Annotated in this window: 104 protein-coding genes, 1 tRNA gene and 2 pseudogenes (2 of these 107 cut by a window edge); 50 read left to right on the forward strand and 57 right to left on the reverse strand. The window is 57.6% G+C overall.

The genetic code is table 11. The features are described 5' to 3' along the window. The 3 genes in view from pcaF to FIV03_RS07060 are tightly spaced (at most 10 nt apart) and all read right to left on the reverse strand, a layout consistent with a single transcriptional unit that may run on beyond the window. A protein-coding gene (gene pcaF / locus FIV03_RS07050) for a 3-oxoadipyl-CoA thiolase (RefSeq protein ID WP_152505175.1) crosses the window boundary here: on the reverse strand, window positions 1–567 show its 5' end (the start). The gene continues 642 nt to the left of window position 1, outside the view; 567 of the gene's 1,209 nt are visible here — the first part of the coding sequence; its start codon is at window positions 565–567; the stop codon falls past the left edge of the window. 10 nt (window positions 568–577) lie between these two features. Next, window positions 578–1,255, reverse strand: coding sequence for a CoA transferase subunit B (locus FIV03_RS07055; RefSeq protein ID WP_152505176.1), 678 nt, complete (start codon window positions 1,253–1,255; stop codon window positions 578–580). Further along, on the reverse strand, window positions 1,255–1,974 hold the full coding sequence (locus FIV03_RS07060; protein WP_152505177.1) for a 3-oxoacid CoA-transferase subunit A: 720 nt from the start codon (window positions 1,972–1,974) through the stop codon (window positions 1,255–1,257). Before FIV03_RS07060 ends, FIV03_RS07055 begins: the two co-directional genes overlap by 1 nt. 104 nt (window positions 1,975–2,078) lie before the next feature. On the opposite strand from FIV03_RS07060, the gene FIV03_RS07065 reads away from it, so the two are divergent. Further along, window positions 2,079–2,840, forward strand: a complete 762-nt coding sequence (locus tag FIV03_RS07065; RefSeq protein WP_152505178.1) for an IclR family transcriptional regulator C-terminal domain-containing protein — start codon at window positions 2,079–2,081, stop codon at window positions 2,838–2,840. A 37-nt stretch (window positions 2,841–2,877) separates the two neighbouring features. On the opposite strand, the gene FIV03_RS31530 is transcribed toward FIV03_RS07065, so the two are convergent. Then, window positions 2,878–3,018, reverse strand: a complete 141-nt coding sequence (locus FIV03_RS31530; protein ID WP_173013793.1) for a hypothetical protein — start codon at window positions 3,016–3,018, stop codon at window positions 2,878–2,880. Window positions 3,019–3,716: 698 nt separating this feature from the next. On the opposite strand from FIV03_RS31530, the gene FIV03_RS07070 reads away from it, so the two are divergent. The 7 genes from FIV03_RS07070 to FIV03_RS07100 all read left to right on the forward strand — a co-directional run bounded on the left by FIV03_RS07070 (window position 3,717) and on the right by FIV03_RS07100 (window position 13,029). Continuing rightward, on the forward strand, window positions 3,717–4,484 hold the full coding sequence (locus tag FIV03_RS07070) for an HAD-IA family hydrolase (protein WP_152509089.1): 768 nt from the start codon (window positions 3,717–3,719) through the stop codon (window positions 4,482–4,484). A 709-nt stretch (window positions 4,485–5,193) separates the two neighbouring features. Continuing rightward, window positions 5,194–6,180, forward strand: a complete 987-nt coding sequence (locus FIV03_RS07075) for an ABC transporter permease (protein ID WP_269585038.1) — start codon at window positions 5,194–5,196, stop codon at window positions 6,178–6,180. 60 nt (window positions 6,181–6,240) lie between these two features. Continuing rightward, a complete protein-coding gene (locus FIV03_RS07080; RefSeq protein WP_152505180.1) occupies window positions 6,241–7,266 on the forward strand; it encodes a sugar ABC transporter substrate-binding protein in 1,026 nt (341 codons plus the stop codon). 68 nt (window positions 7,267–7,334) lie between these two features. Next, complete coding sequence (locus tag FIV03_RS07085) at window positions 7,335–9,464, forward strand: SMP-30/gluconolactonase/LRE family protein (protein ID WP_152505181.1); 2,130 nt, start codon at window positions 7,335–7,337, stop codon at window positions 9,462–9,464. Continuing rightward, on the forward strand, window positions 9,457–10,536 hold the full coding sequence (locus tag FIV03_RS07090) for a strictosidine synthase (protein ID WP_152505182.1): 1,080 nt from the start codon (window positions 9,457–9,459) through the stop codon (window positions 10,534–10,536). The genes FIV03_RS07085 and FIV03_RS07090 overlap by 8 nt, the downstream gene beginning before the upstream one ends. 10 nt (window positions 10,537–10,546) lie before the next feature. Continuing rightward, complete coding sequence (locus FIV03_RS07095) at window positions 10,547–12,049, forward strand: sugar ABC transporter ATP-binding protein (protein ID WP_152505183.1); 1,503 nt, start codon at window positions 10,547–10,549, stop codon at window positions 12,047–12,049. After that, a complete protein-coding gene (locus FIV03_RS07100) occupies window positions 12,049–13,029 on the forward strand; it encodes a 3-hydroxyacyl-CoA dehydrogenase family protein (protein ID WP_152505184.1) in 981 nt (326 codons plus the stop codon). Before FIV03_RS07095 ends, FIV03_RS07100 begins: the two co-directional genes overlap by 1 nt. Before the next feature lie 192 nt (window positions 13,030–13,221). On the opposite strand, the gene FIV03_RS07105 is transcribed toward FIV03_RS07100, so the two are convergent. From FIV03_RS07105 to FIV03_RS07125, 5 genes are all read right to left on the reverse strand, one after another. Beyond that, complete coding sequence (locus FIV03_RS07105; RefSeq protein ID WP_152505185.1) at window positions 13,222–14,712, reverse strand: aldehyde dehydrogenase; 1,491 nt, start codon at window positions 14,710–14,712, stop codon at window positions 13,222–13,224. A 123-nt stretch (window positions 14,713–14,835) separates the two neighbouring features. Continuing rightward, the gene (locus FIV03_RS07110) at window positions 14,836–16,146 is read right to left on the reverse strand and encodes a TRAP transporter large permease (protein ID WP_152505186.1); all 1,311 of its coding nucleotides are present in this window, start codon (window positions 16,144–16,146) and stop codon (window positions 14,836–14,838) included. Beyond that, window positions 16,143–16,667, reverse strand: coding sequence for a TRAP transporter small permease (locus tag FIV03_RS07115; protein WP_173013794.1), 525 nt, complete (start codon window positions 16,665–16,667; stop codon window positions 16,143–16,145). The genes FIV03_RS07110 and FIV03_RS07115 overlap by 4 nt, the downstream gene beginning before the upstream one ends. 63 nt (window positions 16,668–16,730) lie before the next feature. Further along, window positions 16,731–17,708 (reverse strand): TRAP transporter substrate-binding protein DctP, encoded by a 978-nt coding sequence (dctP, locus tag FIV03_RS07120; protein ID WP_152505188.1) that lies wholly within the window; start codon window positions 17,706–17,708, stop codon window positions 16,731–16,733. Window positions 17,709–17,824: 116 nt separating this feature from the next. Then, window positions 17,825–18,898 carry a zinc-binding dehydrogenase gene (locus FIV03_RS07125; protein WP_152505189.1) on the reverse strand — a complete coding sequence of 358 codons (1,074 nt, stop codon included), beginning with the start codon at window positions 18,896–18,898 and terminating at the stop codon, window positions 17,825–17,827. Window positions 18,899–19,412: 514 nt separating this feature from the next. Here FIV03_RS07125 and FIV03_RS07130 point away from each other — a divergent pair. Next, window positions 19,413–20,423, forward strand: a complete 1,011-nt coding sequence (locus FIV03_RS07130; RefSeq protein ID WP_152505190.1) for a LysR family transcriptional regulator — start codon at window positions 19,413–19,415, stop codon at window positions 20,421–20,423. 175 nt (window positions 20,424–20,598) lie between these two features. On the opposite strand, the gene FIV03_RS07135 is transcribed toward FIV03_RS07130, so the two are convergent. The 5 genes from FIV03_RS07135 to pcaD all read right to left on the reverse strand — a co-directional run bounded on the left by FIV03_RS07135 (window position 20,599) and on the right by pcaD (window position 24,234). Beyond that, window positions 20,599–21,657 (reverse strand): 3-carboxy-cis,cis-muconate cycloisomerase, encoded by a 1,059-nt coding sequence (locus tag FIV03_RS07135; RefSeq protein WP_152505191.1) that lies wholly within the window; start codon window positions 21,655–21,657, stop codon window positions 20,599–20,601. A 75-nt stretch (window positions 21,658–21,732) separates the two neighbouring features. Then, window positions 21,733–22,332, reverse strand: a complete 600-nt coding sequence (pcaG, locus tag FIV03_RS07140; RefSeq protein ID WP_152505192.1) for a protocatechuate 3,4-dioxygenase subunit alpha — start codon at window positions 22,330–22,332, stop codon at window positions 21,733–21,735. 2 nt (window positions 22,333–22,334) lie between these two features. Then, window positions 22,335–23,078 (reverse strand): protocatechuate 3,4-dioxygenase subunit beta, encoded by a 744-nt coding sequence (gene pcaH / locus FIV03_RS07145; RefSeq protein WP_152505193.1) that lies wholly within the window; start codon window positions 23,076–23,078, stop codon window positions 22,335–22,337. Then, window positions 23,075–23,455: a 4-carboxymuconolactone decarboxylase gene (pcaC, locus tag FIV03_RS07150; protein ID WP_152509090.1), complete on the reverse strand. Its 381-nt coding sequence runs from the start codon at window positions 23,453–23,455 to the stop codon at window positions 23,075–23,077. Before pcaC ends, pcaH begins: the two co-directional genes overlap by 4 nt. Then, window positions 23,452–24,234, reverse strand: a complete 783-nt coding sequence (pcaD, locus tag FIV03_RS07155; RefSeq protein ID WP_152505195.1) for a 3-oxoadipate enol-lactonase — start codon at window positions 24,232–24,234, stop codon at window positions 23,452–23,454. Before pcaD ends, pcaC begins: the two co-directional genes overlap by 4 nt. 75 nt (window positions 24,235–24,309) lie before the next feature. On the opposite strand from pcaD, the gene FIV03_RS07160 reads away from it, so the two are divergent. The 13 genes from FIV03_RS07160 (at window position 24,310) to FIV03_RS07220 (ending at window position 39,781) form a co-directional block, all read left to right on the forward strand. Further along, window positions 24,310–25,221 (forward strand): LysR substrate-binding domain-containing protein, encoded by a 912-nt coding sequence (locus FIV03_RS07160; RefSeq protein ID WP_152505196.1) that lies wholly within the window; start codon window positions 24,310–24,312, stop codon window positions 25,219–25,221. Between the two features lie 394 nt (window positions 25,222–25,615). Beyond that, window positions 25,616–27,094: an aldehyde dehydrogenase family protein gene (locus tag FIV03_RS07165; protein ID WP_152505197.1), complete on the forward strand. Its 1,479-nt coding sequence runs from the start codon at window positions 25,616–25,618 to the stop codon at window positions 27,092–27,094. 163 nt (window positions 27,095–27,257) lie between these two features. Then, window positions 27,258–28,112, forward strand: a complete 855-nt coding sequence (nadC, locus tag FIV03_RS07170; RefSeq protein WP_152505198.1) for a carboxylating nicotinate-nucleotide diphosphorylase — start codon at window positions 27,258–27,260, stop codon at window positions 28,110–28,112. A gap of 139 nt (window positions 28,113–28,251) precedes the next feature. Further along, window positions 28,252–29,748, forward strand: a complete 1,497-nt coding sequence (locus tag FIV03_RS07175) for a hydantoinase/oxoprolinase family protein (protein ID WP_152505199.1) — start codon at window positions 28,252–28,254, stop codon at window positions 29,746–29,748. Window positions 29,749–29,763: 15 nt separating this feature from the next. Next, a complete protein-coding gene (locus FIV03_RS07180; protein WP_152505200.1) occupies window positions 29,764–30,297 on the forward strand; it encodes a hypothetical protein in 534 nt (177 codons plus the stop codon). Window positions 30,298–30,308: 11 nt separating this feature from the next. Beyond that, entirely contained in the window at window positions 30,309–32,372 is a 2,064-nt protein-coding gene (locus FIV03_RS07185) for a hydantoinase B/oxoprolinase family protein (protein ID WP_152505201.1), read from the forward strand. Between the two features lie 71 nt (window positions 32,373–32,443). Next, window positions 32,444–32,947 (forward strand): TRAP transporter small permease, encoded by a 504-nt coding sequence (locus FIV03_RS31830; RefSeq protein ID WP_152505202.1) that lies wholly within the window; start codon window positions 32,444–32,446, stop codon window positions 32,945–32,947. 26 nt (window positions 32,948–32,973) lie between these two features. Continuing rightward, the gene (locus tag FIV03_RS07195; protein ID WP_286202302.1) at window positions 32,974–34,254 is read left to right on the forward strand and encodes a TRAP transporter large permease subunit; all 1,281 of its coding nucleotides are present in this window, start codon (window positions 32,974–32,976) and stop codon (window positions 34,252–34,254) included. Window positions 34,255–34,293: 39 nt separating this feature from the next. Then, window positions 34,294–35,400 carry a TRAP transporter substrate-binding protein DctP gene (dctP, locus tag FIV03_RS07200; protein WP_173013795.1) on the forward strand — a complete coding sequence of 369 codons (1,107 nt, stop codon included), beginning with the start codon at window positions 34,294–34,296 and terminating at the stop codon, window positions 35,398–35,400. A 67-nt stretch (window positions 35,401–35,467) separates the two neighbouring features. Continuing rightward, a complete protein-coding gene (locus tag FIV03_RS07205; RefSeq protein WP_152505204.1) occupies window positions 35,468–36,241 on the forward strand; it encodes a hypothetical protein in 774 nt (257 codons plus the stop codon). A gap of 25 nt (window positions 36,242–36,266) precedes the next feature. Further along, on the forward strand, window positions 36,267–38,036 hold the full coding sequence (locus tag FIV03_RS07210) for a thiamine pyrophosphate-dependent enzyme (protein WP_152505205.1): 1,770 nt from the start codon (window positions 36,267–36,269) through the stop codon (window positions 38,034–38,036). A gap of 2 nt (window positions 38,037–38,038) precedes the next feature. After that, window positions 38,039–39,076 carry a 2-hydroxyacid dehydrogenase gene (locus tag FIV03_RS07215; RefSeq protein WP_152505206.1) on the forward strand — a complete coding sequence of 346 codons (1,038 nt, stop codon included), beginning with the start codon at window positions 38,039–38,041 and terminating at the stop codon, window positions 39,074–39,076. A gap of 186 nt (window positions 39,077–39,262) precedes the next feature. Next, window positions 39,263–39,781: a MarR family transcriptional regulator gene (locus FIV03_RS07220; protein ID WP_209009886.1), complete on the forward strand. Its 519-nt coding sequence runs from the start codon at window positions 39,263–39,265 to the stop codon at window positions 39,779–39,781. Window positions 39,782–39,813: 32 nt separating this feature from the next. Here the strand turns inward: FIV03_RS07220 and FIV03_RS31835 are convergent. Then, window positions 39,814–40,152, reverse strand: a pseudogene (locus FIV03_RS31835) (IS3 family transposase); the annotation flags it as partial. A 98-nt stretch (window positions 40,153–40,250) separates the two neighbouring features. Between FIV03_RS31835 and FIV03_RS07230 the strand changes: the two are divergent. The 10 genes from FIV03_RS07230 to FIV03_RS07275 all read left to right on the forward strand — a co-directional run bounded on the left by FIV03_RS07230 (window position 40,251) and on the right by FIV03_RS07275 (window position 51,560). After that, a complete protein-coding gene (locus FIV03_RS07230; RefSeq protein WP_152505207.1) occupies window positions 40,251–41,240 on the forward strand; it encodes a TAXI family TRAP transporter solute-binding subunit in 990 nt (329 codons plus the stop codon). 213 nt (window positions 41,241–41,453) lie between these two features. Beyond that, the gene (locus FIV03_RS07235) at window positions 41,454–43,304 is read left to right on the forward strand and encodes a TRAP transporter fused permease subunit (RefSeq protein WP_152505208.1); all 1,851 of its coding nucleotides are present in this window, start codon (window positions 41,454–41,456) and stop codon (window positions 43,302–43,304) included. 125 nt (window positions 43,305–43,429) lie between these two features. Further along, window positions 43,430–43,984, forward strand: coding sequence for a hypothetical protein (locus FIV03_RS07240; RefSeq protein WP_152505209.1), 555 nt, complete (start codon window positions 43,430–43,432; stop codon window positions 43,982–43,984). Between the two features lie 329 nt (window positions 43,985–44,313). Then, the gene (locus FIV03_RS07245; protein WP_286202271.1) at window positions 44,314–45,612 is read left to right on the forward strand and encodes a Rieske 2Fe-2S domain-containing protein; all 1,299 of its coding nucleotides are present in this window, start codon (window positions 44,314–44,316) and stop codon (window positions 45,610–45,612) included. 147 nt (window positions 45,613–45,759) lie between these two features. Continuing rightward, window positions 45,760–46,932: an alpha-hydroxy acid oxidase gene (locus FIV03_RS07250; protein WP_152505210.1), complete on the forward strand. Its 1,173-nt coding sequence runs from the start codon at window positions 45,760–45,762 to the stop codon at window positions 46,930–46,932. Window positions 46,933–47,044: 112 nt separating this feature from the next. Continuing rightward, complete coding sequence (locus FIV03_RS07255) at window positions 47,045–47,983, forward strand: PDR/VanB family oxidoreductase (protein WP_152505211.1); 939 nt, start codon at window positions 47,045–47,047, stop codon at window positions 47,981–47,983. Beyond that, on the forward strand, window positions 47,973–49,160 hold the full coding sequence (locus FIV03_RS07260) for a Gfo/Idh/MocA family oxidoreductase (RefSeq protein WP_152505212.1): 1,188 nt from the start codon (window positions 47,973–47,975) through the stop codon (window positions 49,158–49,160). Before FIV03_RS07255 ends, FIV03_RS07260 begins: the two co-directional genes overlap by 11 nt. Next, a complete protein-coding gene (locus FIV03_RS07265) occupies window positions 49,157–50,149 on the forward strand; it encodes an ABC transporter substrate-binding protein (protein WP_173013797.1) in 993 nt (330 codons plus the stop codon). Before FIV03_RS07260 ends, FIV03_RS07265 begins: the two co-directional genes overlap by 4 nt. Before the next feature lie 13 nt (window positions 50,150–50,162). Beyond that, window positions 50,163–50,606 (forward strand): hypothetical protein, encoded by a 444-nt coding sequence (locus tag FIV03_RS07270; protein WP_152505213.1) that lies wholly within the window; start codon window positions 50,163–50,165, stop codon window positions 50,604–50,606. A gap of 27 nt (window positions 50,607–50,633) precedes the next feature. Continuing rightward, window positions 50,634–51,560: a DMT family transporter gene (locus tag FIV03_RS07275; protein WP_152505214.1), complete on the forward strand. Its 927-nt coding sequence runs from the start codon at window positions 50,634–50,636 to the stop codon at window positions 51,558–51,560. A gap of 45 nt (window positions 51,561–51,605) precedes the next feature. Here FIV03_RS07275 and FIV03_RS07280 read toward each other — a convergent pair whose 3' ends face one another. Then, a complete protein-coding gene (locus FIV03_RS07280) occupies window positions 51,606–51,992 on the reverse strand; it encodes a MarR family transcriptional regulator (RefSeq protein WP_209009887.1) in 387 nt (128 codons plus the stop codon). Between the two features lie 171 nt (window positions 51,993–52,163). Here FIV03_RS07280 and FIV03_RS07285 point away from each other — a divergent pair, with 171 nt between their 5' ends. From FIV03_RS07285 to FIV03_RS07295, 3 genes are read left to right on the forward strand one after another with little or no spacing between them, the layout of a single operon-like run. Then, the gene (locus FIV03_RS07285; protein WP_152509091.1) at window positions 52,164–52,529 is read left to right on the forward strand and encodes a Rieske (2Fe-2S) protein; all 366 of its coding nucleotides are present in this window, start codon (window positions 52,164–52,166) and stop codon (window positions 52,527–52,529) included. Continuing rightward, window positions 52,516–52,815 carry a hypothetical protein gene (locus FIV03_RS07290; RefSeq protein WP_152505216.1) on the forward strand — a complete coding sequence of 100 codons (300 nt, stop codon included), beginning with the start codon at window positions 52,516–52,518 and terminating at the stop codon, window positions 52,813–52,815. The genes FIV03_RS07285 and FIV03_RS07290 overlap by 14 nt, the downstream gene beginning before the upstream one ends. A 21-nt stretch (window positions 52,816–52,836) precedes the next feature. After that, entirely contained in the window at window positions 52,837–54,063 is a 1,227-nt protein-coding gene (locus tag FIV03_RS07295) for an amidohydrolase family protein (protein ID WP_152505217.1), read from the forward strand. A gap of 291 nt (window positions 54,064–54,354) precedes the next feature. Here FIV03_RS07295 and FIV03_RS07300 read toward each other — a convergent pair whose 3' ends face one another. Then, window positions 54,355–55,146 carry an IclR family transcriptional regulator gene (locus FIV03_RS07300; protein ID WP_173013798.1) on the reverse strand — a complete coding sequence of 264 codons (792 nt, stop codon included), beginning with the start codon at window positions 55,144–55,146 and terminating at the stop codon, window positions 54,355–54,357. A gap of 573 nt (window positions 55,147–55,719) precedes the next feature. Beyond that, window positions 55,720–56,544, reverse strand: a complete 825-nt coding sequence (locus FIV03_RS07305; protein ID WP_209009888.1) for a universal stress protein — start codon at window positions 56,542–56,544, stop codon at window positions 55,720–55,722. A gap of 352 nt (window positions 56,545–56,896) precedes the next feature. On the opposite strand from FIV03_RS07305, the pseudogene FIV03_RS07310 reads away from it, so the two are divergent. Continuing rightward, window positions 56,897–57,431: pseudogene (locus tag FIV03_RS07310) on the forward strand (methylase); the annotation flags it as partial. 751 nt (window positions 57,432–58,182) lie between these two features. Here the strand turns inward: FIV03_RS07310 and FIV03_RS07315 are convergent. Further along, complete coding sequence (locus FIV03_RS07315; protein WP_152505219.1) at window positions 58,183–59,211, reverse strand: IS110 family transposase; 1,029 nt, start codon at window positions 59,209–59,211, stop codon at window positions 58,183–58,185. Between the two features lie 225 nt (window positions 59,212–59,436). Then, a tRNA-Arg gene (locus FIV03_RS07320) sits at window positions 59,437–59,513 on the reverse strand. A gap of 382 nt (window positions 59,514–59,895) precedes the next feature. On the opposite strand from FIV03_RS07320, the gene FIV03_RS07325 reads away from it, so the two are divergent. Next, complete coding sequence (locus FIV03_RS07325; RefSeq protein ID WP_152509092.1) at window positions 59,896–60,795, forward strand: hypothetical protein; 900 nt, start codon at window positions 59,896–59,898, stop codon at window positions 60,793–60,795. Beyond that, entirely contained in the window at window positions 60,755–62,281 is a 1,527-nt protein-coding gene (locus FIV03_RS07330) for a M48 family metalloprotease (RefSeq protein ID WP_209009889.1), read from the forward strand. Before FIV03_RS07325 ends, FIV03_RS07330 begins: the two co-directional genes overlap by 41 nt. Window positions 62,282–62,392: 111 nt before the next feature. Here the strand turns inward: FIV03_RS07330 and FIV03_RS07335 are convergent, their stop codons facing one another. From FIV03_RS07335 to FIV03_RS07355, 5 genes are all read right to left on the reverse strand, one after another. Beyond that, window positions 62,393–63,256 (reverse strand): RNA polymerase factor sigma-32, encoded by an 864-nt coding sequence (locus FIV03_RS07335; protein WP_152509093.1) that lies wholly within the window; start codon window positions 63,254–63,256, stop codon window positions 62,393–62,395. A 190-nt stretch (window positions 63,257–63,446) separates the two neighbouring features. Continuing rightward, a complete protein-coding gene (locus tag FIV03_RS07340) occupies window positions 63,447–64,031 on the reverse strand; it encodes a CarD family transcriptional regulator (protein ID WP_023002626.1) in 585 nt (194 codons plus the stop codon). Between the two features lie 456 nt (window positions 64,032–64,487). After that, window positions 64,488–64,820, reverse strand: a complete 333-nt coding sequence (gene fdxA / locus FIV03_RS07345; protein WP_031270075.1) for a ferredoxin FdxA — start codon at window positions 64,818–64,820, stop codon at window positions 64,488–64,490. A gap of 215 nt (window positions 64,821–65,035) precedes the next feature. Beyond that, window positions 65,036–65,401, reverse strand: coding sequence for an RNA-binding S4 domain-containing protein (locus FIV03_RS07350; RefSeq protein ID WP_152509094.1), 366 nt, complete (start codon window positions 65,399–65,401; stop codon window positions 65,036–65,038). A gap of 35 nt (window positions 65,402–65,436) precedes the next feature. Next, window positions 65,437–68,568, reverse strand: coding sequence for a DEAD/DEAH box helicase (locus tag FIV03_RS07355; protein ID WP_152509095.1), 3,132 nt, complete (start codon window positions 68,566–68,568; stop codon window positions 65,437–65,439). Between the two features lie 799 nt (window positions 68,569–69,367). Here FIV03_RS07355 and pyc point away from each other — a divergent pair. Then, window positions 69,368–72,808, forward strand: a complete 3,441-nt coding sequence (gene pyc / locus FIV03_RS07360; protein WP_152509096.1) for a pyruvate carboxylase — start codon at window positions 69,368–69,370, stop codon at window positions 72,806–72,808. A gap of 602 nt (window positions 72,809–73,410) precedes the next feature. Here pyc and FIV03_RS07365 read toward each other — a convergent pair. The 3 genes from FIV03_RS07365 to FIV03_RS07375 all read right to left on the reverse strand — a co-directional run bounded on the left by FIV03_RS07365 (window position 73,411) and on the right by FIV03_RS07375 (window position 76,466). Further along, on the reverse strand, window positions 73,411–75,045 hold the full coding sequence (locus tag FIV03_RS07365; RefSeq protein ID WP_152509097.1) for a reverse transcriptase domain-containing protein: 1,635 nt from the start codon (window positions 75,043–75,045) through the stop codon (window positions 73,411–73,413). A gap of 94 nt (window positions 75,046–75,139) precedes the next feature. Then, window positions 75,140–75,895 carry a glutamine amidotransferase gene (locus FIV03_RS07370; RefSeq protein WP_152511850.1) on the reverse strand — a complete coding sequence of 252 codons (756 nt, stop codon included), beginning with the start codon at window positions 75,893–75,895 and terminating at the stop codon, window positions 75,140–75,142. A gap of 94 nt (window positions 75,896–75,989) precedes the next feature. Then, entirely contained in the window at window positions 75,990–76,466 is a 477-nt protein-coding gene (locus FIV03_RS07375) for a TerB family tellurite resistance protein (protein ID WP_152509098.1), read from the reverse strand. Between the two features lie 308 nt (window positions 76,467–76,774). Between FIV03_RS07375 and FIV03_RS07380 the strand changes: the two genes are divergently transcribed. From FIV03_RS07380 to FIV03_RS07400, 5 genes are all read left to right on the forward strand, one after another. Next, entirely contained in the window at window positions 76,775–78,037 is a 1,263-nt protein-coding gene (locus tag FIV03_RS07380; protein WP_152509099.1) for an imelysin family protein, read from the forward strand. An 82-nt stretch (window positions 78,038–78,119) separates the two neighbouring features. Continuing rightward, window positions 78,120–79,649 (forward strand): di-heme oxidoredictase family protein, encoded by a 1,530-nt coding sequence (locus tag FIV03_RS07385; protein ID WP_152509100.1) that lies wholly within the window; start codon window positions 78,120–78,122, stop codon window positions 79,647–79,649. Next, a complete protein-coding gene (locus tag FIV03_RS07390; protein WP_152509101.1) occupies window positions 79,649–80,728 on the forward strand; it encodes an imelysin family protein in 1,080 nt (359 codons plus the stop codon). The genes FIV03_RS07385 and FIV03_RS07390 overlap by 1 nt, the downstream gene beginning before the upstream one ends. Beyond that, the gene (locus FIV03_RS07395) at window positions 80,709–81,860 is read left to right on the forward strand and encodes a DUF1513 domain-containing protein (RefSeq protein ID WP_209009890.1); all 1,152 of its coding nucleotides are present in this window, start codon (window positions 80,709–80,711) and stop codon (window positions 81,858–81,860) included. Before FIV03_RS07390 ends, FIV03_RS07395 begins: the two co-directional genes overlap by 20 nt. Before the next feature lie 284 nt (window positions 81,861–82,144). Then, entirely contained in the window at window positions 82,145–85,057 is a 2,913-nt protein-coding gene (locus FIV03_RS07400; protein WP_152509102.1) for an AsmA family protein, read from the forward strand. Between the two features lie 113 nt (window positions 85,058–85,170). Here the strand turns inward: FIV03_RS07400 and FIV03_RS07405 are convergent, their stop codons facing one another. The 3 genes from FIV03_RS07405 to FIV03_RS07415 all read right to left on the reverse strand — a co-directional run bounded on the left by FIV03_RS07405 (window position 85,171) and on the right by FIV03_RS07415 (window position 87,225). Further along, window positions 85,171–86,223 (reverse strand): adenylate/guanylate cyclase domain-containing protein, encoded by a 1,053-nt coding sequence (locus tag FIV03_RS07405; protein ID WP_152509103.1) that lies wholly within the window; start codon window positions 86,221–86,223, stop codon window positions 85,171–85,173. Beyond that, window positions 86,220–86,588, reverse strand: a complete 369-nt coding sequence (locus FIV03_RS07410) for a group 1 truncated hemoglobin (RefSeq protein ID WP_152509104.1) — start codon at window positions 86,586–86,588, stop codon at window positions 86,220–86,222. The genes FIV03_RS07405 and FIV03_RS07410 overlap by 4 nt, the downstream gene beginning before the upstream one ends. A gap of 265 nt (window positions 86,589–86,853) precedes the next feature. Then, window positions 86,854–87,225 carry a VOC family protein gene (locus FIV03_RS07415; protein WP_152509105.1) on the reverse strand — a complete coding sequence of 124 codons (372 nt, stop codon included), beginning with the start codon at window positions 87,223–87,225 and terminating at the stop codon, window positions 86,854–86,856. A 46-nt stretch (window positions 87,226–87,271) separates the two neighbouring features. Here FIV03_RS07415 and FIV03_RS07420 point away from each other — a divergent pair, with 46 nt between their 5' ends. Together FIV03_RS07420 and FIV03_RS07425 are read left to right on the forward strand one after the other, a co-directional pair. Next, on the forward strand, window positions 87,272–87,805 hold the full coding sequence (locus FIV03_RS07420; protein ID WP_209009891.1) for a winged helix-turn-helix transcriptional regulator: 534 nt from the start codon (window positions 87,272–87,274) through the stop codon (window positions 87,803–87,805). 220 nt (window positions 87,806–88,025) lie between these two features. After that, complete coding sequence (locus tag FIV03_RS07425; protein ID WP_023002643.1) at window positions 88,026–88,376, forward strand: hypothetical protein; 351 nt, start codon at window positions 88,026–88,028, stop codon at window positions 88,374–88,376. 18 nt (window positions 88,377–88,394) lie between these two features. On the opposite strand, the gene phnN is transcribed toward FIV03_RS07425, so the two are convergent. From phnN to phnG, 10 genes are all read right to left on the reverse strand, one after another. Further along, on the reverse strand, window positions 88,395–88,952 hold the full coding sequence (gene phnN / locus FIV03_RS07430; protein ID WP_152509107.1) for a phosphonate metabolism protein/1,5-bisphosphokinase (PRPP-forming) PhnN: 558 nt from the start codon (window positions 88,950–88,952) through the stop codon (window positions 88,395–88,397). Between the two features lie 13 nt (window positions 88,953–88,965). Next, complete coding sequence (locus tag FIV03_RS07435; RefSeq protein WP_152509108.1) at window positions 88,966–90,111, reverse strand: alpha-D-ribose 1-methylphosphonate 5-triphosphate diphosphatase; 1,146 nt, start codon at window positions 90,109–90,111, stop codon at window positions 88,966–88,968. After that, window positions 90,108–90,857 carry a DUF1045 domain-containing protein gene (locus FIV03_RS07440; RefSeq protein WP_152509109.1) on the reverse strand — a complete coding sequence of 250 codons (750 nt, stop codon included), beginning with the start codon at window positions 90,855–90,857 and terminating at the stop codon, window positions 90,108–90,110. Before FIV03_RS07440 ends, FIV03_RS07435 begins: the two co-directional genes overlap by 4 nt. Window positions 90,858–91,003: 146 nt before the next feature. Further along, window positions 91,004–91,708: a phosphonate C-P lyase system protein PhnL gene (gene phnL, locus FIV03_RS07445; protein WP_055660504.1), complete on the reverse strand. Its 705-nt coding sequence runs from the start codon at window positions 91,706–91,708 to the stop codon at window positions 91,004–91,006. An 8-nt stretch (window positions 91,709–91,716) separates the two neighbouring features. Continuing rightward, entirely contained in the window at window positions 91,717–92,505 is a 789-nt protein-coding gene (gene phnK, locus FIV03_RS07450; RefSeq protein ID WP_055660045.1) for a phosphonate C-P lyase system protein PhnK, read from the reverse strand. Continuing rightward, window positions 92,502–93,431, reverse strand: coding sequence for an alpha-D-ribose 1-methylphosphonate 5-phosphate C-P-lyase PhnJ (locus FIV03_RS07455; RefSeq protein WP_055660043.1), 930 nt, complete (start codon window positions 93,429–93,431; stop codon window positions 92,502–92,504). Before FIV03_RS07455 ends, phnK begins: the two co-directional genes overlap by 4 nt. Continuing rightward, window positions 93,428–93,856 carry a FosX/FosE/FosI family fosfomycin resistance hydrolase gene (fosX, locus tag FIV03_RS07460; protein ID WP_152509110.1) on the reverse strand — a complete coding sequence of 143 codons (429 nt, stop codon included), beginning with the start codon at window positions 93,854–93,856 and terminating at the stop codon, window positions 93,428–93,430. Before fosX ends, FIV03_RS07455 begins: the two co-directional genes overlap by 4 nt. Beyond that, a complete protein-coding gene (locus FIV03_RS07465) occupies window positions 93,853–94,977 on the reverse strand; it encodes a carbon-phosphorus lyase complex subunit PhnI (RefSeq protein ID WP_152509111.1) in 1,125 nt (374 codons plus the stop codon). Before FIV03_RS07465 ends, fosX begins: the two co-directional genes overlap by 4 nt. Before the next feature lie 3 nt (window positions 94,978–94,980). Next, window positions 94,981–95,607 carry a phosphonate C-P lyase system protein PhnH gene (phnH, locus tag FIV03_RS07470; protein ID WP_152509112.1) on the reverse strand — a complete coding sequence of 209 codons (627 nt, stop codon included), beginning with the start codon at window positions 95,605–95,607 and terminating at the stop codon, window positions 94,981–94,983. Then, on the reverse strand, window positions 95,607–96,092 hold the full coding sequence (gene phnG, locus FIV03_RS07475) for a phosphonate C-P lyase system protein PhnG (RefSeq protein WP_152509113.1): 486 nt from the start codon (window positions 96,090–96,092) through the stop codon (window positions 95,607–95,609). The genes phnH and phnG overlap by 1 nt, the downstream gene beginning before the upstream one ends. 132 nt (window positions 96,093–96,224) lie before the next feature. On the opposite strand from phnG, the gene phnF reads away from it, so the two are divergent. Continuing rightward, window positions 96,225–96,965 carry a phosphonate metabolism transcriptional regulator PhnF gene (gene phnF / locus FIV03_RS07480; RefSeq protein ID WP_023002654.1) on the forward strand — a complete coding sequence of 247 codons (741 nt, stop codon included), beginning with the start codon at window positions 96,225–96,227 and terminating at the stop codon, window positions 96,963–96,965. 60 nt (window positions 96,966–97,025) lie between these two features. Here the strand turns inward: phnF and FIV03_RS07485 are convergent, their stop codons facing one another. Beyond that, window positions 97,026–98,081, reverse strand: coding sequence for an AraC family transcriptional regulator (locus FIV03_RS07485; protein ID WP_173013799.1), 1,056 nt, complete (start codon window positions 98,079–98,081; stop codon window positions 97,026–97,028). Between the two features lie 56 nt (window positions 98,082–98,137). On the opposite strand from FIV03_RS07485, the gene FIV03_RS07490 reads away from it, so the two are divergent. Continuing rightward, on the forward strand, window positions 98,138–98,446 hold the full coding sequence (locus FIV03_RS07490; protein ID WP_152509115.1) for a DUF1330 domain-containing protein: 309 nt from the start codon (window positions 98,138–98,140) through the stop codon (window positions 98,444–98,446). A gap of 40 nt (window positions 98,447–98,486) precedes the next feature. On the opposite strand, the gene FIV03_RS07495 is transcribed toward FIV03_RS07490, so the two are convergent. The 8 genes from FIV03_RS07495 to FIV03_RS07530 form a co-directional block, all read right to left on the reverse strand. Beyond that, window positions 98,487–99,020 carry a hypothetical protein gene (locus FIV03_RS07495; protein ID WP_023002657.1) on the reverse strand — a complete coding sequence of 178 codons (534 nt, stop codon included), beginning with the start codon at window positions 99,018–99,020 and terminating at the stop codon, window positions 98,487–98,489. 284 nt (window positions 99,021–99,304) lie between these two features. Next, the gene (locus FIV03_RS07500) at window positions 99,305–100,228 is read right to left on the reverse strand and encodes an alpha/beta hydrolase (protein ID WP_286202272.1); all 924 of its coding nucleotides are present in this window, start codon (window positions 100,226–100,228) and stop codon (window positions 99,305–99,307) included. Window positions 100,229–100,281: 53 nt separating this feature from the next. After that, window positions 100,282–100,836 (reverse strand): helix-turn-helix domain-containing protein, encoded by a 555-nt coding sequence (locus tag FIV03_RS07505; RefSeq protein ID WP_173013800.1) that lies wholly within the window; start codon window positions 100,834–100,836, stop codon window positions 100,282–100,284. A 178-nt stretch (window positions 100,837–101,014) separates the two neighbouring features. Further along, the gene (locus FIV03_RS07510) at window positions 101,015–101,845 is read right to left on the reverse strand and encodes a metallophosphoesterase (RefSeq protein WP_152509117.1); all 831 of its coding nucleotides are present in this window, start codon (window positions 101,843–101,845) and stop codon (window positions 101,015–101,017) included. Further along, window positions 101,842–102,210, reverse strand: a complete 369-nt coding sequence (locus tag FIV03_RS07515; protein WP_152509118.1) for a cupin domain-containing protein — start codon at window positions 102,208–102,210, stop codon at window positions 101,842–101,844. The genes FIV03_RS07510 and FIV03_RS07515 overlap by 4 nt, the downstream gene beginning before the upstream one ends. A gap of 108 nt (window positions 102,211–102,318) precedes the next feature. Beyond that, window positions 102,319–103,155: an alpha/beta hydrolase gene (locus tag FIV03_RS07520; RefSeq protein ID WP_353622188.1), complete on the reverse strand. Its 837-nt coding sequence runs from the start codon at window positions 103,153–103,155 to the stop codon at window positions 102,319–102,321. A gap of 78 nt (window positions 103,156–103,233) precedes the next feature. Continuing rightward, the gene (locus FIV03_RS07525) at window positions 103,234–103,701 is read right to left on the reverse strand and encodes an SRPBCC family protein (protein WP_152509120.1); all 468 of its coding nucleotides are present in this window, start codon (window positions 103,699–103,701) and stop codon (window positions 103,234–103,236) included. Beyond that, window positions 103,698–104,060, reverse strand: a complete 363-nt coding sequence (locus FIV03_RS07530; protein WP_208993430.1) for a metalloregulator ArsR/SmtB family transcription factor — start codon at window positions 104,058–104,060, stop codon at window positions 103,698–103,700. Before FIV03_RS07530 ends, FIV03_RS07525 begins: the two co-directional genes overlap by 4 nt. Window positions 104,061–104,297: 237 nt before the next feature. Between FIV03_RS07530 and FIV03_RS07535 the strand changes: the two genes are divergently transcribed. After that, entirely contained in the window at window positions 104,298–105,032 is a 735-nt protein-coding gene (locus FIV03_RS07535) for a Stf0 family sulfotransferase (RefSeq protein ID WP_173013801.1), read from the forward strand. 271 nt (window positions 105,033–105,303) lie between these two features. On the opposite strand, the gene FIV03_RS07540 is transcribed toward FIV03_RS07535, so the two are convergent. The 7 genes from FIV03_RS07540 to FIV03_RS07570 form a co-directional block, all read right to left on the reverse strand. Next, complete coding sequence (locus FIV03_RS07540) at window positions 105,304–107,316, reverse strand: methyl-accepting chemotaxis protein (protein ID WP_152509122.1); 2,013 nt, start codon at window positions 107,314–107,316, stop codon at window positions 105,304–105,306. A 238-nt stretch (window positions 107,317–107,554) separates the two neighbouring features. Continuing rightward, window positions 107,555–109,102, reverse strand: a complete 1,548-nt coding sequence (locus FIV03_RS07545) for a permease (RefSeq protein ID WP_152509123.1) — start codon at window positions 109,100–109,102, stop codon at window positions 107,555–107,557. Then, a complete protein-coding gene (locus tag FIV03_RS07550; protein ID WP_152509124.1) occupies window positions 109,099–109,890 on the reverse strand; it encodes an ABC transporter ATP-binding protein in 792 nt (263 codons plus the stop codon). Before FIV03_RS07550 ends, FIV03_RS07545 begins: the two co-directional genes overlap by 4 nt. A 125-nt stretch (window positions 109,891–110,015) precedes the next feature. Then, on the reverse strand, window positions 110,016–110,843 hold the full coding sequence (locus FIV03_RS07555; protein WP_152509125.1) for a hypothetical protein: 828 nt from the start codon (window positions 110,841–110,843) through the stop codon (window positions 110,016–110,018). A gap of 71 nt (window positions 110,844–110,914) precedes the next feature. Further along, on the reverse strand, window positions 110,915–111,763 hold the full coding sequence (locus FIV03_RS07560) for a hypothetical protein (RefSeq protein WP_139314088.1): 849 nt from the start codon (window positions 111,761–111,763) through the stop codon (window positions 110,915–110,917). 509 nt (window positions 111,764–112,272) lie between these two features. After that, window positions 112,273–112,830 carry a protocatechuate 3,4-dioxygenase gene (locus FIV03_RS07565; RefSeq protein ID WP_286202273.1) on the reverse strand — a complete coding sequence of 186 codons (558 nt, stop codon included), beginning with the start codon at window positions 112,828–112,830 and terminating at the stop codon, window positions 112,273–112,275. Window positions 112,831–113,222: 392 nt separating this feature from the next. After that, window positions 113,223–113,849 carry a LysE family translocator gene (locus tag FIV03_RS07570; protein ID WP_152509127.1) on the reverse strand — a complete coding sequence of 209 codons (627 nt, stop codon included), beginning with the start codon at window positions 113,847–113,849 and terminating at the stop codon, window positions 113,223–113,225. 515 nt (window positions 113,850–114,364) lie between these two features. Here FIV03_RS07570 and FIV03_RS07575 point away from each other — a divergent pair. After that, window positions 114,365–115,343: the 5' portion of a DUF262 domain-containing protein gene (locus FIV03_RS07575; protein ID WP_152509128.1), read on the forward strand. The gene runs 779 nt beyond the window's last position; only the first 979 of its 1,758 coding nucleotides appear in the window; it begins with the start codon at window positions 114,365–114,367; the stop codon falls past the right edge of the window.

Genomic DNA, 115,343 nt, shown 5'->3' on the forward strand with positions numbered 1-115,343 from the left:
CTGGGAGCGAAAGGCGAAGGCGTCCTGATCGGTCCGGGAAACGTTGAAATCCTCGGCGACGTTTTCGCCGGTTTCCGGCATGCTGTCGACGCCGTATTGGGCTTTCATCAGCGGGTTGACGAAGCGCCAGCCGATGGTGGTGTCGTGGATTTCGCTGGTGCGGGAAAAGGCACTTTCGGCCTTGGGCATGACAAACGGCGCGCGCGACATGCTCTCGACGCCTCCGGCGACGATCAGTTCGGCCTCGCCGGCCTTGATCGCACGGGCGGCGGTGATGACGGCATCCATGCCCGAGCCGCACAGGCGGTTCATCGTGGTGCCCGGCACCGTTTCCGGGTAGCCGGCGAGCAGAAGAGACATGCGCGCCACGTTGCGGTTGTCTTCGCCCGCCTGGTTGGCACAGCCGAAGATCACCTCGTCGATCGCCGCGAGATCCAGGCCCGGGTTGCGGGCCGCGAGCGCCTTGAGGGGGATCGCGCCGAGGTCGTCGGTGCGCACCGGGGCGAGGGCACCGCCGAAGCGGCCGATGGGTGTGCGGATGTAGTCGCAGATAAATACGTCTTGCACAGGTCTTTCCTCAGTCCAGAGCGGGTACGGTCAGGTCGGCGGGGTCGCCCTCGAGATGCAGCGGTGCTCCGGTCACGTCCTGCAATTCCTCCAGTGTCATTCCGGGAAGCTTTTCGCGCAGGACGAAATGACCGTCGACGATGTCGACCACGGCAAGGGAGGTGTAGACGCGGGTGACGCAGCCGACGCCGGTGAGCGGGAAGGTGCAGGTTTCGACCAGCTTCGGCTTGCCGTCCTTGGTGACGTGGTCGGTGACGACCGCGACCCGCTTGGCGCCGTGGACGAGGTCCATCGCGCCGCCGACGGCGGGCACGCCCTTCGAGCCGACACGCCAGTTCGCCAGATCGCCGTTCTGGGCCACCTGGTAAGCGCCGAGGACCGCAAGGTCGAGATGGCCGCCGCGCACCATGGAGAAGCTGTCGGCATGGTGAAAGAAGGAGGCACCCGGTTTCAGCGTGATCGCCTTCTTGCCGGCATTGATCAGGTCCCAGTCCTCTTCGCCCTCTTTCGGAGCTCCGCCGAACCCGAGCACGCCGTTTTCGGTGTGATAGATCACGTCCCGGCCTTCGGGCTGGAACTTGGCGATCATTTCGGGAAAGCCGATGCCGAGGTTGACATAGGCGCCGTCCTCGATGTCCTGGGCGGCGCGCCAGGCGATCTGGGCGTTGGTGAGTTTCGTATAGGCCATCAGTAAACCACTCCCGCGCGGACGAGCACTTCTTCCTGTTCAGGTTCCGGAACTGCGACCAGTCCGTCGACGAAGATGCCGGGCGTGACGACGGTTTCGGGGTCGATGCCGCCGGGTGCGACCAGATGGCTGACCTGGACGATGGTGCGGTCCGCGGCCATGGCCATCAAAGGGCTGAAGTTGCGGCCCGCACACCGGTAGGTGAGGTTGCCGAGCGTGTCGCCGACCTGCGCCTTGATGATCGCAAAGTCGGCTTTCAGCCAGCGTTCGCGCACATACATCTTGCCGTCGAATTCTTCCGTGGGCTTGCCTTCCGCCAGCTCGGTGCCGAAGGAGCTCGGCGTGTAGAAGGCGGGGATGCCGGCACCGGCTGCGCGGATGCGTTCCGCGAGTGTGCCTTGGGGAACGAGCTCCAGCTCGATTTCACCGGCCAGATATTTTTCGTTGAAGGCTTCCGCATTCGACGAGCGCGGGAAGGAGCAGATCATCTTGCGGACCATGCCGGCCTTGATCATCGCGGCGATGCCGATGCCGCCGTTGCCCGCATTGTTATTGATCACCGTCAGGTCCCTGGGGCTGCCGGTTTCGCGGAAACGGTCGATCAGGGCGTGGATCAACTCGATCGGCGCGCCGGAGCCGCCGAAGCCGCCGATCATCAGTCGGGAACCGTCCTTTATGTCCGCGACCGCAGCCGTAAGGGACGTTATTGTCTTATCCATGGAAACCTCCTCGGTTGAGGATTGTCTAGGCCCGCTGCTTCGGTTCGGCCAGTCAATTTGTTCGCATGTTGACATTTGTTCAAATAGAACTGAATTTTGTGCGCATGTTGAACAAACCGACGGATCACATCGCTTCGCTCGCCAAGGGACTGAGGGTGATCGAGTGTTTCGGGGCCGACACCCCCCGTCTGTCGATATCCGATGTCGCCGACGCCACGGGGCTGGACCGGGCGACCGCGCGCCGCTGCCTGCTCACCCTTCATCACGAGGGGTATGCGGACTACGACGGCAAGTTCTTCACGTTGACGCCACGCGCGCTCCGGCTGGGTCTCGGGGCGCTCGCCTCGCTGCCGCTGCCGCAGGTGGTGCAGCCGTGGCTCGACCAGCTTACCGAGCAGATCTGCCAGTCCTGCTCGGTATCGATCCTCGACGGCACGGAAATCGTCTATCTGGCGCGGGCCGCGCAGAAACGGGTGATGTCCATCGGACTGACGCCCGGCTCACGGCTGCCCGCGCATTGCACGTCGATGGGCCGCGTGCTGCTGGCGGCGCTGCCGGAAGAAGAGGCCCGGGCACTCGTGGAGCGCTCGGACCTGACCCCGCGCACGGCGCTGAGCCTGACCGATCCGGACGAGATCATGAACCGTATCGGTGAAACGCGCACGCAAGGCTTTGCCGTCATCGATCAGGAAGTGGAGATCGGCCTCAGGTCGCTCGCCGTGCCGGTCTACGATAGCCGCGACCGGGTGGTGGCGGCGCTCAACACGGGCATGGCCGCCGCGCAGGCGAGCCTGGACGACCTCGTCGCCATCTACCTGCCGGCGCTCCTCAAGGTGCAGTCGGGCGTGCGGCGGGTGCTGCACTAGGTCTTTCAGTCCTTGTCGTCCGGTTCCTGTTTGAGCATTACGCTTTCCGGCGAGAGTTCGGGGCGGGCCGGCCAGCGAGTTCGACAGCAGCGTTGATGCGGATGCCCGTTATGCACAGCAGTTCGGCGATGATCTGCTGCTTGCTACTTTCAGGAAAGCCACCGCTGGTAATATCCATATTGGCTCCGATTAGCGCATGAGTGTTGATCAGAGCTCGGAGTTCAACCCACTGAAGCTGGATTTTTGATCCTACCAAGGGGATCGCACTGGACTTCTCTAGACCTGAGAAACCGATGGATAATGCCTGCATATAGGCGGTAAATGGATGGTTCGAACAGAGTTCCTGGACTTGTATTGGTTCTGACCCTTGCGGACTCCCGCGAAAATTTGGAGGTTTGGCGTAGACATTACTATGAGGATCAGCCTCGCTTTGCGATCAGAATCAATGTTCCGAATGCGCTGTATTATCCCAGTCATCTCCAGCCCGGAACCGTGATACTAGATGGAGAACTCCATGATCCTGTGGTTCCTACTTGGGGATTGGAGCACTGGTCAGGTAAGAACCTATTCATCGCGTCTCTAGTTGAGTGCTTCCGTTAATTCAATTCTATCTTAAGCGTAATGCACAAACTTCCCTCTCACCTCCCAGTTGATCGTAGCTTATTGCTAAAAACATCTCATTCCAGAGAGCGAAGAATAGATGGAGAGATTTTTTTAAATTTGGTGCAGCAAGTTAGGCTAACCATACCACGTCCCGTAATTCCAGAAGGAAACGCTTATGGTGGCGTCCTTACGGCTTACACTGTGAACGTCGTCACAACTGCTTCAGATTCCAGTTAAGTTGATGGTTCGGCGCTGGAGCCGGTTGCTGAGTGCGTGCTCAGGGGCACTATAGATTTAGTTAGTTCTCTGATCGTTGACGACGCTAATATCTTTGAAAGGCTCTATGTGGCTATGATTCCAGGTAAGAGACATATTGCGGTGCAGCATCCAGATCGCATTCCGCAGCTTATTATATTTGATTGCGATGGTGTGCTTGTGGATTCCGAAACGATCTCCAATCGGCATCTTCATAGATTTCTGCTTTCACGCGGCGCTGACATATCCTTTTCCGAATGTTGCGACAGGTTCATAGGAAAAAGCAGGCATGATGTCGAAAGGTATTTATCGGAACAAGGCTTGAAAGTGCCCGAAAATTGGTTGGTTCCGTTCTCGAAGGAATTGATAGCTTCGTTGAAGAGCGAAATAAAGCCAATTAAAGGTGCAAAAAAGGCGCTGAAAGTACTAAAGAATCATGAAGTAAAATTTTGCGTTGCTTCAAATGGATTGATGGAAAAGATGTGCGCAACGTTGGAGACAACGGGTATGCTTCCTTGGTTTGAAGGCAATATGTTCTCGGCGCATGAAGTTGGAGCAAGCAAGCCTGCCCCGGACGTGTTTCTCCACGCTGCGCAAGCAAATCGTATCCTGCCTGAGCATTGCCTGGTTGTAGAAGACAGCTCCAGTGGTTTTGAAGCCGCCGCAAGAGCGGGCATGTCGTGTCTCGCTTATGTGCCGAAAGAAACGAAGTCGACCCCAGATCTTTTCGGTGCACGGCAATTTGGCGACATGGCACTGTTGCCGTCCGAATTAGGGATCGCCTAAGTAATAAATTAGATTTGTTCATAATTTTATTTCTTTGTCGCCAGTAAGCCTTTTTTTGATAAAGTATTAATGTCCTGCTTGTGAGATCGTCTTGCGGTTGAGAAAATTCGACATCAGTGGAAAAGCAAAAAGAGATATCGCCATCTTCATCTGAAGGGTCGGCATCCTCCTCAATCCGCTTGCCTCCAAGCCCGGTGCGCACGGCGCGTGCCACTGGCTCCGGATGGCCGAATTCCACTACGCTTCGTGTCTGAACGAAACCGGGAGATGTCAAGCTTGTGCCCTGTCAGACTTCTTAGGCGAAGGTACCTGTCGGATAATTCATTCAACAAAGTCCCGGTGTCGTAATTACGCTTTTCAGTTATGATTCTGGCTGTTTCCCGCGAACGGGTTGGCATCGACCCACCATCGAGTGGAGTTTTCGTCCGATGCTCCAATTTCCGGAAAATCCCTAAAATCTCCGTGCAAACCCAGGAAATCCGGGGGTCCGGACATAATTTAATACCGGCCTACACACCGGCCGCCTGCTCTTTTCATAAGGATAAGGTTATATATTTCTCGTTTCTCAATATTGGACAAACGCAGATCGCTTCGCCAGCGTGAGGCTGCCTTCAGTGCATAATGGAACACGCACCAGGCGGCGGGCCTGTGTCGGATCGCTGGGACCAACCCCGGGGAATTCGGCTTGGGTCATGGGGAGGAAAATACATTGAAGTTTGACCGGAATGCCGTTCTGTCGCTGAATCAGGAACAGATGGTTATGGCCATCTCGGCGGTTCTGTTCGTCCTGTTTTCGATTTTTCTCGATGGGTTTTTCCGGATATCGAACTTGCTCTCTCTTTTGCAGAGCGTCTCGATCCTGGGAATTCTGGCGATCGGAATGGCGGTCGTCGTGATCGGTCGCGGCATCGACCTTACGATGGTCGCGGTGATGGTGTTCTCGACTGGCTGGAGCTTCACGCTTTTCTCCGGAGGAATGCAGGTGGAGACGGCCCTTCTTTTGGGTCTGCTGCTGGCGGTGGCCTTCGGCGCGGTCAACGGATTCCTGATCGCCTATGTCGAGATTCCGGCCATCTTCGCCACGCTTGCGATGGCGACCGTGATTTCCGGGCTGGGACGCTTTGCCCTTGTGTCGAGCGAGAACATCTTCATCAGCGGCGATGTGGGCTGGTTTGCGTCTCTCGGAACCGGTGCGCTCGCGGCGGTTCCCATGCCGGTTCTGCTGTTCCTCATCATCTCCTGTCTCGCGTTCGTGGCCTTGCGCCTGACGCGTTATGGCGCCTTCGTCTACGCGATCGGTGACAATCCGCTCGCTTCGCGCAACAGCGGAATGTCTATCCGGCCCATGACGGTCCTGATGTACAGCTTCGCATCCCTCGTCGCTTTCTGCGCGGGCCTGATCATGGCGATGACCGTGTCATCGGTAAACACCAAGCTGGCCAGCTCGACGATGATCTACGACATCATCCTGGTCGTGGTGATCGGAGGGATCGGTCTGGCGGGCGGCAAGGGCAGTATCCGGAATGTCATTTCGGGCACGGTTCTCATCGGACTGCTGTTGAACGGTCTGACGATCATGAACGTGGATTATTCGGCTCAAAATATCATCAAGAGTCTGATCTTGCTGCTGGCCATCATCGTGGACTCGCTGCTCAACCCCCGCGACGAACAGACATCGCAGCAAGGCGACATCTAGAATTCCGGGTGGTCCAGACGGGCGATCCGGAAAAAGAACCACATTTCTAGGGAGGAAGACATGAAACTTTCTATGTTCAAGAGGATAGGTGCGGTCGCAGCCGTAATGCTGGGTGTCCTAGGTCAGGTCGCGCCGGCCTCGGCGGAGCGCCCGGATGACGGCCTGATCCTGAAGTACCAGAAGGCGTTTGAGGGCAAGACCGTCGCTTTCGTTCCGGTCACGATGGGATGGGACCTGACACAAGGCTGGATGGCCGCAGTGCAGCGGGATGCCGATAGGCTTGGCTACGAGCTGACGATCAGGGATGCCAACTATAGCGTCGATGCAGGCGCACAGGCTATCTCGCAACTTATCAACGAGAAGCCGGACATAATAATAATTCAGAACGCAGACATGCAGGCCTACGTCAAGCTTATCCGACGCGCAATGGACGCCGGCATCAACGTCATCCAGATGAACATGAAGACACCGGTCAACTCGGATGCTTTCGTCGGAGGAGACTGGTATGGCGTGGGCGTGGAAACCGCGAAAGAAGCGGCCCGTCTTTGTGGTTCTGGAACATCCGGAAAAATTGCCCTGATTCAGGGCCCGGTGACCGCACCGCCCAACCAGCTCGGCGTTGCCGGGGTCGAAGATACCTTGGTGGATTACCCGGATGCGACACTTGTGGCCACTCAGGCCGCGGATTGGGATGCCTCGAAAGCGCATTCCATCGCCTCCACGATCATCAAGCAGCACGACGATTTGTGCGGCTTTATCGGGCTGTGGGACAACATGGACGTGGGAATTGCCGCGGCCATCCGGGAATCCGGCAAGCAGGACCAAATCAAACTTGTCTCGACTGGCGGCGGAAACAAGGATCTCGGCTGCACCAATGTCGAAAGCGGGGCGTTCTCGTCGTATGTGAAGGTCGATACGCGCGATCAGGCCAAGGTGCTTGCCTCCGCGATCCAGATGTTGTTGCAGACGCAGCCGGAACCCGGCACGCAGCCCTTTGCCGTCTATACAGAGAACCAGATCCTGACACCGGATACGGTAGCTCCGACGTCCTGCTGGACCGTTGACCAGATCAAACTCGGCAACTGATCTCCAGGCACGGGCGATCGACCTATCTGGCGACGATCGTCCGAAGCCAAAACCCCCGGAGTATACGTATGAGTGCGCGCGAAGCCTATTTGCGCTGGCGATATCGCTTGTTTCCCGACCACGTCATGGGCGAGATCCTGTCGAAGAACTGGATCGACAATGCGATCCCGTTCATGTTCCTTGCCATCGCCGTCGCCGTCTTTTCCTTCATCATCCCGAACTTCCTGGCGATAGGAAGCCTCGGCACGATGGGCGAACTCCTGGCGGAATATCTGTTCGTCGCCATCGGTATGACGCTGGTTCTGAAAGCCGGCGGCATCGATCTCAGCGTCGGATCGGTCTTCGCCCTGTGCAATTTCTGCGCGCTTTATCTGGTCAATGCCCTGGGAATGCCGCTGATCGTCGTCATCCCGGCCGTTCTGGCACTTGGCGGTCTCGTCGGGGCGTTGAACGGAGTCCTCGTCGGATTCCTCGGGCTTCGCGCGTTTCTGACCACCTTGGTCACGCTCATCCTCGTACGCGCCATAGTGGAGCTGCTGTCCCTGAACTACGGTGTCGATGCCTCTTACTCGGAAACGCCGGTGCCAATGTGGGACTATCTGGGCTCAGCCCGGATCCTGGGAATGCCGCTCTCGCTGTTCGTTGCCGTCATTGTGGCGATCCTGACCCATATATTGATGACTCGCATGCGGTTCGGCTGGCATCTGAGCGCTGTCGGCGGGTCGCGCCGTTCCGCCTACAATATCGGCCTGCCGGTCAAGTGGATCGTGGCCCAGACCTACATCCTGTCGGGGGTCTTCACAGCGGCAGCCGCCTTGTTCTATGCCTCGCGACTCGGCAGCATAGGCGGCTCCGTCGGCGTCGGGCTGGAGATTGTTATCCTGACTGCCGCGGTCCTCGGAGGTAACAGTCTGGGCGGCGGGCGCGGGTCGGTCGCGAAGGCGATTATCGGAACCGTCATAGTGGTCATGGTCACCAATGCCTTGGTGCGCATGGGCTTGCGCACCGGCGCCGGCGACCTCGTGTTGGGTCTCATTCTGCTCGTGGCCGTGGCCATAGACGTGAAGTGGATGAAGAACCGCCTCAAGATCCTCAATCGCGCTTATGTCTCACCCACCTATTTTGCCCTGCCGCCGTGCCCGCCCACCGCCGAAGGGTCCGGTTCGCCCTATGAGGTCAACAACAAGCTCGCCTCTGCGCAACCGATCGGCAAGGGGGAGCTCGACGGGCCCGAGGACATCATCCTCGACGAGGACGACAATCTTTACTGCGGCAGCCGGCATGGCGACATCATCCGGTTCTTTGCGCCCGACTACCAACGACATGAGGTCTACGTACATATCGGCGGCCATCCGTTGGGAATGGCGTTCAACCGGGACCGGGAACTTGTCGTCTGTGTCGGCGGGATGGGGCTCTACAAGGTTACGAAGGATCGCAAGCCCGTAAAGCTCTCGGACGAGACGAACCGGTCCATGTTTTCGATCATCGACGACTCGCGCATGCGGCTCGCCGACGATCTCGACATCGCGCCGGACGGCCGGATCTTCTTTTCGGAAGCCACGATCCGCTACGAGATTCACGACTGGGTGCTCGACGCACTGGAATCGCGGGGCAATGGCCGCATCATTTGCTACGACCCGCGTGACGGGTCATCGCGCACTATTTTGCCCAAGCTGCAGTTTCCAAACGGAATCACGATGGCGGGTGACGGCGAATCCTTCCTCTTCGCGGAGACCTGGGGCTGTCGGATCAGCCGATACTGGTTCGACGGCCCCCGCAAGGGACAAAGAGAAGTCGTGATACCGGATCTTCCAGGTTACCCCGACAATATCAACAAGGCCTCCGACGGCACCTTCTGGTGCGCCATCATCGGCATGAGATCGCCCACCTTCGACCTCGCCCAGCGAATGCCGCAGCTCCGCCGGCGCATGGTCTACCGCGTGGCAAGCGACGAATGGATGTATCCGAACATGAATTCAGGATGCGTCTTCAAATTCGATCTGACCGGTCAGGTGCTCGACGTGCTCTGGGATCGCGACGGCATCAAGCATCCTTCGATCACGTCGATCCGGGAGCACAAGGGACGTCTGTTCCTGGGAGGGCTCTTCAACGACCGGATCGGTGTCTACGACATTCCCGGAGCCGACATGGAATGGACAGGCATCAGCCATTACTGGGGAGGCAAGTCCGGTGAGTAACCTCTTTGCCCGTATGTTCGACCGCTTCCGCGGCAGCGGCAGCGCCGCCATCACCCTGCCACCGATGGACGGGGCATTGCGTCCCAACACCCGCATCGATGAAGCCGAGGAAATGGCCGCCGTGACGGCTCCGGACAATATCGCGTTAGGAACGGATGGCATCCTGCTGTCGTCCGGCGCCCGGTTGCTGGGCCTGAGCCCATCGAAAACCATCGATACTCTCTGGACGGCGTCAAGCGACATCGTGTGTCTGGCGGCTCATCCGTCGGGCATGCTGGCCCTGGGGCTTGACGAGGGGCGTCTCGTCATCCGGGGCGGAGCGCATGACGGACGCGAGTTCACCAAACTGGGAGATCTGCCCATCGTGTCCCCTTCCGCCCTTGCCTTTGCCGATGACAATACCCTGTTCGTCTGTCTGGGCAGCCAGGATCACGGAATGAGCGACTGGAAGGTCGATCTGATGACACACAGCGCCAGCGGGTCTGTCTGGAAAATCGACCTTGGCAGTGGCGCAGCGGCCTGTATGGCGCAAGAACTCGCTTTCCCATATGGCGTCCACGTGACCGAAAACGGCAATATCGTCGTTTCGGAAAGCTGGCGTCATCGCCTGCTGCGGATCTCGCCGGATGGGAAAATCGGGGTCGTTGTCGATGAACTGCCGGGGTATCCGGCACGCATGGCACACGAGCGCGAGGGCGGAGACTTTTGGCTTTCAATCTTTGCTCCGCGCACGCAACTTATCGAATTCGTCCTGCGCGAAGACGAATACCGTCGTCGCATGGTGGATACGATCGACCCTGAATACTGGATCGCGCCCTCCCTGCATCACCCGCAGTCCTATCTCGAGCCCATGCAGGGCGGCAGCCTCAAGCAGCTCGGGGAACTCAAGCCCTGGGCGCCATCGCGATCGCTGGGGATTGCGGTGCGTCTGGATGGCAACGGGCATCCCGTCGAGAGCCTGCACTCCCGAGCGGACGGAGTGCGTCACGGCGTCACCAGTTGCCTCCCCACCGGCGATGGCCTGCTGATGACGTGCAGGGGTGGCGATATCGTCGTGCGAGCGAAGATATAGGGAGAGGATCATGGAGACATCCAAACTGATCGAAATGCGGTCCGTGACCAAGGAGTATCGCGGGGTTGCAGCGGTCCGAAACGTCGATTTCACGCTCATGCCCGGTGAGGTTCACGCCCTCTTGGGCGAGAACGGGGCGGGCAAGTCCACATTGACGAAGATGATGGCGGGGGTCACCCAACTGACCGAGGGCATGATGCTGCTCGACGGCCGGCCGGTTACCTTTATGACGCCCGGCGAAGCCTTGTCGCATGGTGTGGCCATGGTGTTTCAGGAAACCAGCCTCGTTCCCAGCATGACGGTCGCCCAGAACCTCTTCCTGGGCGAGGAGAAACTCTTCAACCGTCTTCGCGGCATCTACATCAGCGCCCAGCAGTTCATGCAATCGCTGAACTTCCAGGTGAACCCCTGGGCCGATGTCGGGACGCTCGGCGCCGCCCAGAAGCAGATGGTGGAGATCGCAAGGGCGGTGCGGCAGAACGCCCGGGTGATCATTTTCGACGAGCCCACGGCCACGCTCACGCCCGAGGAAAAGCGGCATTTCTTTGCGCTGGTCAAGGACCTCAGGCAGCGGGGTGTCGCGGTGATCTTTATCAGTCACGCCCTCGAGGAGGCGCTGAGCATCGCCGATCGGATCACCGTTCTCAGGGATGGTGAACTGGTGGTGAGCGATACCGTCGACAAGTTCGACCGGGAAAAGATCGTTCAGGCCATGGTGGGCCGCACCTTGTCGGACGATCTTTATCACAGCCACGGGGAAGACAAGATCCGCCGGCCGGGCCGGAAAATCCTGTCGGTGCAGAACCTCTCCATGTCGCGGGTCGTCAAGAACACGTCGTTTTCGATCTATGGCGGCCAGGTGACCGGCATATTCGGCCTGATCGGCTCCGGGCGCACCGAAGCCGCCAAGGTGATCTCCGGCATCTACAAGCGCGACTTCTTTCATGGCGGCGAGGTCAGGCTCGAGAACAAGCCCATTCGCTACCGGACCCCGCGCCCGGCCGTACAGGATGGAATCGTCTATGTGACCGAAGATCGAAAGGTCGAGGGGTTCTATGAAAGCATGTCGATCGCCGACAACATTCATCGTGCTGCACAGGCTGCCAATGTCAGTTCGAGCCTCTTCCTCAACTATTCCGAGATCAAGGAGATGGCCGCCGAATGGACGCGGAAACTCAACATCAGGGCCATCAATTCCAATGCGCGCGTCATCGAGCTGTCTGGGGGTAATCAGCAGAAGGTCGTGATCGCGCGGTCGCTGGTTCAGAAGCCGAAGGTGATCTTCTTCGATGAGCCGACGCGCGGCGTCGACGTGGGGGCGATCTCGGAAATCCACCATCTGATCAATACGCTGGCAGAAGAAGGAATCGCCGTCGTGGTAATCTCGTCTTACCTACCTGAAATCATGAATATATCCGACCGCATCCTCGTTTGCCGGGCCGGGCGTATCGTCGAAGAATTCACACCCGAAGATGCCACAGAGGAACGCATCATGTATGCGGCGGTGCACTGATGGCCGGGAGGATTGCTTCTGCGCCGCCTTCGGGTGGTCGCGTCTGCGTTGTCGGTGCGGGTTTCATGGGGTGCGTGATCGCAACGCTTTATGCGCGCCACGGCTATGACGTGGTCATCTGCGACAGTCAGGCAGCCATGCTCGAAAGTTATGCCGAACGTGCGCGGCCCATCGCTGCAAGCTTTTCCGATGACAGCACCGAAGTCGAGGCGATGGTGAACCGCGTCGCCACCGTGTCGTCCCTGAAGGATGCGGTTGCCGGCGCCTTCATGGTGCATGAGGCGGTGCAGGAGGTGCTTGAGACGAAGCAGGCTGTCTTCGAGGAACTGGATCGGCTGTGTCCGCCGGATGTTGTCCTGGCCTCGAACACCTCCTCGTTTCTCATTTCCGACATCGCCGAAGGTGTCTCCAGTCGTGAGCGTGTTCTCGGAATTCACTATATCACGCCGGGCCACATCATCCCGGTGATTGAGATCATCCACAGCAGCTTCACTCCGCCCGAGCTGATCGACTGGGCGCGCGCGTTTATCCATTCCATCGATCATGTGGGGGTGGCCTGTCCCGAACGGCCCGGCTTTCTGATTAACAAGATCCAGTTCGCGATGCTGACCGAAGTCTACCGGCTAGTCGACGAGGGTCTTGCCAGCCGCGATGATATCGACGCTGCCGTGCGCCTGAGCCTCGGGCCCCGGCTTGCCCTTTGGGGACCGCTATTGACGGAGGATCTGATCGTTTCGAAGAAAACCGCCCTGGCGGTGACGGATTCTCTTTACGAGCAGACGGGTGACGAAAACTACAAGGGGCGAAAGGCGCTTCGGGACTTGGTGGAGCGGGGCGATCTCGGCCTCATGACGGGGCAGGGTTGGTATGCATTCGAGGGTGATCGGAGCGAGACCATCATGGAACGCGACCGGCAGCTTACGGCACTTTTCGACTGGCTGCGCGAAGCCAACGCCGTCGACCGCCTCAAGGTAGAGTAGCGCATGTTTCCTGCTCCTCCCATGAGCTGGAGACGCAGATCATGGTGCAGATAACTCTGCACCATTTGACCGGATCTCCTTTTGTCCGCCGACGAGGCGGATTGCGCTTGTCGGGGTGGTGTATCGGGCAAGCGGCGCAACGTTGCCGAAGGGCTGCCTGCCAACATCAAATGATTAATTCCTGACCGAGACCTAGCGCATGACGAATGGATTGCTAATCTCAGTACTATAGGAAAGCCAAACCGATTTGGTTTCAAGATAGGGATCGATGGCCTCAATCCCGTTCTCGCGGCCAAGACCCGACGTTTTTAAGCCGCCAAACGGCATGAGGAAACTGGCGGCACGATATGTATTTACCCAAACAGTTCCCGCCTGCAGACGTTTGGGCGCAACGGTCGCGCGTTTAATACTGCTTGTCCAAACGCCGGCTGCCAGACCATAGGCGGTGTCATTTGCCAATTGATAAGCTTCGTCGTCATTCTTGAATGGGATGACCGACACCACAGGACCAAATACTTCCTCCTGTGCAATACGCATCTTGTTGTCCACATCGGCGAAAACCGTCGGCTCGACGAACCAACCGTTCCCGCATTCCGGACGCTCGGCTGGAGCACCGCCCAAGGCGCATCTCGCACCTTCGGATTTGGCAATATCGATATAAGAGAGAATCCGTTCGTATTGTGGCCTTGTCGTCACCGGACCGACTTGGGTTGTCAGGTCCATTGGATCACCCATCCTCGTTTTTTTTGCGAGCCCTACAAATCTTTCCAGATAATCGTCATAGATGCTTTCATGTACGAGCAGGCGAGAACCCGCGATGCAGGTTTGTCCCGTGGCCGCGAAAATTCCCGCGATTCCACCCGCGACAGCCGCCTCCAGATCCGTATCGGGAAAGACAATCTGCGCTGATTTTCCGCCCAGTTCCAACGTTAATCTTTTGAAGGTCGGAGCGGCATTCTGCATTATCTTCTGGCCTGCCAGTTCGCCACCCGTGAACGCGACCTTTGAAATTTTCGGATGCGAGGTCAACGGATCTCCGACATCCTGCCCAAACCCCGTAATGATATTGATCACCCCCTCCGGGAATCCCGCCTCTTTAACCAGGGCGGCGAATTCAAGCGCTGAAGCCGACGTGTGCTCTGATGGTTTGATCACTAGCGTGCAGCCTGCGGCCAAAGCCGGAGCCAGCTTCCACATCATCAGCATGAGCGGCGAATTCCACGGTACGATTGCCGCAACGACGCCCACCGGCTCGCGAAGCGTGTATGCAAACATATCCGGCTTATCGATCGGAACCACCGCCCCGTTGATCTTGTCGGCCAGCCCGCCATAAAAATACAGCCACTGGGGAATATAGCGGATCTGACCACCTACCTCTGCCAAAAGCTTTCCGTTGTCGCGAACTTCCACCGCTGAAAGATGATCGGCGTCGCGTTCAACAAGACCGGCGAGTTTTCTCATCAATGCTCCGCGCTCGGTCGGAGACATCTTACCCCAGACCCCGGCGTAAAGTGCACAATGCGCAGCTTCGATGGCATCGTTGACATCGCGTTCGTCACAACGCGGAATTTCCGCCCACGGTTCTCCGGAATACGGATTATAGCTCAGAAAGGTTTCCTTTGACGCGCTGTCACGCCAGCTGTTACCAATAAACATTCGATATTTCTTGAGTTCATCTTTCATTTCTGTCTCCCGGCATACCCGTCATGTTTCGCAAGAAAGCTCAAACCGGGCGTGACGATTTCACCGTCATCTCAACCGGTTGTCATGCCGTGGTTTAAATCTCGGCATTCGTTCCGGATCGGATCAGAGCATTGATGGCAAAAAAGTCGTCAACCCTGGAACCAACGCAAGAATCACCATGCCAATCACGAACAACCCGACAAAAGGCCAGGCCGCAGCAAACACCGATGACAGGGATCCTTCGTTCCAGGCGCTCTTTAGGGCGAAAAGGGTGTAACCGAATGGCGGGGTTATGCCGCCGACGGTGATGTTCACCAAAAACAGGAGCCAGAACCAGATCGGATCATATTCGAACCTGTCGATGATCGGCAGGTAGATCGGGATCACGATAAGCATCAGCGCGATCTGGTCGATAAACATGCACAGTATAAATGGCAGGAGCATCAGCATGAAGAGCATGAACCATGACGATACCTGCAATTCGACGATCCACTGCGTCAGGGCCGAAGCCCCTCCCGAAAATGCAAGCAGTTGGCTGAACAGCTTGGAACTTGCCATGATGATGAGGATCATGGCCGAGATCTTGGCTGACTCTCCTACCGCCTCCACGACCATTCGAATGCTGAGGTTCCGGTAAATGGCAGCGGTCATCAGCGAGCCCAACACCCCCATTGCTCCCGCTTCGGTCGGTGTGGCGACGCCCATCAGGATCAGCCCCATCACCAGTGCGATAATAATTGTGAACGGCAGAAGTTTTATAAGCGCCGTCGCCGCCTCAAGGAGACTGGGTCGGCTTTTAGCATCCTCATCCACAGGGGCGAGTGCCGGATTGCGCCAAATTCTGATGAACACGTAGGCCGCAAATAGCAAAGAGAAAACCAGCCCCGGAATAATCCCGGCAATAAGGAGACCTGCGATGGACACACCGGCCAGGGTGCCGATTATGATGACCAGCACACTGGGCGGTATCAGCGGCGCGAGGCTGGCTCCCGCGAGGATCGTGCCGATAGAAAGACGCGCGTCATACCCCCTGGAAACCATGCCCGGCAACAAAGAACGACCGAGCATTGCCGCAACGCCCATGGCGGCCCCTGACAATGTGCTGAAGACTGTGGCGAGCACTATGGACAAAATAAACTGCCGGCCGCGGACGCGCCCAACCAGCGTATCGATCGACTGGAAAAGAACCTCGACGGCTCTGCTCCTGAAAAGCAACTCGCCCATAAGAATGAATAACGGGATCGTCACCAGGGAGGAACTGGTCGCCGTTTCGAAGAAACTACCCGAGAACATGCCGAAACCTGCCGGTCCCAACAGCAGCATCGAAGCCCCGAGATTGACAACGAGAAAAGCCACGAAGACCGGCATGCCGCTGCCCATCGCCAGCAATAGCAGTCCCACGCCAACCAGAACAGCTGGAATTCCCTCGATCATTGGAACTGCCCCTTTGAGCCTTGAAAGCTTTGCCCGAACGCCATGCGCAGAAAACTCAGGCCGGTATTCAACATGCCCAGGAAAACAAATGAGAATAAGATCCATTTTGGAAACTGGATTGTTGTGAGCGTGACGGTCCCCCGCATGTACAATCGTTGGGTTTCACCAAAGAAAATATACGCTGTCCAAAGACAAACCCCGGCACCGACGAGAAAACCGAACCTTCGCAATATCCTGGCTTTGCGTTCGTCGAGCACGTCAAGAAATATAGAAACCGAAACGTTCCCATGGATTCGGGTGACATGGGGAATGACAAGAAAAACGGAAATCAGCAGAAGAAAAGAGACTGAATCGCTTGCCCATTTTGTCGGTGCGCCCAGGAAATATCGCATCACGACTTCATAGGCAAAAATCGCAACGATAACAGCGAGTGCCATAGATCCGAGTTGGTAGCCGATACTGATAGTAACGTCGTGAAGGCGCAAAAGCGTCCTGAACGAACGGTGGAACAAAGCCCTCATCCCTGACTCCGTTGTTAGCGTGAAAGATGGTTGCCCCAGAGGGGCAACCATCTGCATCTGCGGTCAGTCTGAGATATTGGCTTTGTTTGCCATGGTCCGAATTTCGGCAATCGCTTCGGGGTTGACGGTACTCGCCAACTCCGTCACGCCGTTGAACCAGGCGCTTTTGAGCGTGGCCGCAAATTCGGGCTGGAAATCGGTGGCTTCCATTCCTTCGGCGATCAGCATCTCCATTTCGGTCGTCGCAAGACCATCGAAAATTGTCGAGCTTTCTTTCTCATAAGCCAGTGCCGCAGCCTCGATCTCAGCTTTGGTTGTTTCATCGAGGCTGTTCCATGTATCGAGATTCATCAAAAGCATATGGCTGACTTGGCCAAAGGTCGGCCGCACGAAGTAATCGGCAACCTCGAACCAGCGATAGTTCACCGCGCCGACGGTCGGCCATGCGGCACCATCGACTACCCCACGTTCGAGTGCGGGGTAGATTTCCGGCCCAGGCAGAACAACCGGAGAGCCGCCGAGTTTCTCGATCACGGGATGATAAAGTGGAGTTCCCCGGATGCGACGGCCATTCAGTGCGTCTTCACCCAGAGGCTCTTTCAGGAGCATGTGGAAGCCGTTGCGATCATAGAACACGGCGATCAGTTTCAGTCCGACTTTCTGGTATTCTTGGTCGGCGAAATCCCAAATGCCGGAGTCATGAAGTTCTTCGCTGGAACCGCTTAATGCGTCTAAAGACATACCAACGGCAATATCGTTGTAGTGATATCCTCCATTTGTATAGAGCATATTGAATACGCCTTGCGCGACCGGATTGAACTGTTCGAAAGGCGGTACCGTTTCGGGACCAAACCTGGATAAGTTCAGATTTTCGGTGGTCTCGTTTTCGAGATACTCCATAAATGGCATCAAAACCTCACCGACGGCGGCATAGCTCTGATCCCAGCTTGAAAGGATTTTCAAATCGGCCGCCATCGCATGGTTCGTCGCGACATGTGGCAGTACAATTGACGCGACAAGGCCGTATATTATGTTTTTCATCTGCGTTCCTCCTGTTTTATTTTAAGCACATGGCTGATGGATACTTTGCCCCCAAAGAACCGACCGAATACAACTCCCGAATTCGGTTTGGTTCTCGTCTCGATCCATTCGGTTCCCTAGAAAACGATCACTCCTTTTCCAGACGCTTGTTTGTCCAAAAGCTCATAAGCTTTTCCGGCCTGATCGAGCGTCCAGCGATTGGAGAAAATTGCCTCGACGTCGACGCCGCGATCCACCGAGAACGTTCCGCATTCCTCCATGATGTTCGTTGAGAAGGTGAAAGACCCGACCACATTGATCTGCCTGAAAATCACGTCGGCGGAAAAATCGACTGACGCCGGCCTGCCCAGTCCGACAAACACAGCGGTTCCCCACAGCCGAAGGCACTTTATTGCATCGGTTATCGCCTGCTGCGCCCCCGATGTTTCGATCGAGAAATGTGCGCCTTTGCCGTGTGTCAGATCCCTGATCGCCTCGACCGCATTTGTATCCGCAGGGTTAATCGTTTCGGCGGCGCCGAAGCGATTGGCCATCTCGAGACGTTCTGCGTTAACGTCGAGTGCGATAACCCGTGCGCCCATTGCGGCAGCGAACTGGGTGCCGGATAACCCGACCGGACCCTGGCCGAATATTGCAACCGTATGGCTCGAATTCGGCTGGACCTTGCGAAGAGCTGAGTAAGAAGTGCCTGAGCCGCATGCGATCGCCGCACCGGCTTCGAACGAAAGGCTGTCCGGGAGCGTAACCAGCGTATGAGCTGCGCATTTCATGTATTTGGCATGCGCGCCATGTGCGGTCCAACCATAGATATCGGGAACCATGGTCTCGCAAATTTGAGGCCATCCCGTCCGGCATTGGTCGCATATGTGACAGCCGGAATAGTGATGTATCATGACGCGTTGGCCGATGCGGGCGACACGCTCGCTCACTCCCGGACCGACCGCAACCACAACACCGGAAGGTTCATGGCCTCCGATCATTGGCCCGTTGTCGCGCATGGTCTCGTAAGGTTTTCCCTTGGCCAGCTCACGAAATGCCTGATCGTCTGACGGTGCCCGATAGGCGTGCAGATCGCTCCCGCACAGACCTGACGCCTTAACTTCGATCACGACCTCTCCCGGCCCTGGAGTCGGATCATCGAATGTCATGATTTCAACCTTGCGATCCCCGGGAAACGTTACGCCTCGCATGTAATTCTCCCCTTTGCGCCATGCTTGAATTGGCAATTCCGCAGACGTGCGCATCCACTTGGCGCGTCGTTTTCCTGCATTTTCTAGCGAGTATTCATTTGGCCGGTCGGCCTGGTCTCCGCGAGCCAGTCACACAGCTCTTGAAGTCACGCCAGCTGCGCAAATGCTTCAGCCTGCCGGGAATTTTCTTCCAAAGCCATGCATGGTCACCTTGGGTCTCTCCTCCATGTCCAACCCCTTTAACTGGTAAGGCTCAAAGTCAGTCGCCTGAGCCGAAAAGCGGATCTCTTTGCTTTTTTTCTCGATATGACGTGCCTGGCGGCGCGCCTTGATCTGCGAAATCGTGGTGTACTGCGACGATGATTGTCCAATATGAATTTGGCGATGATTTATATTGTTCAGGTTATGTATTGAGTGATAAGAATAAGCTGTTGTCCGGCGTCGGCCTGCTTTCAGATAAAGCGTTTTCGAAGCGTCGATTTCGATAGCGTGCAGGTTGAGGGGAAGAGCAGGTATGTCTAAGTCGCTTTTGCAAAACGTAGATTTGCAGCTGCCAAACAGCTTTCTGCGTTCAAGGAATTTGACACTCCACAAACTCAATGTTTTCTGCAAGGTCGCTCAACTCAACAGTGTAACGCGCGCAGCGGAGCAACTTAATATTGCTCAACCTGCGGTGACGGCGCATCTGCGCGGTCTGGAGGAAAGTGTTGGCGCTCAGTTGGTGCAGAAAGTCGGTCGTAACATAGAGCTGACCCATGCCGGAAAACGGATATATACTTGGGCATCCGAGATCTTGCATCGCAGTTCTGAGATGTTTCTCGACCTTGTGGACATCAACAATGGCGGTCTGGAGAGAACGAAGATCGCAGCGTCGATGGTCGTGGGGACTTATAAGCTACCGGATATAATACTCGAAAATCATAGATCAAACCCATCGCACAAGGTTTCTGTGTCGGTCCTGACACCCTATTTGGCGACTGAGGCGGTCTTGAACGGCGAATGCGATTTTGGGGTGACGCTGATCAACCCAAACAAGGACACGTCCAAGCTTGAAATTGAATTGCTTTGGAGAGAGCCTCTCTACCTGGTCGCGGCTATCGAAAGCGACCTGGTCCAAGACGTGGCCGGGCTTCAAGAGCTTTCGTCCTTACCTCTCGTAACACCTCCCCGAGGTCAGATTGCCCGAGAACTAATCGATGAAGCGCTTCGGACAGTGGGATTGTTCAGAACGAATAGCGTAATGGCATTCGGTCATCCGGAACCGATTCTGAAGGCTATCCGAGCTGACGTAGGAGTGGGTTTCGTTTTCGAGAGCGCGCTCCCGCCTGACATGAACCAATACGGGCTGCGTTTCGTGAAAACTCCCGAAATCAGTTTATCAATGCCACTCTATCTCGTTTACAACAGCCAGGCCGTATTCACTGAAGCGCAAAAACAATTGATGGAGCGGATCAGAGCTGCGTTTGCCAGGAACTCGAGCGCCGCGTTGCAAAATCCCGCTGAGGCAACCAGCCCGTCATCGTGATCGAAGTCGGAAAAACGCCGGCTTCCAGCGCTCCAGACTTCGGTCTCAGCGCATCGACCAAAGGACTCCGCGCTAATGCGGAGGAAAAGGGATCTCAGATCAACTTGTCTGACAGTCCCGATGCTGGCTGAGCCGTAAACGTCTCATTCAATCGAGAAAACCTCGGAAACTCAACTTAGCTTTGCATGGATCCAATATGCTCAATACTTTTGCAGATGGTATGGGCAACAGCAATGGCCCTTGCGGTTGCCATCAGCATCTGCGGCAACACCATCCACTCAAGCGTCCAGGCCTTGCCCGATCGTTCCTGCTCATGCACCACCGAATGGTGCATGGCTGAGACCTGCACAGCGTTGAACTGAGCCAACGTCACCAGCAACTCTGCGCCGATAGGGTTTTTCTTATGCGGCATTGCCGAGGAGCCTCCTCCTCCAGACAGCGTTATTTCTTCGATGCCCTGCTGCTTCATCAATGCCACGTCCTGGCCGAATTTACCGAGCGTACCGGAGACAAGCGACAGGTAGCCTGCATATTCCGCCACTCCGTCGCGTGTCGCGTGCCATGCTTTATCAGTCGGGGCTAGCCTGAGTGCGGCGGCAATCTCCACAACTACTCTATCGGCTTTTTGACCCAGTGCTTTCCGATCGCCGGAAGCGCCTCCGATCTGAACCTTTTCCACGCGGGGCCGCAATTCGGACAGCCGCGCCAAGTGGTCGTTCAACGGCAATCTCCACGTTTGAACCCGATCGCGTACCTTGATCTTGGTGGCCGACTGCATCCTGGTACGTCCCATAAGAGGCTCATCGCCAAAACGTTTCTCTACGTCCTCGAAACTGCGATAAAGCGCTACCAGGCGCTGAGATAATAGGTCGGATGCTTCGCGCAACGTCAGTGCCAGCGCGGTGTCCATCACATCTTGTGAGGTTGCACCCTTGTGCACCACGTTATCCGGGGAAACGGCTTTCAACTGATCTACAAGCCGCGGAACCGGAACCCCGTCTTGACTCATGCCCCTGGCAATGTCGTCCAGGTCAATTTCCGCTGTTTCGATTGCCTCCGCCGCTGTCTCGGCCGTATCCGCATCAAACAACCCGACCTTTGCGCAAGCGCGCGACCACGCTGCCTCGAAGGCCAGCATATGTCTAATCTGGCGTTCCGGCGACAATATCCTGGCCATCTCCGCATCGCCAAAAAGACCGGAGAGCCAAGGGTGGTCGAAAACAGATAAGCTCACAAAAAAGGCCCTGAATTAAAGGGGCGACCCATGCCGCCCCCTTGGCAAAACAAACCGGAAATATCGCACGATGCTCTAGATATCGAGAAAGACGGTTTCTCCCTCGCCCTGGAGACGAATGTCGAAGCGGTATTTGCCCTCGCCGGTTTTCTTTGCGACGAGCGTTTCCACGCGATGGCGCTGTTCTATCCGGTTTAGCAGCGGGTCTTTCGAATTGTCCTCATCCTCGAAGTAAAGCCGAGTGTTGAGGCCGATGTTGATCCCGCGGGACACCACCCAAAGAGAGATATGCGGCGCACTTTCGACACCGCCACGGCCTTTGTAACGGCCGGGTTTGACCGTGCGCAGCGTGAACTCACCAGAGTCCGCATCCGCGGCAAAACGACAATGGCCGGTAAAGGCGGGATCGGCTCCTTCGGTGCCCGGGAAAATACCTCCCGCGTCACACTGCCAGCTTTCGATCAGTGCGTCCCGCATTGCCCAACCCGTGCCGTCGTAGACCGAGCCTACGATCTCAATGATATCGCCCTTCACGTCGCCCTGTATGGGGGTGGTGCCGATCTCTTCGTGATAATAGCCGGCATTGCCCGCATAGGTCGGCATCAAGCCGATATGAACATAAGGTCCAGCCGTTTGGGACGGAGTTTCGATCAAGTTGTCGAGTTTCTGTACCATTATCACATGCCCTCCAGTTTATTCTCAAACATGGTTTGGCGGCGACCGCGCAACACGATGTCAAATTTATAGGCGAGGAAATCGAGCGGCCGGGATTTCGAGAAGTCGAGCGGTGCGACGAGACGGTCAAGCTGACTGCGATCCTTGATCGTAGCGGCAATCGGACAATGATTGATGAGCGGATCGCCCTCGAAATACATCTGGGTGATCAGGCGTTGGCCGAAGCTGTTGCCATAAATAGATATGTGGATATGCATCGGACGCCAGTCATTGCCGCCGTTCGGCCAAGGGTAAGCTCCTGGACGCACAGTGAGGAATTCGTAATAGCCGTTTTCGTCTGTGATGGTCCGGCCGCAGCCACCGAAATTTGGATCGAGCGGAGCAAAGTAAGTGTCTTTCTTGTGGCGGTAACGCCCGCCCGCGTTGGCCTGCCAAATCTCGATTAGCGTATTGCGTACGGGTCGGCCCATCTCGTCCAGCACGCGACCATGCATCAGAATACGTTCCCCCACAGCCGGAGCTGCGCCCTTGGTCCAGTTTAGAACCAGATTGTTGTCCAACGGACCGAGCTTGCTGTGACCGAAGGTCGGGCCCGTCTCTTCCGACGGGGAACTTTCCATCGACAGAAGCGGCAGGTTGGGCGAGCGTGTTACGCTCGTTTTGTAACCGACATCGTAAGGGTTGGGATGGATTGCACGATTGCGCGGGATTAGTGGTCCTTGATCCCGGTTCGATAGGCCAGTCATTCTCTCTCCTCCATTTCAGCAAAGGTTTCCTTGGCAAGTTTCAGGGCATGGTTTGCTTTTGGAACTCCCGCATAGATAGCCACATGCTGCAGCGCTTCCGCGACATCGTCTTTTGACGTGCCCGTGCGCGCGGTGGCCCGGATATGCATCGGAATTTCATCGAAATTGCCTGTCGCCGCCAGAAGCGCGATGGTCAGCATGGACCGCTCTCTGCGCGAGATTTTGTCCGAGGACCACACTACACCCCAAGCCCCCTCGGTGATGAGGGTTTGAAACGGCAGGTCGAATTCAGTCTTCTTTGCCTCGGCACGATCCACGTGGGCATCGCCCAAAACCTCGCGCCGGGTCTTCATGCCCTGATCGAATCTGTTGTTCATTCGCTAATCCTTTCTACAAACTGCGTCAGCGCTTCGGTAAAAGCATCAGGCGCTTCAATCGCAGGCAAATGCCCGGTGTCTCCGAACATCACCAAACAGGCGAATGGAAGGTTGACGGCAAGCGCTTCGATCACTTCAGGTGGGGTTGCCAGATCGTACTTGCCGCCGAGTACCAGCGTGGGCTGTGTGATTTCACCCAGACGATCAGAAATGTCCGTGCCGGCAATCGCGGCACAGGTGGCGATGTACCCTTCTTGACATGTGCGTGCCAAAAGTGTGTGCCACAAAAACGCTTTGTTGTCCGCGAGCATCTTTGGTCCAAACCACCGTGGCAGAATTCCCTCGGCCATCGCTGCCATGCCGTGTTCGCGCACATCCGCGATACGCGTGTGCCAGCCCTCGGCGGCACCCAGCGTCGATGCGGTGTTGGACAAGACCAGGCCGTCAACGCGTTCTGGAGCCATTAAAGCGATGTGTTGCGCGATCAGCCCCCCGACAGAGCAACCGACGATGACTGCGCGATCCATGGCCGCCTGATCCATCGCGGCCAAAACATCGCTGGCCAGTTCCGGAATGCCATAGCCGGGAGGGGCGGTTTCGGACAGGCCGTGACCGCGCTTGTCCATGCGCAAACAGGCCCAGTCGGTCGGCAGGGCTGCTACCACCGCGTCCCACATCCGCAGATCCGTACCGAGTGAATTGACGAAAACCAGCTGGCTGCCCTCACCGGAACGGTGATTGGTGTGCATTATTCCCCAGTCGCGTGTTAGTGCTTGCATCGGTCCCTCCCGAGCAATCCTTCACATAATTTTTAGGTTTCGAAAAATACAAAAACGTGCCAAAAATATAACCAAATGAATATACCACCTGGTTTGAAACTGCGCCATATCGAGGCGTTTCTAGCGGTCGCGCGGAGTGGCACGATTTCAGCTGCTGCGCGGGTGCGCAATGTCTCGCAGCCCGCATTGTCCAAAACGGTCAATGAGCTCGAAACCATTTTAGGGACAGCGCTATTCGAACGGACCGGAAGGCGCGCAATCCTTACGCCGGCAGGAGAGGGCTTTCGCGCGCATGCATTGGCCGCGCTACAGAGTCTTGAGGCGGGGGTGCGCGATCTTTCGGGAAAAGTTCCGGTCGGATTGGTCAAAGTCGGGGTGTTGCCCACGGTTGCGGGGGGATTTTTTCCAACGGTTGCACTGGATTATCATCGCACGCATCGGGATGCGCGGGTTGGAATCATCACCGGGCCTAACCGCTATTTGTTGGAGATGCTGCGATCGGGGGGGATTGACTTCATGGTTGGGCGAATGCCGTCAGCCAAGAACATGCCGGGCCTGACCTTCGAACATCTTTATGACGAGCCGGTACTCCTCGTGGCGCGGGCCGATCATCCCGCGCTGGCAATGCCCGCGCCAAAGGCGCTGACCACTTTTCCGCTGATAGCCCCGAACCCCGGAGCGATCATCCGACAGATCGTGGATCAGTATCTGGTCGCGCAGGGACTGAGCGGGCTTGTTCCGGCCTTCGAGACGGTGGCCCTTCCCTTGGCGCTGTCTCTGGTCGAACAATCCGACATGCTGTGGTTTATCTCGCGCGGGGTCGTTGAGCGCGAATTGCGGCGGGGCACGCTAGCGGCAATCGAACTCAGGTCGGACTATATGGCTGGTTCGGTAGGGATTACGCGCAGGTTCACCTTCAACGAAGACAGCCCCGCCGATTTATTGGCGAGGCTGTTGCACAAGCGTGCGGAGGAAATGGTCGGCTGAGGGGTCTCGGGCCACTTTGGGAGCGATTTCGTTCCCTGGTCAAATCGGGTGCCAATTTCGAGGGGTCCTTCTCTCCGAGTTTCAGGTCGAACATGGTGCTGCTCGTGGCGCGCGCCGGACATTTCCGGCAAATGCCCCGGAGCGATGGCGCCGCCATGCCTGGCCCTTGGAAACAGAACTCGGCCAGGATCGGCTGCGTCCAGCTGATCGGTCGGTGCGGTACCGCCGGTGCGGTGTTCGGCATCGGATTGGCAGCGGCAGACGAGCCCCAGACGCAAAGGCCATGGAACATTTGTCCCATCTGCGGCGCCTCCGGTTGGCGACGGATGCGTTCTCCGATTGACAGTAATTAGAACTCTAAGATAACAGGTGTGCATGCAGGAGGACAAATCTGATGGACACCTTGAACCTTGACGCGAACCTGAAGCTCTCGAAACAGGCCGATCTTTATTACGGTGGCGCATGGGTTCCACCGGTCGAAGGCAGCTACGAACAAACGCTGAATCCGGGAACCGGCCAGCCGATTGGCATGGTCGCCACCGCGAGTCGTGCCGATGTCGATAGAGCGGTGGCGGAAGCGCTCAAAGGGTTCCATGAATGGCGTGATGTTTTGCCCCTGGAGCGGGCACGGATCCTGAAGGAAATTGCTACCCTTCTCCGTAAGCATGGAGACGAACTCGCACTGATCGACGCCGCGAATTGCGGGAATCCCTATACGGAAATGCGCGGGGATGCCGCGATTGCGGCGGCTCAAATGGACTTTTTTGCAGGCCTCGTGACCGAGATGAAAGGCGACACGATTCCGATGGGGCCGGACCGCGTCAACATGACATCGCGCCAGCCGCTCGGCGTGGTCGCACGTATCCTTGCCTTCAATCATCCTTTCATGTTCTGCGGCGGTAAGATGGCTGCGCCCCTTGCGGCGGGCAATGCCGTTATCATCAAGCCGCCGGTGCAAGCGCCTCTCTCGGCTCTTCGCCTCGCCGAAATCGTTGAAGGGTTGTTGCCGAAGGGCACCTTCAGCGTTTTGCCTGGCGGTGTTGAAGCCGGTGCGGGTTTGGCCGAGCATCCAGGCGTGGCCAAGGTAACGCTGATTGGTTCGGTGCCGGCCGGGCGCGCGGTGATGCGCAGTGCGAGCGCCACAGTTAAACCTGTCCTGCTGGAATTGGGCGGCAAGAATGCCTTGATCGCCTATCCGGACAGCGATCCCAAGAAGATCGCCGATGCGATCGTTGCCGGAATGAACTTTGGCTGGTGCGGACAGTCATGCGGTTCGACCAGCAGAGCCTTTGTTCATGAAGACATTCACGACGAGGTCGTTTCTCTCCTGGCTAAAGCAGTCGAGCGTTACAAGCCGGGCGTCCCGACCGATCCGACGACAACCATGGGAGCTATTGTCAGCCGAACTCAATTCGATCGCGTGCTGAGCTTCATCGAGTCGGCCGTGAACGAGGGCGCGCGTACGGTGACGGGCGGGCACGCGGTGACCGATGGCGCTTTGGCCGAGGGTTGTTTCATCGCGCCGACGATCTTCGCCGATGTGACACCGGACATGAGGATCGCTCGCGAAGAAATATTTGGTCCTGTACTGGCTATTCGGAAGTGGAGCGACGAAGTCGAAATGCTGAGAGAGGTCAATGCGCTCGAGCTTGGCCTGACCTGCGCAATATGGACACGCGATCTCGCTACCGCGCATCGAACGGCTGCACGCGTCGAGGCAGGCTTTGTCTGGGTCAACGAGGTCGGCCGCCATTTCCTGGGGGCTCCCTTCGGTGGGGTGAAGCAATCCGGTATCGGACGGGAAGAAGGGATCGGAGAGCTGATTTCCTTCACTCACGAAAAGAACATCCACATCAATTTGCTGGGCCAATAAGTTTGCGGTCGGGTGGCGTCCCGGCACGGCGCCACTCCATGGGTTTGCCGTCGATTGTATTCATTTGACAGCAGCCGACGAGGGCATCCGCGATCCTGCAGGCAGGCGCCCCTCGTTGTGAGACCGGCGAGTGCGCGGTGACAACCGAGAAGGAGCAAACACAGTGAACAGCTTTGCTAGGGTTCCGGACATCATATTGGAGCCTATGGTCCGAAACGCCATCATGGAGGATCTAGGAGGCGCCGGCGACGTTACGACGCGTGCCGTTCTTCCGGAAACCACGCGTTATCGGGCCGAACTGAAAGCCAGGCAGGCCGCGGTTGTTTCCGGTATGCAAGTTGCAGCCCTGACGTTTCGTCTGATCGATCCCACCCTGAAGATTGAAACGGTCGTTGCGGACGGTTCCGCTTGCAAAGCCGGCGATACGCTTTTGAAAGTCGAGGGACTGGCGTCGTCGATCCTCGCTGCCGAGCGTGTGGCGCTGAACTTCGCGGGCCGACTTTCAGGGACGGCAACGCTTACAGCTGCATACGGGCAGGCTCTCGAAGGGACCGGAGCCAGAATAACGTGCACCCGAAAAACGACGCCAGGCATGAAGCTTGTCGAGAAGCTCGCTGTTCTTCACGGTGGAGGCCATAATCACCGGTTCTCATTATCGGACGCCATCCTGATCAAGGATAATCACATCGCCGCGGCCGGAGGAATCAGGCCGGTTCTGGAAGCGGTCAAGCGTTCTGCGGGGCATATGGTCGTTGTCGAGATCGAAATCGACGGGCTTGGGCAATTGGATGAAGTGTTAGAGGCAGGAGGCGCCGATGTCATTCTGTTTGACAACATGTCGACCCAGGACATGGCAGAGGCCGTGCGCCGGATAGACGACGGTCGGATGAAGACCGAAGCGAGCGGCAATGTACGCATCGACCGGCTGCAAGAGATCGCTGCAACGGGAGTTGATTACATATCATCGGGAGCGTTGACCCATTCGGCTGGCACGGTCGATTTCGGACTGGATTTCTGATCTCACAGACAAAAAAGCGCGCGGCGGCGAAAATTCGCCGCTTTTTTTCGTCCAGCGCCCGGACCGTCAGTTGACTTGATTTACGTAATATGTGATTGAGTTATTTAATAAGTAATTCGCCTGAGTTTGGGAGGACGATGTGAGCGAAGACTGTTTCCAGCTCGGAATCGATATCGGTGGCACCTTTACGGACCTCAGCCTGTTGTCTCATGACGGCAGCGCATCGCACGCTCACAAGGTCGCAAGCACGCCGAGTTCTCCGTCGAAAGCCGTGGCACGCGGCATCAGCGAATTGATGGCTTCGATCGGCCGGCCGGCGGATGCGATCACCTATTTCGTGCACGGCCAGACGATCGCGCTGAACGCGGTCCTGGAGCGGCGCGGCGCGCGAGGTGCGCTGATCGTCAGCCAGGGAAATCGAGATATCCTGGAAATTGCCAGGCTGCGAAAGCCTGACATCTTTAATCTGAAGGCCGCGCTGCCGGATGCCATAGTCGCGCGGCAGGACGTGTTTGAGATCCCGGCGCGTGGGGATGACGAGGACTTCTCGGTTGCCGATGACGCGATAGAGGCGACGATCTCGAGCCTGCCCGCCGAGATAGAAAGTGTCGCGATCTGCCTTTTGGGGTCTTACAGAGGCCCGGCGGTCGAAAAGAAGATCGCCGATCGGCTACGTGAGGTGCGGCCTGAGCTTTACATTTCGTGCTCATCCGACCTTTGGCCGGAAATCCGTGAATACGAGCGGGCAAGTGTAGCCTCGCTGAATGCATACGTTCAGCCGATCATGAGCCGCTATGTTGATGACCTGTCTATCGACACGCAGCGGGTGGGGCTCGATACCGCCTTGCAGATCACTCAGTCGAATGGCGGCATTCTCAGCGCGTCCAGCGCCAAGGTAAAACCCGTGAACACCATGCTGTCCGGACCTGCGTCAGGCGTGGTCGGCGCAGCCTATGTCGCGGCGCTGAGCGGCATTTGCGACGCGGTGACGCTGGACATCGGCGGCACCAGCGCCGATTTTTCAATCATTCGAGACCGGGAGCCGGTCTACTCCACCGATGCGGCGGTCGGCGATTTTCCAATCGTCATGCCAACGGTCGATGTTTTCGCAGTGGGAGCCGGGGGCGGCTCCATCGCATGGTTCGATCCGTTTGGAATCCTTAAATTGGGTCCGCAAAGTGCAGGCGCCGATCCGGGGCCAGCCTGTTACGACCGTGGCGGCACCGAGACGACAGTCACCGACGCTTACTTGGTTGCCGGCTACATTGACCCCGACAAATTCGCTGCGGGGAACCTGCCATTGAAGCGTGAGAACGCTTTGGCGGCGGTGGGTCGCATTGCCAGCCGACTGGACTGCTCTGTCGAAGCTGCGTCCGAGGCCATTCTGCGTCTGGCTACCGCCACGATGACCAGCGCAATTCTTCCGATGATGACCAAGCGGGGTTTGGATCCACGCGATTTCACGTTGATCTCTTTTGGCGGTGCCGGGCCGACGCATGCCTGCCTTTTGGCCGAAGAGGTCGGCATAAAACAAATTCTCGTGCCGCGATCGCCAGGCACCATGTGCGCTCTGGGAGCGACTATTGCTGACTATCAATATAACTTCATCCGAAGTTTGAGGCGTCCGCTGGCGTAACTGGATTCCGGGGTCTTGCGCGAGGTTTATCGCCAGCTAGAGCAGGAGGGACGCAACAGCCTCGCTTCGGAAAGCCCGATAATCGAACGTGTCGAAGTCTTGCGTTCTGCAAACATGCGGTATCGCGGCCAATCTTTCGATGTCGACGTCACGTTGCCGGCAACGCTGGAGGTGGACGCCCTGACGCCAGAGCTGCTGGCGCAGAATTTTCACGATACCTACGAGACGCTGTATCACAACAGCGATCCCGGGTCGGCGGTTGAACTTGTGTCATTGCGGGTCAAGGTCGTCGGGCGGAGGCGGAAACCCATGCTGCCACCGGCAAGAGAACGGACCAACTCCGCCAAACTGGAGCCCACCGGCCAACGACCGATCTTTCATAGCGGGCGGCCTCATGTCGCTTCCGTTTTCAGTCGCGACGACATACGCGATGGAGACCGTGTCGAAGGACCTGCCGTAATCGAGCAGGCTGACACGACCACCATTGTCACGCCGGGTTTTGCGGCGCGCTGCGATGGCGCCGGCAACCTTCTCATCCATGCTACGTAGAGGATAACACAATGAAAGAAAAAACGTTTTCTCTGCGCACCGATTCAGCCCAACTTGATATCTTCGTCCAGCGGTTCCGATCAATCGCCGAAGAAATGGGATATTCGCTTCAACGGACCGGGCACACGGCGTTTGTAAATGAAACCGCTGATCTAGGTGTTGCTCTGGTAACCCGCGATGGCGAGATTTTCGGTTATCCTCACAGCATTGGCATCACGATGTTTGCCAATCTGAACTTCAAGAAGACGATCGACAGCATCGGCAGTTTCGAACCGGGCGATATCGTCGTCTGCAACGATCCATACGCGAGCGGCGGCCTGTCTTCACATCTGCCCGACATCAGCGTTTTGGCTCCAATCTATGCTGGCACAAAGCTGATCTGCTTTGCCTACGCCTACGTCCATTCGACCGATGTGGGAGGGCGTGTTGCCGGGAGCCTTTCGCCGTCGAGTTACGAGATCTATCAGGAAGGGATCCGGATCCCTCCATCCCATCTCTACAAGGCAGGCAAGCTGAACGAAGAACTCTTGCACCTGATCCTGTGCAATTGCCGGGTTCCGAACGACAACTGGGGCGATCTGAAGGCGATGGTTACCGCGCTTCGTGTCGCCCAGCACCGGATGACTGAATGCTTCGAGAAATACAGCGTCGACGGCGTTGTGCTCGCGATGGAAGATGTGCTGAATTACAGTGAAATGCGAGCCCGTGCGGTAATTGAAGGTATTCCCGACGGTACGTACCGTTTTTCAGACTATCTGGATGACGATGTCATCTCAGAAATTCCGATCAAATTCTGTGTCGCGTTAACCGTAGCCGGCGACGAGATCACAATAGATTTTACCGGCAGCGATACCCAGTTAAGAACCGCCTTCAATATCTATTCGGACGGGAAGGCGCATCCTTGGTTGGTGTATACGATAATGTTCGTATTGCTGACGATCGATCGCGACATTCCCGTCAACGCAGGTCTGATGCGATCGGTGAACGTGATTGCTCAACCCGGGTCGGTTGTGAACTGTCAGGCACCTGCAGCGGTCGGGCTGCGAACGACAACCGGGGTGCGGGTGCAGGACGCCATTCGCGGCGCGCTGGCGCAGGCCTTGCCGAAAGTCATTCCGGCGGCGGGTGCGGGCTACATCGCGCCGATCGTCTTCACCGAGCCGAATTTGGCCGAAGGCGGCCTGAAGGTGAATGTGCTGGAGCCGCTGGTTGGTGGCACAGGCGCACACGAGGATGGCGATGGGTTGAACGCGCGCGATGTGGTGGACATCGCAAATTTGCGCAACAGTCCCCTCGAGGTGGTCGAAAGCACTTCGGGCGTTCGTATTCTGAACTATGCGCTGCGGCCGGATTCAGGCGGCGCGGGCAAATATCGCGGCGGCCTGGGCATCATCTTTGATTTCGAGGTTCTCCAGCATGACTGTCTCGTAACCGCTCGCGGGCAGGAGCGGCATCGGTTCAGCCCATGGGGTTTATTGGGCGGCTGCTGCGGCGAAATGGCCGGCGTATTCATCCGGCGAGCTGGAACAAAGGATTTCCAGCCTCTCGCCAAGATCGACTCGCTCAACGTGAATTGCGGTGACGTTATTCGGGTCCTTACGCCGGGCGGCGGCGGGTACGGGTCTCCGCAAGACCGCGATCCGGCCAAGGTTTTACATGACGTAGGGAACGGGCTGGTCTCCGAGAAGGCGGCCAGGGAAACATACAAGGTCGTTATCGAGGACGGGGCGCTCGACCTGGCTGGGACTGAACGGCTGAGGAACGAGCTGGGTTCTCGGGAGGCTCCAGCCATTTTCAGTTTCGGGCCGGAACGCGAGGCGTATGAAGCTGTCTGGAGCGAAGAAGCATGGTCGCGCCTGATAACCAACATCTTCACCCTTCCGATCCCTCTGCGCGCTTCTATTCGTGGCCGTGTCTGGGCAGCCGCGCGTCGGCGTGCAGAAGAGACCGGCAAATCGCTGAGCGCAGCCGATATCGACGATTGCTGGTTGGAAACCGTCCCGGCAGGTCTGCTCAACGAGCGCGCCGCAGCTGCCGGTTTCAGCAATTGTGAAGTAAAGGTGCCGGCAGAGTGACTGGGACAAATTCTCAATCGTTGTTCGGACGCGCCCTGCAATGTGTGAGCTGGCTTAGCGAGCTCGCAGTCATGATTTCCGGTGTCGTAATGGCGCTGATGGTGGCGCATGTCGTTCTAGACGTAAGCTTGCGCTATGTAATCGGCGTTCCGCTGGCGGGCACGACCGAGATTGTGTCGCGCTATTACATGGTTACGCTGATCTTTTTGCCGATCGCTTTTGTTCAGATCACTGACCAGCACATCAGCGCAAGCCTGATCAGCGATATGTTGTCAACAAGATCGCGCTTTTTGCTCGACTGTCTGACTTCGCTATTGATGGCGGTCTTCGCGATGTTGCTTGCTTGGTGCGCGGGGGCCGAAGCATTGCGCGCAACCGAAATCACCGAACAGATCCAGACACCATCCTATTTTTTGCCGACTTGGCCCGCGCGCTGGATTCCGGTTCTGGCGTTATCGCTGGTCGTTATCGTCTCGGTCCTGAACCTTGTGATGCAGATGGTTCGGTTCATCACCTACGGATCCGCGAAGGCGACCGTTTCTGGAGCCGACAAAGCGAAAGTACTGTCCCAATGACTCCACTGGCCATCGGATTTTGGGGTATGGGGATTGCGCTTGTGCTTGTTGCGCTGCGGGTGCCGATCGGGCTGGCTTTGGGGATTGTGGCATTCGTCGGAATAGCCGCTGTGTCGAGCTGGAGCGCGGCTTTCAGCATTCTGAGCCTGATACCTTACGAAACGGCCGCCAGTTGGGAACTTTCGGCAATCCCGATGTTTCTTCTCATGGGAGCGCTTGCCTTCCGGTCGGGCCTGACAAGCGCTCTTTTCGACGCGGCCAGACTTTGGCTGGGCTGGTTACCCGGCGGGCTTGCCGTGGCCACGAACTTCGCCTGTGCGGGGTTCGCCGCCGCCTCGGGCTCCAGCCTGGCGACGACCCTTACCATGGGCCGAATTGCCTTACCCGAGATGAAGAAAGCCGGATATGACATGGGTCTTGCGACCGGCGTTGTCGCCTCTGCAGGGACCTTAGGATCATTGATCCCGCCCAGCGTCATGATGATCCTGATTGGGGTTTTTGCGCAGACTTCGATACTCAAGCTCTTTGCAGCCGGTATTGCGCCGGGTCTTCTGTCCGCGCTCGCCTTTGCCCTGATGGTTATTCTGCGGGCCAAGCTTCAACCTGATACGGCGCCGCGTATGGTCGAAAAACCGACTCTGCGCGAAAAACTAACCGTCACCGCAGCGATTTGGCCGCTTCCGGTACTGGTCCTCGGCGTGATCGGTGGCATCTACAGCGGCGTCGTCACGGCGACCGAAGCGGGAGCGTTCGGCGCCGCACTGACATTTGTCATTGCGCTACTGAACGGCGCGCTGTCTTGGCCGGTTGTTAAATCCAGTTTCTGGGATGCGCTGGTTGGGACCGCCACCTTGTTCTTCATTGTGCTTGGAGCCGTGCTTCTAACCCGGTTTTTGGCATTTTCCGGGTTGCCGATGTTTCTGGCGCAAATCATGACCGACGCGAATGTCTCGCCGCTCGGGATCATTCTGATCGCCGGCGCCTGTTATCTCGTGCTCGGCATGTTCCTGGACCCACTGGGCCTGCTGTTTCTCACGCTCCCGATAATGCTGCCGATGTTCAAGTCTGTTGGTCTCGACATGACCTTGATGGGCATCTTGATCGTTAAATTTGTAGAGATCGGGCTGATGTCGCCACCGGTCGGGTTGAACGTCTTTGCGGTCAAATCGCTGGTGGGGCCGGATGTGCCGCTGAGTATGATTTATCGCGGAGTTCTGTGGTTCTTGGTCGTTGACCTTCTGGTCATAGGCCTGCTGATCGCATTTCCGGACATAACGCTTTTGTTGCCGAGGCTGATGGGGCTTTGAAAACAGTCGAACAGTAAGTCCAAAATGGGAGGAGGAAGTATGAAGAATAGAGTGATAAAAACTGCCGCAGTCGCAGCTTTTCTAGGGTTGACCTGCAGCGCAAATGCAGATGAACTCAGGTACAACACATTCATGCCGCCGCTGGCCATTGAAGCCGTGCAGGCGCAAGAATTCTTCGATGAACTCGCGGCTGCCACGGACGGTGCCCTCGAAACGCAGGTTTTCGTCGGAGGCCAGATGTTGGGTGGCCAAGCTAGCCTGGGCGGAATTCGCGCCGGCGTCATGGACGCCGGATTTATCGTGCCTACGCTGAATTCCAGCGAAATCCCACATGTTGCAATGCTGCCGGAGCTTCTGCCGTTTGCGGCCAACTTCTGGGCTGCCGCAGGCGCGACCAACGAAACGATGTTGCTGAACTGCGACGAATGCATCGCCGATCTTGAAAAGCAAAACGCGGTCTGGTTGGGAGGGCATGCAGCTTCGCCATGGTATCTGATGTGCGCGCAACCGATTTCTAGCTCGGACGATATTGCCGGGAAGAAAATTCGTGTGACGGGTGGATTTGCTGTGCGCCTCATCAATGCCCTGGGAGCTGTACCTGTGTCGCTGCCGGCGAGTGAAGTCGGGCCTGCTTTGCAGCAGGGCCAGGTCGACTGCGCGGTAGGTAATCTCGCCTGGCTTCAAACGCTGGGTTTGATCGACTCCGTGCGCGGTATCGTCGATCAACCGATCGGAAGCTATCACGGCCTGGGTGAATTCATCTTCAACCGTGATGCTGTTGCAAATCTGGACGAAGCGAACCGCTCGGCGCTGATTTCGGCAATCCCCGGACGGATTGCGAAGATCAGCAAGACCTACGCCGACCAGGAGGCTGCTGCGCGCATGGCGGCCGACGAAAAGGGCGTGGTCTTCTGGAAACCTGATGACGCGTTCAACGAAGCGATGGAAGATTTTCGCGCCAGCGAGCTTGAGGCGGTAGCGAACGACATCGTCAAATTGGGTGGGTCGTCTGACGCCAAGGCGATTGTTCAGCAACATATCGAGACATTGCAGCGCTGGGACGGCCTCGTTCAGGGCGTCGAGGGCGATGTCGATGCATTCACCGCACTGCTGGAAAGAGAAGTCTTCTCCAAGGTCAAGCAATAAATGGCATTGGGTTCGGTGACATCCGTCGTGTCACCGAGCCCGGACAACCCTTGAACCATCTGTACAAATGATGAGCGATAATCGCGATCTCGTAGCGCCGCCCCGGTTGAACAGTCTTGCGTGTGGGTTCCGTTTTGGCGGGCGCGCGCGTTTCGGAGTGATCTTGCCGTCCGGCAACATTGTGGCTGAGGGAGATTTGGCCGCATTGTTACCGCGGGATATCACTTTGCATGTGACGCGCCTGCGACTGACCGGCAGTTCGCGCGAACAACTAAACGCCATGGCAGAAGATGTCGAAACTGCGGCTTCGCTTGTGGGCGATGTCGATCCTGCGGTCGTCGGATTTCATTGTACTGCTGTTTCCACGCTGAGCGAGCAACTGGAGAGAGATATTCTGGCGCGCGCGTGTTCAGCCTCCGGCAGACGGGTCGTCGCTACGTCTGAAGCGATCGTAAGCGCTCTAAATGCACTGACGGCGCGAACGCTGGTCTTGATTACCCCCTATGTCGACCACATCGTCAAAAGCGAAGTCGCATTTCTCAATCGGCATGGATTTGACGTCATCGATGCCCATGGTCTCGGAATAGACCATCCAAGGGATATGGCCGCCTTGCCGCCGGAAGACTGGCTTGCGTTAACGAAAGAACATTACGCCCAAAAAGCCGATGCATATTTTGTCAGCTGCACGGCGATCCGTTCGCTCGAGGTCGTCAGCCTCCTCGAGGAGCAGCTTGGCAAACCCGTGATCACAAGCAATCAGGTCATGGCTTGGCATCTGCTGAGAACAGCCGGGTTCAACGATCAACCACATGGTTTCGGCCATCTGCTGAGCCACCACTGAAACCTCAATAACATGGACTTATCGCATGACTGATCAAAGACCTTCGGGAGTTGAACGGCCGGTTGCCTCTGACAGCGACGGAGTTTGGGGGAGCGACGTTTTTGCGGAGATGCTTAGGGGTCTTCGCGTTAAATACGTCACCCTTAATCCAGGATCGAGCTTTCGTGGGCTACATGACAGCCTGGTGAACCACCTGGGCAACGAAGACCCACAGATGTTGCTTTGCCTGCATGAGGAACATGCAGTGGCAATCGCGCACGGATATGCCAAGGTTACAGGTGAACCTCTTGCTGTGATCCTGCACAGCAATGTCGGGCTGATGCATGGAACGATGGCAATTTTCAACGCCTGGTGCGACCGCGTGCCTGTGTTGATCTACGGTGCGACCGGACCTGTGGATGCGGCGTTGCGCCGTCCATGGATCGACTGGTTGCATACCTGCCGCGACCAGGCTTCAATGATACGCAACTATGTGAAATGGGATGACCAGCCTGCTTCGATGGAGGCAGCGATCGAATCCATGCTGAGGGCAAATCTGATTGCCCGGGCGGAACCGCACGGCCCGACTTATGTAAATTTTGATGTGTCGATCCAGGAAAAACAGCATGCCGAAGCGCCGGCATTGCCCGACTTTTCGCGTTACCGGTCGCCACTGCCGGCGGACCCTTCCGCTGAGGGGGTGGCGCGTGCCGCCGAGTTGCTGAAAAACGCCAAAAATCCGGTTGTCCTGGCGGGGCGGGTGTCGCGCGATCCGGCTGACTGGGCGCGGCGTGTGGCATTGGTCGAAGCTTTGGGAGCGAAGGTTCTGACCGACATCCGGATCGGCGCTTCTTTCCCGACGAACCATTCTCTGCACCGTGGCAAACCTGCATTCTTTATCGACGATGCGGCGGGCGAAGTTCTGCGGGAAGCCGATGTGATCCTCAGCCTCGACTGGCTTGACGTTGCCGGAACGCTCAAGCTGGCAGGCAAGGTTGAAGCCAAGATTATCCAGGCCTCTCTCGATTATCAGTTGCACAATGGCTGGGGCATGGAGCATCAGGGGCTGTCGGCACTCGATCTCCACCTGGCCAGTTCGCCGGACCGCGCGATGCATGCCATTGCGGATTTGCTGGGTGTTGGCGCTGGCGACGAGCCCGAAAACCTGCCGGTGAAACCCGCCCTGAATGCTCCCGCTCCGGAAGCGCCGCTGGATATCATGACGCTGGCCGGGGCACTTGGCGAAGGGCTGGACGGGATTTGCGCCAGCATGGTGCGCTTGCCGCTCGGTTGGGCGGGCGAGGCGTGGCATTTCCGCCACCCACTCGATTTCCTTGGCTCCGATGGCGGTGCCGGGATCGGCTCCGGTCCGGGTATGCTGATCGGTGCCGCGCTGGCATTGAAAGGCAGCGAGCGTATGCCGGTCGCGGTTCTCGGGGATGGCGACTTCATGATGGCGGCCTCGGCGTTCTGGACCGCAGCGCACTATGGAGCACCGTTTCTGGCGGTGGTGTCGAACAACCGCTCTTTCTACAATGACGAGGTTCACCAGGAGCGTGTTGCTGTCGCTCGCAACCGTCCGGTGGAGAACAAGTGGATCGGTCAGCGTATCGGCGATCCGGACATCGACATCGCAGGCGTTGCTCGTGCACAGGGATGCGAGGGGATCGGGCCTGTCTTTACCGCGGGCGAACTGGTCGAAGCGGTCAAGAAAGGCATCGAGTTGGTTCGTGAAGGCAAGAGCGTTGTGATCGATGCGCGCGTTCAGCCTGGTTACAACCCCAACATGGTTGCTGGCCTGACCCGGAGCGAATGAAGATGAAACCCAAGATCTATATAGCACAGGATCCTGTGCTCGCGGACGTACTCGAAAGCGCTTCGACCAAGCTTTCCGATCTTGGCTGGGATGTGGTGCGGGGGCCGGCAATAGTTCCAGGCGTGCCTTTACGCCTGTCTGCAGAGCAGCGGCAGACACTATTGTCGGACGTGGATATCATCGTGGCCAGCTCCCGCTCTCGGCTCAGCGAAGAAGATCTCGACGCGTCTTCGCGCTTGCGGGCGCTGGTGTTTCCCACGATCGGGGTCGACGCGGTCGATCTCGAGGCCTGCGGAATGCGCGGGCTAATCGTGGGGAACGGAGCGACCCCCGAGAATTTTCTCGCGATGTCCGAGGCAACCGTGATGCTGATGCTCGTGCTTCTCTACAAGCTGCACACATCTGAGCGTCTCTTGCATGAAAACGCCAAACGTCCGCAGCAGATGTATGCCCGTATGCTGCGCGGCAGGACTGTCGGGTTAATTGGTTCGGGCCGGATCGGCGGCGGGGTGATCGACCGCCTCCGGGCATTCGAACCGGCTGAGATCTTGGTTCACGATCCCTTCCTGACGCCGGAGACCGCACCTGAAGGCGTATGTCTGGTCGATCGCGACGCGTTACTGGTGCAGTCCGACGTGATCAGCCTGCATGTGCCTCTCAATGCACAAACTCGCGGAATGATCGGGGAGGCCGAACTGCGGAAAATGAAACGTGACGCGATCCTGGTGAACACATCCCGTGGCGGACTGATCGACGAAGACGCTTTGGTCGAGGTCATGTCCGAAGGTCATCTTTCGGGAGTTGGCCTCGATGTGACTGAGACCGAACCGCTACCGGCGGATCACCCGCTGCGCGGGCTTGATCGTGTCGTCCTTACGCCGCACATCCTGGGTCATACGATCGATCTTTATTCGATCATGCCGGAGGTTCTGGTGGAAAACGCCACCCGCCTCATGGATGGCGATCTGCCGAAATACACCCGCAATCTCGAAGTCGAACCTGCTTGGAGAGAGCGGTTGGCGAACATGCAGGAGGGTTGACGTGAACTGGCCGGACTTCGCTTGATGCTTGATGAGAGTCCGCTCCATGTAAACTGCAAACCCCGAGGCGATCTCCCTGCGAAAAAGAGCACCCGGCTGTGCAGCAATGCAGTTTGTTGTGCTGTAAGTGGCTGCGGTGCTTTTCAGGGACTTGGCAATAGCTCGTCGTGCTGATCTTATGAGGCCATGAGCGAGCAAATTGAGTATAGCGCGGCAGATGAGGCGGGCGTTGAACGTATAGCGAGGCTGGTGCGCCTGGCTGCGCGCGGTTTCAACCGTTCTCTTCAGATCCGCCTTCAAACCCAAAATGTTACCTTCGGGCAGTGGATATTCCTCCGCATTCTCTGGCAAGAGGACGGGCTGTCTCAACGCGAACTGAGCGATAGAGCGCACCTCACGGAACCGACCGCACATACCGCACTCATTCGCATGGAGGAACTGGGCTACATTGTTCGGCGCAATGTCGAGGGCAATAAACGTCGTCTGCATGCGTTCCTGACCGCGAAAGGTTGGGAACTTCGTGAACTGCTTGAACCGCTTGCGCTCGAAGCCAATGATATCGCCCTTTCCAGCCTCACGAAGGACGAGCAAACCACGTTGCGAAAAGCGCTGACTGTCATGATCCGAAATCTTGAGGAAGATGAACGACGTGCCGCATCGCGTGGGGTTCGGGTGCCGCCAACCAAGGGCCACGCTTCCTCTTAGCCATCGTAGGCCAGTGAGCCGACAGCATTGTCGAACGGGCGGTTCATACGGTCGAGCGGGTTTGGCGCGGACTTGTCCGGAAACGTCGTTTTGAGCCGCTTGCCCCGAATGTTCCCCTGAAGCCCCATGACCCTCATAAGCCTGGCCACGTGAAACGGGCGATATCGAAGCCCTCCCGCTGCAATTGCCGCCGGATCTTGCGCGTACCATAGACGCGGAAGTTTTCCTCGAAGACACGGCGCCTCGATCTTCAGAGCGATACCGCGGCGGGGGCGGACCGAAAGCCGCTCCGCGCCCTGTCGCTTGGCGACATTCTCGTGACGAGCCGATGGGGCAATCGGCAGAACTCTGCAAATCGGCTCCACCCAAAAACCCTGATCTTAGTTGACTAAGATCAGGCAATCCATTATGCCTATATAACATAGATATCTAACATTAGATGTCTATGAGGATGGAGAGGGAGGAACCTGTGAAAAAGAGTTTTAAAGCCGTTATTGCGGCCATCGGAATGTGTGCAATTGCAGGCAGCGCAGTTGCGGAAAGCGTCACCGTCACACTTTCGGGAGGAAACCCGTCCGGTCTTTGGTCTCTGCTTGGTGCTGGCATTGACCGAGCAGTTAAGGCTGACGATCCCAGTGGTGTCGTTACATACCAAGCAACCGGAGGCGGGTTTGCAAACATTGCTTTGCTGGGCGCAGGTCGGACGGACTTAGGTTTGGCCCACGACGCCGAGATCAAGTTGGCGCTCGCCGGGGAAGAGCCGTTCAAGGCACCCATCAACAATATTCAGGCCATCGGGTATATGTACAATTGGGCGCCGATGCATTTTTTTCTTAGAAAATCCATTGCCGATGAATACGGGATCGACAGTATTGACGATCTGGCGAAATCAGGTGCGGCTATACGCGTCGCGAACAACAATGCGGGCAACATCGTGGCCAATATCACGACGTTCATGCTCGAAGAAGCCGGCTATGATGAGGCTACTATCGAAGCGAACGGCGGAGTTCTGGTTCGGGGCGGCTCTGCACAGCAAGCGGACCTGATAACCGACGGTCGGACCGACATGGTTATTAACGGCATCTTTGTGGGACATTCGTCGTTCCGGAAAGTTGACAAAAGTAATGAAGTTGTACTTCTGAGTGTTCCCCAGGAAATCATTGAGAAGACGAACGCAAAATTTGGAACGGGAACCTATACAATTCCCGGCGAAAGTTACGCCAACCAATCTGATGACGTTGTTACGGTCGCGCTGGGTGCAATGGTGATCACGACCGAGAGCCTGCCCGAAGAAACCGGCTATATGCTCGCAAAAGATATCGCAGAAAACATCGATGAAATTCGCGGTGTGCACAACGCGATGAAGCAGTTGACGCCAGAACTGCTTGTTTCTCAGACCACACTTCCGTTCCATGCCGGTGCAAAGCGCGCTTACATGGAATTGGGTCTTATTAAGTAACACCTTTCAGACAATGCAGCCGGCCCGCAAAAGCAACAGCGCGCTGGCTGCATACTGCTGCCAAGTGCATTGCTGCGGACTTTGCATGTGTAAACACAGGCAAGGCACGTTCAGTGCAGGCAATTTACTTTCAAACAACAAACGTGAAACGGTGTAGGCATGGACTTCCCTTCGCTGACTGAAACAGGCCGCCGTAGAAAACTCGCGCCTACCATGAGTACCGTTGTCAAGGTACTGTCGGCGGCCTTCGCCATATGGGTAGTTCATTCAAATCTGTTCATTATCGCTGACCCGCTTATTCAGGGTATTCTCTTTATTTCGGGGATATTCACCATTCTTTTTCTGGCGATTGGAGCGACCTCCAGAGCGCCGGACCGGATTCCTTTCTACGACTGGATTCTAGCGGCTCTCAGTCTTGCTTGCGGCGTCTATTTCTTCATGACTTCGGGAGCGATAGCGAACCGGATAAGCATTCTGGATGAGTTCACGATTGATCAGTTGTTCTTCGGTTCCTCGCTCCTGTTTCTGACGCTCGAAGCGACCCGGCGTACTACCGGCTTGGGGCTCACCGGGGTTGTCTTGCTCTTTCTGTTCTACAATCTTTTTGGCTATCTGCTGCCACCTCCGTTCGGTCATCGGGTTAGTGAGTTTACATATCTGCTCGATATCCTCGTTTTTACGACCGACGGCTTGTTTGGCGTTCCGATTCAGGTGGTGGCGAGCTACGTTTTCCTTTTCGTGATGTTCGGAACATTTCTGTCAAAGGCAGGAGGCGGCGATTTCTTCTTTAACCTTGCGGCTCTGGTCACCGGGCGCGCAAGAGGAGGACCTGCCAAGATCGCGATCATCTCGTCTGGATTATATGGAACGATGTCCGGCAGCCCCACTTCCGATGTCGTCGCAACCGGTTCGATCACTATCCCTGTGATGAAACGGCTTGGATATCGCGCCCGATTTGCAGGAGCGGTGGAGGTCGCAGCATCCACCGGTGGTAGCGCGATGCCCCCGATCATGGGGTCAGCGGCGTTCATCATGGCCGAATACTCGGGGATTTCCTATAACTCGATTGTGCTCGCGGCCCTGATACCAGCTTTGCTTTATTATACCGGCGTTTTCGCCCAGGTGCACTTGCGCTCGGTCAAATACGACCTGCGGCCGTCGGAAGACGAGGTTCCGACCGCTACGGAAACGTTCAAAACCGGCTGGGTCTTTTTGCTGCCTATCATCGGTATTATCGTTGCGCTGATACTCGGTTATTCACCGACGTTTACGGCTGGTGTCGGCGTCCTTGTCACGATTGTCGCTTCATTGATCCTGAAAGAAACGCGGCTTTCGCCTTGGCAAATCGTGGAAGGTCTTGGAACAACCACTCTGCAGATCTTGCCGGTTGCCGGTGCATGTGCTGCTGCGGGCCTGGTTATTGGCGGATTGTCCATGACCGGCCTTGGGATGAAATCAGCGAATGTGATTCTAACCGTTAGCGATGCGCAGCCAATACTGACGCTCGTGATTGCCGCAACCGTCACGATCGTTCTCGGTCTGGGGATGCCGACCCCGAGCGCCTATATTCTGGCGGCCGTGCTCGTGGGACCGGCGCTATCCAAGCTCGGCTTCCCGATCCTTCCGAGCCAAATGTTCTTGCTCTACTATGCGATCTTGTCTGCACTAACTCCTCCGATCGCTGTTGCAGCCATTGCCGCGTCTGCGATCGCCGACGAGGATCCCTTCAAAATTGCCTTCTCGGCCGTAAGGCTTGCAATCGTTGGATTTTTGTTACCTTTCGCCTTCGTCTGGAATCCGGGAATACTTCTGGAGCTCGGGCCTTTGGCAAACACTCTCGCAGTGGTCGGGGCGTTCTTCGGCGCGTTCGCCATCGCAGCCTCGATAGAGGGATTGATCAAGACCGAACTGCTCACCTGGGAAAGAGTCCTTCTAACGGTTGCGGCGGTGGGGGCTGTAAGCCCTTATCCCGTCGTATCCGGCTTGTGCATCTTGCTGATTGCCGGGTTGATCGTACGACAGTTCGTGTTTTCTGCGAGGGTGAGAAACGTCGAAAATCCTTAGTCCCGGTCGACGTGCGAATGGAATATGGAAAACATTCACTCGACCGGACGGCACCTGCGTTTTGAAGAATTACGATCAGTTCGACCGCTTGATTGGACTTGCTGATACCAACGGGTGGTCTACACATGTCAAAAATTCAGGCAGGTCAACCGGCACCGGTAGGCAACGGGTCGGGCTTGATACTTACAATTACAGCTCTGCCGGAAGATCTGACGCGCGTAACGCAAGCTATTCATGATTTAACCGTCGATATCGTTTCTGCGGACAGGAACGCGGAGAGCAGCGGGCAAATGCGAAGCGCCCATGGTGGCGAAGTTTTATTTTCCTTGAGTTTCGACGTCAGCCAGCTCAAATCAGATGGTCGGGATTTGCCCGGCTACATCGGTCGAGAACTCCGACACCAACTGAGCAATTCTTCCGCAAAGATTCGCTGCGACGCTGTCGTCAACGAGCCGATTGAGGATGTGCAAAAGCAACCGCTTTTTTGGAAACGCTGGGTGGTCAGTATGCTAGGTGTCTATCCGTTGCTGATCATAATATACCACGCGTTAAAGCCGCTAACCGAAAACGTATCTGCACCGATTTCTTTGTTTTTGGTGGCATTCGTTCTGACAGGTTTGAATACGCGTTACGTAATGCCGTTGCTCATGAGAAAAATGCATTCGTGGTTGGAACTCTAGCAAGATTTTTCTCAAAAGGCGCAAATAGATCGTGCATCGGCCATGAACCTTTCACGCTTAGGTCAGTTGCCGGAACCTCCCATAAAAGCATCGCACGATGCTCTGAATTCATAGAGTTTTCATCTCCAACAACAGCCGTTGTGCGGCCTTCGCGTTGGACGAGGGGAGGCCGGATTTCACGGCAGCGGGAAACTCCGAAGTCAGGGTTTCGGGATCCTGCAATAGCAGGCGAAAAAATTCTGCCCTCCAGTTGACAGCTTAAACTTAGAAAGCTAAGAATACTGGAGAAGCCATAAGCCGCCCGATGGTGTTTTTTAACGTGGCGGTCCGTGGAGGAGGGAGATCAAATGCTTACACCCGAAGAGAATGAACTGCTGACCCGTGTGACCGGCGACGCCCCGATGGCGCGGCTGATGCGTCAGCATTGGACTCCTGTTTGCCTGATCGAAGAGGTGGAAGAGCCGGACGGCAAGCCGCTTCGCGTTGAAGTTCTCGGCGAAAGCTATGTGGCATTTCGCGATTCAAAGGGGCGCTTGGGCCTGTTGGATGAGCTTTGCCCGCACCGCAAGGCTTCGCTGGTCTTTGGCCGAAATGAGGAATGCGGGCTTCGCTGCCTCTATCATGGCTGGAAAATGGACGTTGACGGCAACGTTGTCGCTATGTCGTCGGAGCCGGAAGGCAGTCCTCTGATGGACAAGGTGAAGCACCGTTCCTACCCCGTTCGCGAGTGGGGCGGTTTCGTCTGGGCTTGGCTTGGCGACAAAGACGAAATGCCGGAGTTTCAACCGCCGGCATTTGCACCGCGCGCGGATTCTCCGATCGCAATCCTAAAGATCCGAATCCCCGCGAATTGGGCGCAGATCCACGAAGGCCAGATCGACAGCGCGCACTCGTCTTCGCTGCATTCATCTGACATGGTTCCAGCCAAAGTCGAAGGTGCGGCGGCGGACGAAAAGTCATGGTATCGGCCCTCGACCGACAAATCGCCTCGCATGCAAACGGAAACGACAAGTTATGGGTTTCACTATGCCGCGATCCGTACTCCCATCAAGAACGCGGCTACGCACAATTACATTCGGGTTACCGAATTCGTTGCGCCCTACTACTCGCTGATACCGCCCAACAACAATTACAGGGTGGCCGCGGTGATTGTGCCAATCAATGATGAGGAAACCGCTTTCCACTTCATTGCTTGGGATGGGCCGAACGTCCCGACAACGGACGAGTGGCGCCGGTTCACGCATGCGGTGCCGGGTGTGGATGTCGATGACAAATGGCGTTGCCTGCGCACCTTGGACAACGATTTCCTTCAGGATCGTGATGCGATGAAGGAAGGCAATTTTACTGGTATCAAGGGCATTCCCAACCAGGATATTGCGATGTGGGTGTCGATGGGCGCGCGCGTCCAGCGCCACACCGATGTCCTCGGTGCGTCAGACCTGGCCATTGTCGAATTCCGCCGCCTGATGGCGGATGCGGCTAAAAAAGTAGCCGAAGGTGGTCAGGCAATCGGAACGGATTCCGAGATCCCGCAGGTTTTGATCAACTCCCACGAGGGGGTTTACCCGAAAGAAACCGACTGGCGAACACTTCTCAACACTTCGGGAAAAACAGTCGCTGCAGAATAGGTTCTGCTGAAATTTCCTCCCGGATCCGCCTGAGGCCGCACGCGGTCTTGGGTGGTTCTTTCGTGAGCGGAGGGGGCGATGTGTCGTCGCTGCAAGGGTGTAATCTTGGGGTGTCGCGGGCTGTGGCAAAGCAAATCGGCAAGTAAGATGAGCCAACCCATCAACATTGACGACTTGCGACGATTGGCCCGCATTCGCTTGCCACGGGTGGTGTTCGATTTTCTTGACGGCGGGGCTGAAGACGAAGTTACTCTGCAGAGAAACAGGCAGGCATATGAGGATATTCAGTTAAGACCCAAAATTCTTAACGGTGGCATGGTCGATCTTTCGGTCAATCTATTTGGCCAAAAATTCTCTGCACCTTTCATTATTGGCCCGACGGGTTTGAACGGGATCTATTGGCCGAAAGGGGATTTGCATCTGGCAAGTGCCGCCCAAGGTGCGGGTGTCGGTTTCGCGGTTTCCACGGCGTCCAACACATCAATGGAAGCGATTGCACAACAAACGGATAGTCCTCTTTGGTTCCAGCTTTATCCGTGGGGAAAACCGGGCTTTTCCGAGGCGCTCATAGAGCGTGCCGCCAATGCCGGCTATGCGGCGCTGATTGTCACGGTCGACTCTTTGGTTGGGGGAAAACGCGAGCGTGATTTACGGCACGGTTTCTCACATGAAATCAAAATGAGCGCTCCCGTAATCCTGGACGGGCTGATGCATCCTAGATGGCTGGGTTCGGTTTGGCTTGGCAGAAACAGGCCACGATTACAGAATCTTGTGGCGTTCCTGGGGGAGGGGGTAAGCGACGCAGCGCTGGCGGATTTCACCCGTTCCCAACGGAATCCTCATTTTTCCTGGGACGATGTTCGGCGTATTCGCAAACAATGGAACGGACCGCTGCTGATCAAAGGCATAATGTGCGGGGAGGACGCGTTACGCGCCTGCAAGGAGGGCGCTGATGGAGTCATCGTGTCAAATCACGGGGGTCGCCAACTCGATGGTGCGCCCGCGACCATCGAAGTCATTGAGGACATTGCCGGACAACTAGACCGCGATGCAACCGTTCTGCTGGACGGCGGCATTCGGCGGGGCAGCGATATCGTAAAGGCGCTTGCTTTGGGGGCACACGGCGTACTTCTCGGCCGGGCGACATTATACGGCCTGGCGGCCGGTGGCCGCGATGGGGCGGCGCAAGCCCTGTCGATACTGGAGGACGAAGTGCGCAGAACACTGATTTTCATTGGCTGCAAATCGGTTCAACAGCTCGGACAGCATCATATCGCGGGTAGAAGAAACGCCGCGGCACTGCCTGGACGGAATACTTAAGCAACTCGTTAGGCCACGGAAAATACGTAACGTTTCAGCAGATTGCCAAGCGGTTGACTTCAATAACTTAGCTATCTAATAAATTCTATCGCGATCCGACTGGGAGGAATTCATGCAGCAAATGAGAATGCGAGTCGCAAGTAGAATCGTTTTGACACCGAGCATCGTGGAATTCACGTTGGTTCCGGTCGGCGACTGTAAGCTTCCCAGTTTCGATCCAGGTGCGCATATCACAGTCGAAACGCCGTCAGGTGCCATGCGCCGTTACTCGCTCGTGAACGACGGTTTCGAGCCGACTGAATACGTCGTTGCCATCAAACGTGAGCCGCAATCTCGAGGCGGATCCGCGTCGATGCATGACGATGCGCATGTTGGTTCCGAGCTGAATATTGAGCCGCCGGAGAACGATTTCCCCCTGACGGATGTTCAGAAGTATCTACTGATAGCAGGCGGCATTGGTATTACGCCGATTTATTCCATGGCGCGATATCTCGACAAAAAAGGCAAAGCGCTACGCATCATATACGTCACTCGAAGCGCAGAAGAGGCTGCCTATCTTGCGGAGCTGAACGAAGCCTTCGAGGGCAGGATCATAGTTCATCATGACAACGGCGATCCTGACGCGGTTTATGATTTCTGGGACGATCTAGTCACGCCAAGAGCAACACATGTCTTTTGCTGTGGACCAAAGCCTTTAATGGACGAGATCAAGGCAGTTTCCGGCCATTGGCCGGAGGGGCGGATCCATTTTGAGGACTTTAAACCGGTCGATGTGGTGCGTCAGGACGACGTCGCCTTCGAAGTGGAACTGAAAAAGAGCGGGGAAACAGTCACCGTTCCTAAAGATCGCTCAATCTTGGAAGCGCTTCGGGATGCCGGTTTTGCGACGAGCAGTTCATGTGAAAGCGGAACATGTGGAACGTGCAAGACCCGTCTCCTGGTGGGGGAAGCCGATCATCGCGACATGGTTTTGATGGACGAGGAAAAAGGCGATTACATCATGATCTGCGTGTCGCGGGCGAAATCGGGGAGGCTGGTTCTTGACCTGTGATCCGGTTCGCCTCGGCGTCGCTGGCCTTGGGCGTGCGTTCATGCTCATGGTGCCGACGTTCGATGTCGATTCCCGTGTAAAGCTCATCGCTGCCGCCGCTCCCAGAGAGCAAAGCCGTGCCGCCTTCGAAACAGAATATGGCGGCAAGAGTTATGAGACCGTTGAAGCGTTATGCGCCGATCCGTCTGTCGAAGCGATTTACATCGCCACCCCTCATCAGATGCATGTGGACCATGTCCTGGCGGCGGCGAGTGCCGGTAAGCATGTTCTTGTCGAAAAACCGTTGGCGATCTCCATGGCAGATGCCGAAAAAATGATAACCGCCACGCGCAAGGCAGGTGTGCATTTGATCGTTGGTCCCAGTCACAGTTTCGACCCTCCTGTTGAGCTTGCCGCGCAGCTGATTGAAAGCGGTGAATTTGGTCGACTGCGTATGATCCAGGCGCTGAACTATACCGATTTTCTCTATCGGCCGCGACGACCTGAAGAACTGCGCACGGAAGAGGGGGGAGGCGTTCTCTTCAGTCAGGCAATTCACCAAATCGATGTCGTCCGGAGACTGGCTGGCGGGATAGCCGAAAAGATCTATGCAATGACCGGAGCTTGGGATTCCAAGCGACCGACCGAAGGCGCGTTCAGCGCGCTCATGACCTTCGAGACAGGTTGCATCGCCAATTTGACCTATTCAGGTTATGCCCATTTCGACAGCGATATCTGGATGAATAATGTCGGTGAGTTGGGGCAACCCAAGACCCCCGGATCATATGGAGGGGCGCGCCGAGCCCTGATGGACCTTACGCCAGAAGACGAGGTTCGCCTTAAGACGACCCGAACTTTTGGCAATGGAACGACGATCCAAGCCAAACACAACGAACATTTCGGTCCGGTGATCGCCCTTTGCGATCGAGCGGATCTTAAACTGATGCCGGACGGTATCGAGGTCTTTGGCGATACCAGGCGTAGCTTCATTGAAGCGCAATTCGGTCCTGCTCCGCGCAGAACGGTCATTGATGCGCTGGTCGCGGCAGTTCGAGAGGATGCCCCCCCCGTCCAGAGCGGGGAGTGGGGATTGGCGAGCCTTGAGGTTTGCCATGCAATTCTACGCTCTGCCAGATCCGGCCAGCCGGTCGAACTTCAGCATCAACGCAACACAAAACATCGAAAGCCGACAGGATGAGCAATCTGAAACTTTCTCTTGCAATGGGAAACTATGACCGGACGCGTGCGATCGTGGATGGCCGAGTGCAAATCGACGGGGTCGACCCCATTCCGATGCTGCTGTCGCCGGAGGAGATGTTCTTCCGTGCCTTCCGGCATCATGCGTTCGATATCAGCGAGCTTTCGCTGTCGTCCTATTCGATCTCCGTTGCCAGGGGCGATCCGCATTATGTTGCGATCCCTGTTTTCCTGAGCCGTGCCTTCCGGCACACGTCGGTTTATATCCGGACGGACAAGGGTATAGAAAAGCCCGGTGACCTGAAGGGGAAGCGCATTGGCATTGCCGAATACCAGCTTTCCGCCAATGTGTGGGTGCGTGGTATTCTCGAAGAAGAACACGGCGTGAAGCCGTCCGATATCATCTGGGTGCGAGGCGGGATGGACACGCCCGGCCGGCCTGAGAAGATCAAGGTTCAGTTGCCGGACGATATCGTGATGGAGGAGGCGCCGGAGGGCAGCACCTTGAACGGCATGCTCGCGGCGGGCGAGATCGACGGTTTCGTCGGGCCGCGATGGCCTCGTTGCTTCTCCGAAGGTCATCCACATGTCGGGCGCTTGTTTTCCGACAGTATCTCCGCGGCTGAAGCCTATTTCCAACGTACTCGGATCTTCCCGATCATGCATGTTCTGGGAGTACGGCGAAGCTTGGCGGAGGAATATCCATTCCTGCCGGCTGCCTTGCTCAAGGCTTTCACCCAGTCAAAGCGGCTGGCGGAAGACGCGCTTTCGGACACCTCCGCGACCAAAGTTACGATGCCGTTCGTCGAGGATAACCTGAACCGCGTTCACACCCTGATGGGGAACGATCCCTGGAGTTACGGCGTTGCCGAGAACTCCCATGTCCTGAACCGGTTTCTCGATTATCACGCAAGCCAAGGGCTTTCGCCACGCCGGGTCGAGATCGAGGAGCTGTTTCATCCTTCGACGTTGGAAGCTTACAGCCTTTAGCGGGAGTTTCAAAATGGAAGAGTATTTGCCTGGAGATATCGTTGAGGTCGAAACGCCCAATGGTTTGGCCTACATTCAGCTAACGCACATCCATCCAAGCTATCCTCCGGTGGTCAAGTTTCTCAAGGGTCCGTACGAGAGCCGGCCCGAGAATGTCGCCGTTCTGACAGCCGAAAATGCACCCTTGGCGATGGTTCCATTGTCGGCGGTTCTGAAGAAGCTTGAGTTGAAACATTCTCGCGTGGGCAATGCCGAAATCCCGCATAGCGAACGTAAATTTCCGATCTTTAGAATGCCCATTCGAGGAAAGAAGGGTGAAATCATCTACTGGTGGTTCTGGGATGGACGGGGTTTGACGTTTTCATCGGATCTCATGGAAGCTCAGGAGAACCTGCCGTTGCGTGAGATCATGTCGTCCGAGCGTTTCATGGAGCAACTTGTCACAAATGCCAGGTAACTCCGAAACCCGGTCCGACTATAGCCGATGACGGCTGGTTTCGGCGGCTTGCTGGCCGCGTTCGGGGCGTTTTGTTATGCGCTAAGTTCCGTTGCCATCGCCAAGAGCTCACAGTCCGTTCAGGGCCGGGGAAACGACGTGTTTCTGTCGGTTCTGATGACGGCCCTGGTTTCAGGCCTGCTTTGGCTGGCGATAGGGTCGCCGTTTCCAGCCTATGGAGAAGCGGCGCTCATCGGGGTTGGCTATTTTGTTCTTGCCGGCTTGCTGGGAAATGTGCTGGGCCGGCTAACTCTTTTCCGGTCGGTTGAGCTGGCCGGGGCGGTTGAGACAGGGTTCATTCGGAGACTGATCCCTGTGTTCGCTGCGATCTTTGCGTTTCTGCTGCTCGGCGAAATCATCACATCGACAATCGTGATTGCCTTTCTCCTTGTCACAGGAGGCGTTCTGATCATGATGGCGAACACTCCTTCAAGACCGACTGCCGTCAGGTCCGTACCAGAGCGCACGACCAAGGAAAAAACCGAAGGGCGTGTAATGGCGTTTAGCTCTGCAGCAGGTTACGGAGGATCATTCGTCGCTCGAAAACTGGCAATGCAGACGCTTCCGGACCCGCTTGCAGGCGTTTTTATCGGAGCGGTGACCGGATTGGTTTGCTTTGGCGCCTCCGCGGGCTTTCGTTTCCGCAATTGGTCCACATTCATGTTGCGCATACATAAGCCAACCGGCTGGCAATTGCTTGCGGGCAGCTCGATGACACTGGGTCAGGTGGCATTGTTCTTTTCGTTGATGTTCACCAATGTAACGGTGGTCGCGATAATTTCTTCGGTCGAGATGTTCTTCGCAGCCTGGCTGGCCGGTCACGTTTTCAAAACCGAGAACCGGCCGGGTTCCAGATTCTACTTTGCTTCGATACTGGCCGGAGCCGGCGTGATAATATTGGCTGTCGCCCCGTAATATATTTTGCGTTCCTGAATTGCCTGTGGATCGGGGCAACGACAATCACGAGGAGAGGTTGTCGATCAGTTTGTCCATTGCTTTGAAAAGCTGGGCAAGCTCCTCTTCTTCGAAGCCCTTCGATGCGTGATCGGCCGCAACCCTTGCGGATTTCATGACCTGGTCGATTTTCTCCCGGCCTTGATCCGAAAGGCGAACGACAACGACACGTCTATCTTTCGCACTTCGTTCGCGCAGCAAGAGATCTCTCTTGTCAAGTTCATCCAGAACGCGCGTCGAAGAAGCCTTTTCGATGCCCAGGATCGCAGAAAGCTCGGATTGGGTAAGGCAAGTTTCTTCCCGCAGAACTCTGAGATGAATGTACTGCGCCATGCTCAGTTTCGAATCGATCAGCTGCTTCTGCAACAGCTTGCCATAGAGATGATAGGCCAAACGAAGCGATGCTCCGAGGCCGCGTTTGCGGGAGGGGGACTGAACCTGGTCGATGTCGCGGAGCCTTAACTTAGAGTTCTTATATTATTGACAATGGTAGCATGCGTCTTATAGTAAGGCAATCTTACTATTTTTGGTGAGGCAGCCTGGCAATAAACGGAGGAGCTCTTAATGCCGGAAAAACTGTTGTGTGCATCGTCGGACCTCAACGACACGACCGCCAAGATCTGCGAGATCGAAGGTGTCGAGATCGGCGTTATCCGCCACAAAGGAAATGTCGTCGCATATAAAAACGTGTGCCCGCATCAGGGTGGCCCCGTCTGCGAAGGGCTCAAAATGCCCAAGGTATGTGTCGAGTTTGACGACCAGCAACGCGCTCGCAGGCAGAACTTCGACGATAGCGAGATGCACTTCGTATGCCCCTGGCACGGCTGGGAGTTCAAAATGGAAACAGGGGAAGCGGTAGGCGATCCGAAAATTCGCCTTAAGCGCTACAAAGTGACCGAACGGGATGGAGGTATCTATGTCGAGATTTGAAAAAGTAACACCGGAAACCCCGGCGCTGAACGTATCGGTCAACGAAGTCCTGGGCGCGCTTCGCGCGCTTGAAACCAGTCAACTGAGCTCCGCGCAGTTGCAGGCGCTATTTGCGGAAATCGTGACCGCGTTTGCGAAAATGCGGGAAAATGACAAGGAATTCTCTGCGTTCCCGGAAAACAACGACGTTTCGGCGACGGATGTTGCGGTTGCCGCGACAGGAATTCTCGAGGCTGCCGATGTGGCGGTATTCGAGCTGGGTATGTGGCAGACGCTGAAACAATAAATTTTATGGGAGTGAGATAATATGTCTCTTACATCGAATACCATGAGCTTCGGTTCGGATAGCGACCCCGCGATCAAGGAGTTCAATACAACCAAACTTTTGAAAAATGCGAGAAAGCAAGCAGAGGACCGGAATTACAAAGATTTTTTCATTTGTGACGTGGATAGCCACCACTATGAAACGGAAGCTCTTCCCGAGATCCTGCAGTACATGGACGACCCTGTCATGCGGCACCTTGGTCTGTCCGCGGGAAATGTGGGGCGTGCAGGCCTGATCCCGCAAGCGATCGGCTCTCAGGACATGGCGGGGCGCGTGACACGCTATGCCGGGCGTAACAAGGAAATTGTTCCCGAGAAGCCGCATCGCGACATTACCCTCGCGCGACGTTGGATGGATGCGATGGGGGTCGATATGGCCTGCCTGTTTCCAACACCGATGTTGCTGCTTGCGACCCACCCGCAGGTCGAAGTCGAGGTTGCGATGGCCCGCGCCTATAACCGCTGGCTTTGTGAGCGTATCCTGGAGGAAGATAAACGCATCGTCTCGATGGTCTACCTTCCAATGAACGAACCGCATGAAGCTGAAAAGATCATTGACGAGTTCACCGAGCGGAAAGGAGTCGTAGGATTTCTGTCAACCGGTTATTTGAAACGCCCGGTGCATGACAACGCGAATATGCGTATCTATGCCAAGCTGGAAGAGCACGGTATGCCGCTCGGTTTTCATGCGGCCTATCATTGGGCGGATACATCTCTCGCTCAGCTCAACAAGTTCATCTCGGTTCATGCTCTTGGGTTCAGTTTTTGTAATATTATTCACATGACGAACTGGGTGTTGAATGGTATGCCTGAGCGCTTCCCTAAGCTGAACACCATGTGGATTGAGAGCGGGCTTGCATGGATTCCTTTCCTTATGCAGAGATTGGACAATGAATACATGATGCGCACATCGGATGCGCCGCTCCTCAAGAAGAAGCCAAGCGATTACATGCGTGAGATGTTCTATTCCTCACAACCCATCGAACTCGTGGACAACAAAGAGGCCCTCGAGGTCACATTCAAGATGATGAATGCGGAAACACAATTGCTGTATTCCTCTGACTATCCGCATTGGGATATGGATTTGCCCAGCACCATCTATGACATTCCCTTTCTGGATGAGGCGGCAAAACGCAATATTCTGGGTGGAAACGCGCAAAAGTTGTTTAACCTGGATCCGGTCATGTCCGAGTGGAAGCAAAACGCGTAAAAGAACAAGCGTATCCTGCGTTCGAAGAAACGCAGACAAGATGCTCTTACATATTAGGATCGACGGACGTTCAACCGAGTCCGGTCGGATGTCCGTCGATCTGGTAAGAACGCTGTGTGGTTTCGAATGCTGCGGAACAGCACCGATGAACCGCGCGGAAACCTAGGCCTGTGACCTGTCTCCTTGAATGGCCGTTTGCCAGGGCTAAAGGGGCAGGTTACGATCAGGGACCCTTGCGGAAAGAGGTCGGGCTCCGATGTGGCCGTTCTATCGGCGCGCAAGCCTAAAAAATCAGCTCTCTAACTTGGCGCCAAGTTTCTTTGATACCGTAGCAGCGGTCTTGCGCAATTTTGCGGCGACGGAACTGTCGGTTTCGGTAGAGATCGTTTTGGTGACGCCGACTACCGTCAGGGCAGCGGTAATCGAGTTTTCCCGATCAAAAACAGGACAACTCAGCGAGGAAATTGACGGAACGACTAAACCGACAGCCTCGGAAATGCCTCGCTCGCGCGTTTTTTTCAGCAATTCGTCAATTTTTTTCCGCGTCCCAAGGCCTGCTTTCTCCAGGGAAACCATGTTTTGACGAAGCTCGGCTTCAATCATGGGTTCGATCTTTTCAGGCTCGGAGTATGCGGCAAATATTCGACCGTTGGAGGAGGTCAGGAGCGGCAGCACAGAGCCTACATTTACAGATATACTGACAGGTGCGTTACTGGGCACCCATCGTACGAGAGTCGGCCCGAAATTGCCCCATACGGACAAAGAGGTGGTTTCACCCGTTTCGTCTCTAAGTTCGATCATGTGAGGATGGGCGATCTCCAACACGTTCAGGCGTCGGATCGATGCCAGGCCAAGATCGAGCGCCAAAGGGCCAAGATCGTACAGTCCCGTGTTTTCATCCTGGACGATCAGACCGGTTGCGACATAGCTGGCGAGATAGCGATGCGCTTTTGCCGGCACCATTTCAGCGGCCTTGGACAATGCTGTTAAAGATATAGCATCGTTTCTTTGAATTAAAACTTCCAGAAGTCTTGATCCAACGACTACAGACTCGATTCTCTGTCGACCCGCTATCTTCTGCACCAAATACTTCTCCTTTTCACACCGATGCCACAAGTCGAACATGTACAGATATAAGCTACTGGCCGAGGCCGGGAAAATTTACGATATGATTTAAGCAACTTTTCCCTTCCGGCGGGATTCGATTTGGTTGAAGTAAACCACGGTAGGCAGCTGACCGCCATGGTGCAGGGTTATCGCACGATGCTCTAAGCGTATGCCAGTTCATAAGAGTGAACAAAGCTGGAGCCTGCCGCGCACCGGCAAATCAAGTAAAGCCGGGCGCCGGATTTCCATGGGCCTTCGAAACACCGAGCCCATCCAGCCGATCAAACCTTCTGCCCTGGGGCTTGGGAGTGCCGGCGTTCGGCCGTTGGCAGCTTGACATCTGGCTCATAAGACACATCGGCTACTGCTGGCTGCAGGATGAGCATCGTTTTAATATGCTAAATGAGGTTACTGGACAAAAGAGCCCGAAGTGTCGCGTATTTCCGGGATATCAAATACATGGTGTCTGGGTTGTCGGGCTTTGGTCCCACCGGCATCGTGGTGCAGACTGCGAGACGGATCTGGCACATGCCTGCGAAATCAATCGGGTTAGTGCGACATGAATACCGGTACCTTGGTTGACCGTATCAGTTCATGGGTCACGCCGCCAAACAGATCTTGTGAGAACTTGCTGTGCTCATAGGCACCCATCACAACCAATTTAGCGCCAATTTCGGCGGCTGTTTTTTGGATCGTTTTTGCAACGCTGTTGGTAGGTTTGGGGCACGCTATTTTTTCAACGTTAACGCCGTGCCGTTCCAAGTGGGTAAAAATGTCCGTTCCTTCAGGAAAGCTCGGCAATATGTCACCCACCGTCAGCAATGAGACCTTTCGGGGCCTTTCTTCAAGGATATTCATTGCGTCATTCAATGCTCTGGCGGCGGCTCGCTTGCCATCCCAGGCGACAAGCGTATGACTGCCCAACTGTTCTGCTTCGAATTGATCGGGAACAACAAGAACAGGCCTGCCGCTCTGCAGCGCCAACAGATCCGGGCTAACGGCGCGAAATTCGTCTGTCGGCAACTTGGGTTGACACCCTGTTACGACAAAGTCGAAGTTTCGGGCAATTTCAGGCAACGAGAGATTGCCAACTGTTTCGGGCATGAGGAATTGAGCCCGATCTGTCAGGCCTAACGAATTGGTAACGTCTTCGAATAGCTCGTGTGACGATTCAATTTTGGCATTTCTCACCACGCCTAGTTTCTTGACCAGATCTTCTGTCAGTCCCAATACCTGATCGAAAAAAGAAATATCGCTTCCGTACACTCCAGTTAACCATGCATTGTGCTTGGCGGCGATTTTTGAGGCGTGACGAAGACTGCTTGGGAAGCCGGAGGTGCCTGAATGTACAAGCAAGATATTCTTGATAGTCATGTTTGCCTCACGATTTCAGAACGCTTAAGGCGCAGTAGCAGAGAATAACATAGATGTCTATGATTATTGAATTGATATGAGCGATCGCAACCGGGAGGGAATATATCTCACCTGCTGATCTGGCATGCTTCGATGCGCCCGGTATGCGATTGGGTTCAACGGGTTCAGCCCTACCTGTTTTGACAATTACTCTTCAAGCTCGCCACAGTCGGCCGCATGGCTCGGATCCCATGTTGGCGATGCGTCACGCCCGGAGCGTGAGAGGGAGAGTGCGACCGGACGGATATGAGTCGGTGCGGTTGAGAGAATACTGCACGGCTCGATCCCGTCCCGCTCTCCCAAGGTCTTCCCAATGAACATAACTTTCCCTTCCGCAGTGGCGCCTTCTGCCGCTCCGTTTCCGTCGTTCCGCGATCTTCGTGGCGGCGCAGTTCCTTCCATCGCATATCGACCGAGGCGAACGCATCGACACCGCCCCGCTCCGTTCTGCGATGGAAATCGCCTTCGATGCCTCCGACGCCAGCGGCGCCTGGGACTGGAAGATGGCCTACGAGACTTGCGAGGGGGCAACCGTTCTCTTCCTGCGCAAATACGGAAAGGCGCTTTTCCGTAAAGCCGGGTCTCAGGATTTACGGCTTTCCACCCTCACCAGGATTGCGGATCTCCTGCCAACGCAAACGGGTGGATCGGAGGAAAGCCAGACCTTTCAGCAATTCTCGACGCCTATTCCGCTTGGCCTTGCGGTTCTGACGGCAGCGGCGGTCGGGCCGGACGATCTGGTGCTCGAACCTTCGGCAGGCACCGGCCTTCTCGCCATCCTTGCCGAGATCGACGGTGGATCCATGGTCCTGAACGAACTTGCCGAGACACGCGCAAACCTGCTCGCTCGACAAGAACGCGGGGCGCCCTTACCGTCAACGCGCGGCGCACGAGCTGGCCGCCTACAACCGCCTCAGGCTGCTTGATGCCCTGCGCGAATTACTGGAGCTCGGCGGAACCATCCTCCGGCCAGTTGGCGCATAGATGATGGGGGCCGATGATGAGCGTACCATGCACTGTGCGACATAGACCTTGAAACCCTCGCCTGTCTCACCGACAATTCCGCACCGCGGGCCGCCTGCCGTTGTGGCCCGATCAGCCTCAGATATCTCCGGAAGTTGGTAATCTAACGCGGCTTGCTGGGACATTGTACATTCTCACCATTGTCGACCATCGCAATTGACCGTCCGCACTCAGAAACGGGATGCTGTCACCCGTTGAGTTTGAACGGCAGCAGGAAATGAACTCCGAAGGCGTCTAGAAAACGCGGGGCTATTCAGATATCGCTTCATCGTCTGTTTCCTTCAATTGGGAACAGACTAACCTCAAAACGAGGATTTTTCAGGGGAGCATGTATGAACTGCCTTCCCCTGCAAGCGATTTGTCGATGCACCGTTGACCCTGCTTCTATGTATTCGGTCTGTTTGTGAGGCCATTCGATTTGCCTCTGACCAAGATGGGAAGTCGCGCGTCCTGTGTCTCGTTAGCTCATCGGCACTCGAGAGCCATGCTCCCCGTCAGACTTACAGAACGCCGATTGGTCGTTGGTCCATCTCCTTCTCGCCCGCAGTTTCCTTTGTCTTTTCGTCTCGCCCGGATTTACGAACCAACCAACGCAGTGGCTCGGTATCGCTCACCTTTCGTCAAAACGGCCCAGGCAATCCGCGCCATCTTGTTGGCCATAGCCACCGCGGCGACGTTCACATGCGTTCGCTCTTTCAGACCATCCGCCCATCGCGTTATCGGCGACGTCCTGTTCTGCACGAGGTGAAGCACCGTTCGTGCTCCATGGATGAAGAGCTTGCGCAAGTAGCGATTTCCATGCTTCGAAATGCCGATCAGCTTTGCCTTTCCACCCGTTGTGATTTGTCGTGGAACGAGCCCGAGCCAAGCTGCAAGATCGCGGCCTTTGCTAAAGCTGCTTCCCGTGCCGACGGCCGCGACGAGAGCTGAGGCGATCGTCGGACCAACGCCGGGGATCTCCATCAGTCGCTGCATGTCGGCGTCGGTTTTGGCCAGCGATTTGATCTCGGCATCCATGGCAGCAACCCGCCGGTTGATCTCGCCCAGCTCAGATGCCATGTCTGAGAGCATCAAGACGATCCGGGGAGATAGATCGACGGTGCCCTGCGTCGTCAACTTTGTCAGCTCTTTCTGGAATACGTGACGGCCTGTGCCGACACGGATGCCGCGTTCCATCAGAAAGCCACGCCCCTGATTGATCAGTCGAGTTCTGTCTGACACCAGACGTTCCCGCGCGCGGTGTAATGCCTGGAGGTCGAGCTGTTCTTCGGATTTGATTGCGACGAATGACATGGTCGGTCGGGTGGCGGCTTCGGCGATCGCCTCCGCATCGCGGTCGTCATTCTTGTGAACCTTCACATAAGGTCGGACATACAGCGGCGACATCAATCGGGGCTCATGCCCATGTTCGAGGCAGAAGCGCCCGATGTGATGTGCGCCCCCGCAGGCTTCCATTGCGACAATACAGCTTGGCAACTCCGCCAAGAAATCCAGCAACCGGAATCGTTGGAGGCGTTTGCGAAAAACTACAGCGCCGCTGGCATCAAGCCCCGCAAGGCTACAAACCGACTTGCCCAGATCAATCCCAAGAACCGTGATGTCCATCAGAATGCTCCTTCTTCTCCACCAATACGCGCAACAATAGCTGCGTCTCGGTGGGAAGGCAGTTCATCCCATTAGGTCAAGAGCTACGTGTCATTGATCAGCATGTGACCGTCGAATCGGTTGATCATGCCTCGACCGGAGCTTTCGTTTAGCGAAAACCGTTTCAAAAACCGTTTCAAATCTTCCAATTGAAACGGTGCAGTGTACGTAACTCATTGAAAAGATTGGTGACCCCGACAGGATTCGAACCTGTGACCCTCAGATTAGGAATCTGATGCTCTATCCTGCTGAGCTACGGGGCCTTTATGCGGTCGATTAGCATGATTTGACGTCCGTGGCGACCCCTGGCTGCAACAGACTGTCGTTGCCGATGGGGATTGTTTGTCGAGGAAGCCGGTGCACGGCGAGGGGGATGCTGACGCGCCTTGGGGCCGCTCCCACGTTGTCCTGATTTTTACTGCCGTTTTACTGGCGTGTCTTGGACTTGCCTTATTCGCTGCTTAGCAGTTTGGATCATCGTGACCGCTTTCTCAGCCTTGCCCGATGCCATGCATGTTGTCGGGTGACGTGTGCCTTGCGCTGCCTGCCTGCAGGTAGCGCTCCGGAAAAGGGTCGCGTACCAAGGTGAAGGAAACGGACGTGCCACAGCGGCGACAGAAAACGGGATGGAGAAAGGCCGGGCAGGTGACAACCCTGCGCACGGCTGCCGCGCCGTTGCTTGCCGGCTGCGCTGCCGTTCTGCTGACCCAGGCCGTTGCCGCTGACGAGCGCGCGCCGGTGGAGCGCCCGGAAACACCCGTGGCCGCCGATGTTTGTGCCGGGGTGCGGGAAAAAACCGTTCAGGTGACCTTCGACAGCAGTGAAGCCTTGTTCGTGTCCGCCGCCGGAGACCGCTTCCTTGCGAGCGATATCGAGATGCCGGTGCAAGCGTCAGGACAGGCGGGCGGCGAAGAAGTCGGCCGGAACACCTTGCAAACCTATCTGGAAAGTCGGCCTGATCTGGAGCTGGCCGCAGTCGCGGCTGGACCGGAAAACCGCTGGGGGCTAACGCCCGGCTGGGTGTTCGTTTCGGATGATGGCCATTCCGCGCTTCTGCAGGAACAGCTTTTGAAGGCAGGCGTTGCCATTTTTGCGCCGGGTCATGCCGGAGCGGATTGCGCAGACGCCTTGCGGACCGCGGAAACGCAGGCAAGCCTGGCGCGAGCGGGCCTTTGGGGCGAGACATCGCCGCGTCTTGTCTATTCCGCAGCCGCGCCGAAGTCTTTCAGCGACGCTTCCGGGCACTATGTTATTGCAAGAGGACGTATTGTTTCCCTTGGAAAAACGCGCAGCACCCGTTATCTGAACTTCGGAAAATACTGGAAAACAGATTTCACGGTCACGCTGAAGGCTTCAGCTGAGGACGACGTCAACACGGCCCTCGGGCGATCCGGCTGGACGCTGGATGCCCTGGAAGGGCAGGTTGTCGAAATACGCGGCTCCGTCCAGGAAAGGGACGGACCGTCTATGGTGCTCCGCCATCCGGAGCAACTGGTGGTACTGAATGACAAAAGGGCAGGACGTGACGGCCAAAGCAGCAACTGATTTCCGTCAGCCGGCATGTTTGCCCGCACGGCGCGGCCTGCGCCGGACCTGGCTGCGCAACCTTGTTGCAGGCGGTTCCGCGCTTCTGGTGGCCTCCTGCCAGTTGCTGGGTGACGGGCCGACCGTCGGCACGGTAACGCCCGGTACACTGCGCCCCAACCTTGCGGCCGATATCGGCGAGCGCGAGCATCCGCGCGTGGTGGCCACCTATGGCGGTGTCTACAAGGACGCCGGCGCGGAGCGGGCAGTTGCGAGCGTCGTCGGCCGGCTGGTGGCGGCATCGGAAGACCCCTCGCAGAGCTACAAGATCACCATTTTGAATTCGCCGGCCATCAACGCCTTCGCCTTGCCGGGCGGCTATCTTTATGTCACGCGCGGTCTGCTCGCCCTTGCCAACGACACGTCGGAAGTTGCCGCCGTGCTGGCGCACGAGATGGCGCATGTGACGGCGAACCACGCAATCAAGCGCCAGCAACGCGCCGAAGCCAAGCAGCTTGCCAACAAGATCCTGACCGATGTGGTGCAGGACAGCGAGGAAGCCCGCAAGGCGATCATCTCGTCGCAGCTTTCCTTTGCCCGCTTCAGCCAGGTGCAGGAGCTTGAAGCCGACGATATCGGTGTGAAGACCCTTGCAAGGGCCGGTTTCGACCCCTATGCCGCTGCACGGTTCCTGCGGTCCATGGCAGCCTTCGCCCGCTACCAGTCCGCTGACAAGTCGGGCTCGACCGCGCCAGACTTCCTGTCTTCCCACCCTTCCACGCCGGAGCGCTTGCAGATTGCCATCCGCGCGGCCCGGCAGATCGGTGCACCGGGCATCGGCGAACGTGACCGCACCCGCTATCTCAGCCAGATCGACGGCATGCTGTTCGGCGACGACCCGCTTGAAGGGTTCGTCCGTGGACGTTCCTTCCTGCACAAGGCGCTCGGCATCAGCTACACCGTGCCTTCCGGCTATATTCTGGAAAACACGCCCGAAGCGGTTCTGGCCAGCAATGGCGACGGCACGGCGATCCGGTTCGACGGGGCAGATGTCAGCAGCTATTCCGGCCTGCGTGATTACATGAACTCCGGCTGGATCAACGGCCTGCTGCCCGAAAGCGTCCGCGAAACGACGATCAACGGCCTGCCGGCGGTTACCGGGGCGGCCATCACCCAGGGCTGGTCCTTCCGCATTGCAGTGATCCGGATCGGCAAAACAGGGTATCGCTTCATCTTTGCCAGCCGCTCGCCCAATGAAACGTTCGACCGGGATTTCCACCAGACGGTGGAAAGCTTCCAGCAGCTGTCGCCGACCGAGCGTGCCCGCCTGCGCTCGCTCCGGATCAAGGTCGTCACCTCCAAGCCGGGCGACACACCGCGGAAACTGGCGATCGGCATGAGCGGTGTCGAGCCTTCACGGCGGCTGGAATTCTTCTCCATCCTGAACGATCTGAACGCCGATCAGTCGATCCCGACAGGCACGGCGATCAAGCTGATCGTCGACTGACGGTTTTTCTCCCGGTTCGGCTCCGGCATTTGTCTGGCTGAAACCTGATGCAGCTCAAAAAAAGGCGGACCGGAAGGTCCGCCCGTCAGAGTTACTTGGAGGAGATAGAGGTCAGGTGCTGTAGGCGGCCCTGTCCGGCTGTGCTGCCAACAGGGCGGATTTCAGTTTTTCCATGGCCCGGCTTTCAATCTGCCGCACGCGTTCCTTGGAAATGCCGAGTTTCACGCCAAGCGATTCCAGCGTGGCGCCCTCTTCCGACAGGCGTCTTTCACGCACGATCTTCAATTCGCGCTCGCTGAGAACCTCCAGGGCGGAGGACAGCCAGCGACGCCGGCGTTCGGCATCGATGTTGACGGTCACGATCTCGTCCGGCAACGGGGCATCGGACACAAGGAAGTCCTGACGGTCCGCGCTGGAGCCTTCACTGTCGGTCACAGGAGCGTTCAGGGACGTATCAGGGCCGGACAGCCTCGCATTCATGAGGGCGACATCGGACTGCTTGACGCCGATTGCGTCAGCGATCTTCTGGTGAAGCTCGCTGTCGGTCAGAGGAGTCTGATTGCCGGAGAGCTTGGCGCGCAGGCGTCGAAGGTTGAAGAACAGGGCCTTCTGGGAGGAAGAGGTGCCACCGCGAACGATTGACCAGTTGCGCAGAATATAGTCCTGGATGGAGGCGCGGATCCACCATGTGGCATAGGTGGAAAAGCGCACTTCCCGTTCCGGTTCGAACCGGGCGGCAGCCTCCAGAAGGCCAACATGGCCCTCCTGGATCAGATCGCCAAGCGACAGCCCGAAGTTGCGGAAGCGTGAGGCAACGGCAATGACCAGGCGCATGTGCGAGAGCGACAATTTCTCAAGCGCTTTCTCATCCCGGTTATGTCGCCAGCAGATCGCAAGCTCCAGTTCCTCTTCGCGCGTGAGGTAGGGGGCTTTCATCGCGGCCCTTACCAGTTGACGTTTCTCGCTCTGGGACATGATCGACGCTCCGATATGTTATCGGGGGAAATACGTACCGAAGCGTAGGTTAGATCACTTATCGCTACCGTTGGGGCAGTTTTTGTGCACTTTCGCGTGAACAGCGCGCGAGGTGGTGGTGCCAAAACGAATAAGGGCCCGGATTTCTCCAGGCCCTCGTCGATTTTCGCGTTCGGAAAATCCGCTTGGATCAAGCGGCTTCTTCCTTGTCCTCGTCGTCTTCCGCTGCAGCTTCCTCAGCGGCTTTGATGCGGCTCGGAGATTTTGCCAGGTTCTGTTCGATCTGCTTGACCGCTTCGGTTTCGGAACATTTGTTCACTGCCGCGATTTCGCGGGCCATACGGTCGAGCGCAGCTTCGTAGAGCTGGCGTTCAGAGTAGGACTGTTCCGGCTGGTTTTCAGAGCGGAAAAGATCGCGAACCACTTCAGAGATCGCGATCAGGTCGCCGGAGTTGATCTTGGCTTCATATTCCTGAGCGCGGCGGCTCCACATCGTCCGCTTAACGCGCGGGCGGCCACGAACGGTCTCGAGAGCCTTCTTGACGGCCGCAGGGTCGCCAAGCTTGCGCATGCCGACGGAGGCAATCTTTGCCACCGGGACACGAAGGGTCATCTTGTCCTGTTCAAAAACGATAACGAGCAACTCCAAAGAGTGACCTGCAACGTTCTGCTCTTCAATGGCGGTAATCTGGCCGACGCCATGCGCCGGATAAACAATGTACTCGCCCGTCTTGAAACCTTGGCGCTGCGCGGTCTTTTTGGTGTTCGTTGCCATACTCGTATTCTCTCCTGCGCAGTTGGCGGTCCGGGTTCGGACCGATGACGGACCGCGGTGCGGTCCCCTGTTCTTGTGCGACACGAACCCCGCAGAGCGATCCGTAATGGAACGCCTGTTGATATGCGGCGTGTCAGGGCTGGTCAGTCGACGTTTTCCACTTTAGAACCTTGATCAGTCATATGAGCTGCCGGGAGCTTGATCTGTCCGGTTGTTGATACCCGGGACAGTTTTCAAAGACTCCGTTTTGGGGGTTGTTCTCGTGGTTGGCGACTATCTTCCATGTGTATCACACTTTTGTGGAAAATTAAAGTACTGAGCTTTGATGGTGCCAAAACACCACAAGGGCCCCGCCCGGTCGCCACGGGCAGGTACCTGAAAAAGATGGAAGAATCGCCGTTTTAAGCAGTTCTTGTTTGTCTTGCGGCAGTCTGCCGCACAAGCAGTTTTCGCGAATCAGGACGCAGGATTCGGCGAAAAATACTTTTCGAACTTGTTTTCCTTGCCATCAAACTCTTCAGCGTCCGGCAACGGTTCTTTTTTCTCAGTGATGTTCGGCCACTTCTCAGAGTATTCGGCGTTGACCTCGATCCATTTCTCGAGGCCGGGCTCCGTGTCAGGCAAAATCGCCTCCGCCGGGCATTCCGGTTCGCAGACGCCGCAGTCGATACATTCGTCCGGATTGATGACGAGGAAATTCTCACCCTCGTAGAAACAGTCCACCGGGCAGACTTCAACACAGTCGGTGTATTTGCATTTGATGCAATTGTCCGTGACGACGTAGGTCATCGCTATCCTCATTCGGCGCCGGGCGGCCTGCAGCCGATTTGCGCAAGGCCCTGGCGGTCAGTTTCGTGCCGCTCTCGCAAAGAAGGCGCACGTATAACGTCTGGTGCAGATGTTGGGTATCGTTTTTGTCAAACGGGCGCAAGCGCTCTGGATGACGCAGTCCGGGCCTGAAAGAGAAAGTTTTTCTGTTTTCCGGGCTTTGGCAGGAAACAGTGTCAATCGCCGCTGCGGAACGCGTCGATTTTCCGCCGCTCGCGCTTGGTCGGGCGACCGGCACCGGCTTCGCGCTGCGCAGGTGCAGGCGGCGGCGGGGCATCCTTCGGCGGGGGAGGCGGCGACAGATCCTCGTAAAGCTTGCGGGCCTCTTCATAGGGACCGCGCCTGGTGCCCAGGGCAAGGATCTTGAAGACGAGGATACGGCGATCCAGTCCGATCGTCAGAACGTCGCCGGTTCGGACAGTCTTGCTGGCGGAATCGATCTTGTCCTTGTTCACCCGGACATGACCGGATGTCGCCAGCTTCTGGGCAAGAGAGCGGGATTTGGTGACCCTGGCGTACCAGAGCCACTTGTCGATGCGCAGGCTGCCGGCGGCAGCATTGTTTTCAGGCGCAGGAATTACTTCTTGTCCTTGCTGTCCATATTCGCCTTCAAGGCCATCAGGGCCGCGAAGGGCGAGTTCGGATCGATCGGCTTGTCCCTTGGGGCCTTGTCGCGGCGGTTGCCACCGTCAAAGCCCTTCTGGCCGCCATGACCACCACGGCCGCGGCCTTCGCCTTTCGGTCCGCCCTTGCCGTGACGCTTCTCGCCCTGACCACCTTTGGCACCCTGGCCTTGGCCCTGGCCCCGGCGGTTGTCGCCGCCACGGCGCTGGTCCTGACGGCCGCGTGGACGGCGGTCGTGCCGGCCCGGACGCCAGATCTCGATGGTCACCGTTTCCAGTTCGGCTTCACCAGCAGTGGCCTCAGCAGCAGCGGTTTCGCCTTCCGTCTGTGCATCCGGCGTTGCTTCCACAGCGGCCGTTTCAGCGGGTTCAACGGCTGCGCCTTCGGCAGATGCTGCAGCTTCGGTGGGGGCTTCCGCCGGTTCGGACACAGCTTCAGCTTCGGCAGCGGCCGGTTCGGAAGCGGCTTCGGCGCTCACGGCTTCGACCGTTTCTTCCGTAGCCGGTGCTTCCGTAGCGGTTGCTTCGGCGGGAGTGTCCGCTTCGGTCGCAGCAGTTTCCGCCACCGGCGTTTCTGCCGGTGCTTCCGTTGCCGGCTTGGCTGCTACAGGGCGCTGCACTTCCTTGGTCTCGGACCGGTAGCCGAGGGATTTCAGCACGGCGGAGAAGTCCTCGCCGGCGCAGCCGAGCAGCGATGTCATGGCAACGGTGACGGTGAAGCCGCCTCCGGTTGCGACCGCGCCTTCCGGCGGGCTGACTTCCGCATCAAGCGGCTTCCAGGCGATCAGCGGACGGATCAGGTCAGCCAGGCGTTCCAGAATGTCGACGCGAACGGCACGCGGGCCACAGACGCGGAAACCGACAACCTTGTAAAGTGCCTTGTCGATGGTTTCATCAACCGGGATGGACGTGCGGCCGGATGCAGACAGCTGTGGCAGCTCGGCCATGCCGTTCATGTCCAGCGAGCCGTGCTTCAAGGCCCAGAGCTGTGCCAGAAGCTGGCTCGGCGCAGGCTTCAGCAGGGCGGGCACGAACACGGTATAGGCACCAAAGCGGATGCCGTGCTTGCGCAGGCTGGCGCGCATGTCCTGGTCGAGCTGGCGGATTTCGTCAGCCGCTTCCTGGCGTTCCAGGATGCCGAGGCCTTCAACGATGCGGAACGCGATGCCGCGGGCAAGACCTTCCAGGCCTTCGCCGGCCTTCAGGTCGACAAGCGGTTTCAGCAGGGTATCGATCTGTGCCTTGACCCACAGATCAAGCCGCGCCTGTACATTGTCGCGTGCCGGGCCGGTCAGATGTTCATCGGCCAGCAGCAGCACGACCGGCGTCAGCACCTCTTCTCCGGCGACGAGCTTGGCCACGGGTTCCCCGCGCCAGCGGATCACGGCTTCGGACGTCAGCACGAAATCGGAGTTCTCGGACTTGCCGAGCTTGTCCGCACGGGATTCGATTTCGGTGGTCAGGGCCTTTTGGGCTGCGGCACGCACGGTCTTGCCGTCCGGTCCTTCAGCTGCCGCGTCAGGGGCAAACCGGAAGCCAAGCAGATTCCCGATGTGCTGACCTTCCACGAGCACATCGCCGCTCGATGTAATTTCCGCTTCCAGCATTGCGTTCTCTCTCAAACGTCGCATCAATACACTTGTACGCCGATCCACGAACCGCTGCGTCAGCCGCTCGTGAAGGGCGTCAGATAGTTTGTCTTCTATGTCGCGCGTCTCGCCCTGCCAGTGGGCCGGATCGGCCAGCCAGTCGGGACGGTTGGCGACATAGGTCCAGGTCCGGATATGTGCAATCCGGTTTGCGAGAGTGTCGATATCACCATCTGTGCGGTCTGCGAAGGCCAATTGACGCGAGAACCAGTCATCGGCAATCGCATTGTCCTGCATCAGGTGGGTGTAAATGGTGTTGAGCAACTCTGCGTGGTTCGCCGGGGCGATCTTACGATAGTCGGGGACCTGACACACGTCCCATAACAATTCGACCGCATTTCCGCCCTTTGCCATGCCGGATATTGCGGGATCGCGCAATAAATGTTCAAGAGCGGTGATGTCGTCGCCAATGGGTGCCCTTGCGAGACCCTCTTCACGCGGCACCATGTCGAGGCTTGAGCGCAAGGCGTTTGCCGACGAAAAATCCAGCGCACTGTTGCGCCATTGCAGCACTTTCAGGCTGTCGAAGTGGTGGCTTTCGATCTGTTCGACCAGGTCGTCGTCCAGCGGATCGACCCGTCCGGTCACGCCAAAGGTGCCATCCTTGGTGTGGCGGCCAGCCCGTCCGGCGATCTGACCCATCTCTGAGGCGGTCAGCTGGCGGTACTGGTAGCCGTCATATTTGCGGTTACCCGCAAAGGCGATGTGATGGACATCGAGGTTCAGCCCCATGCCGATGGCGTCGGTCGCGACCAGGTGATCGACATCGCCGTTCTGGAACAGTTCCACTTGCGCATTGCGCGTGCGCGGGCTCAGCGAGCCGAGCACCACGGCCGCCCCGCCGCGTTGGCGACGGATGAGCTCTGCAATGGAATAAACTTCGTCTGACGAGAAGGCGACGATGGCGGAACGGGCCGGCAGGCGCGAGACCTTCTTGGAGCCCGCATATTCCAGCACGGACATGCGCGGCCGCGTGACCACATTGATGCCCGGCAGCAGTTTTTCCAGCAGCGGGCGTGCGGTCGCCGCACCCAGCAGGAGCGTTTCGGATTGACCGCGAACATTCAGGATGCGGTCGGTGAAGACATGACCGCGATCGAGATTGCCCGCCAGCTGCACTTCGTCGATGGCGACGAAATCCGTCTTCAGGTCCAGCGGCATGGCCTCAACCGTCGAGACCCAGAACCGCGGGTTCTTCGGGACGATCTTTTCCTCGCCGGTGACCAGCGCCACCGCTTCCGGACCCGCGCGGTCGGCAACACGGTTATAGACTTCACGCGCGAGCAGGCGCAGCGGTAGCCCTATCAGCCCGGAAGGCTGGGCCAGCATGCGTTCAATGGCGAGGTGGGTCTTGCCGGTATTGGTCGGTCCGAGCACGGCCGTCACAGTGCGGGACCGGGCAGACGGCGGCAGCGGCAGGGTCTGGGGACGGGGCATGGAGAGGCTTGTGATCGGCTTTCTTCGGATCGGCGCAAACGGATGGCGCCTATATCTGGTGTCGCGTGTCTAGCACAGCCGGGGCGGGCATGTCCTTATTCTTTTGGCCAGCCGGTCAGGTTTTTGACGGTTGAAATATGTTGTGGAGAACGACTCTGGAACAAACCGAAACCGAATCGGCGACTCCGGACGATTCAGGATTTGTTCCCTACGACATGTGGTTTACGGAGCTGGTGGAGCCACAAAATCCTGAATCTGGTCAAGAGGTTGAGTCGTTTTGCGTGGTTGTGGCTGATTTGCGTCGAATCGCTGTCAATGATTAATTTTCTATAAACGCGCATCCTCGACGGCGGGGCTATGTCGTTTACCCGGGGACACAGGGTGAACGAATCTTGGACGAATCGCTGTTTCATGAAGGTTGCGGATTTGTTCTCACAAGATCTAGTGGGTTTCCGGCGAAGCCGTGTCTACGCGATTGGGCCGTCCGGAGGGTGATTTTGTCTTGCCGACAGGAATGTGTCCCGAAATGGTCAGCAGTCACACAAGCCGGTTTTTGCGGTTTCGGCTCCTGCCCTGATCTGAAAATTGCTGCGCTGCACCTTTTTCAAAAAGTCCGGGAGGCTCTGGGGTTCAATCGAATTAGTGTTCGTTTTCCTACAGTTACGGGCGCAGACGCAAAATTATTTTCCAAGTTAAAAAAAGGACATAGCTTCTGCCCCTTTTCAAGCGCCTCCGACCAAAGTAGAAATCTTGCCGAAACTGGCTTTTCGTTTTGCGTAAAATTAGGGGGAGAAGGCGTTTGGCGATAACAAAAATTCTCGTTGCTAACCGATCTGAAATCGCGATCCGGGTGTTCCGTGCCGCCAACGAGCTGGGCATGAAGACCGTTGCGATCTATGCCGAGCAGGACAAACTGGCATTGCACCGGTTCAAGTCCGACGAAGCGTATCAGGTCGGCAAGGGGCTCGGGCCGATCGAGGCGTACCTCTCCATCGACGAGATTATCCGCGTTGCCAAACTCTCCGGTGCAGACGCCATTCACCCCGGTTACGGCCTTCTGTCCGAAAGCCCGGAATTCGTGGATGCCTGCGAACAAGCCGGCATCACCTTCATTGGGCCGAAGTCCGAAACCATGCGCCGCCTGGGCAACAAGGTGGCCGCGCGCAATCTGGCCATCGAGGCGGGTGTGCCGGTGATGCCGGCAACGGATCCGCTGCCGGACGACATGGACGAAATCAAGCGCCAGGCCGCCGAGATCGGCTACCCGGTCATGCTGAAGGCCTCCTGGGGCGGTGGTGGCCGCGGCATGCGCGTCATTCCGGACGAAGCGACCCTGGCCAAGGAAGTTCTGGCGGCCAAGCGCGAAGCCATGGCGGCATTCGGCAAGGACGAGATCTATCTGGAGAAACTGGTCCAGCGGGCGCGCCACGTCGAAGTTCAGATCCTTGGCGACGGCGAGAACGTGGTTCATCTGTTCGAGCGCGACTGTTCCATCCAGCGCCGCCACCAGAAGGTGGTGGAGCGCGCTCCGGCGCCGTATCTTTCGGCCGAAAAGCGGGCCGAGCTCTGTGAATATGGTCTGAAGATCGGCCGGGCCGTGAATTACCGCGGCGCCGGCACGGTTGAGTTCCTGATGGATGCCGACACCGGTGCGATCTACTTCATTGAAGTGAACCCGCGCGTTCAGGTGGAACACACGGTGACGGAAGAGGTCACCGGCATCGATATTGTCCAGGCACAGATCAAGATCTGCGAAGGCGAGAAGATCGGCACGCCGGAAAGCGGCGTTCCTTCTCAGGACAAGATCCGTCTCAACGGCCATGCCCTGCAGTGCCGTATCACGACGGAAGATCCGGAGCAGAACTTCATTCCGGATTACGGGCGCATCACGGCCTATCGCGGGGCGACGGGCTTCGGCATCCGTCTGGACGGCGGCACGGCTTATTCCGGTGCGGTTATCACCCGTTTCTACGATCCGCTTCTTGAAAAGGTCACGGCCTGGGCCCCTACGGCGGAAGACGCCCGCAAGCGCATGGACCGTGCCCTGCGCGAATTCCGTATCCGCGGTGTGGCGACAAACCTGGTGTTCCTGGAGAACATCATTAGTCACGCCGACTTCAAGGCCAACAACTACACGACCCGTTTCATCGACGAGACGCCGGCCCTGTTCGAACAGACCAAGCGTCAGGACCGCGCAACCAAGCTCCTGACCTATATCGCCGACGTTTCGGTGAACGGCCATCCGGAAACCAAGAGCCGCGCCCGTCCGCCGAAGGATGTGGCCGCGCCCGTCATCCCGAACTTCGGCGATGCCAAGCCTGCCGGCACACGCCAGTTGCTGGACGAATTGGGTCCGAAGGGTTTTGCCGACTGGATGAAGAACCAGACGCGGACGCTGGTGACCGACACGACCATGCGCGATGCGCACCAGTCGCTCCTGGCAACCCGCATGCGGACCCACGATATCGTCAACATCGCGGATGCCTATGCTGCCGGTCTGCCGAGCCTGTTCTCGCTGGAATGCTGGGGTGGTGCGACCTTCGACGTTGCCATGCGCTTTCTGACCGAAAGCCCGTGGGAACGCCTGCACAAGATCCGCGAGAAGGCGCCGAATATCCTGTTGCAGATGCTGCTGCGCGGCTCCAACGGTGTCGGTTACACCAACTATCCGGACAATGTGGTCAAGTATTTCGTGGCGGAAGCCGCTGAAAACGGTATCGACCTCTTCCGCGTGTTCGACTGCCTCAACTGGGTGGAGAACATGCGTGTGTCCATGGACGCGGTCCAGGAAGCAGGCAAGCTGTGCGAAGGCGTGCTCTGCTATACCGGCGACATGCTGGACAGTGCCCGGCCGAAATACGACCTGAAATACTATGTCGGCCTTGCCAAGGAACTGGAAGCGGCCGGCGCACACATCCTGGGTCTGAAGGACATGGCCGGCCTGTTGAAGCCGGAAGCAGCCAAGGTCCTGATCCGGACGCTGAAACAGGAAGTCGGCCTGCCGATCCATTTCCACACACACGACACTTCCGGCATCGCCGCGGCCACTGTTCTGGCAGCGGTCGAAGCGGGCGCCGATGCGGTGGATGCAGCCATGGACGCTCTGTCCGGCCTGACGTCCCAGCCGTGCCTTGGCTCTATCGTGGAAGCTCTGCGCGGCTCGGACCGTGATACCGGCCTCGATGCCAAGACGATCCGCCAGATCTCGTTCTACTGGGAAGCGGTGCGGACCCAATACCGTGCCTTCGAAAGCGATCTGCGCTTCGGGGCATCGGAAGTCTACCTGCACGAAATGCCGGGTGGCCAGTTCACCAACCTCAAGGAACAGGCGCGTTCGCTTGGCCTGGAAACCCGCTGGCACGAAGTGGCGCAGGCCTATGCCGACGTCAACATGATGTTTGGTGACATCGTCAAGGTGACCCCGTCTTCCAAGGTCGTTGGCGACATGGCGCTGATGATGGTCAGCCAGGGGCTGAGCGTGGCGGAGGTCGAGGATCCGGCGAAGGACGTCGCGTTCCCGGACAGCGTCGTCAAGATGCTGCACGGTGACCTTGGCCAGTCTCCGGGCGGATGGCCGGAAGCGCTTCAGAAGAAGGTTCTGAAGGGCGAAACCCCGATCACCGTGCGGCCGGGGTCGCTCCTGAAGGATGCCGATCTGGATGCGGAGCGAAAGACTGTTTCCGACAAGACCGGCCACGGCATCAGCAACACCGAGCTTGCCTCCTATCTGATGTACCCGAAGGTGTTCACCGACTTCGACAAGGCCCAGCAGCAATATGGTCCGACGTCCGTCCTGCCCACCCCGGTCTATTTCTACGGCCTGGAACCGGGTGACGAGATCTCCGTCGATCTGGAAGCCGGCAAGACGCTGGTGATCCGCTGCCAGGCGATCGGCGAGACCGACGAGAAGGGCGAGAAGAAGGTTTTCTTCGAGCTCAACGGCCAGCCGCGCAATGTCAAGGTTCCGGACCGCGCCCATGGCGCTACCGGGGCTGCCGCAATGCGCAAGGCCGAGGACGGTAATGCAGCACATGTGGGAGCACCGATGCCGGGCGTCATTTCCACGGTGGCGATCACCGCCGGCCAGGATGTCACCGCCGGTGATGTGCTGGTCTCGATCGAAGCCATGAAAATGGAAACCGCGCTCCACGCCGAACGCGACGGCAAGGTCAAGGAAGTCCTGGTCTCACCGGGTTCGCAGATCGACGCCAAGGACCTTCTGGTGGTCTTCGAAAGTTAAGATGCAGGCGACAGCACCAACCAAAGGCCGTCCGGATCCATTCCGGGCGGTTTTTTTGCAAGCGCTCCTTGCCTTTTCGCACTCCTTGCTGGACATGTCAGGTTCAGCGGAAAACTCTCCGTGTCATCCGGGCGGAGCGCAGCAGAGACCCGGGAACCAGGACGCCCGGGCGTTTGCGGATCTGGACGGATAGTAGGAGGCTTCCTGGGTCCCCGCTTTCGCGGGGATGGCACCGGAGGCAGTTCGCCATTGCTTGAATCGCAACGCGCGATTTGTCCGAATTTCCACTGTTAGCAGCTAAAGCTTCTTCGACAACCCGATCTTCTCAAGCTCCACCTTCAGGATCGGATCAAAGCGGGCCTCCCGCCAGTCTTTCTGATAGCCGAAGTGACGGTAGAGGCCGAGGGCGGGTGTTGAGTGCGCAGAACGTTTTCATCTTCACTAAGGCCACGAAGATTAAAGCCGCGCTCCATGCTAATGTGACCAAAAGGATAAAGATGTGTTGGTTCACCCCGCTCCTAGATCGATGTGAGAGGTGGTTTCGAAAACCGAGCAACCGAGAATTGGGATTGCGTATGACAAGTTTATTATTTCAAAATCTTTTAGTTATTTTTCAGTGCCAAATCAACCATGTTTTTTAGTATAGGATCTGAAGTATAAGTCTGAACTAAGCTAAGCCAAGGCCGTTTTTCATCTTGGTGCACCGAATTGTTTTCAATAAATGATTTAGCAATTGCTCTTTTTTCGGTTTCACTGGATTTAAAAAAGAAATCTCGAATTTCGAGCATTTCTCCGCGGGTTAGTTTTGACCCTATCTGTAGTATTGCTTCTCGATTAACTAAGCTGCTAACACTCTTCGGTGATGATCTTATGAATTTGATGATTGCATTAGAGTTTAGGTAACTTGTGTGACTTAGAAGTCTGTTCAAGCAAATTTGCACGAAATCCGGCTTCTGCGAGTTTGAATTGAGCCAATCTGAGAATTCTTCTGAAATTTTGATCTTCGTTTCGTTTTTGATATGATTGTTTAATTTTATAAAAAGATCAACAACATATGAAATCATAAAATTGTACGACTTTGATAATTCGATCAAATAAAGTAAATGTTCTTCACTATTTTGCAGAACTGCCGCACGAGCATAGTCTCTCAGAACTTCAAAATCGTCGCTTTCATCGATAGAGTCTTTTAGTGCTTTTAAATCAATCTTTTCAAGTCGTTCTATTTCCTGATTTGATGGCTTTTGAAATCTAAGTCTAATTTTCTCACTATAGTTTTCAGGCTTCGATTTCGAATTTTTTTGTGTTGAAGCAAGTTCGTTCAATGTGTCATCTTCATCAGTATCAAGTTTTTCTCTTGCATCCTCTTCAGCCGCATTTTCTTTGCATTCAACTATTTTTGTCTTGTGTGAGTTTAAATTTAATCCCTCTCGATATAGGCGTTGAGTTAGCAGAGACAAAGTATAATTAGCTTCTTCACGGCTCTTGACGAAAATTCTGTAGTCGTCAACGAATCGAATGAATTTAACCTTGTGAGAAAGAAGAAAATTATCGACATCAATAAGTGCTGCTTCAGCAAGAATTCTACTAGCGTCGCATCCGACCGGAAGTCCGTATGAATCTTTATTGGACCAGATCAATAGCAATGAGTTTATTTTCGAGATTATTTCAGGGTCACATCCGCAGCCAAACAAAGTTGACTCTATACGATGCAAGTTTACACGATCGTAAAAATCAGAGATATCTGTGATAATCTTAAAGTTACCAATATTTTTATATGTTAATTCGCGAGATTTTTCTCGAAAAGAAGAGTAATTATAAAGATCGCTAAAAATATTCTCACCAGTTTTATTAAATCTGTACGAATGTACTATTTGTCGATTTCTAGATACTCTTTTTTCTTCGATGCTTTCTGCGATATGCAAAACTAATGATAGATATTTAATATTATCAATCGGTTCAATGTATGAATATTTCCGATACGAAAATCGTTCTTTTGGATATAGCAATACGTCAATCGGTGAGATAGACATATCCTTTACGGTTTGTTTGAGGACAAGTTTCTTTGCGTTGTTCAATAATTCATCAGACAACGATTGGTTTTTTCTCAAGGAGTCGATTTCAAAGTGGCCGATAAAAATCGGCTTCTTGTAAATATCATCGAAACCGTCTTTCAGAAGATGGTTTAACGCTCTCTTGGTTTGTTTTTGTGCAATTTCATTTTTGTTTATTTTTGCCATTTGGTCGCCAGAGAAAACGAGATCGCCGATTTAGGGAATCAATAGATTTATTTGCTTCTCACGAGGAATCGTATATCGGTCGCTCACTAACTGATCACTCAGCTGCCTTCAACATGCCGTGGCAAACCGGGGCGGCGGCCGTGCCGATCCAGAGGTCCAGAAAACGGTCGAGCCATTTCCGAACAGCGGGATCGTAAACGAAGCGTCCGGCAAAATGGTCGCGGCGTTGCTGGGCGCCGGGCAGCTCCATGCGCGGGGCGCCCTTGGTCGTCCAGCGGACCATCATCTGGTGGGTCAGTTCCGGGTGAAACTGGATGCCGTAGGCGCAAGATCCGGCGCGGATCGCCTGGTTCGGATAAGTTGGTCCGGAGGCCAGCAGATCGGCGCCGCGGGGCAGGTCGAACCCTTCCCGATGCCATTGATAGACCTTTTTCGGCCAGTCCATCAGGGATTTGCCTGCATCGGTCGGCTGCAGCGGATAATATCCGATCTCAACCAGGCTCTCATGATGGCCCGTGACTGTGCCACCCATATGCTTGACCATCATCTGCGCACCAAGGCAGATGCCGAGAAAGGGCTTTTCCTCGGCAAGCGGAACACCGATCCAGTCGATTTCCTTTTGAACGAAGGCATCGGGATCGTTGGCACTCATCGGGCCGCCGAAAATGACGGCGCCGGCATGGTTATCCATGGTGTCGGGGAGAAGGTCGCCGAACCGAGGCTTGCGGATGTCCAGCGCGAAGCCGCGCTTTACAAGCTCAAGGCCCACTCGTCCGGGCGAGGAATGCTCCTGATGCAGGACAATCAGGACTTTCGGTCGGTTCTTCACGGGATCGGACTGAAAAAGCATGGACTTAATATGAGGGAGGTCGGCACGAAAATCGAGTCCCGTTGCCACTTCATCCTGCATAAATACGCGTCCCGGCTGATTATCGCGTGGGCGATCAGTCCAGTTCGTCGGTCTCCGGGGCTGTCTGGGCAACCTTGTGGCGCAGAGTCATGCGATCACGTGTGGAGACACCGAGAAGTTCGGCAACCCGCCAGATGGTGTTGTCCTCGAACTCGTGCACGTGGCCGTCGGCATAGACGATTTCCCACATCATCTCGACGATCGCGAGGCGCTCTTCCTCGTCGGTTGTGCGCTTCAGCACCGATGTGAAGCCGTACAGATCGACCGCTTCCTCGTCGCGCTGCTTGGCGGCGGCGATCAGTTCGGTCGTTTCCTTGTCCGTCAGGTCATAGTGCTTGCGCAGGATTTCACGCAACTTCGAGCTTTCGCTTTCCTCGATCACGCCATCGATATCGATCAGGTGAAACAAGAGAGCCGCCGCAGCCAGGCGCTTGTCGTCTTCGGCGAAGGACTTTTCTCCGCTGTCACCAAAGGTCAGCTCCCGAACAAAACTTTTCAGCGCATTGAGCATGTCTGTCGTTCCTGTTGCCTGGCCCCCCAAACAGGCCGGCTTTTATTGCTATACCATTCCCTCTTTACCATCAAAGGGTTGATGTCGGCTTTAAGACTTTGAGATGGGAATCAAATCCGGCATTTATAAGTCAACTTTTTGGAACTGTTCTAAACTATTGATTTTTTTGGAATTATAACTTGACTTCCTGCCTCATGAAATGGTTTCCCTCTCCCTGCGGCGCGTGTTTCCGCGCCACAAAATCATTCAGGTTTCGCCCAGAGACGGTCCACGCGCACTGCGGGCGACACATATTACGGGATGGATCAATGAATACTTTCAAGCTTGGCCTTCTGGCCGCTTCTGCCCTTTTCGTCACACCGGCCCTGGCTGCAGCCCCCTCCGACGTCCTATCGACCTACGGCGACATCGCCCAGGCAAAATATGCGGACTCGCTCGCAACGGCCAAGACGCTCAAGACCGCGATCGACAAGCTCGTAGCTGAACCGACCGAAGCAAACCTGGAAGCCGCGCGCACCGCCTGGAAGGAAGCACGCGACCCCTACCAGCAGACAGAGGCGTACCGTTTCGGCAACGCCATCGTCGACGATTGGGAAGGCAAGGTGAATGCCTGGCCGCTCGACGAAGGCCTGATCGACTATGTCGACGCGTCCTACGGTGATGAATCGGAAGAAAACGACCTCTACGTCGCCAACGTGATCGCGAATCCGTCGCTCAAGGTCGGTGGCGAAACCGTCGATGCCACCGAAATCACGCCGGCCCTGCTTGCTGAATCTCTTCAGGAAGCCGGCGAAGTAGAAACGAATGTCGCCACCGGCTACCACGCTATCGAATTTCTGCTGTGGGGTCAGGACCTCAACGGCACCGAAGCCGGTGCCGGCAACCGCCCTGCCACCGACTTTGATCCGGCAAACTGCACCGGTGGCAATTGCGAGCGCCGCATTCAGTATCTGCAGGCCGCAACCGATCTTCTGATTTCGGACCTTGAAGAAATGGCCGCCGCCTGGGCTCCTGACGGGGCTGCGCGCGAAGAACTGGCCGGCAAGGGCGAGGCCGGTGGTCTTGCTACCATCCTGACCGGCATGGGATCTCTTTCCTATGGCGAACTGGCCGGCGAGCGCATCAAGCTTGGCCTTATGCTGCATGATCCGGAAGAAGAGCATGACTGCTTCTCCGACAACACCCACATGTCGCACTACAACGACGTGGTCGGCATCCGGAACGTCTATTTCGGTTCCTACAAGAGCCCGGTCGGCAACGATGTTTCCGGCGCTTCCCTGGCCGATCTGGTGGCGGAAAAGGATCCGGCGCTGGCAGAAGAAATGAAGACGAAGCTCGACGCCACGCTGGCGGCTTTCGAAGCCATGAAGGCCCGGGCCGAAGGCGGTGAAGCCTATGACCAGATGATCGGCGAAGGCAATGACGAGGGCAACGCCGTCGTGCAGGCCGCTGTCGATGCACTGGTTGACCAGACGGCTTCCATCGAGCGGGTCGTCAAGGTGCTTGAACTCGACGATATCGCGTTTGAAGGTTCCGACAGCCTGGACAACCCGGGCGCCGTTTTCGAATAATCGAACAGATCGTCAGGCGGTATCGGCCGCCTGACGGCTTGTCCGCGAATTGGGGCTCGCGGATAACAGTCAGGATGCGAATATGAGACTGGTCCCCAGACCGGGCGCCATGACGGGCGTCTTTTTGTGTTTCTGCCTGGCGGCGGGAACCGCTCTTTCAGATGATACGCTGTCTCACCGGGATGATCTTTCGGCCAAGGACAGGGTCAAGGCCGCGAAGGTTCTGCAGCCGCCGGCCGATTTCGAAGCCGCTGAAGCATTCGAAATCATGCAGGGCGGGGCCGGGACGTCCCGAAAGCGGATCAACCGGGATGCCTATTCCCACTCCAATGCCAATCTGACCTTCGAAGAACAGGCCACCTTCAAGGTGGGCAACGGGCTTTTCAAGAAACTCTGGGCGTCTTCTCCCTCGTCGACACAGGCATCGGATGGCCTGGGACCGCTTTATAACGCACGCTCCTGCCAGGGGTGTCACTTGAAGGATGGCCGGGGCCGACCGCCGCGGGCGGGTGAAGACTCGGTTTCCATGTTCCTTCGCCTGTCCATCCCGCCTCAGTCCGAGGCACAGCGCCAGGCACTTGCCGACAAGGATATCCTGCTGGTGCCGGAGCCGACCTACGGCGGTCAGTTCCAGACCTTTGCGGTGCCGGGCCTGCCCGGTGAAGGACGCTTCGATATCGAGGTCGAGGAGATCGAGGTTCCGCTGGCCGGTGGGGAAAAGGCTGTGTTGCAGAAGCCCGTCTACAAGATCCGGGATCTTGGATATGGCGACATGCACCCCGACACAATGATTTCGGCCCGCGCGGCCCCGCCCATGATTGGCCTCGGTCTGGTGCAAGCCATTCACCCCGGCGACATTGAAGCGCTTGCGGACCCCGACGACATCGACAGTGATGGAATTTCCGGCAAGGTCAGCCGGGTTCGTGACCCCGCGACGGGTGCGTTTACGCTTGGCCGTTTCGGCTGGAAGGCTTCCAAACCCTCGATCCGTGCCCAGTCCGCGGCAGCGTTTGCCGGTGATATCGGTATTTCGACGCCCGAGATGCCGGACAATTACGGCGACTGCACGAAGGTGCAGACAGCTTGTCGCGCCTTGCCTCATGGCGAACAGGCAAACCTTGGTGTCTCGGAAGCTCCGGACCCGGTCATGGATCTCGTCACCTTCTATTCCGAAAACCTGGCAGTGCCGATGCGCCGCGACGTGGATGATCCCGAGGTGCTGAAAGGCAAGCAGGTTTTCTACCAGTCAGGCTGTCCGGCCTGCCACCAACCGAAATACGTGACCAGCCGAAAGGCGGAAAATCCGGCGCACAGGTTCCAGTTGATCTGGCCTTATTCGGATTTCCTGTTACATGACATGGGGGAAGGCCTCGCGGACAATCGCCCGGTGGGTGATGCCAGTGGACAGGAGTGGCGTACGCCGCCGCTATGGGGCATCGGCCTGACCGAGACTGTCAACAATCACACCCGGTTCCTGCACGACGGCCGCGCACGCAACCTGCTGGAAGCGGTCCTGTGGCACGACGGCGAAGCCCGACAGGCGCGCGACGCGGTGGTTGCGCTTTCGCCCGCCGACCGGCAATCGCTTATACGTTTTCTGGAGTCCCTTTGATGCGCTGTTTGCTATTTGCCGCTCTCGTTTCTGGAGCCGTTATCGCCCAGCCCGCGTTCGCCACGGACTACGAGCCGAAACTCGACAATCTGATCGAGACCTATATCCAACCGGCGACGGGCGCGTTTGCCGCAACCTCGGCAAATCTGCCGGACGCTGTTCGAGCGGTCTGCGCAAATGCGGACGAAGCATCGGTAGAGGGGTTCAGGACGGCCTTTTCAGACACTGTGCGGGACTTCTCCCATGTGCATTTCTTGCGGTTTGGTCCGTTGATCGACAACGATCGCCTCAGTCGGCTGGCCTTCCTGCCCGACCCGCGTGGCATCACGCAACGCCAGATCCGCAAGCTTCTCGCTTCTGAAGAAAAGGACGCCTTGTCTGCGGCGACGCTCAAGGACAAGAGCGTCGCAGTTCAGGGACTGACAGCACTGGAATTGCTCGCTTTCGACAAGGATAGTGCGGTTCGGCTGGGGCAGGCGGACGACAGCAAGGACTTCAGCTGCGGCTATGCACTGGCAATTTCGGAAAACCTTGCGGCCATGGCCCGCGAAATCGCTGCCGACTGGCAGGATCCTGACGGATACAGCGAGGTGCTCTTGACAGCCGAAGGCGGCAACGAGCGGTTCCATACGTCGAAGGAAGCGCTGGAAAGCGTGTTCAACGCGCTGGTCACGGGGCTGATCATTGCGCGCGATCAGGATGTGCTTCCGGCATTGGGAACCGGCAAGGACAAGGCCAGGGCGACGCGCTTTCCGTTCTCGCGCTCCGGCAACAGCGTGGTCTATCTCAACGGCGAGCTGCTCGGCATTCAGAAGGCCATTGCTTCCCTGGACCTGAACGACCTGACGCCCGACGATTTCACCTGGATTTACGACACGCTCGACTTCGAGTTTGGCAATGCTGTCACTCTTCTGGGGACCCTAGATCCGCCCTTGCGCCAGTCCTTCGAAGAAGGCGATGCCTATGACAAGATGGTTGTCCTGGCGATCACGCTGAAATCGCTTCGCGACACGATTGCCCTTGAACTTGCAGGTGCCCTGGAACTTGCTGGAGGTTTCAATGCGCTCGATGGTGACTAAGCCTCTTTCCCGGCGCGGTTTTCTGGCAGCACTCGGCGGCCTTGCCGCCTTGCCGGCATTTTCCGGCTCGACGCTGGCAGCAAGCCTTCTGAACCGGGAAGCATCCGACGGTGTGCCGCTGTTCGTGAGCGCCTACAAGCTTGAAAACGGCGATTATGGGGTGGGTGTTGTCGATGACCTTGGACAGGTTCTGGCCAGGATCGGTCTGCCGGGACGGGGTCACGGCGTTGCGGTTTCTCCTGACAGGTCCAGGTTTGTAGCCTTCGCCCGCCGGCCCGGCACATTCGCGGTCGTGGTTCGCCCATATCAGGATGTGGAGCCGGAGGTTCTCACGGCGGAACCGGGCCGCCATTACTATGGACATGGCTGTTTTTCCGCTGATGGCAGACTGCTCTATGCGGTCGAAAACGACTATGCCGCAGCCCGTGGCGTGATTGGCGTTTACGACATGAGTGGCCGTCAGGTTCAGCGGATCGGCGAGATCGAGACCCATGGCATCGGTCCGCACGACCTCCTGCTCGCGCCGGACGGGCGCACGCTTGTCGTGGCCAATGGGGGTATCATGACCCATCCGGACAAGGGGCGTGAAAAGCTCAATCTCGACACCATGGCGCCAACCGTGGTGTTCCTGGATCGGGAAACCGGTGATCTTCACGCCAGCCACGCTCTGGACGCTTCCCTGCACCAGCTGTCGCTCCGGCATATGGCGCTGGACGGACAAGGGCGGGCGTGGGTCGGTGGTCAGTTCGAGGGGCCGGAAACAGACCTGCCGCCGCTGGTTGGTGTGTTTTCGCGGGACGAGGCACCCATCCTGATGGAAATTCCGACGGGTATCGCGTCAGGCCTTCAGAACTACATCGGCTCGGTGACGGCAAACGCAAGCGGTGAGGTGATTGCAACGTCCGCTCCAAGGGGTGGGCAGACGTTGTTCTGGAAGGCCGATACCGGCGCATTCCTGGGTGCCGAGGCCATTGCCGACGGATGCGGCGTTGCGCCGATCGATCAGGGCAGCTTTCTGATTTCCGACGGCAACGGGGCATTGTCTCTTGTCGAGGATCCTGCCCGGCCGGCGGAAATTCTGGCCCGCCCACCGGGCATTTCCTGGGACAATCACATGTTTGCCCTGTCCTGAGACAGAACATCGGACGGCTGGATCTTGCACGTGTCAGGCTGTTTTCTGCCTGAAAAGGTGCCAATCGGAGGCAAATTCGGCAGACTTCCTGCTTTTGTCAAAATCGGCTGGCACAGTGATCGGGATCGTATACCGGTCCCAGGGGCTGTATGCGGTGTTGTAGACCGATTTGCCGGTATTTGATCGTTCTGTCTCCTTTCCTGCGCAAGCGTTTGCTTCTGCTTGGGGACGTTCCGGCCCGATTGGTCTACATTGGGGACCGATTCGCGACGGGGAGACACTAAATGCGTCGGTTTTTGATCGGACTGGGCAGTCTGCTGTTCATGCTGGTAACCATCATTCTGGTGGTGCCGCTGTTCCTGCCCAAGGACGAAATCAAGCGTCAGGTAGTTGAGCAGGTGGACAAGCGCTTTGGCTGGCGCGTGCGCCTGGACGGACCTGTGTCCTTGTCGCTGTTTCCCGGATTTTCGCTGGTCGCGGAAGATATCGGCCTTGCCGGCGAGGCGGGTGCCGACGGCATCGAGTTCGCCAAGGCCGAGCGTGTCGAATTTGGCCTCGCCTGGGGTGGTCTGGTTTCCGGCAATATCCAGGTTACCGGAATTGCCCTGGACAAGCCGGACATCTATCTGGAAATCGGCCCGAACGGCACCACGAGCTGGGAGCCGCGCCGCGACATCAGCGACATTGGCGACTTGATCGAGGCCGAAACCGGCGACGCTGAAACCGATGCGGTGGCGGAAGCCGCGCCTGCGCCTGCGTCTGAAGCAGAGCCGGCAGAAACAACCGCAGCTTCCGAGGGCTACCTCAAGAGCATTGGTGTCGACAGCCTGCAGATCACCGGAGGCACGGTGACCTACAAGGCGCCGGATGCTGCCGAGCCGGTTCGTATCTCCAACCTTGATCTCAGCCTGCAGGCGCCCAGCCTGTCGGGTGAGGTGGATCTGACATCCAGCTTCACGTTCCGCGAAATGCCGGTCGCCGTCGCAGGATCCCTGACCAACCCGCTCGCTCTCATGGGCGGGGAGCAGGTTCCGGTAGACCTGAAGATTTCCAGCGGTGAAAACAGCGTCTCGGTCACCGGTCAATCCGGCCTGGATCCGACGCGCGCCGAATTGGCCCTTTCTGCAGCCGGTCCTTCCCTGAAAGCGCTTGCAGCGCTGGCCGGGCAGGACCTTGCCGCCGACCCGGGTGCTTTTGCCGTGTCGGCCAAGGTTGCAGGCACCGAGGCCATGCTGTCGCTGGCCGATCTCGACATCACGCTTGGCCAACTGTCTCTTGGCGGTGCGGCGGACGCGGATCTGTCGGGGAACGTTCCTGAAGTCTCCGGCCGGCTGGTGCTGAAAGACGGTTCGATTGCCGATCTCCTGCAACTGGCGGGCCGGGATTTGCCTGCAAGCGGCAAACTCAGCCTCGACCTCGCCTTTGCAACCGTGGGGCAGACAGGGGAGGAACTGCTTGCCGGTCTTGATATCACGGGGGCCGTACGTATCGCCGAGGGCGAGATTGGCGGACTTGGGCTTGCTTCGGCGGTCGGCGGCGATCCGGAAGCGGACCGCCTGACGAACCTTGCCATGGATATCGATCTGCAGGGACTGGAAAACCCGATATCGCTCAGCGGTGCCTTGTCCTGGCGCGGCGAAGCGTTCAGCCTGACCGGCGAAGGCGACACCGCTCGCCTGCTGGCGGGGGGAGCAGCGCCGGTTTCCGTAAGCGTGAAAGGCAATCGCGTGAGCGCCGGCTTCAATGGTCGGGCTTCGCGCGACGGTGCGCTTGATGGTGCGGTCAGCGTCGATACTGCCGACCTGCGCGGGCTCATGGCGTGGCTCGGCAAACCGCTTGGCAGCGGTGGCGGTCTGAAGCGCTTCAAGGCTTCGGGTATCTTCGGCGTTGCAGGCGAGACGATTTCATTCGAGGAAACACGGTTCACGCTGGACGATACGTCGGGTGAAGCCAACGGACGGATCGTTCTTGGCGGCAAGCCAAGCGTTACGGCGCGGCTGGATCTGCGGGAACTTGTACTCGACCCCTATCTCGGCGGTGCATCGTCTTCGGGTGCAGGCAGCGGCGGTGGTGGCGGTTCTGGCCAGGCGTCCGGAAATTCCTCGGCTGGCGGCGGCAAGCGCGGTGGGGCAGGTGGCTGGAGTACAGAGCCGATAGATTTCTCCGGTCTCAATGCGATCGACGCGGACTTCAAGCTGACCACCAGCGAAATCCGCTGGGACAAGATCAAGATCGACCAGAGCGCCCTGTCGACCACTATCAAGAACGGTGTGCTGACTGCCAACCTGGAAAAGCTGGCACTTTACGGCGGCTCCGGCACCGGTACGGTTACGCTCAACGGGGCGTCCGCAACACCGGAAGTTGCCGCGAAATTTGCTCTCGCCAACCTCAATGCCTATCCGTTGCTGCGCGATGCAGCCGATTTCAGCTGGATTGAAGGCAAGGCCAACATCAACCTGGATGTTACCTCCAAAGGTGGCAGCGAACAGGCATTGGTGCAGGCCCTGAACGGGACGGCCAACTACACGTTCGCCGACGGCGCGATCAAGGGCATCAACGTGCCACAGATGGTGCGTGGCCTGTCGGTGGAGACGTTGCTCGGATGGCAGGCCAATCCGTCGGCCAAGACCGATTTCAGCTCGCTTGGCTCAACGTTCCAGATCCAGAACGGCATTGCCAAGACCGACGATCTGTCCCTGATCGGGCCGCTGGTTCGCATGACCGGCAAGGGCACGACGGACATGCCGGCGCAGCGCCTTTCCTGGCGTGTGGAGCCGAAGATCGTGCCGACGCTGGAAGGCCAGGCCCCGCAGCCTCGGCGAAAGGGCGAAGACAAGAAGTTGGCCGGTCTAGGCGTGCCCATCGTGATCGAAGGCCCGTGGAACGATCCGCGGATCTATCCCGACATCAAGGGTATTCTGGAAAACCCGGAGGCAGCCTACAAGCAACTGCAGCAGACCGGCGGTGAGCTGATCTCCATTCTTCAGGGAAAGAAGGAACCGTCTCAGGAGCTGGTTGACCAGGCGAACAAGGTCATCAACCAGGCGACCGGCGGCAAGACCCAGATCGACGTTCAGAAGGTTCTGGACGGCGAGGTCGATGACGAGGAAGTTCTGAAAGCGGTAGAAGAAGGCTTCGGCCTGCCTTCCGGCCTTTTGGGCAACGTGTTCGGAAACAAGAAGAAAAACAAGAACTGACGGCACATTGGCGCAATGGTGCTGCGTTTCGGGGCCGCACCATTGCTTTGCCGTGGGACTGAGCGGGCAGGTTTTGGCTGTGCGAGTGATCTGGCAGCGGACTTGTTGTCCGGTCAGAACTGCCGCGCCCGATGGGCCAGTTCGACACCGGGGCTGACCCGCATCAGCCGCATTTCTCCGAAGCTGCGGATCTCGCGTTTGCCAAGGTCTTCCAGGTGAAACTCATCCACCAGGAATTCCTTCATGGCATCCGGCGCAACGACGCACATGGGATTGGCGAATTCCTGCAGTCGTGCGGCAAGGTTCACTGCCGAGCCGAAGACGTCGTAGACGTACTTCTGGATTCCGACGACGGAACCGACTGCCGATCCCGTACCCAGTCCGACACGCGCCCGCCACTTGTGTTGATGGCTCTGGTTCCGACGCTCCAGGTAACGAATGAAGCGGACGGCGCAGTTGGCAACTGCGCGCATGTGATCCGGTGAGGGCTCGGGCATGCCTGAAACGGCAAGATAGGCATCGCCGATGGTCTTGATGCGCTCACAGCCGAATTGCTCGGCGATACGGTCGAATGCGGTAAAGATGTCGTTCAGCTCTCCAAGCGTCACCGTCGGGTCGTGCTCTGCGGAGAATTTCGTGAAGTCCACGAAGTCGAGCATGACCACGGAAACGCTCTCGTAAAGCTGCGGCGTGACGACGCCGAAGGTCTTGAACTCCTCGTAGACCGAACGCGGCATCAGGTTGAGCAGCAGGCGCTCGACACGTTCCTTCTCGCGCTCCAGTTCCCGCGTATTCCGCTCTACCATGGAGGAGTAACTGTCGATCATCGACTCCAGTTCGCGGATCCGCGTGATGTTCTGGCACTCAACGACGAGGAAGTCCTGCTCTTCAGCTGGCGAAACGGTCAAGGCGATGACCAGGGTTCGGCGCTTCAGCTTGACGGAGACTTCTCCGGAAAAGCGTCCCTGCTCCTTGATTGCTTCGCGAAGCTGTTCGATCTCGATATCCGGCAGCAGATCGGCAAGCGTGGTGACGGCTTCCGGCTTGCCGAACCAATCGGAAAACGGAGCGTTCTGGAACAGGAACTGAAGGTCCTTGCTGTTGACGACGGCAATGCCGACCCCGATCGCACGCAAGAGCTGCTGGTTGATGGCGGTGATGCTCATGTCGCACCGGTCGAAAGGATGGCGGAACGTCGCGCTTCGACTGCCGACATCACGGACTTGATGTCTGCAGGGTCGAACTTGTGTTCCACCAGCGTCTCGCGCAGGAGACGTGCAACTTCGTCAAAGTCCTCGTTTTTCAGGTCAAGGGTGGCATGGGTTCGTCTCAGCCGCTCTTCCGAGTAGCTGACCGGCCCGCCCAACAGGTAGGAGATAAACTTGGTCTGATGATCGATCAGGCGCGTCATGTCGACGTCATCGAAAAAGTCACCGATCTCCTCGGAATCGAGAACCTTGTCGTAAAAGGTCATTACGATGCGGCTCACCGACCCGAAGCCGCCGTACTTTTCAAACAATGTCGCAGGCATGCCGCAGAACTCGATTTTCAGAATGAGATCAAGAATAAGAGAGTAGTCGACTATTCTGGTAATGCAAAGATTTTGTGTCGATTATTCCTTTGCGTCATCCTCCGGCTTCCTCTGGGAAGAATGATGTATTTCTGTCGCCTTTCACCTGTCTGGGCGTAAATTCATGCCTTGAATGTTTGCGAAAGCCCGTTGCAGACAGCATCCGGTCGGTTGCCCGACCGGATGTGCCGGTGTTCTTCGCGGGCTCCTGTTTCTTATGAGCCGCCTATTTGGACAGGTCCTGAGCAAGCATGAGCGCGTTGCCATCCGGATCGTAGAAGGTTGCGGTGCTGACCATGCCTTCGATGGTCTCCGTCGCTCCGTCGAATTTGACACCTACCTCTTCCAGCGCACTGCGGGCACCTGCGATATCGGCCACGCCAAAGACGGGAACCGTGTTTCCGGGAGTGGGTTCGGATTGTTCGCCCAAGCCAAGGGTCACGCCTTCGGTCCGGGTTGCCAGCTCGCTCCAGCCCGCTTCGTCCATATGATAGAGCAACTCGAATCCGAGTTTTTCCGCGTACCAGTCGGCACTTGCATGCCTGTCGCGAACGGAGAGGGCGAGTGTGATCGTGTTATCCAGAGAAACGACAGGCATGAGACTTTCCTATGTATCAAAAGTATAGTAGCTATAAAATATGAATATGCAGCTTCTTGTCAACCTCACATCCAAAGCCTGGTCGCTGAAAATTCTGGCTCAGTTGCATGCAGGTGTTTCCGGTCGGCAAGCCCCGCTGATCGCGGCGACAGGTGCGAGCCGCAGTTCTTTTACAGCAAGCCTTGAACATCTGTTCCAGCTTGGACTGCTGGAGCGAAACCCCGGCCACGGCCATCCCCTGCGGCCCGAGTTTCGGCTGACGGACAAAGGCAAGGCTGTTGCTGCCATGGCGAGCCGGATCGAGGAGATCGTTCCGAACGAGGATGCCTTTTCGGTACTGCGACGCAGCTGGACGGTGCCTATCCTGGCCGTAACCGGGGCGCCAAGCCGGTTTTCGGCGATCAAGTCGGACCTCGGGCCGGTTACGGACCGGGCCCTGTCGAAGTCCCTTGGTGTTCTGGAAGACCAGGAGTGGCTGAGGCGGGACATCGACCTGTCACAGCGCACACCTTTCCCGATCTATCACGCCGTGAATGCGGGTTTGAAAATCAATCAGGCGATCGCTGCGGGCGCCCGTTGACCCGGATGTGAACCAAAGTTCTACCCTATGGTTGTATTTTCTGGCCTCGAAATGAAGTTTTCCCGGCCGCAGTCCACCGCACAAGTCTTTGTCCAGGATGAATAATTTCGAAATCAATGAATCTGGGCGTGTAATGACGCATCATGACTCTTCTGGTTCATTGCAGTTTCCGGGTGTAGCGCTACGCTTGAATGGTCGAGGCGAATCTTGCGAGGCAAGCATGTCCCGGTCAGACGAAGAGAAATGCGGTCGCCTGATGCGCACCGCTTGCAGGAATGTCATCGGATTCTGGCAGCTTTTGCAGGAACCGGATGTTCACAGGCTCGATCATGTCAAACGCCTGCAGTATCGGGCCTACATGATCGGTTCCGCCCTCCATCTGGCAGACCTTGTGGTCAGGCACGAACACGCCCTGATCCATCTCCGCCGGGCGGTCGGGGAGCCCGAACTGGGCGAAGAAGCAAAACAGTTCCGCACCATGGTTCACGCGTTCGACGGTGATCATCAGGACGCACTGGATGCCAGGGCGCTGATTTTCAGTCAGGCCGTTCAGAGCGCATTTGCGGATTAGAGACGGGCACGGTTGAGATCAAAGGCCGAGTGCGGCGACCATCCTGTCGACCGCATCCTCCACCGTGCCGGTGTTTTCAATGCGGATCAGATTGGCGACGTTTTCCGGTTCAAGGTCGGCACGGCGCAGCCGTTCCTCTATTTCCTGTCTGCTTTCGCGGCCACGTGCGGCGAGGCGTTCGGCGAGGACTTCGACCGGCGCGGTGATCAGCAGAACGCTGGCGTTTCGGTACTTGTCCTCTGCGTGCTTCAACACCTTGCGCGAGCCATTGGCAATCACGGTTGCGCCTGCTTCGATTGCCTGGTCGTAGCTTTGCGGGATGACGTAGCCGAGCCCATGGGCCTCCCAGCACAGGGCAACCTTTCCGGCCGCTCTCAGCTGATCGAATTCGGCGCGCGAAAGCGTGTCGTGGTCCTCAGCCTCGACATCGGCCTGCCGGGTGATCGCTCGCCGGGCGAAACTGACGTCCGTCCGGCCCGCCAGACGGGCCTTGAGTGCGGCCATCAATGTGTCCTTGCCGGCTCCGCTCGGACCGACCACGAGCACCATGCGGCCGGGGCCGAGTTTTTCCGTCATGTCGGACGCAGCCTCAGGCAACCCGTTTGCCCTCGCGCCAGACGCCGCGCACGATCGGGATGTCACCAACCATTTTCACCTGGATGAGATCAGCCCTGAGGCCGGGTTCCAGGGTGCCGCGGTCTTGCAGGCCAATGGCCTTCGCAGGCGTCGTCGTGACCATGGCAACCGCCTGTGGCAGGGCAATCGCCTCGACCTCCGCAGCCAGCTGGAACGCGGCCTGCAGCAGCGAAATCGGCACATAATCCGAGGAGAGCACATCCAGAACGCCCGCCTCGGCAAGCGCCTTCGCCGAGATATTGCCGGAATGGGATCCGCCGCGCACGATGTTCGGCGCGCCCATCAGAACAGCCATACCGGCCTCGTGCGAAGCCTTGGCGGCTTCCAGCGTGGTTGGAAACTCGGCGATTTTCGTCTGCAGTGAAATCGCCTCGTCCACATGGGCGGTGGTGGCGTCGTCGTGGCTGGCGATGGCGATGCCACGGGCCTGGGCGATGGCCGACAGGTGCTTGCGGTTTTCAGGGGCGAGGCTGCTGGCACGCGCCTGGCGCTTGCGGATGAAATCGTCCATCTGGGCGTCGGTGAAGCCCTTCTTGCCCTGATAGTAGATCTTGTAGGCATCCATCGACACGAACTGGCGTTGACCGGGGGTGTGGTCCATCAGCGAAATCAGGCGGATGCTGTCGTCGTCCTCGAACACCTTGAAGGCGCTGAGCACGTCGGGCGCGGATACTTCACAGCGAAGGTGGATGAAATGGTCGGCGCGCAGGCGGTTTTCCCGCTGGCCGGTTTCAATGGCATCCGCAAGCGCGCGCATATCCGAATAACCAAGGTCCGCGTCTTCATCCATGCCGACGCGCAGCGCATCGAACACGGTGGTGATGCCGGAACACGCGATCTGGGCGTCGTGGGCCTGCACGGCGGAAACCGGGCTCCAGCGCACCTTGGGACGCGGCGCATAGTGGGTTTCCAGGTGGTCGGTATGCAGCTCGACCAGGCCAGGCAGCAGGAAGTCGCCTTCGCAATCGTGCCCATCGACCTCGGTCGGTGACCCGATGCCGGAAATCAGACCGGCATCATCGACCGTCAGGGAACCGTCGAACACTTCGCCTGCGAGAACCAGACTGGCATTCTTGAAGACTTTGGGATGCTTGCTCATGCAGATTCCTCTTGGGAAAGACGCTCGGCCTGGCTGAGGGCGTCGGCGGGAGCGACGCTGCCGGTCAGCTGAAAGACGGTATGGACCTGGAAAGGCGCGCCGCGTTCGGCTTCGGTGTAGAGCGCAACGTGGCGGCACAGCCGCTTCTTGCCGATGACATCCGCAAAGTGGTCCTGGGCGGCATTTGCCATCCGCTCCATGTCGGTGTCGTCTTCCAGCTTGTTGGAAAGGGTCAGGTGGAAGCGGAATTCATCGAAGATATAGGGATAGCCCCACCTGACGAGATAGGTGTCATGCCTTTCCGACAGTCCGCTCTTGCGGCGGCGCTCAAGATCCGCCTCGGACAGTGGTGCGCGGAACGGTTCGAAGCGACGCACGCACAGGCCGGCGAAGGCGCGCAGGGCCGGCTCTTCTGCCTCAGGGGTCAGTGCCAGAAAACGGCCGAGCCTGTTCACGCCGAGCGCTTCTATCTCGTAAGGGGCGATTTCCGCCGCAAAAGCTGCGCAGGCGTCCAGCAGAGTTGCCTCGGTCTGATCGGCTGCAAGGGAAAACGGGGCTTTCAAGGTCCCGTGAAATCCATAGCGCCGGGGGTCGGTCGTCAACTCCCGGAAGCGTGCCGATGTCATGCCGGCCAGCTCCGGTTGCGGAAGAGCCGCGCCGGAAAAGGGATCGCGCCCGAGCCAGGAATTTCCGAGCTGCATCAGGCGGTCGTCGGCATCGGCGGCGAAATAGAGGGCGTAGCGCATGAAGAAAATCGCGATTTTGAAATGTGGTTTGGCCGGGATGTGGCAGGGCCACATCCTTCAACTTTCTGAGGGAGTGACCTAAAGGCGGGCGGTGACTTTTCTGTGACAGTTTCCGCCCGTCTGCAAGCCTTTCCTCATCTCGTGGCTCAGGCGGCTGCCTCCGCGCTGAAACCGGTCACGTCGATGATGCGGTCGGCGATCTGTTCCCGGACGTCCTGGTCGTGAAGAATGCCCACCATGGCAACGCCCTGGGTTTTCTTTTCTTCCACCAGACGCACGACCACGGCCCGGTTGGCGGCATCGAGAGAGGCGGTTGGCTCGTCCAGCAGCAGGATCGGATAATGGGCAATGAACCCCCTGGCGATGTTCACGCGCTGCTGCTCGCCGCCGGAGAACGTGGCGGGCGGCAGGGTCCAGAGGCGCTCGGGCACATTCAGCCGCGACAGCAGGGAGCGGGCCTTGTCGACGCCTTCTTCCTCGCTGGTGCCCTGGGCGATAAGCGGCTCGGCGACGACGTCTTCGGCCGAAACACGCGGGATGGTGCGCAGGAACTGGCTGACATAGCCGATCGTGTCTTCACGCAGTCGCAGAACCTTGCGCGGCTCAGCCCCGGCAATGTTGACGATTTCATCGCCAACCGTCACCAGGATCTGACCCTCGTCACAGCGGTAGTTGCCGTAGATCATCTTGAGGATCGAACTCTTGCCGGCACCGGAGGGGCCGCCAAGGACGACACATTCGCCGGAATTCACCGAGAATTCGACCTTCTCGACCACAGGAATGACGGTTCCGCCCTGCAGGTGCATGGTGAAGGACTTGCCGACGTTGTTGAGATAGAGGCGTACGGGCATTTCGGTCCTCATACCTGGAGAATGGAAGAAACAAGCAGCTGGGTATAGGGCTCGCGCGGATCGTCGAGCACCTGGTCCGTCAGTCCGCTTTCGATGACGTTGCCGTGGCGCATCACCATGATCCGGTGCGACAGCAGCCGGGCAACCGCAAGGTCGTGGGTGACGATGACCACGGAAAGTCCGAGATCGGCCACCAGACGGCGCAAGAGGTCGAGAAGACGCGCCTGCACGGAAACGTCCAGACCGCCAGTCGGCTCGTCCATGAAGACCAGTCGCGGCCTTGTGACGAGGTTGCGGGCGATCTGCAGGCGCTGGCGCATGCCGCCGGAGAACGAGCGCGGATCATCATCGATGCGGTCGCTGTCGATTTCCACCCGTCCCAGCCAGTCGTCGGCGGTGGAGCGGATGTTGCCATAGTGGCGCTCGCCAACCGCCATCAGCCTTTCGCCGACGTTGGCACCAGCGGAAACGTTCATGCGCAGGCCGTCCGCAGCATTCTGGTGCACGAACCCCCAGTCGGTGCGCATCAGCAGGCGGCGCTCGGCCTCGGTCAGCTGATAGAGGTTGCGCATGGTGCCGTCGCGCATGCGGTATTCGATGGCTCCCGCCGTCGGGGCGAGACGTGTCGACAGGCAGTTGAGCAACGTGGTCTTGCCGGAGCCGCTTTCGCCGACGATGGCGAGCACCTCACCGGGCCAGAGATCGAAGGATACATCGGCGCAGCCGATGCGGTCGCCATAGTAGCGGGTGACGTTGTGAACCTGCAGCAGCGGGTCCGCGGACGGAAAGGCGTTCATCGGGCGGTCTCCTCTGCCTGGGTGGCGCCGAACTGGTGCGCCGCCGGATCGGCAGCCATCGGGCCGAGATGGCCGTCCGCGCGCCGTTCCTCGCAATAGTCGCTGTCGGAGCAGACGAACATGCGCCCGCCCTTGTCATCCAGGATCACCTCGTCGAGATAGACATTCTCCGCGCCGCACAGGCCGCAGGGCTTGTCGAACTTCTGCACCTCGAAAGGATAGTCCTCGAAGTCGAGGCTCTTCACCTTGGTGTAGGGCGGAATGGCGTAGATGCGTTTCTCACGCCCGGCACCGTAAAGCTGCAGGGCTGCCATCTGGTCGATCTTCGGGTTGTCGAACTTCGGCGTTGGCGAAGGATCCATCACGTAGCGGTCGTTGACCTTTACCGGATAGGCGTAGGTGGTGGCGATATGGCCGTTCTTGGCGATGTCCTCGTAAAGCTTCACATGCATGAGGCCGTAATCCTCGAGCGCATGCATCTTCCGGGTCTCGGTTTCGCGTGGCTCCAGGAAGCGCAGGGGCTCGGGAATCGGCACCTGGAAGACGATGATCTGGTCTTCGCGCAGGGCCTTTTCCGGAATCCGGTGGCGGGTCTGGATGACGCTTGCCTCCGATGTCTCGTAGGTGGTGCGCACGCCGGCGGTCTTTTCAAAGAAACCGCGCAGGGAAACCGCGTTGGTGGTGTCGTCGGAGCCCTGGTCGATCATCTTCAGGCAATCGTCCTTGCCCAGAATTGCCGCCGTGACCTGCACCCCGCCGGTGCCCCAGCCATAAGGCATCGGCATTTCACGCGAGGCGAAAGGCACCTGGTAACCCGGTATCGCGATGCCCTTCAGGATTGCCCGGCGGATCATGCGCTTGGTCTGCTCATCCAGATAGGCGAAGTTGTATTCGCCCTGTTCGAAAATCTGAGCCGTGTCGTTCATTGCGCAGCACTCCGTTCCCTGAGTATCCGGCGATAGTGGTCGAGGCGCATGTCCAGCGTTCCGGTGTGCAGCTCGAACAGGTGATTGTCGTTGTCGTAGAAGTAGATGGACCTGCCTTCACCTTCGACGCGGGCGCGTGGTGGTTTGACTTCCAGGCCAAGGCGCTCGACGGCTGCCAGCTTCGTGTCGAAGTCTTCCTCTTCGATCTTGAAGGCCACGTGATTGTAGGTGCGCTCATTCAGGGCATCGCCCTGCATGATCGCGATCCAGACGTCACCGACCAGAAAGAACTTTTCCTGGGAGAGGGAAAAGGTGGCTTCTTCACTGGAGTAGACTTCCCGGGCCCCGAGTACCGTCGTCAGCAGGTTCGTCATCCTGTCCAGATCACTGACGATGAACGTCATATGACTAAGTCCGCTGCTCATTCCGCCGCCTCCTGGGCGGTGCTGCCCTCTTCTTCTTCCTGGTGGCGTTTTTCGAACCATTCGCCGCGCATCCGGCGCACCAGATCGAGTTCGGCCTGGAAATCGACGTAATGCGGCAGCTTCAGGTGTTCGACGAAACCGGTCGCCTGGATGTTGTCTGAATGGGACAGGACGAATTCGACATCCTGAGCCGGAGCAGACTGTTCCTCGCCCAGTTCCTGCCAGCGCATGGAACGGTCGACCATGGCCATGGACATGGCCTTTCTCTCCACCTGCCCGAAGACGAGGCCGTAACCCCGGGTGAAGGTCGGGGCGGTCTTGGCCGAACCCTTGAACTGGTTGACCATCTGGCACTCGGTTACCTTGATGGCGCCGAGCGTCACGGCAAAGCCGAGTTCCTCGGCGAAGAATTCCACCTCGACCTCGCCGTAGCGGATTTCGCCGGCGAAGGGGTGTGTGCGGCCGTAGCCGCGCTGGGTGGAATAGGCCAATGCCAGCAGGAAGCCTTCGTCGCCACGGGCAAGGTTCTGCAGGCGCAGGTCCCTGTCGGCCGGGAAGGACAGGGGCTCGCGGGTCAGGTCGCCGACAGGCGCGTCCTCGTCGGTTACCGGGTCCGGCTCCATCAGGCCTTCGTCGCCAAGCAGGTCGGTGACGCGCGGCATGCTGCCTTCTTCAGCGGTTGCTGTTTCGACCGGCTTTTCGAGACCGTCCTCTTCGGCGGCCAACGCGAAATCCAGAAGGCGGTGGCTGTAGTCGAAGGTCGGGCCCAGAACCTGGCCACCCGGCAGGTCCTTGTAGGTGGCTGAAACGCGCCGTTCCACCAGCATCTTCGCGGTGTCAATCGGCTGGCTGTAGCCGAACCGTGGCAGGGTCGTGCGGTAGGCACGCATCAGAAACGCAGCTTCGATGAGGTCTCCGCGCGCCTGCTTGATGGCAAGCGCGGCCAGCATCTCGTCGTAGAGCGAACCTTCGCCCATGACACGGGCAACGGCATGGGACAGCTGTTGGGCGATCTGCTCCAGCGTCAGCGAGGGAACGGAGGTGTCGCCCCGGCGGCGCTTGGCCATGAGCTTGTGGGCGTTGCGGATGGCCTTTTCACCACCCTTTACGGCTACATACATGGATCAGACCTCCGCTTTGAGGATGCAGGTGGAACGGGGCAGGGCAGACAGCGCATCCTCACCGGCAAAAACCAGATCGATACCCCGTGGAAACTGGCGGTTGTTGGCAATCACCTGGTCCCAGAACACCGGCGGCAACGGACCGGTGCCGAATGCCACGGTGTCCTTGATGCCCGGACCGCTAAGAGAGACGGCCGGATGGGACCCGAAGTCCTGTCCGGTCAGGATCACCGTTGTCGACCGGTCCGGATATTCGGCGGACCCCTGGTTGAAACTTGCCAGCGGGATCATGCTCACCGGTGCGCTGACCAGCGCAAAGGCCGCTTCCACCGGTTCGGTGACAATCGGGCAGCCGGTGTGGAAGCGCAGAAAGGTCTTTACGGCGTCCGAGGTCATCAAAGGCTTGTCGAGCCAGATCGGCGTGTCGTAGTCGAACAGGGTCAGGGCGATGGCGGCGGCCACCTGCGTCAGCGGTGCGGGCGGCTTCAGATTGCCGGCGGAAATCGCCTGCCGCGTACCCGGCCGGGCCATGGCATTCATGATCGCGCGAAAGCAGCCCTGCGCATCGTGAACCGGGTCCTGAAATCCTGCGGCCAGCGGTGCGGCGGCGGTCTGTTGTGCTGCGTTCATCAGTTGTCTCCCCGCACCATGGTGAAGAAGTTGACCTTGGTGGCCTCGGTTTCCTCGCGAACGGTTTCCTGCGTTCCTGCCTGGGCTTCGGCCAGCGGCGCGATGATGTCCGTCTCGATGCGCTCCTGCATTGCAGGGTGTTGCCACAGGGCGTCGATCACGGCGGACTGCAGCGCTTTCTGCTTGTTGCGGCCAAGGCTGTAGGCATTGCCGGTTTCACCGGTTTCCAGGCGAACCACGCAGCGGGTGACGGTGACTTCGCCCAGGTTGAATGGACTGCCGGTGCCGCCCATGCGGCCGCGCACCATCACCAGGCCTGTTTCTGGCTGGCGCACCAGCTCGTAGCTTTGCGGCGGAAGTGCGCTGAATTTTTCCGCGACGGCCTCGGCGGAGGCTGCGGCCAGTGTCGCGATCACCTTCTGGCGGGCGCTCACGGCTACGCCGGGTTGGGTGTCTAGGGAGGCGGAAGAGGTAATGTCTGTCATGAAGCGCGCCTTTTGGGTTGGGCGGTTCTTCGGAAAGCGTTTGAAAACGCCCTTGTCCTAGACTCGATTTGTCTATTTGTCTAGACAAATAATCCGGTTGACTCTTTGGTACCGAAATTTGATGACGGGCTCATGACGACGAACAGCACTCTCGACCGCAGCGCCGGAATTGCGGTGTGGCGCCAGATCATGGAAACGCTGAAGGCGGAAATCGTGAGCGGGGCCTTTGAAAAAGGCAGCCGCCTGCCTCCGGAATCCGAGCTTGCAAGCCGGTTCGGCGTCAACCGCCACACAGTGCGCCGGGCGATCGCCGCGCTGACGTCGGATGGCATTCTGCGGGCCGACCAGGGCCGTGGCACCTTTGTTGCCTCAGCCCCGCTCAGCTATCCCATCGGCCCACGCACGCGCTTTTCGGAAATCGTTTCAGGCCAACTTCGGGCACCGTCCGGACGGTTGATCGGCTCGGCTGTCGAGGAAGCCGACGCCCTTCTGGCGCATCAGCTTGGCGTGCCGCTCGGAACGCTGCTCATTCGCGTGGAAACCCTGCGCGTTGCCGACGGTGTGCCGATGATCGCGGCCACAAGCTGGTTCGAGCAGTCCCGCGTGCCCAATTTCGTCGCCGATTATGCCGACACCGGATCAATCACCGCGGCTTTGCAACGCGCCGGCATTTCCGATTACCGCCGCAAGGAAACGCGCATCACGGCCGAGCTGGTGGAAAACCGCGATGCCCAGCAGCTTGGTCTGGCGCTGGGCCAGCCGGTGATGGTGATGGAAAGCGTCAACCTGGACATGACCGGCAAGCCCCTGCAATACACCCGTGCCCGCGTGGCGGCCGACCGCATGCAGCTGGTGGTCAGCGGCGAGGTTTAGACGCTCGCATTGACGCGAGGCTGGTTCGCCTTTTTCGCTCGGTGAGCCATGCCCGAAGGATCAACCAATCCGCCGCCAGGCTCCGGGTGACATGCCCGCCATCTTCTTGAACGCGCGGGAAAACGCCGCTTCCGACCGGTAGCCCACGTTCCAGGCGATTTCCGCAATTGATGATCTGCTGTCCCGCAATTGGCGCGCCGCGAGCTGCAGGCGCCACGACGTCACGTATTGCATCGGTCCCTGACCCATTTTTCCGGCAAAGCGTTCGGTCAGAACCGTGCGGGACGTGTTGATCTGCCGGGCAAGGCGTTCCAGCGTCCAGTCCGATGCCGGGTCGGCGTGTATGGCGGTGATCGCGGCACCGGCGACCGGGTCGGTGAGGGCGCCGAGCCAGCCTTCGCTCGCCGGAGCCTTCGACAGCACATGGCGGCGAAGCGTTTCGATGAAGATCAGTTCGCACAGATGCAGGCGTACACTCCGGCTGCCGGGCTGGTCTGACTGTATTTCTGTCCGGGCTATGTCGATCAGCCTTTGCAGACTGTCATAAGTCCTTTCGGATGGCGAGACAAGAAGCCGGCGTTCGAGCCTTGCAAGCAGAGGGTTGAAGGGTCTGGCGTCGCAGGCGAGGAACCCGCACAGGAACAACGCCCGCGGGTCTCCGCCACCGCCTTCCGGAACGATGCTCGGCAAGCGTCCGGCGGCAAGGTTTTCGAAAAAGTCGACAACCTCGTCCGCACTGAACTCGGGAGGCGTTCCAGCTGCGCTTTCCATCCGGTACCCATCGCCCTGCGGGAAGACGAGAACGTCACCCCGGTTGAACCGGATGGGCGCCTCGCCCGGTATGGAGGCCAGGCCTGAGCCTTCCAGGACGATATGATAGGACAGCACGTGCTGCCCGGGATCTGCAAGGATCGCGCGGTAGGCATCCGTGTGGGGAATATCGACGCACCAGGGGTCGCTGGCATCCACCAGGAACATCAGCGCACCGGTCAGGCGCACGAGGTTCAGAACGTCAGCGAGTGGATCCTGTGCCGGTCCAGATCCGGCAAGGGCTGCCGTTTCCCGCGCGGATGCGGGGGCAGAACTTGCGGACGGTGGAGCATGGAGCCGGGACATGTCCGAGTTTAGCATTTCCAGCCGCAGGTAAGAAATCAACGGAAGGACACTTCGCCATGGCTGCATTCGTGTTTTTCGATGTCAGGGAAATCCACGATCCGGAACGGCTTGGTGCCTATCGCGCCAAGGTCTTTGAAACCGTGGAGCACTTTGGCGGGCGCTACCGTGTTCTCGGCGACATGGATAGCGTTCTGGAAGGTGACTGGACGCCCAATATCCCGGTGCTGATCGAATTTCCCGACAGCCAGGCTGCCCGAGCCTGGTATGGGTCCGATCTTTATGCCCCGCTCAAGAAAGACAGGATTGCCGCGGCCCGTTGTGACGGCGTTCTGTTGGGCGGGTTCGAGCATGGTCCGGGCACTTGAGGAAACAAGCGCCCGTGACGGGTGCGTGGCCGACGCTTGATCAGGATTCCGGCAAATTGGCCGGGTCGAAGTCGCACATCTCGGCGGCCTTGGCGAGGCTCTCGCTGAAGCCGGCCGGCGAGAAGCGGCCGTAGAGCCATGTTTCACCCAGGCTTTCGCGCTCGACGGAAATGTCGATCGTCGTCTGCGCATCTGCCACTGCGGCAGCCATGTCCTTCACGAAGCCGGACGTCATCGAGATCTGGTAAGGGTCCTGCATGCCGACGGGAAACATCTCTCCTCCCAGCCAGGAATCTTCCCCGTCGATGGTGATTTCAACCAGGTCGGTCTCGGCCCAGGGGTCTTCTTCGTTTTCGGTGTAGGGCGCATATTCGTATGTGAAATCCGCGTTGTAGCCTTTGACGTCGAAGCTGAACTGCAACGAGCCGGAGGTGTCGCGCGCCGGGGCGTTGTTATAGACAAGGCAGGTGCTGCCGATCCTGGCGGCTTCCCAATCGCCGCTGCTGAACGGCGCGGCAGCCGCACCTGTTGCCGGCAGCAAGGCCAGCACCGAGACAAATGCTCTGAAATTCATTCCAAAATACCTCAAATGCATATTGATATGCGGACACCGGCCCCTCGCGCGGCGGCGACCTCTGCGCACGCTCGAACCTTCGCCATTTCCGGCGGCGCGGCGCATGCGCATTGCTGACTAGAAGCGAATTTGCTTAAGGACAGGTTCCGTAAACCGCACGTCCGGCTTCAGATCAGCCAACGATTGCTGCCAGATGGCATGCTCCATTGGCACATCGAGGAAACGGCAACTCCAATAGTGAACAGAATTAGTCCCAAAACCTTGGTAGGAATGTAGTTCTCCGCCTAGCGGGCCAAGGCGAAACGTATCATTCGATCTGCAATTTCGCGGTGGTGCGACCTGGGTAATTCATGGCCGACCCCTTCGAGGATCGCAAGCTCGGCCCCTGGTATGCCTTCAGCCAGGGCTCTGCCATTTTCGACCGGCAGGATAGGGTCCTCCGATCCATGCAGGACGAAAACCGGGCAGGAGATCTCGCGGAAACGGCCAGCCCAGTTTTCCCGCGTTGTCCGGGAAGAATGGTTGAACATGCTGGCGGGGCTCTCGGTTCGATCAAGGACCTTCTCCACCCTTGCGAGTGCCGCTTCTGCATCGAAGGTGTTTGCAGTCCCGCAGCACAGCCTGTCTATTTCGACGAGGAAACCGGAAACGCTTCGCCTGTCTTGCCAGTCCAGTTCTCCGAAACCCGCAAAGTGTCGAAGAAAATCATCGGAGATTGTCGGAAGTGGAGCACCGTCCCAGCCCAAAGGTTCACTTCCGATCAGCGTGACGGAGTGAATGCGCTCCGGATGAGACAGGGCGAGCATCTGGGTGATATATCCGCCGAGGGACATGCCTGCCAGGTGTGCCGCTGGCAGTCCGTATGACTCCATTACGGCCAGGACATCCGTCGCCATGTCCTCAATCGCGTATGTCGCCTCACCAGGCGGCACTGTTGTTGAGCATCCGGTATCACGATGGTCGAAGCGAATGACAAAAAAACCCTGTTCGGCCAAGATGTTGCACAATTCATCCGGCCACCCGAGCATGGACGCCGTCGCCCCCATTATGAGGAGGAGTGGCGTACCTTCAGGAACTCCGAAGGTCTGGGTTGCAATGCGAACGTCTCCACTGTCGACAAACATCAGGTCTCCGCTCTCTCTGGCAAGAGAGCTTCTTGCAAAGACTACAGCTGACACGACCAACGCCATGGCATCTCGCCGATTCATTGCGCTCTCCATTTATAACCTACGCGCAGGTTATAAATGGAGGTGAGCTTTTGTCAATCGATAGGCAGCCACTTGAACGCAGTTTCGAGACGTTCGAGGACAAAGGCTGGCAATGGAACTCTTCCGTCACTTGCAACCCATTGCATGGTGGCGCCAGCGATTATGGCATGCAGATGAGCTGCAATCTCTTCCGCATCCTGATGGCCGGCGAAACGAGCCGCTATCGCGGCCTGGACAAGTTGATACCGTTCGTTTGCACAAGCCCGGAGAATGGGATCGCGCGCTTCCAGAGCCGCGATCGCAACCCGTGCGGAGAACCCCTCTCCGCTGCCCATGCTCTCGACAATCTCGACCAGAAACTGCCAGAGATTGTCTTTTCCCCGGTTGACAGGAAGTTCGGCAAGCCAGGCCCTGGTCGTGTCGACCTCATGTCTTGCCATCCTGTGGAGGATGGCGTCGCGATCACCAAATCTCTGGATGAGAGTTGCCCGGGAGAGCGCTACCCGGCTGGCAACGTCACTTAATGTGAAGCCTGCTCCTTTTTCCGCCAGGACTTCCAGAGCGGCATTGAGAACATCAATATCCGAAACTTTCTTTGGCCGCGGCATTCTTGATCCGTCTTGTGGCTGAGCTGAAAGCCTTGTGTCGCACGTCATCAGAAATCCGCGCAAGGAAACAATGGCTACGCTGAACGAAGCAAGACATGTTGCGAGGGGATAACCGGGAGGCTGAAAGTCTTAGTGGCAACCCAAAAAGCCGCTGCGTTAACCCGAATGCTTACTATAACTACGCGCGCTGCTCGAAGACGAAGGGAGCGAGAGGAGCTAGCGAGCGTTTCCGAGAGGGAGTGAGCCTCAGCTCAAATGGATCGTTCCCGAAAACTTGCCACTCAAGTTTGGAACCGAGTTTCAGAAGACCCCAGGCGTGGGCAGGCTCTCCGCCCGTGGTGAAGCATTCGGTCAGGCTTTGCTGTGTGAGGTGTGGAATGCCGTCAATTGTTGTGACCGTGTTCCGGTGCACGTGTCCTGCTATACAGGCGAGTGGCACCCGCGCCTGGGCAATAGCTGCGCGGATGCGCTGTGATTGCGGATAGGTCGAATATTCGGCATTTCGCTCAAAATAGTAATTGCCGATCTGGCTGTGTCCTGAAAACGGGATGTGACTGGCGATCAGTGTCGGCTTGTCCGCCTGCTGGGTCATCTGAGATAACCAGCGAAGGTCGGCTTCAGGCAGAACAAACCCTGCGTTCGTCTCATGATATGTGAATTTTGTATCGGCGCGCCACACTGCAAGTTGCCAGCCGCCGAGGTCAATTACGGTGTTATCCAGCCCTGTGCGCAGGATATCCGCGTTTTCACCAACACTCAGGTTGTCACGATCATGGTTGCCGCACAAATGCTGGACCGGGGCGTCCAGTTCCGCGAAGATTTCTGCAACCTCTCTCTGGAGACGCATATCTGTTTGTTTGTCAACGTCGGTAATGCGATCTCCCAGATCAAGAACAATGTCTGGCTTTTCGGTGTTTGCCCACACCACGAATTCCGCGAGAGAATGGAGAGCAGATTTTCCATGCGTTGCGTGATGATGAATATCTGTAACAACTGCAATTCTGATCATGTGATCTGATCCTGGTTCGGAAGCGCGATGGTTCTGTCACCGCGGGACGTTGGGGTCGATATGACCAGAAACGTCACTCCGGAACGTTCGTCGTTTCTTGCCTGATGGGATACAAGGGGCGGGATCTCGATGCCCTGCCGGGCTGGGACCTTGTACAAATGGCCTTCTATCTCCATCGTCAACCAACCATCGAGAACATAGAAGAATTGCCTCGCGCGGGAGTGATAGTGACGCTGTTCGGCTGTGCCTGCGGGCATGAACTCCTCGATAATCAGGAGTGGGTCGCTGTTCGCCAGAACCCAGCCGTCACAGTTGTCGCCCCAATTGTAGTGTGCCGCCGTTGCGGTGCTCACGAGCGTGTACATGCCTTGTGACCTGTGTTGAGGTTTGATTTTGTTGTGCGTTCTGCACGAGCGGCAACACCGGTGCCTGCGTCGGAAATTGTCGATGCCGGCCAGCCCGATCTGGGAGGGTTAGTCGAACATGCCTTTCGGTGTTTCTCCCGCAAGGAAGGGGGCAATGAACGCATTAAGTAATTCCGGTTGCCGAATGATCGCGGTGTGGGAGGTTGCCGGCAATATCGCAAGGCGCGACGCGGGCAAGGGATTTCCCAGATCACCCATGGAACCGCCGCCCAGAAGACGGAACATTGCCACCGAGTGCTCAAGGGTCGAGACGTCGGCGTCGCCGGAAATCAGGAGCACAGGAGCCTGCAAGGTCCTGACGTCCTCTTCCCAGGATACCGGCTCATGCTCCAGACCGATCATGCGTGTTACGAAATCGTCGAACCCGTCCGGATCGGGTGCCAACCGCTTCCAGTCTTGCTCGATCGGTGTTCCGGTGAACATATCCGGCGTCATGGAGGGTACCATGGCGCGATATTCCGGCTGCATGCCCTCAATGTCGTAGGCAAGGGATGCGGCGACCAGTTGATCGACCTTCCCAGGGTGGCGCACCGCAAGCTGAAACCCGACTGCGGCGCCCATGGAGTAGCCGAAAACGTCTGCTTCTGGCAGGTTCAGGGCATCCATGAATAGGGCAACATCTTCTGCCAAGGCAGGGTAAGTTATGGACCTGTCTATATCTTCCGTCCGGCCGTGCCCTTGGAGTTCGACCGCGTAAACGCGTCTGGTCTCCGCCAGCATTGGGATGATGTCACCCATAGACTGAATGTTCATGTATGCCCCATGGAGGACAACAATCGGTTCGCCTTCACCGCTTATCTCGTAATACATCCGCATGCCGTTCACCTCGGCATAGCCGTTTTGTGTTGTAGAGTCGGCAAGCGCGATGCTGGGTGACGCCAGCATCGACAAGATCCAAGCCGCACTCGTCATATGTCTTTTCATGGAAAGGTTATCCTCAGCCTTGCCTGTTGCGCCTGACTGTCAAAGACTGCGCGCGAAAGCTTCGAGTTGGTCGAGGCAGGTTCCCCATCCAGAGTGGAAACCCATTTCCTCGTGCCGTTTTCTGTCTTCCGGATTTTTGTGCATCACCAATGCCCGGTAATAGGTTCCGCCTTCGGTAGGGCGCATGGTGATGTCCACGCTCATGAACGTTTCGCCGTTGGGCCTGAAACCTGGCCCCATGGCATCAGTCCAGACCAGTCGCTGCTCGGGTTTTGCAAGTAGAACGCAGCCGGGAGGTTCTGCCATTTCGTTCCCTTCCGGCGACGCCATAACGACAGTGAAAATCCCGCCGGGATGCGGTTCGATAGCGGCCCGCGCCACTGTCCACGGTTTGGGGGCAAACCATTGAGCAAGCAGCTCCGGTTCTGTCCAGGCGCGCCAAAGCTGTGCGGGAGATGCGGAAACCCTCCGTTCGAGCACCAAATCAAGTTCGGGGTCGTGTGTCATTCCTTGTCCTCTGCCTCATTCATGTTGGCCAGAAATGCGTCGAGCCGATCGAGCCGCGCCTCCCAGTGGCGTCGCTGTTGTTCCAGCCAGCCTTCTGCAGCACGGACCGTTTCCGGGCGAAGGCGGCAAGTTCGGATTCGGCCGGACTTATTCGTTTCGATCCAACCGCTCTTCTCCAACACATTGATGTGTTTGAGAAAACTCGGCAGCGCCATTTCATGGGATGCCGCAAGTTCCGAAACCGGGGCTGGTCCATTGACCAATTGTGCGATTACCGCACGCCGGGTCGTGTCGGACAAACAGTGGAAGATCGAATCTAAGTTAGCCATATGGCTAAGTAATGATGCTGCGTCCGTCATGTCAAGAAAGTTTTCCAGTTGGCTAACTTTTAGTCGGTACTAGCCCTCTGGCTGGCGCAATCATCGACCGGAGGGGAGATCCGCTTCGTAGGGTTCTGCGTGGCAAATTGATCCATCAATCGCTTTGAAGGCGCCTGCCTGCCGTTTCAAGGCGATGTGTCGGAACGCCTGTTGACCTGCAAATCCAGGCGGCCCAAGCTTGCGGTTGCCAACATTTTTTCCGGGCGAGGTACCGTTGTGACAGCCCCACACCGCCTTGCGTGCGACACGATCGTTTTTGCGTCCACGCAGAGAACGGGCAGCACGGCGCTGGCAACGACGCTGAGTGCGTCGAAGGTGACCCGGCAAAGCTACGAGTGGTTCGGGCAGGGGCATTTCGACAAGAAGATCCGGCACTTCCTGCCGGAGTTTCACGATCTGCCCGCAACGGCAGAAGAGCTGAAGCGCTATGTGCGGGCGATCCGGGATTTTGACGCCGGTTCGGGTCTGCCGGTCTCGCTGATGCTGCACAATTATCAGTTCGACCTGCTGCGGGAACTCGGCGTGACGATGCTGGAGGAGCTCTTTGGCGACTGCCTCTACGTCTACAATCACCGGGGCGACATCTACTATCAGGCCGTTTCGCTTCACATTGCCATCCAGACCCAGCAATGGGTTTCCGCGCAGGAGCGCATCGCCGAGCCCAGCTACGATTTTGAAAGCATCGACTGGCTTGTGAACTGGATTTCGCAGGACTGCGAAAGCTGGCTGGCCTATTTCAGACAGAACGGCATCGTGCCGTTCCATGCCGCCTATGAGCGCTTCGCCCAGGATCCCCGTGCGGCAACACAGCTCCTGCTGGACTGGCTGGGCATGCCCGACCAGGCTATCGAAACGACTTCACTGCAACGCCAGGCGAGCGGCCTGAACACGGATTTCTATCATCGATATCTTGCCGAATGCGGCACCCGCAGAGCTTTGCAGGAACCTTGAGCGAACTTGCGTGGGCGTTGGTCCGGCAGTCGATTTGCTCCTCGCACCGCCCATTTGCAGGTTGGCTGGCGATGCTTCGCTGCTCGGTGATTGTCCTGTTGCTGAGCCTCAATACAAGCCAGTGAACGTCAGAAATGAGGGCTCATGTCGGAACATTGCCGCGCGGTCGAGTGGGGAGATTTCCGGGCACGGACATCAATTGCTCTCACTGTCCTGCGCGCCGGGTTTTTTAGCGCACCGGGCACGCAGGAAGGGAAAGGGGGAGCGAGGCTTATGCTGCGGCCACGCCCTCCAGGAATGTGTCGACTGCCGCCCGCAATTCCTGAGTTCGGGCGATGGCGTCGGTTGATCCTTTTTCGACCTCTTCGGCGGAACGGCTGGTGCCTGTCGCCGCCTCGGTCACGCCGGCAATATTCTCGGCAACTTCGCGGGTTCCGGTTGCGGCCTGCTGAACATTGGACGAAATCTCCGCAGTTGCCGCGCCTTGCTGCTCAACCGCAGATGCGATGCCCGAGGTGTACTCGTTGATTTCATGCATGGTGTTGGCGATCATCTGGATGGCTTCAACCGCTTCTGCCGTGGCAGACTGAATGGCGGTGATCTGACCACTGATTTCTTCGGTCGCCTTGCCGGTCTGGCTTGCCAGTTCCTTCACTTCGGAAGCAACAACGGCGAACCCTTTGCCCGCGTCACCCGCTCTTGCCGCCTCGATGGTCGCGTTGAGTGCAAGGAGGTTGGTCTGTTCGGCAATTGCCGAAATCAGGTCGACCACTTCACCGATCCGCTGAGCGCCTTCCGAAAGGCTCTGCACCTTTTCATTGGTGGAAGCTGCTGTCCGTGTCGCGTTGTCGACAACTGTCTTTGTGTCGGTGACCTGCCGGCTGATTTCACTGATTGACGAAGACAATTCTTCGGCCGCCGAAGCCACCGTCTGGACATTGGTGGATGCTTCCTCGGAGGCTCCCGCCGCACTTGTCGATCTCATCGATGTGTCTTGAGCCAGTGACGCCAGGCTTGCGGCGGCAGATTGCATCTGGTCCATGTTGCTGCCAACCGACGCAAGCAGTTCACCTGATCGCGTGCGGAAGGTGTCGATCAGGGTCTCCACCTTCTTCTGGCGCAGCTCACGTGCCGCCTGTTCTGTCCTGGCTTCCTCCTGAAGTCGTGCCTGCTGCATGACGCCGTCTCTGAAGCCTGCAATTGATTTGGCAACCGCGCCGATCTCGTCACCACGTGCGGCATCAACAAACGCCACACCCGTATTGCCGGCCGCAAGTTCACGCGCGTCTTCAACAAGGCGGGCGACAGGCACCGTGATGCCATAGGTGATAATGAACGCCAGGCCGCAGGCAATCAGGAAAGCCGCCACGGCAACGATGGCGACGATGTCCTTGGTGTAGTTGGCGATATTAATGCCATCCTGGGCGACGGCCGCCTGGGCAATGACGGTGCTTTCCTTGACTTCCGCAGCCAGCTGGCTGATTTCCTGGCCCAGTCTGATCGACTCTGCCTTGATGCTGTTTCGTTCCAGAATGATGTCCCGGACACGCGTTGCCGCCGTTTCATAGCTGCCGATCATCGGGCCGGTTTGTTCAAGGACCTTCTTCCGTTCGGCGTCCTTGATGCTGGTCTCAAGCGCGGTCAGCTTGTCCCGGAGGGCACTTGTCTGCTCGAGCATGAAATCGATATCTGCGGGATTGTTGGATATCAGGAACTTGGTGACATAAAGCCGGGCCAGCAGGAAATGCTCCTGCGCCTGGGCCGCGAGGTTGGCTGTGCCGTATTCGCCGTCTGCCGTGGCAGACTGGTTGATTATCGTCAGGTTCTTGCGCGCTTCCGGGCCTATCTGGTCCAGCTTGTTGGTAACAAGATCGTCGCGTTCCTTGTAAAGCGCTGACACCTTTTCGACGTCGTGCTTGTAGGTCGCCATATCCTCTTTCATCACCGCAAGGCGCTTGACCCGTTCGGGATTGAAAATCTCCGTCTCGGCGAGGGTCAGCCCTTCGTCCATCTGACGTTCGTACTCATGGACGACCTTCAGATCTTCAGCAGAGCGGCTGTTGAAGTAGACATCCGTGTAATACAGCAGCTTGGCCATGTCGGCGTTCAACTCGGAAGCGAGCAACGCGTCCCCGCTCATGTCCTCGACGTCTTCCATTTCATTGGCAACAGTGCCGAAGCTAACAAAGGAAACCACACCAATTGCCGCAAGGAGAAGAGCGACCAGTCCAAAACCACCAGCGATCTTGTACTTTATTTTGATGTTGCCAAAGAGTTTGTCCATTCTGAGTTCCAAAAATAGTAGCGATCAGACTTGGGAGTATCGTTCCTAATATTGAATAACGTTTTAAAGGACTCTTTGAAAAAACTATGGATGGTTACGTATATATCGAGGGTAGATAAGTAATAATCTCAATGATTACACGTGCAGGGCGTATTGCTCAATTCTTACCCTGCGTTTCAAGGAGGCGCTCATTGGCGCGCCTTGTCCCCACAGGCAACTGGCCGGAACGTGCAAGCCCTCAGGCGCCTGCGCTGTGTTTCGGGCGGATGCTCCAGGAGATCCCGAGCACACTCATCAGCAGGAAGACCGGTAGGATCGCCAGCGGGCTTGCCGCCGCGACGAGGGCCGTGCCGGCCGCGCAGGCAATGGACGCGGCGGCCTCCGCAAGCGTGGAGGCCTTGGAAGCGACCTGACGGCGCCGGAAGGTTGTGCGCTTTGCCTGCGCCCGGAACCAGAGTTGAACAAGCACTGCGCTTGCTGCCGCGGTCATCGCGCCGGCGGCGGTGATGACAGCGCCCCATAGCGATATGAGCGCCAGACCCAGGGAGATCGGCAGCACGATTGCTGCGATAATCGTCAGCACCGACAGCACTTTCGCCCACAGGCGTGTGAACGCAGAGATGGGGGCTGTTGCAATCAGGTCGGGTGCGTCCTCACCGGAGATGGTCAGCCAGGCGAGGCCGCCGGCAAGCTGCCCGACCGCCATGACGACAACCGGCGCGACGATCACGGAAATCTCGGTTTTCTCGCCAAAGCTGACCCAGAGCATGACCGCCGGCGGGATGAGATAGAGAACCTGCATCAGCGTCTGGGATATCAGCCAGGGATCGCGGGCGATGAGCTTGAGTTCCTTCAGGACGAGCGCGCCGAGTGGCGAATAACTGCGAAAGGTCCGCTCGGAAGCGCGGCCGCGCGGGGTCTTTTCCGTAACGCCAAGTGCGAGCACGACAATGCTGCGAAACTGGACCGCGCCGCGCCAGGCTCCGACCGCAAAAAACACGACGGAAAGCGCCAGGAACAGGAACACGGCATTGGTCTGTCCGGCTACCGTGTGGGCGAGGAACCACCACGGCGAGCCTTCGCCCGGCGCATGGCTTGCCAGGAAGGCGGGATCGAACAGCGTGAACCGCGACATCGACCCGAAGGACAGGATCGCCACCACCTGCATCCCGATGAGGAAGGCCGCGCCAACGACCGCTGCCAGAATTTGCGCGTAAAAGCGCGTGCGCTGCGCGCCAACCGTTCGGAACAGCGCGAGCGTGATCAAAACGCCTGCCCCGGTCGCGTTCAGCGATACCGCCAGAAGAACCACATATCCCGCCAGCCAGTGCTCCCCGCCAAGCACCACCGCAACGTTGAGAAACGGTGAGATGACCAGCGCCGACATGGCCCAGCTCGTCAAGGCCATCATGACGATGCGCACGAGAAACAGGTCACGCGAGGGGGCCGGGGAAGACAGGATCAGGTCCAGGTCATCCCGGGCGTAGAACGCACGTGTTACCGACTCCATCGCCTGTGACAGCATCATGGTGAAGCTGAGCAGCACCGTGATCGAAAGCGCTGCCTGTGCTGTCTGGTCGAGTACAAACCCTGTGGCAAAGCGGGGGGAAAGCACCGCGTAGGCGATCAGGTGCATGACCGCGTAGAAGAGGCTCATGCCGATCAGGGCGCGTCGCAGGCTCGTGCTGCGCCAGCCTGAAAACATCCAGGCCCAGTCGCGCCATGCCAGCCGCAATTCATGGCGGGAGAAGCGCAACAGGGCGGAAGAAGCCACCGTCGCTCTCATGCCACCTTCTCATCAAGGAGTTCGGCCGTATTCGCATGTGCGCCGGCATCGCCGCCCACGATTTCCAGGAAAATATCCTCCAGGGAATGGCCGCCGGCGCTTGCCCGTTGGCGCAGCTCTTCCAGAGTTCCTTCGGCAACAAGCTGTCCACGGGCGATGATGCCGATCCGGTCGGCCATGCGCTCCGCCACCTCCAGGATATGGGTCGTCATGATGATCGACACGCCCTGCGCAACAAGCCCGGTCAGCACCTTCTTCACCTGGCGGGCAGAGCCTGCATCAAGGCCGGTGAGCGGTTCGTCGAGGATGATCAGGCGCGGTTCGTGGATCAGGGCACCTGCAAGCGCCACCTTCTGGCGCATGCCTTTCGAGAACCCGCCGCAGCGCTCATTGGCATGGGGGGCAAGTCCGAAGGCTTCCAGAAGGCTGTCGGCCTTGAACCTTGCAAGGTCCGGCTGCATGCTCCAGAGGCCTGCCACGAACTCGAGATATTCAAGCGGCGTCAGCTTGTCGTAGACCATGGGTTCGTCCGGAACCCAGGCCAGAACCTGCTTGGCGGCAATCGGATCCGCAAACGCATCGATGCCGCAGACCCTGACCGCCCCCGCATCGGCCTGAAGCAGGCCGGCGACCATGCGCAGCGTGGTGGTTTTGCCGGCACCATTGGGGCCCAGCAAGGCGTAGAATTCGCCTTTGCGCACCTTCAACGAGAGATCGTTGACCGCGGGTTCGCTGAAACGCTTGTGAAGATTGAGAATTTCGAGAGCGGCGTTACTGGAAGACGGCATCACTTTCTCGTCTCTGGAAGGTTTTCTCCAGTTTACCGATGGGACCTTTCGTTAATGTAAAATCCGGTCATTTGTCCTGGGCTGAAGTATCAGGGGCGAAAAAGTGAGTTGGAAGACCGGTTCGCCTAGTTCGGTATGGAGCTCGTGATGAGCCTTTCGACTTCGGCCCGTTGGTCCGCCGTGTAGATGGCACCCGGCGTCACCTTGAAGCCAGGGGTGAGGTTCAGACGCGCGACAAACGCCTCGACCGCGACGTCCGCCACCTCCCGGGCGGGTTCCGCTCCACTTGGCAGACCGTCTGCGACGGGGGCGTCTGAGGAAAGGGTGGTTGCGGCCAGGGCATGCAGAACTTCGGGAGCATCAATCAGGGGCAAGGCCTTCAACATGAAGACGAGACTGTCCGGCTCTGCCTCGGGGATTTGCCTCAGGAGGCTGGTTCGCGCTTCATCGTCCCCCAAGGCCGAAAGCGCGAGCCGGGCTGCCAGGGCTGCGGGGGCCGTGGGCTCCTGTGGTTGTGCCTTGACCAGGCGTGTGCCGGAAAGGTGAGCTTCAAGCGCGTCTTCCGCTCCAGGCACCAATGCCCCCAGCAGCAACACGCCGCCTTCCGCGTCCGGCGCTTCCAGCGCTGCTAATACTTCGGTCTGAAGCTGCTCGGCAACGGGGCCCGACGGTGGGCCATTGGCCAGCACGACTTTCAGCGCTGCGGCGCTGGCGCGTGCGCGCAGGTCCGGGTCGGCATCACCGATGTAGGGCAAGACGGGCGCCAGGGCCTCGGCACCGCCGACGGCGGACAGCAGATCCACCAGGGCTGATTTTTCCCCGGTGGTCTTCGCCGCGGCCAGGCGCGCCGCCAGGGGAGCGACGGCGGCCGGGCCTGCCTCCACTACAGCCTCCGTCGAGCCTCCGGCCAGCGCTGTGTCGATCTCTGCCTCAAGGTTCATGTCGTCTGCCATAGTGCTTCCTGCAATCCAGGTGAACAGAAACGCCCCTGCGATGCATCCGGCCAGGTTGCGGTGTCGAACCATTATGTGCCCGACGGATTGATGATGTTGGCCTGGGCGCGCGAAATCAGCTGCCCCGTCCGCACCGCGCCACTGGCGATCAGGTGTGTTGCGGTTCCGCTGTGCGGGCCGATGCCGCGCAGGTGAATGGTCTCGTGTGCCAGGGTTTCGGCATGGGTTGAGCCGGTGATCGTATCTTGCATCAGGCAGTTCTTCTCGGCGGCCAGGGTTCCGGCCCGGGTGTTGTTGACCGCAGGCGTCGCATCCTGCTCATACTGCCACACGAAGAAGACATTGAAATCCGCGGCAGCATCGGCAAAGGCCGTGACATCGTCCCATTCATGTTCGGCGGCCGCAACGCCCGCCAGGTGGCTGGAAAACCGTACCGTGGCGCCCAGGTTCTGTGGAACCGTTATCGTGCGTGCGCTCTTTCTGTACATCCGCACGTTGGCCTGGGTGTCCAGCAGCCGGTTGACGCCCCGTATCAGGGCGTTGAGGTCGCCCATGTTGCGGTTGGTCTTGTGGCCGGCGTTGTCCTTCACATAGTGAAACGCCGTGTTGATCTTGACCTCGGTCTTGACCGAGATTTCCAGAATGTCGCTGTTGGGAACAGGCCCCGCAAACCCGGCATTCGGCACAAAGCGGACAAACCCCTTGCCGGCCTTGAGGCCCTTGAGCGTCAGATGGTGTTCGGCGCCGACACGGCGATAGGTGACCCTGGCAATGTCGTTGGGGGTCAATTCGGGAATAAGGGCACCTGCCCCCCGCACCACAATCGTGCGCTCCCACCCCCGCGGCACCATTTGCCACTTGGGCGAGGCCGTGGCGTCAAATCCGAACATGGCGATACGAGGTGCGAAGGTAATTGGCATACGTCAGGTTCCAGATCGACTGTCGCGCCATGAATGCCTTCCGCAGGCACATCTTTCTTTTGCTTTGAAACGCACAAGAAATGGCGCGTCACAGGGCTTTGTATGACAAGTAATTTCTCTCGATAGTGAGCCCATGTGTGCGGCAATGCAAGAATTAACGTAAGGGAAGATGGGGAAATTTTATGAGGCGGTTCCAGTAAAAGGGTAAACCGACGGACGCATTGCCGACTGGCAGATTTGGGGGTGGGAGCGGACGGTCGGCTTACGTGCCTCGAACGGGTTTAGCTGACATTCGTTGGTCCGGCATGCGTTGGCAATTTCGGCCCATTGCTGACGTTCACTGCCAATTCATGACGTTGCGGTGCGGCCCGTCATTGGGCCATTCGTGCCGAGCTCAGCATTTTATGGAGCAAGATATCGGCCAGTCGGACAACGTTTGAATTCGCTGCTGCACCGGTTCGAAGGGACGCTTTGGTGATTTGGCAAAGAAAGCTGCGGATGCTGTACGATTAGACCACAACGTCAACAATCGCCTCTTCTTCACGGTCAGTCGTCGTGAAGGTCATCGAGACGGCTCGCACTTCACTGTCCGACAGCAGGTTGAAAATTCTGTCGCGACTGTTGGCGGGATGCCCGGCGACATAAAACTGAGTGGTCAGAACCTCTTGTCCGTCCTCGAATACTTTGACGTGAATGTGCGGCGTGCGGCCGGGATAGGGCACGGGCTTGATGGTGCGAAATTCATAGCTGCCGTCGAGGCCAGTGATATCGTAACCAAAGCCCTGAAAAGCCGGATCGAAAGCAATCGCCTGGCGGTCGCCACCATGAAGGTACTTGCCGTTCATATCGCATTGCCAGATCTCGATCCGCCGACCCGCAAGTGGCGCGCCGGAAGTGTTGAGCACACGGCCCTTCAACACGAAAACCTCGCCACCAGCTTCCTGGACGGTCCCTAGAATTTTGACAAGATCATTGTCAACATCAACCCTTCGCATCGCAGGGGCCGGGTAGAAAGGTCCTTCGGTCGCACGCGGCGTCAGGTTCGCGGCGAGCGCCGGCTTTGCCAAAACCGAAAGGCCGAGAGCGCCAAGGGTTCCACCGACAAAGCTACGGCGCGATTGGTTTGATTTTTCCATCTTTTGATATCCGGTTCAACGCAAGAGGTCCCCATACGGATGGCAACCAAGATTCCGTCGCATTTTATGACTGCTTTGGCAAAGCTGACATTCATCCGAAGGGCAGTACTCGACACTTTGGGTTTGCTGACGACCTCGGATGCGCCGCAGCATAAGAGCGAAGTCCCATTGCGCCTGGCTCAAGGGTGGCCTTTGCCGATCGTTAGCCTGCTGCTATGGCGCTGCGATCCAACCTGTCGTGCCAGCCATTCGTCACATCTGCGAAGACAGCTAGCTACCAGACGCCGGTGCTGCGGACCTTGCTGCTTTGGCTGAACGTCAGCTTACCGTTCTTGCAGAGCGAGGCGAACTCCGAGTGCACAGTATATGCTGCCGACGACCTTGCCTTGCCATTTCAGAACAGTCGGGTTGCGTCGCAGGAAATTTCCAAGACCACCGGCGGCAATCGAGTAGACGATTGTGCTGAAAAAACCGATCAGCGCGAAGACAACACCCAGAAGCGTGAGTTGCACGGCCACGAAGCCTTTTTCTGGCGCAACGAACTGCGGAAGAAACGCGAGGAAGAACAGGGCCGTCTTCGGGTTCAGGACTTCAGCCAAGATTGCCTGCCTGAAAGCCGTTGAAGCAGTAATAGGAACACGTCCTTGGCCTAGATCGACCGTGGTCTTCTCGAAGATCGCCTTTAAGCCAAGATAAACCAAATAGGCCGCGCCGAGATACTTCACAATGGTGAAGAGGGTGGCCGATGCCGCGATGATTGCAGAAATACCGACAACGGCCATGACTGTATGGAGGAAGTCACCGGCAGTGATGCCAGCACCAGTAGCAATCCCTACTTTGGCTCCCGACGTAGTAGCTCGTGCTACAGTCAACATCGTTGCGGGACCAGGGATGAAAACAAATCCAAGAACGATCAACGAGTAAGTTAGCAATATGGCAGGGTCGATCATTCTGTTTCCTCATAAATTCGTGAGCATAAAGTAATCCACGGATTGTCGCGAAAGACAAGCACAGGAACAGAGCGCGCGCTGCACCCTGAGGAATGAGCAGGATGGCTCAAAACAGTCTTGCGGCGGGACTGCACGCCATGCCGAATTTGATGAGTGAATGTTCGACACTTTCGGCCCGGAGCGGACCTTCGTGCCAAGCGCAGAGGATGACCGATCCCAGCCCGAAGCAGAAATTCAACTCTTTTGAGAAGGGGCCGTCCCGTGCCATTCTCTGCAATCTCGGTGAAGGTACAAGGCAAAAATCTCTTGAGGCGATCATCACTTGGCCGGACCTAACCTTCGCGGCGGGGCATCAAGAGAAATTGCGGCGCCCTTTCTCGAAGTCCCACGCTGCAGCATCTGTAGTGCGAGGTTGTCCGATGTCACATTCATTGATCAGACTGCAAGAGGCTCCTCTTGCACCAGCTTTCACGAAAGGGCAAGTTGCGAAAGAAACTGATGCATAGGCGACCAGAATGGAAAGCAAATACAAGGTAACAGATATCCCAGAAGAAAGCAGCTTCTATGACTTGGTTGCTGGCGACAATGTCATGGAGATACCGCTTTTTCAGCGTCCGTATTCTTGGAAAAATTCACACTATACGACTATGCTCGATGATGTGTCGGTAGTTCTTGAAGACCCAACTTCAGCAATTTTTCTCGGTGTAATAGTAACTTACTCACGCGGCGCCTCGCAAGGTCGCCCCCCAACTTGGATGGTTGTAGATGGTCAGCAGAGAGTATCTACCCTCTATTTGTCGGTGCTCGCGCACGTACTGGTTGCTGCAGAAAATGGAGAGTTGGATTGGGCCGCAGACATAATCGGCCGTTACCTGCTTGTGCGGCCAATGTCGGGCCTGGCCCACAATACAAAGCTAGTACCATCTTTTAACGACAGGCGGCAATTCTCAGAAATATGGGATCGCGTATCAAAGGTAAAAAACCTTTCATCGCACCAAATGTATGCGCACAATCCACCACGCCCTCCCTCTCCCAGTGGAGATGAGGAGGGCATGATGAAATCTCAGTTTGGAAACATGGTGAAGGACGCGAGACGAGAATTCAAAGGTGGTGGCATCGAGACCTTCAGCGAACGCGTTGACGTAATTGCAACAAAGCTGAGCATGGTGTCAATTTCACTCAGAGAACCAACTGTTGCGCCTAAAATCTTCGAGAGATTAAATTATGGCGCTGAGCCGATAACAGTCGCTGATCTTGTAAGAAACGAGATATTTGCGAGAGTTGGGAATGACCTTGACGCTGCGCAAAGCCTATTTGGGGGGAAGTGGGAGCCGTTCATATCAAGGTTCTCCGATAAAAATACTGATTTTAACAGGTTTTTATTTCCGTATGGCTTGATCCACAATTCAAGCATAAGGCGGAATGACTTGTTCATGACTATCCGCGGCATCTGGGACAAATTGGGCGGGCCAGCTGCGATTATCGAAAATCTTG

Origin of the sequence: Labrenzia sp. THAF187b, assembly GCF_009363375.1 — a bacterium.
Classification (GTDB): domain Bacteria; phylum Pseudomonadota; class Alphaproteobacteria; order Rhizobiales; family Stappiaceae; genus Roseibium; species Roseibium algicola.

Excerpts from the sequence above, each read along its gene's own strand:
- FIV03_RS07055 (WP_152505176.1), bottom strand. The coding sequence starts at position 1,255 with ATGGCCTATACGAAACTCACCAACGCCCAGATCGCCTGGCGCGCCGCC.
- FIV03_RS07060 (WP_152505177.1), bottom strand. The coding sequence starts at position 1,974 with ATGGATAAGACAATAACGTCCCTTACGGCTGCGGTCGCGGACATAAAG.
- FIV03_RS07065 (WP_152505178.1), top strand. The coding sequence starts at position 2,079 with ATGTTGAACAAACCGACGGATCACATCGCTTCGCTCGCCAAGGGACTG.
- FIV03_RS31530 (WP_173013793.1), bottom strand. The coding sequence starts at position 3,018 with ATGGATATTACCAGCGGTGGCTTTCCTGAAAGTAGCAAGCAGCAGATC.
- FIV03_RS07080 (WP_152505180.1), top strand. The coding sequence starts at position 6,241 with ATGAAACTTTCTATGTTCAAGAGGATAGGTGCGGTCGCAGCCGTAATG.
- FIV03_RS07085 (WP_152505181.1), top strand. The coding sequence starts at position 7,335 with ATGAGTGCGCGCGAAGCCTATTTGCGCTGGCGATATCGCTTGTTTCCC.
- FIV03_RS07095 (WP_152505183.1), top strand. The coding sequence starts at position 10,547 with ATGGAGACATCCAAACTGATCGAAATGCGGTCCGTGACCAAGGAGTAT.
- FIV03_RS07100 (WP_152505184.1), top strand. The coding sequence starts at position 12,049 with ATGGCCGGGAGGATTGCTTCTGCGCCGCCTTCGGGTGGTCGCGTCTGC.
- FIV03_RS07105 (WP_152505185.1), bottom strand. The coding sequence starts at position 14,712 with ATGAAAGATGAACTCAAGAAATATCGAATGTTTATTGGTAACAGCTGG.
- FIV03_RS07110 (WP_152505186.1), bottom strand. The coding sequence starts at position 16,146 with ATGATCGAGGGAATTCCAGCTGTTCTGGTTGGCGTGGGACTGCTATTG.
- FIV03_RS07115 (WP_173013794.1), bottom strand. The coding sequence starts at position 16,667 with ATGAGGGCTTTGTTCCACCGTTCGTTCAGGACGCTTTTGCGCCTTCAC.
- dctP (WP_152505188.1), bottom strand. The coding sequence starts at position 17,708 with ATGAAAAACATAATATACGGCCTTGTCGCGTCAATTGTACTGCCACAT.
- FIV03_RS07125 (WP_152505189.1), bottom strand. The coding sequence starts at position 18,898 with ATGCGAGGCGTAACGTTTCCCGGGGATCGCAAGGTTGAAATCATGACA.
- FIV03_RS07130 (WP_152505190.1), top strand. The coding sequence starts at position 19,413 with ATGTCTAAGTCGCTTTTGCAAAACGTAGATTTGCAGCTGCCAAACAGC.
- pcaG (WP_152505192.1), bottom strand. The coding sequence starts at position 22,332 with ATGGTACAGAAACTCGACAACTTGATCGAAACTCCGTCCCAAACGGCT.
- pcaH (WP_152505193.1), bottom strand. The coding sequence starts at position 23,078 with ATGACTGGCCTATCGAACCGGGATCAAGGACCACTAATCCCGCGCAAT.
- pcaC (WP_152509090.1), bottom strand. The coding sequence starts at position 23,455 with ATGAACAACAGATTCGATCAGGGCATGAAGACCCGGCGCGAGGTTTTG.
- pcaD (WP_152505195.1), bottom strand. The coding sequence starts at position 24,234 with ATGCAAGCACTAACACGCGACTGGGGAATAATGCACACCAATCACCGT.
- FIV03_RS07160 (WP_152505196.1), top strand. The coding sequence starts at position 24,310 with ATGAATATACCACCTGGTTTGAAACTGCGCCATATCGAGGCGTTTCTA.
- FIV03_RS07165 (WP_152505197.1), top strand. The coding sequence starts at position 25,616 with ATGGACACCTTGAACCTTGACGCGAACCTGAAGCTCTCGAAACAGGCC.
- FIV03_RS07185 (WP_152505201.1), top strand. The coding sequence starts at position 30,309 with ATGAAAGAAAAAACGTTTTCTCTGCGCACCGATTCAGCCCAACTTGAT.
- FIV03_RS31830 (WP_152505202.1), top strand. The coding sequence starts at position 32,444 with ATGATTTCCGGTGTCGTAATGGCGCTGATGGTGGCGCATGTCGTTCTA.
- FIV03_RS07195 (WP_286202302.1), top strand. The coding sequence starts at position 32,974 with ATGGGGATTGCGCTTGTGCTTGTTGCGCTGCGGGTGCCGATCGGGCTG.
- dctP (WP_173013795.1), top strand. The coding sequence starts at position 34,294 with ATGAAGAATAGAGTGATAAAAACTGCCGCAGTCGCAGCTTTTCTAGGG.
- FIV03_RS07205 (WP_152505204.1), top strand. The coding sequence starts at position 35,468 with ATGATGAGCGATAATCGCGATCTCGTAGCGCCGCCCCGGTTGAACAGT.
- FIV03_RS07210 (WP_152505205.1), top strand. The coding sequence starts at position 36,267 with ATGACTGATCAAAGACCTTCGGGAGTTGAACGGCCGGTTGCCTCTGAC.
- FIV03_RS07215 (WP_152505206.1), top strand. The coding sequence starts at position 38,039 with ATGAAACCCAAGATCTATATAGCACAGGATCCTGTGCTCGCGGACGTA.
- FIV03_RS07220 (WP_209009886.1), top strand. The coding sequence starts at position 39,263 with ATGAGCGAGCAAATTGAGTATAGCGCGGCAGATGAGGCGGGCGTTGAA.
- FIV03_RS07235 (WP_152505208.1), top strand. The coding sequence starts at position 41,454 with ATGAGTACCGTTGTCAAGGTACTGTCGGCGGCCTTCGCCATATGGGTA.
- FIV03_RS07240 (WP_152505209.1), top strand. The coding sequence starts at position 43,430 with ATGTCAAAAATTCAGGCAGGTCAACCGGCACCGGTAGGCAACGGGTCG.
- FIV03_RS07250 (WP_152505210.1), top strand. The coding sequence starts at position 45,760 with ATGAGCCAACCCATCAACATTGACGACTTGCGACGATTGGCCCGCATT.
- FIV03_RS07255 (WP_152505211.1), top strand. The coding sequence starts at position 47,045 with ATGCAGCAAATGAGAATGCGAGTCGCAAGTAGAATCGTTTTGACACCG.
- FIV03_RS07265 (WP_173013797.1), top strand. The coding sequence starts at position 49,157 with ATGAGCAATCTGAAACTTTCTCTTGCAATGGGAAACTATGACCGGACG.
- FIV03_RS07270 (WP_152505213.1), top strand. The coding sequence starts at position 50,163 with ATGGAAGAGTATTTGCCTGGAGATATCGTTGAGGTCGAAACGCCCAAT.
- FIV03_RS07275 (WP_152505214.1), top strand. The coding sequence starts at position 50,634 with ATGACGGCTGGTTTCGGCGGCTTGCTGGCCGCGTTCGGGGCGTTTTGT.
- FIV03_RS07285 (WP_152509091.1), top strand. The coding sequence starts at position 52,164 with ATGCCGGAAAAACTGTTGTGTGCATCGTCGGACCTCAACGACACGACC.
- FIV03_RS07290 (WP_152505216.1), top strand. The coding sequence starts at position 52,516 with ATGTCGAGATTTGAAAAAGTAACACCGGAAACCCCGGCGCTGAACGTA.
- FIV03_RS07295 (WP_152505217.1), top strand. The coding sequence starts at position 52,837 with ATGTCTCTTACATCGAATACCATGAGCTTCGGTTCGGATAGCGACCCC.
- FIV03_RS07305 (WP_209009888.1), bottom strand. The coding sequence starts at position 56,544 with ATGACTATCAAGAATATCTTGCTTGTACATTCAGGCACCTCCGGCTTC.
- FIV03_RS07315 (WP_152505219.1), bottom strand. The coding sequence starts at position 59,211 with ATGGACATCACGGTTCTTGGGATTGATCTGGGCAAGTCGGTTTGTAGC.
- FIV03_RS07330 (WP_209009889.1), top strand. The coding sequence starts at position 60,755 with ATGACAAAAGGGCAGGACGTGACGGCCAAAGCAGCAACTGATTTCCGT.
- FIV03_RS07335 (WP_152509093.1), bottom strand. The coding sequence starts at position 63,256 with ATGTCCCAGAGCGAGAAACGTCAACTGGTAAGGGCCGCGATGAAAGCC.
- FIV03_RS07340 (WP_023002626.1), bottom strand. The coding sequence starts at position 64,031 with ATGGCAACGAACACCAAAAAGACCGCGCAGCGCCAAGGTTTCAAGACG.
- fdxA (WP_031270075.1), bottom strand. The coding sequence starts at position 64,820 with ATGACCTACGTCGTCACGGACAATTGCATCAAATGCAAATACACCGAC.
- FIV03_RS07355 (WP_152509095.1), bottom strand. The coding sequence starts at position 68,568 with ATGCCCCGTCCCCAGACCCTGCCGCTGCCGCCGTCTGCCCGGTCCCGC.
- FIV03_RS07365 (WP_152509097.1), bottom strand. The coding sequence starts at position 75,045 with ATGGCAAAAATAAACAAAAATGAAATTGCACAAAAACAAACCAAGAGA.
- FIV03_RS07370 (WP_152511850.1), bottom strand. The coding sequence starts at position 75,895 with ATGCTTTTTCAGTCCGATCCCGTGAAGAACCGACCGAAAGTCCTGATT.
- FIV03_RS07375 (WP_152509098.1), bottom strand. The coding sequence starts at position 76,466 with ATGCTCAATGCGCTGAAAAGTTTTGTTCGGGAGCTGACCTTTGGTGAC.
- FIV03_RS07380 (WP_152509099.1), top strand. The coding sequence starts at position 76,775 with ATGAATACTTTCAAGCTTGGCCTTCTGGCCGCTTCTGCCCTTTTCGTC.
- FIV03_RS07385 (WP_152509100.1), top strand. The coding sequence starts at position 78,120 with ATGAGACTGGTCCCCAGACCGGGCGCCATGACGGGCGTCTTTTTGTGT.
- FIV03_RS07390 (WP_152509101.1), top strand. The coding sequence starts at position 79,649 with ATGCGCTGTTTGCTATTTGCCGCTCTCGTTTCTGGAGCCGTTATCGCC.
- FIV03_RS07395 (WP_209009890.1), top strand. The coding sequence starts at position 80,709 with ATGCGCTCGATGGTGACTAAGCCTCTTTCCCGGCGCGGTTTTCTGGCA.
- FIV03_RS07400 (WP_152509102.1), top strand. The coding sequence starts at position 82,145 with ATGCGTCGGTTTTTGATCGGACTGGGCAGTCTGCTGTTCATGCTGGTA.
- FIV03_RS07405 (WP_152509103.1), bottom strand. The coding sequence starts at position 86,223 with ATGAGCATCACCGCCATCAACCAGCAGCTCTTGCGTGCGATCGGGGTC.
- FIV03_RS07410 (WP_152509104.1), bottom strand. The coding sequence starts at position 86,588 with ATGCCTGCGACATTGTTTGAAAAGTACGGCGGCTTCGGGTCGGTGAGC.
- FIV03_RS07415 (WP_152509105.1), bottom strand. The coding sequence starts at position 87,225 with ATGCCTGTCGTTTCTCTGGATAACACGATCACACTCGCCCTCTCCGTT.
- FIV03_RS07420 (WP_209009891.1), top strand. The coding sequence starts at position 87,272 with ATGCAGCTTCTTGTCAACCTCACATCCAAAGCCTGGTCGCTGAAAATT.
- FIV03_RS07425 (WP_023002643.1), top strand. The coding sequence starts at position 88,026 with ATGTCCCGGTCAGACGAAGAGAAATGCGGTCGCCTGATGCGCACCGCT.
- phnN (WP_152509107.1), bottom strand. The coding sequence starts at position 88,952 with ATGACGGAAAAACTCGGCCCCGGCCGCATGGTGCTCGTGGTCGGTCCG.
- FIV03_RS07435 (WP_152509108.1), bottom strand. The coding sequence starts at position 90,111 with ATGAGCAAGCATCCCAAAGTCTTCAAGAATGCCAGTCTGGTTCTCGCA.
- FIV03_RS07440 (WP_152509109.1), bottom strand. The coding sequence starts at position 90,857 with ATGCGCTACGCCCTCTATTTCGCCGCCGATGCCGACGACCGCCTGATG.
- phnL (WP_055660504.1), bottom strand. The coding sequence starts at position 91,708 with ATGCCCGTACGCCTCTATCTCAACAACGTCGGCAAGTCCTTCACCATG.
- phnK (WP_055660045.1), bottom strand. The coding sequence starts at position 92,505 with ATGAACGCCTTTCCGTCCGCGGACCCGCTGCTGCAGGTTCACAACGTC.
- FIV03_RS07455 (WP_055660043.1), bottom strand. The coding sequence starts at position 93,431 with ATGAACGACACGGCTCAGATTTTCGAACAGGGCGAATACAACTTCGCC.
- fosX (WP_152509110.1), bottom strand. The coding sequence starts at position 93,856 with ATGAGCAGCGGACTTAGTCATATGACGTTCATCGTCAGTGATCTGGAC.
- FIV03_RS07465 (WP_152509111.1), bottom strand. The coding sequence starts at position 94,977 with ATGTATGTAGCCGTAAAGGGTGGTGAAAAGGCCATCCGCAACGCCCAC.
- phnH (WP_152509112.1), bottom strand. The coding sequence starts at position 95,607 with ATGAACGCAGCACAACAGACCGCCGCCGCACCGCTGGCCGCAGGATTT.
- phnG (WP_152509113.1), bottom strand. The coding sequence starts at position 96,092 with ATGACAGACATTACCTCTTCCGCCTCCCTAGACACCCAACCCGGCGTA.
- phnF (WP_023002654.1), top strand. The coding sequence starts at position 96,225 with ATGACGACGAACAGCACTCTCGACCGCAGCGCCGGAATTGCGGTGTGG.
- FIV03_RS07485 (WP_173013799.1), bottom strand. The coding sequence starts at position 98,081 with ATGTCCCGGCTCCATGCTCCACCGTCCGCAAGTTCTGCCCCCGCATCC.
- FIV03_RS07490 (WP_152509115.1), top strand. The coding sequence starts at position 98,138 with ATGGCTGCATTCGTGTTTTTCGATGTCAGGGAAATCCACGATCCGGAA.
- FIV03_RS07495 (WP_023002657.1), bottom strand. The coding sequence starts at position 99,020 with ATGAATTTCAGAGCATTTGTCTCGGTGCTGGCCTTGCTGCCGGCAACA.
- FIV03_RS07500 (WP_286202272.1), bottom strand. The coding sequence starts at position 100,228 with ATGAATCGGCGAGATGCCATGGCGTTGGTCGTGTCAGCTGTAGTCTTT.
- FIV03_RS07505 (WP_173013800.1), bottom strand. The coding sequence starts at position 100,836 with ATGCCGCGGCCAAAGAAAGTTTCGGATATTGATGTTCTCAATGCCGCT.
- FIV03_RS07510 (WP_152509117.1), bottom strand. The coding sequence starts at position 101,845 with ATGATCAGAATTGCAGTTGTTACAGATATTCATCATCACGCAACGCAT.
- FIV03_RS07515 (WP_152509118.1), bottom strand. The coding sequence starts at position 102,210 with ATGTACACGCTCGTGAGCACCGCAACGGCGGCACACTACAATTGGGGC.
- FIV03_RS07520 (WP_353622188.1), bottom strand. The coding sequence starts at position 103,155 with ATGCTGGCGTCACCCAGCATCGCGCTTGCCGACTCTACAACACAAAAC.
- FIV03_RS07525 (WP_152509120.1), bottom strand. The coding sequence starts at position 103,701 with ATGACACACGACCCCGAACTTGATTTGGTGCTCGAACGGAGGGTTTCC.
- FIV03_RS07530 (WP_208993430.1), bottom strand. The coding sequence starts at position 104,060 with ATGACGGACGCAGCATCATTACTTAGCCATATGGCTAACTTAGATTCG.
- FIV03_RS07540 (WP_152509122.1), bottom strand. The coding sequence starts at position 107,316 with ATGGACAAACTCTTTGGCAACATCAAAATAAAGTACAAGATCGCTGGT.
- FIV03_RS07545 (WP_152509123.1), bottom strand. The coding sequence starts at position 109,102 with ATGAGAGCGACGGTGGCTTCTTCCGCCCTGTTGCGCTTCTCCCGCCAT.
- FIV03_RS07550 (WP_152509124.1), bottom strand. The coding sequence starts at position 109,890 with ATGCCGTCTTCCAGTAACGCCGCTCTCGAAATTCTCAATCTTCACAAG.
- FIV03_RS07555 (WP_152509125.1), bottom strand. The coding sequence starts at position 110,843 with ATGGCAGACGACATGAACCTTGAGGCAGAGATCGACACAGCGCTGGCC.
- FIV03_RS07560 (WP_139314088.1), bottom strand. The coding sequence starts at position 111,763 with ATGCCAATTACCTTCGCACCTCGTATCGCCATGTTCGGATTTGACGCC.
- FIV03_RS07570 (WP_152509127.1), bottom strand. The coding sequence starts at position 113,849 with ATGATCGACCCTGCCATATTGCTAACTTACTCGTTGATCGTTCTTGGA.